Genomic DNA, 109,236 nt, shown 5'->3' on the forward strand with positions numbered 1-109,236 from the left:
GCCGCTGCGCTTGCTGTCGACGGGCAGTTTACTTTTGAAGAGTATTTAAAATACAGCGAAACCATCAAGTTTTCAGATCAGGTAAAAGACATCATCACAAGCGGGACGTACGGCGATTTGAAAGCCGTCATTCAAAAGAGGATCGATGAACTGGATGCCGAAGAAAAAACGCTTGTCCATCTTCCGAAGAAGAAATGGAAGATTCAAAGGTACATAGGATTAGGACTTATTTTATGCTTAATACCGGCTGTTTTATTTTCCTTCTACTCATTATTCTTTGCACAACCGAAACAGCAGGCGTTTATCGAAAGCAACCGCTACTTCTTAAATAAACAGTACAGCAAAGTCATCAGTACGCTTGATAAATATGATGCCGGCGAGATGCCTGATTCTGTTCAATATCAGCTGGCTTATTCGTATATCATCGTTGACAATGTACTGAAGGAAGCGGATTTACAGGAAGATGCCATGAAGAGTCTGACGCTTCAAGTCGATCCGAATAACTTCCTTTACTGGATTCAGATCGGACGCGGCGCCAATAAAGAAGCGCTTGAGACGGCCCGTAAGCTGGAAAACAATGCACAGATTATGTTGGCACTTATGAAATATACAGATGACATTAAAGCCGATGATAAATTGTCCAGTGATGAGAGGCAGAAACAGCTGGAACCGCTCGAAAAAGAACTTGAAGAATTGAAGCGGACAGCAGATGAACAGAAAGCTAAAACTGATGAAAACCAGCAGGCAAACACCGAGCAAAGCCAGGCGGACGTAGAGGCCGCAAAGGCTGAAAAGGAGAAAGCCGAGCAAGAGCAGGCGAAAAAAGAAAATAAAGAAAAGGAAGACAAAAAGAAAAAAGATGATAAATAAAAGCGAAAACACCTGTTGTTGGCAGGAGGCGGAGAAATGAGTCTGTTATGGATTTTTTATCATAAAAACTATCAAAAAATAAAACTGGATGATCAGAACAGCCGCACGCTCACCATCGGGCCGGATTTGAAACATTCTGTCACGATCAAGCATTTTTCGTTTGAAAAAGGCCCGGTGGTACTGGAAAAGCAGAAGGACTCAGACGCTTTCAACGTGCAGCTGGGAGGGGAGACTGTCTCTTCTTTAAAGCTTGGCGGAAAGGCGTCCGTCCAAAGCGGCGCTGAACAGCTGACGCTTTTTTTAGCCGAAGAATCCGACAGCGTTCCCGCCTACTATTTGGGAGAGCGGCAGGAAGTCGTCATTTCTTCGCTCGATCAAGAAGCGGATGTTTATTTCCATGAAACGGATTCATTCTTTGGAGAAAATGGTACGTTCTCCTTCATCCGCCTCGACGGGCGATGGAATGTCCTGCCGAATGGCGCCAAAATTTATTTGAACGGAGAAGAAGTGTCCGCTTCGGTCTCTGTGCAAAATGGAGACGAAATCGCATTTGGACTGAATATTCTTCGCATCGTTGAAGATGACCTCTTGGAAATCGAGGGGTTCGGGCAGTATGATACGTCTTTGGAGAACATTCTCATGCCGAGCTCCGAGACAAAAAATAAATATCCGCACTACCGCAGGCCGCCGAGAATGATTTACGACCTGCCGGATGAAAAGATATCCTTCAGCTTCCCGGCGCAGGAAAGCGACGGAGACAACAGAGGCTTATGGCTGATGATTCTGCCTCCGATCGTCATGCTGCTCGTCATGGGGATCGTGGCGCTCATTCAGCCGCGGGGGATCTTTATCATCGTCTCCCTTGCGATGTTTATGATGACGCTGATTACGTCAACCGTGCAGTACTTCCGCGATAAAAATCAGCGTAAAAAAAGAGAAGAAAAAAGAGAGCGGGTCTACACCCTTTATCTTGAAAACAAAAAGAAAGAACTGCATGAACTTGCAGAAAGGCAAAAGTTTGTGCTCGATTTCCATTTTCCTCCATTTGAGAGAATGAAATATTTAACAAAGGAAATCAGCGGACGAATTTGGGAAAAATCGATTGAAAGCGCCGATTTTCTGCAAATCCGCCTTGGAACGGGAAATGTTGCATCTTCATACCAAATCAATTTGAACGGCGGAGATTTGGCCAATCGCGATACAGACCATCTCCTCGAACAAACGCAAAAAATGGAAGAGGTCTACAGTGAGCTGAAAAATGCGCCGATCACCGTGAATCTCGCCGAAGGTCCGATGGGCGTCGTCGGAAAATTGTCCGTCGTCAAAAATGAAATTCATCAGCTTGTCGGCCAGCTCGCATTTTTCCACAGCTATCATGATTTGCGCTTTGTTTTTATTTTTGACGAAGCCGAGTATCAAGAATGGGAATGGATGAAGTGGCTCCCGCATTTTCAGATGCCTCATATTTATGCGAAAGGGTTTATTTATAACGAACAGACGAGAGATCAGCTCCTTTCAAGCATATATGAGATTTTGAGAGAACGGGATTTAGATGAAAACAAAAAGAAAACATTGTATAAGCCGCACTTTGTGTTTATCATCACAAATCAGCAGCTCATCGCAGAACACGTCATTTTAGAATATTTGGAAGGCAAGCAGAAAAACCTCGGAGTGTCGACAATCGTGGCGGCAGAGACGAAAGAAAGCCTGTCCGAAAACATTCATACCCTTGTTCGTTATATTACTGAACAGGAAGGCGACATTTTGATCAAGCAAAAGAAAGCCGTCCAGATTCCATTTCAGCTGGATCATCACAACAGGGAAGACAATGAACTGTTTTCCCGGACGCTGAGAACGCTTGACCACCAGACGGGCATGACGAATTCGATCCCTGATACCGTATCGTTTCTCGAACTGTTCCAAGTGAAGGAAGTCGATGACATCGGAATCGGCCAAAAATGGCTGACAAGCGAATCGGCCAAATCTTTGGCCGTGCCGATCGGCTATAAAGGAAAAGACGACATTGTTCATTTGAACCTTCATGAAAAAGCACACGGCCCCCACGGGCTGCTTGCCGGAACGACCGGTTCGGGTAAAAGTGAATTTTTGCAGACTTATATTTTGTCTTTGGCGGTTCACTTTCACCCGCATGAAGTCGCATTTTTGCTAATCGACTACAAAGGGGGCGGAATGGCGCAGCCGTTCCGGAACATTCCCCATTTGCTCGGAACGATTACTAACATTGAAGGCAGCAAGAACTTCAGCAACCGGGCGCTGGCGTCCATTAAGAGCGAGCTGAAAAAAAGGCAGCGGCTCTTTGATCAGTATAAAGTCAACCATATCAATGACTATACAAAGCTTTACAAACAGAAAAAAGCGAAAACGGCCATGCCGCACCTTTTCTTAATTTCAGACGAATTTGCCGAGCTGAAAAGCGAAGAACCGGAATTTATCCGCGAGCTTGTCAGCGCGGCAAGGATCGGTCGAAGCCTCGGGGTGCACTTAATCTTGGCGACGCAAAAACCGGGCGGCATCATCGACGATCAGATTTGGAGCAACTCCAGATTCAAGGTCGCCTTGAAGGTGCAGGATGCGAATGACAGTAAAGAAATCCTTAAAAACGGTGATGCGGCTACCATCACGGTAACGGGCCGCGGTTATTTGCAAGTCGGCAACAATGAGGTGTATGAACTGTTCCAGTCTGCATGGAGCGGCGCCCCTTACATGGAGGACGGCTACGGCACAGAGGATGAAGTGGCGATCGTCACAGACACCGGATTAATTCCTTTGTCAGACGTTGACGCCGATCATACGGCGAAAAAAGAGGCCGTGACGGAAATTTCCGCCGTCGTTGAACAAATTGAACGGATTCAAGCGGAAATGGGAATCGAGAAGCTTCCGAGCCCTTGGCTGCCGCCGCTTGAAGAGCGCATACCGAAAACGCGCTACCCGTCTGAGGAAGCGGATGCCTTTAATTTTGCTTATATCGATGAACCTGAAAAGCAAAGCCAGGAGCCGATCAGCTACCGCATGATGGATGACGGCAATATCGGCATCGTCGGCTCGTCAGGCTACGGAAAATCCCTGACCGCCACGACGTTCATGATGAGCTTTGCCGAACAATATACACCGGAAGAATTGCATTACTACATTTTCGATTTTGGCAACGGAACGCTGCTTCCGCTTGCGAGGCTTCCGCATACCGCGGATTATTTCCTGATGGACCAAACGAGAAAAATCGAGAAATTCATGGTCCGGATCAAGGCGGAAATCGAGCACCGGAAAAATCTCTTCCGTGCAAAAGAAATCAGCCATATCAAGATGTACAATGCGCTGAATGAGGAAAAGCTGCCGTTTATTTTCATAACGGTCGACAACTTTGACATCATTAAAGACGAAATGCATGAACTTGAAAGCGAATTTATCCAGTTTTCACGCGACGGCCAGTCGCTTGGAATTTATTTAATCCTGACCGCGACAAGGGTCAATGCGATCAGACAGTCGCTCTTGAACAACCTGAAAACAAGGGTTGTCCACTACCTGATGGATCAGTCTGAAGCATATTCGATCATCGGAAGGCCGGAATTCAGCCTTGAACCGATCCCTGGACGCGTCATTATCAATAAAGAAAACCAATACTTCGCACAAATGTTTATGCCTGTGGAAGCGGACAACGATATCGAGTTGTTTGAAGGGATCAAAGCCGACATACAGGCGATCGCAGAAAGCTCGGAAGGCATGAGAAAGCCGACGCCTGTGCCGATGCTGCCGCTCGAGCTTTCCGTCACGCAGTTTGTGAGAGATTATCCGCTGCAGCCTGAAAGAGGCCTTATTCCAATGGGGCTCGATGAAGAATCTGTCGAACCCGTATACTTTAACCTTGAGAAAAATAAGCACTGCCTCATCATGGGTCAGACGCAGCGCGGAAAAACAAACGTCATCAAGATCATGCTCGAGCACCTGCTTGACCATGACACGAAAAAAATTGCCGTGTTTGATTCGATAGACAGAGGGCTTTCTCAATATGCGACAGAGGATCAAATCAGCTATCTTGAAACGAAAGACGACATTATGCTCTGGCTGGCTGAGACGGAAGAAATTTGCCGGACAAGAGAAGCGATGTATTTGGAAGCCGTTAAACAAGGCGAAATCGACAACCTTGATTTTTCACCGATGGTCTTTATCGTCGACGGACTTTCACGGTTCCAGCAGACGATCGACGCATCGATTCAGGACAAAATGGCGATGTTCATGAAGTCTTACGCCCATTTAGGTTTCCACTTTATACCTGCAGGTAATCACAGCGAGTTCACAAAAGGCTATGATTCGCTGACAAGCGAAGTCAAGCAGGTCAGACACGCCATGCTATTGATGAAAAAATCCGAGCAGAACTTGATTCAGCTCCCATATGAACGCCAGGAGCCGGAAATTCTCCCGGGCTTTGGTTATATCGTTGAAAACGGCAAAGAGAGGAAAATTCAAATTCCTTTATGTGCCGTAGAAAGGAAGAAAACGAAATGACGGAACAACAAAAAAGCACGCTGAAAATTATCAGCGCCATCGTCACGATCATCTTGCTGCCCGTCTTGTTCTTTCATTTCATCGGTGAGAACCCGACGAAAAAGGTATCGAACGCGACAAGGGAAATCGCCGTCGTCAATGAAGATACCGGCATTTTGAAAGATGACGGAACCGTTGATAATGACGCGCTGCTGGGAAACGAAATCTCGGCCTCCCTGGTTGACCGTCCGGACTATAAATGGACGGTCGTCAACCGGAGTGCAGCAGAAAGCGGACTTGCGGAGAAGCAATACGATGCGATTGTCTACATTCCGTCGGACTTTTCGCAAAATATTTTAAGCTACAACCATGAGCGTCCGCAAAAAGCGGAGCTGGAATTCAAAATTCAGGACCAGCTTGACGCCGTCAACAAGGAAAAAGTCCAGCGCGAACTTCAAGACGCGCAAAAAACGGTGAGTAAAAAAATGTCTTCCCTGTACTGGCGCTTTGTCAAACAGGGAGTCAAAAAGGTCAGAAAAGAGTTTGACAGCATCGTAAACAAAGAATCAGAGTTCCAAAACGCGATGTACAATTTCTACAAGCCGAGCTCCAACAATTTAGCGGGCGAAGTAGAAAGACAAAAAGAGATGATCGACAGACTGAAAGAGTCGATCAATGAAACAGAAGGCACATCAAAAGAGCGCAACGCAAGCGTCGAAGACTCCAAAAAACAATTGGACAGCTTCGTCGACAACGTCAATCAGTACAAGCAATATCAAGAAAAGCAATCGGAACTGCTTCAAGCTGCGCAAGCGGATAGTGAAGGCCAGATCCAAGACGGCCTTACGGTCATTAAGGAAAAGCAGTCCAGCGCTACGAGCCGTTTCAATGAACAAATGAGCGGCATGGCCGCTTCGTTCAATGGTTTGCAAAATCAATTCAGCCTGACCGCGAACTCTTTTCAAAACCTGCAAACGACGCGGGAAAATCAGGTGCCTATACAATTTAACGGGATTGACAGGATTCAGAATGAGTTAATCGATGATTATCAGGCGCAAACGAGAAGCTATAATCTGAGCATGCTTCAACCTAAATTGATAGAGAGGCGCTCAGTGTTAACCGTTCCACAGGAAGATCCTGGCACCACAAATCCTGATGATGATCAAGATAACGATGATAAAGATCAAAATGACGACGAAGAACAGCCGAAAGATTTAAAAATCGATCTTCAAGAACAGCAAGATGAATTGAAGAGCATCGCGGCTGATCTTAAAGAATTATCGGACGGGCTAAAAGATTCCACGGGGAATGATGGCGACAATTCAGGAGATAAAGACCCATCTGCCGGAGAGCCGAATCAGGATCAAAATCAAGACCCATCTGCTGAAGAACCGAATCCAGATCAGAGTCAAGACGAAACCGGGGAAAACGGTCAGCAGGACGGTTCAACTTCTGCCGGCGATACAGGCGACCAGGGAACGGGCGAAGACGGCCAAACGGAGAACCCGGGAGACGAGCCTGAAGACGAAATTGCCAAGTTAAAAGCACAGCTCAATCAAGCCGCTGCTAGAATTGAAAAGGTGGAAACAGATCTTCGCGAAAAACAGGAAACGCATAATGAAGAGCTGAAAAAGAAACTTGAAAAATTTAATGATAAAGTCACTGAATTAACGAATACGATTAAAGATTTAAATCAAAATGTCGAGATGCTGAACAAGAGAATTACAAAGCTTGAAGAGAGCCGGAATGAAGACTTCAAGACGATTTACAGTCAAATCGAAACGCTTGAAAACGAGATATTAAGCTACCCGATGGGTGCTGAGAGAAAAGAAGCATTAAAAGAGGCTTTTGCTTCTGAAATCAATACAAGAGATGTCCGCGATCTTCTCAGGTATCATAATACGTTGTCAGTATATAGAACAACGCTATACGGATCAGTAGATTATCCAATTAAGAACAATGTCATCTCCGCGAAAAAAGACAGTGTGAATACCGTCCTTAAAATCGGTGAAACCGAAGCGGAAAAATGGAGCAATTTAAAAAACAACATGCTGTCTACAAACGAAGACATTGAAAATTACACAACAGACATGACCGATTTCGTCAAAAGCTACGGCGATTTCATTAGTGAGAAGCAGACCGACGTGCTGAATGAGCTCAGCACGATTTCAGAACGAGCAAATGCCGTATCTGAACAGCTGCGCAATCCGGAAGGCGCCGGAACGGCGGTCATGCAGGGAGACGCGACAGATGGAACGATGGTCATCAGCATGCAGGATACGCTTGGAAATGACATTTTGCAGCTGTCTAACATGCTCGGTTCCTTGTCGGAAACGCAATCAGGTGTCATCGAGTACACGGGCAATATTCAGGAAAGTGTAAACGATGTTCAGAAAAAAGCGGATACCCTGAATTCAAACTGGGGTCAAAATGTCGCGACGACAAAACTGATCCGCGGAGACGTGTACGGCATTCTCGGCAATGCGTTCGGAGGAAACGACGGATATGTATACGATCATCTGGCAAGTCCGGTGAAAATCAGCGGGGATGTTCCAGAGTCGAAAGCGCAAAACGTACCGCCGGTCGTCATTCTTGTGATTGTGATGCTTTCCAGCTTGCTGATCGGATACTTCAGCCATCATTATCAAAATGCTCCGCTCTTAGTCAGAGGCGCGCTGTTTGGCATTTTGAATATTATTGTCGGACTAATGATCAGCCTGTTCGGTTTGAACATTTACTCACTAGCAGACGATCAGGCCGTCATGTGGTCGGTCTTTACGATCTTGCTGCTGGTCGCAAGTTCAGCCATCATCCGGACGGCGTTTATGCTGGGATCGCTCGCAGGCGGAATCGCAACAGCCGCTATGGTGCTGTTCTATGTAGCACCGCTGCTTGACTTGGCGATGCCGAATTTCAGCTTTAACAATCCGGTATCAGCCGTATATATGTCGATTCAGTACGGAACTGGAAGCCAGTTTGCACTCGGAATCGGAGCATTAATTTTAATCACGATCATCGCGATTGCTGTTCCTTTTATTATCGATTTTGCAAAATCAAGAACAGAAGAAAGCGAGACTGACCATGATGCTTAATGCGAAATGGGGAAAGAAGGGGATCATGGCAGTCATGCTCTCCTTCTTTCTTTTCACTCCGATCGTAAAGGCGGAGGAAACCGATAAAGTCGATGTCAAGCCGAACGAGTATGAAAAGCAGGATATTAAAATCGAGACGGACTATCTTCAGGAAGAAGAGACGGAATACAAAGAAGAAATATCAATTCCAGAAGAACTGAAGGAATTCTCATTTACAGATTCGAAAAAAGAAGATGCCATCGAAAAGCTGAAAAGCCTGTCCGGAAGCTTCACGAATGAAAGCAATTCCGTGGCGTCAAAGCTGAAGCAGCTTGACCTGTCATTCTCGGCAAATCCGTCCTTATCGGGACGGGAAGATGATGCTGCGGAAAGCCGGCAATCCATCTTCCTGCCTATCTTATACGGTCTGCTGATCCTCTTATGCATCGCCGGTCTGTTCTTTTTGATTCCGAAAGTCAGCGGTCAGCAGAAAAAATAGGAGCGCTCAACAATGAAAAGTCCGAGGTTTTATAAGGTGCTGTCTGCATGGCTAGCTTTTGCATTGGCGGCGATTTGGTTATTAATACTTGTGGCAGTACACGGGCTGCTCATATTAGAATCCATTTTCTATTACATTGTAGTCATCTGCACATTAGGCATCATTTTACTGATATACCCATCGATGAGGGAGGGACACGATCAGGCAATGGCGGACTTTGTCCACTACGGTTATGGCTTGCTAGGCTCGAGTGTGGCACTCGCCATCATGATCTTTGCTTTGATTCGCGTTTTAAAAGGGAAATGCGGTTCATGGACGCAAGGTCTGCTTGTTTTGGGGGCCGCTCTTCAGCTGATTGTGTTCGAATGGTTCAGTTTACTGACGGCGGTTTTTTACGTGCTCGCCGCGTTTCTTCCGGAACAGAAAACCGCTGCACTTGAGAAGCAGGCTGATGAATCAGTACAATAATGGATAAGGAGGGACGCCGTATGCATTTATCCATTGTTACCGGAGCGTCAAAAGGGCTTGGCGCCGCGATTGCCGAAGGGCTTTTGCAAAAAGGCCATCTTGTTCACGCTGTCTCAAGGACCAAGTCTGAAATCAGTCATGACAGGCTGATCCAGCATGAGGCCGATCTGACACAGCTCGCCGAAACAGAAAAATGGTTTCGGCAATTGACAGAATCTGTCCAAGCCCGCGATTTTGCTTCGATCACCTTGATTAACAATGCGGGCATGGTGACGCCGATCAAGCGCGCCGGTGAAGCTGAACCGGAAGAGCTGAGGCTGCATTATGACTTGAATTTGTTAGCGCCGGTGATTCTCAGCCAGCTGTTTACCAAATGGCTCAAGCCATACAAAGGCAAAAAATCGATTGTCAATATATCATCAGGCGCGGCCAAAAACCCTTATAAAGGATGGAGCGCCTACTGCAGTTCAAAAGCGGGGCTCGATATGTTCACAAAAACATTCGGCTTTGAACAGGAAGATGAGTCTGATCCGGTGAAGATGATTTCTTTCTCACCGGGGATCATGGATACCGGCATGCAAGAGGTTATCCGTTCATCATCGCAAAAAGACTTTCATGAAATTGAACGATTCAAAACCTATCAAACAGAAGGAAAGCTGAGAAGCACGCCTTATGTCGCCGGCGTTCTGCTCGACCTGCTTGAGACCGATTTTGAAAACGGCAGGGTATATGACATTAAAGAGTTTTTGTGAAAAATAAAAAAACAAGCACATCAAATCGATTGTGCTTGTTTTTATTTTATTATTGCGCCAGTTCATATAGCGGAATTTTGAATATGATGTGTCAGATCAATTGAGATTTGCATGAAAATATGTTAGGATTCTAAAAATATATAAAGGAGGGGTTTACATGAGAAACGTAACATTAGTGGATGTATTCACCCATCCAATCGCACAAAAATATTTAACACGCTCCGGTGTAGCTCATGCCGTAGCCTGCGCTTACCACGCATACCGCCTGGCGGTGCGGGCGGGAGTAGACCCTGATATTGCGACAAAAGCGGCTTTGCTGCACGATATCGGCCATTATGAATGGTATACCGACGGGGAATGGGATTATGAAAAATACAAGCAAAACGACATTCACGCGATAAAGGGAGCCGAGCGCGCCCACAAGCTTCTGATCCGCCTCGGCGAAGATCGGAAAGCGGCAAAAGAGATTGCTTTGGCGATTTTGCTTCATACCGATTCCTATTTGCCGGAAGGGGACCTCGATAAAAACAAGCTGCAGGAAATCGTCAAAAAAGCGGATGAGCTGGACGAAGAGCCTGGCGGAAACCACCATTACCGCAAAATCGATCATAAGCTGGCGCTTGAAAAGATCAGAAAGCTTGACCGCATGGTCGATGAATCTTTATCTCCCATGAAAAGAACGGTTTAATCGGACAAAGGGCTGTTTTCAAACTTCTCCCCTTTGTCATTTACATAAATAGAGCGGATGATCGTCCTGTTAAACGGCGAGTTGTCTGCCGTTTTTCCTGAAAGGTCGATCGTCACCGAATACATGCCCGCTTTTTTGAATGACAGGCTGTTTTGCAGCGCATTGATGGAAGTTGGTTTCAGCGACTTTTTCTCGGCTTGTTTTCCGTTTTCGTAGCGGATGGAACGAACGGACGCCTTAACATTCGCAAGATTTGACGATTCTCTGGTAACCGCGTTTTTAATTTGCTCGTTCAGAGGAGAATCGTACGTCACAATGAACAAAAACGCCTCTTTTTGTTTGACGGATGATGCGATCTTCCATGTACCTGCAGCCGGATTTTTAATGGCAGCGGAATGGACAAATCCCCCTTCAAAAACATCTGCCGTCTTTGCTATTGAAAAGTCTTTGAGCGGCTTGCCGCGCGGATCTGTCAATTTGATATTTCCCGAGGAATGATTGCTCAGCCAGTGAACGGTTATTTCCTTGACGCCTTTTTCAACGGCGAATTCCTCTTCTCTCAATCCGTGATTTTCCCCTCCTCTGATGAAAGGGTATGATAGGTTTTTCTTGATGTTAGCTGTTTCATTTGCATATGCCTGAACCGTCAATAAAGGCATAAATACAGGAAATGTGAGGTTTCCTTTAATAATCGAGAAGTGATCCCACTTCCCTGTATTCAGGTTTGTGGCGTAAGGGAGTCTCGCGTTTTTTTCGGTGACGGCTCCGTCATTTTCGCCAAACATGTTTAAATAGACGCCCCCAAAAAATAAAACGCTGCCGAACCCGCCGATTTTATTGCCTGCCAAGGTGAAATATTTGGTTTTCGATCGATTGGGATGATTGTCGGTCTGATCGCGGAACGATTTCATAAACCCCGTTTGGAGCGAGTAAACGGCATCATTTCTTTGGCCTAAAATAGCGGCGAGCCATCCTGCCCAGCTGCTGTAGGCAAGGTCTGCCAGCTGCGAGCCGTGATGGGGGGTTCCGAGCGTAATCACGCGCTCGACATAATGGTATGCGTTGTGATGAATCAGCGCCGATTGACTGTCAATTCCGCCTTTGCTGTAGGAAACGAGAATGACCTTGCGGCCGAAATGCTGGTAGATTTCGCGCAGTTTGGCGGCCAGCATCGCTCCGTTATCCTGCATGTCTTTATCGGGGTGGAGATCGATAAAAGCCGCATTATATCCGTTTTTCCACGCCTGCTTCGCCATGTCATTTTCGTCAAACCAAGCGCTTGAAGAGCCGTTTAATCCATGGACAAATACAATCGGCGGTTTTGCGGGATCAGGATGTTCCACAGGGTCTCCCGCGAACCAGTGGCCCGGATCGCCGCCTCCTCCTTTAAATCCTCCCGCTTTCGATACATGCGGATACACGAGCAGCAAAACAAGCATGAGCAGCACCAGTTTTTTCATCGTTGTTCACCTCATGGTTTTTGTTGTAAGCGTTTTCATCATATTTTCTTGAGGTAAACTTTATACCAACGGACTGAAAAAATTTAGAAAATCTTCATAAACGGGAGGAATATTTACAGTGAAGACCGAAACCGGTATTCAATATGAGGATATATTCCAACCGTCGACATAACCGCCGCATTTTTTCACCTTTTTTGAAGGAAATGAAACTCTTTTCCCCGCCGTCCGTATTGATGATGTAAAAACAGTTGACAGACGATGGTGTCAATAGTAGTTTTTAGAGTAATGAAAACAACCGGGAGGAAACAAAGCTTGTTAAAATCAAAAACCCATTTTTGGACGCTGCAAATTTTATTGGTTCTTCTTATTATTTATGTATCGACAAAAGTGTCTTTTCTTTTCGAACCGATCATTGTATTTGCATCGACTTTATTTACTCCGATTTTAATTGCGGGAATCTTGTATTTTATATTCAATCCGATCGTGCGGTTTCTTGAGAAAAAGCTGCCGAGAACGCTGTCGATTCTGCTGATCTATTTGGCGTTTGTGGCATTGATCGTGTTTGTATTGTCATCTGTCGGTCCCGTGTTTACAAAGCAGGTGACAGATCTGTTTAACAGCATCCCGTCCTACGTGAAACAGATCCAGATTTTCATTAAGCAAATGTCGAATTCGCAGTGGTTCACTTGGATAATGAATCAGGACTTCGTATCGGTTGCCAAAATCGAAAGCTCAATCGGCGAATACTTGACGAGCCTGCCTGAGAATATTACAGGGAGCCTGTCTTCTGTATTCGGCGTTGTGACCAACATTGCGCTCACGGCTGTTACCGTGCCGTTCATCCTGTTTTATATGCTGAAGGACGGCCACCGTTTCCCGAATTTGGCTGTCAAGATTCTGCCTGACAAGTACAAAAATGAAGGGCTGAAAATTTTTAAGGATTTGTATGAAACGCTGGCGGCTTACATTCAAGGACAGCTTATCGTTTGTATGTTTGTCGGAACGGCGTGCTTCATCGGTTTTTGGATCGCCGGTGTGAAATACGCGCTGATTCTCGGCTTGATCATTGCCGTGACGAATATTATTCCATATGTCGGACCGTTTCTTGGAGCGACACCGGCTGTCATTATCGCTTTTCTCGACTCGCCGACGAAAGCATTCATCGCGCTGATCATCGTCGTTGCCGTTCAGCAGACAGACGGAAATCTGCTGTCGCCGCTGATTATCGGCCGCCGTTTGAATACGCATCCGCTGACGATCATCCTTTTATTAATCGGCGCCGGAAGCTTCGGGGGCATTCTCGGCATGATCCTGGCCGTTCCGGCTTATGCCCTGCTCAAGGCTTTTACATTGAATATCGTCCGCCTTGTCCGTTTAAGGCAGAGGTATAAAAAAGAAACGGCGGAAAATGCTGAAGTCTGAACGTTTTGCCCATTTTCACATATGATGCTAATAAATTGAATAGCGGAGGTGTGAAGATGCCGGCGATCGTTGGACCGATTTTTATCAGGGAAGTTGTTGATGACAGCGCAGCCTTCTTTGGAGATGTGTTTGCCATTTCCCCGAAGTGCACGGATGTTTCCGGAGGAGGAGCGGGTGCATTTTTAACAGGGGACTACGGTTTGATACAAAACAATAGCAATAAAACATCCTTCACAGATGCGGATGTGGTGGACGGTTCCCAGTCATTGAACCTGTAACAGCCTCTTTTAAAGAGGCTGTTTCTTTTTTATAGTATAATGGGAAAAAAGATAGATAAGGCAGGTGACAAAGATGAAAATCAGGAAGGCAAACATCTTGAACAAAGATCAGATGATCACAGACGTTTACCTCCATGAAAATAAAAAGGAATTTCATACGCTTGTGGCTGTGCCGCAACTGGAGTGGAGTAAGCTGATTTCCTATGAGGAAGAAAAGACAGAGCTCGTCGAAAAGCTTGACCGGTCATTGTCGAAAGTGGCTGAAGCGGATGCGGCCGAGGAGCTGTCCAAAAAGATTGTACAATGGGTGACCGAAATGTAGCCCGGACTCATGCCCGCTGTTTTCATGGGCATACTGATAAAAAAATGCAGCTTTAAAAAACGCTGGCAGCAAGATAAACTGGAGGGTCTAAGACGTGAGCGACCAATCAATGGATCAATATTTACAGCAGGGAATGTACGGACCACGCGAAACGAAGCCGGATGAACGCAGACTGTTTTTAGGCTCGCTGAGGGAACGGGTCATCATCGCATTGACTAAAGGACAAGTGCTGCGTCCGCAGGCATACCGTGAAGTCATCGATGCGCTTGGCTCAAAAGCGGATGCGACATTATTGCTGAACGGTGAAATTGCCTACTCTCATTTATCTCCTTACATCAAGGAGTCCAATAAACAAGGCGTTCCTTTTTCCATCGTGTCCGACCAGCAATCGGATACTCCCCTTGGACTTGTCCTCGCGGCCCGCGAGGCCGTAGAGAAAGAATCGATTTATGTTCAGGACGACATCTTTGAACAGTCGGTTTTAAACAAGAGATGAGGCGCGGGTTTTCGCACGCGTCTTCCACAGGGCGTGCGAACCCGCGGTTTTTGTTTTTTTCTGAAAAAGAAAAAGCCGCTGCTGGCGCGGCTTGGCAGCCATATCCGCTGGATTCGCCATTCACTTGTCCGTTTAGATAAGTTATAATGTTACCTATCATACAAAAGGCGGGGAGGGCGGCAATGAAAAAAGCTCTTATATGTATCGATTATACGAATGACTTTGTCGCAGCTGACGGAAAGCTGACGTGCGGAGAACCAGGCCGGAAAATCGAAGACGCCGTGACGCGTCTCGCGGAAACGTTTATTCAAAACGGCGATTACGTCGTATTTGCAGTCGATTCACACGAGGCCGGCGATTCGCATCATCCGGAAACCCGTTTGTTTCCTCCACATAATATAAAAGGTACATCAGGACAGGATTTATACGGAAAGCTTGAAGCGCTTTATCGAAAACACGAACATGATCAGAATGTCTATTACATGGAAAAAACAAGGTACTCTGCTTTTGCCGGGACAAACCTTGAGCTGAAGCTTCGTGAAAGGGATATTAAAGAACTGCACCTCGTTGGCGTATGCACAGATATATGCGTGCTCCATACCGCAGTAGACGCTTATAATAAAGGGTTTAATCTTGTCATTCATCAAAACGCAGTGGCTAGCTTTAACCCGGACGGGCACGACTGGGCTCTTTCTCATTTTGCAAACACCCTGGGAGCCTCAGTGTCAGATTGAGGAAGGAGAAATGAAGGTTGGAACACCGTTTTACAGACGACAGTCTAGCACTACACACAGACCTATATCAAATTAATATGGCGGAAACGTATTGGCGCGACGGCATTGATCAAAAGAAAGCCGTTTTTGAACTGTTTTTCAGAAAGCTCCCTTTTGACAGCGGTTTTGCCGTTTTTGCCGGTCTTGAAAAAGCGATTGAATTTTTGCGGGATTTCAGATTTACTGAAAGCGATTTAGTTTATTTAAAAGAAGAGCTGGGCTTCAAAGATGACTTTCTCAGCTTTTTAAAAGATATGAGATTTACCGGTTCGCTTTATTCCATGCAGGAAGGCGAAATCGTGTTTGGAAACGAACCGATCATGAGGATCGAAGCGCCTTTGGCCGAAGCGCAGCTGATTGAGACGGCTCTGCTCAACATTGTGAATTACCAAACATTGATCGCGACAAAAGCCGCGAGAATCAAAAGTGTGATCGGAGATGAGACGGCGCTCGAATTTGGAACAAGGCGCGCTCATGAAATGGACGCGGCGATGTGGGGAGCAAGGGCCGCGATTATCGGCGGGTTCGATGCGACAAGCAATGTCCGCGCCGGCAAGCGGTTTGACATTCCGGTATCGGGCACGCACGCCCATGCGCTTGTTCAAGCCTACCGCGACGAATACACGGCATTTAAAAAATATGCGGAAACCCATAAAAAATGTGTCTTTTTGGTCGATACATATGATACGGTGCGTTCCGGCATTCCAAATGCAATCAAAGTGGCGAAGGAATTCGGTGATCAAATTGAATTTTCGGGAATCCGCCTGGACAGCGGAGACCTCGCCTATTTGTCGAAGAAAGCGAGAGCCATGCTGGATGAAGCCGGATTTACTGATACAAAAGTCGTCGCCTCAAGCGATCTTGATGAGTATACGATTATGAACCTGAAAGCCCAGGGCGCAAAAATCGACGTCTGGGGCGTCGGCACAAAGCTGATTACCGCTTATGATCAGCCGGCTCTCGGCGCGGTTTACAAACTCGTTTCCATCGAAGAAGACGGAAAGATGGCAGACACGATTAAAATTTCTTCGAATCCGGAAAAAGTGACGACTCCAGGCTTGAAAAAGGTGTACAGAATCATCAATCAGCTGAACCATCATTCAGAAGGCGATTATATCGCTTTGGACTATGAAAAGGTCAATGAACAGGAGCGGCTGAAGATGTTTCACCCCGTTCATACGTTTATCAGCAAGTTTGTGACGAATTTTGATGCGAAAGACCTTCACCAGCCGATCTTTGAAAAAGGCGAGCTTGTTTATGAGAATCCGAGCATTCAGGATATTAAGCGGTATGTTCAAGAAAATCTCAGTTTGCTTTGGGAAGAGTATAAGCGGATCAGCAAGCCCGAAGAATATCCTGTCGATTTAAGCGAAGCTTGCTGGAACAATAAGATGCAGCAAATTCACGAAGCGAAAATCAAGGCGAAAAAAGGTCTGGATCAAGGTTGACTCTGTAAACGATAGTTTTTAATATAACTGGGGATTGAAACAGATAATTTCTTCGGGGATTATCTGTTTTTATTTAAGTTCAATATTTGGGCGGATTTTTTAAGCAGACGGGATTTGCTCATTTATTTGATATACTTAAAAGCGAAGGCACCTCAGTCGCTAGGGGGAAGAAGAATGAGGGTATTCGTTGCCAGACAGCCAATATTCAACAGAAAAGAACAAGTTGTCGCATACGAGCTTTTATACAGAGAAAGCGAGAAAAACTTTTTTTCCGGTATTGACGGTGATCAAGCGACAACAGAATTGATGATTAACAGCTTTTTAAACATTGGAATCGATAAATTGACAGAAGGCAAAAGGTATTACGTGAATTTTACCGAAGGTCTTTTGGCATCAGGGCTGCCGACTTATTTTGATCCGGACCAGCTCGTTGTAGAAATCCTTGAAGATGTGCCGATCACCCCTGAGCTTATCGAAAGGTGCAGACATTTGAAAAGCCTCGGCTACACGATTGCCCTTGATGATTTTTGTTTAAAACATCGCGTGGAGAGGGGCTTGCTCCATCAGCTTTTGGCATCCATTGATATTTTGAAGATCGATTTTTTCAAAACGACGCGGCAGGAAAGACAGAGCATCCTTCGATCATGCCGGAACCACCGTCTGACGTTCCTCGCTGAAAAAGTGGAGACGCGAAAGGATTATGAACAGGCTGCAAAAGACGGATTTCAACTGTTTCAAGGCTATTTCTTCAGCGAGCCCGCTGTGATTGACGGTCAGGACATTACATATCATTTCCATGCTTATTATGAGCTGCTGCATGAATTAAGCGAAGATCAGCCTGATATTGAAAACGTCACAAATATTATAGAACGCGATTTGTCGCTTTCCTACCAGCTGCTGAAGCTGTTGAACTCTCCAGCCAACCGGCCGATTCAAAAGATTAAAAGCATCCGCCAGGCTATCGTGCTTCTCGGATTTAAAGAAATCAAAAGGTGGATCTTCATCCTCTCATTTAAGGATTTAACGAAAAAGCAAAACTCCAGCAAGAACGAAGTCGTCAAGATTTCGCTGATCCGCGCCAAGCTTTGCGAATTGCTGGCGAAAAAAACGAATCGCCCTCAGCCGGCTTCTTATATGCTGACAGGCATGTTTTCATTTATCGATACACTGCTGCACAAAGAACTGGCGGAAGTCATCAGCGAACTGCCGCTGACGGACGAAGTAGGACAAGCACTGCTCGGCAAAGAAAACGATTATCGAAAAATCTTGCGGCTTGCAAAATCGATCGAACGAAACGAATGGGAAGACAACACGCCAGAAACAGAAGGCTTAACAAAAGATGAAGCGTATCAATGCTATCTTGAAGCCGTTGATTGGTGTCAAAAACTTTTATAAAAAATTCCGGCTCTTTTTTAGGGGCCGGAATTTTTTTGCGCTAAGACCAACGCAATAGCAGGAATATTCTGCTGCGAGGGCTGATGAGTATGATGCGGATGCCGTCGGGATCGAAAGAGGCATCAAGCTGGCTGTGGACGCCGGTTTGCCTGAGCAGGGCAAGGACGGTATTTTTTTGGTTGCTTTGGGCAGCCGTCATGATTTGGTGAGCTAAAGCACGCGATGCTGAAAGCCGGCTTAAAATTCTTTGTCCGTCAGCCATCAAGCCCTCCGCTTCTTTTGCCGAACGCGAAAAGGCGCTGGCTTCAACTTCGGGATAGACCTGCCGGCAGTGGACATGTTGGTATGGATACATCCAAAAGCAATGAGAAGGAAGCAATATGAACACCTCTTTTCAATTTTTACGGGTCAAATTGCGGTTTTTGCGGTGTAAGGCGAAGGGATGGTTTTTTTAAAGGGCCGAAATGCGTGTCGGTCTATTGCGTGTTTTTCGGTGGTGCATACCCGATCTGCGTTCCGTGAACAATCAAGTTTTTCTATTCCCGGCTAGTTATTACTTTAGACTCAAGGTCGCAAAACGAACAAAAAACAACTGAACTTGTGATGTTAAAGGGGTTTATAAGTGATCTTTATTTGATTCCTTGAAAAACAAACTAAAATTTTATGTTTCATTAGGAATTGTGAACTAATCACAAATCGTGTAAAATGGGTGTTATGGTCTATTTGAAGTTTGCGGTGTAACGCATGAATTTATATGCAACTTTTCGGTGAAAAATAGACCAATTCCCTTTAAACTTGTATTAACAGATCAAATACCTATGACTCGTTCACTATACACAAATTGATTGATCTTCCAAAAGGAGTGTGGAACCGGTGGAAAAGCAACAAATTGAAGAATTAAAACAACTGCTTTGGCGGCTTGAAAATGAAATCAGAGAAACAAAGGACTCCTTGCGCAAGATTAACAAAAGCATTGATCAATACGATAAGTACACATATCTAAAAACCTCGTAAAAAGACTTGTTTCAGACAAGTCTTTTTTTTGTGTGCAAACGAATCCAAAAAAAGGATAAATTATTATATAATTGTTAAATAAAAAAATTGCTCTGTCAATCGGGAATTTGATTTAGTAAAATATTAAGAAAGGAGGGAGCACCATCTCTAAGCTTTTTTGTCTAGATCACAGTAAAATCAAGCAAAGAATGAATCATTTTATAGACATTGAGATTCCCAACGAGGACTTAAATCGGACGCTGCACGCTTTTCTAGATGCAAAGGACCAGTTGCATTTCAGCGAGCTTGCTTTTTATCATTACCAAAGTTTCGGCGGCACGGACACTGATGCGGCGGAAACGCTTGGAGCAGGCATAGAACTCTTGATTCTTGCGTTTGATATATTCGATGATTTAGAGGATGAAGACAGCCCCGATGAACCATGGATGAAAATCAACCGTTCAGTCGCAATGAATGCGGCGACTGCGCTTTATACAATAAGCATTAAAGTGATCAGTTCGGTGTCGAAAGAACCGGTGTTTTTTGAAAAATTGATGGAATATATACTTCAATCGATGCAGGGACAGCATGACGATCTCAGCAACCGGCCTGCCACTGAAGATGAGTGCCTTGACATGATCAAGCGTAAATCCGGGGCGCTGACGGCTCTTCCATGCGTACTGGGGGCGATGCTTGCCACGGGCAACTTTGACCCGACGGTTGAAAAGTACGCCTACCAGCTGGGCATTGCTTCACAAATTGAAAATGATTATAAAGCACTTTTTTATGATTCAAAAAGCGATATCGCCAAGAAAAAGCGGACGCTTGCGTACTTATATTTGTCAAGAAAATTTAACCAGCCGTCAATTGATTTATTAAAAACATTTGAAACTGAGGATAAAATCGCCGATAAAGAAATAAAATGCTATAAAGAGAAATTGAAAGCAGCAGGCGTCACTCAGTATATGTATGTTATGAATCAGCTCGCTATTCAGAAATTTAAGAAGGGAATCGAGGAGCTGGAGTTGGGGGATATGGAGAAAGAACGTTTGATGTCTACCCTGCTGAATAACAATTAAAGAGGAGACTATGTATGCAAGATATTGTGAACTTTTTGGTCGAAAATCCTGAAGTATTAAAAAAAGTTGTTGATGGGGATGTTTGTTTATTAGGCATTGATCCAGAAAAAACAGGAGTAGTGGTTGACAGTATTAGATTATTAGGTAAGAGTTGGGGTGGAGGAGGATTTTGGATTTAAAATTCTTCCTTAACTATCTATTATAAGGATGTAAAATTAATGCGTGTTAATTATAATAAACTATCTTTAATTATTATTTTGCTAAGCCTCTCCTTGGTTCCTTATATTATCTATGTAAATCTGCATTCTAGTTACCTTGGAATGACAATGCAATTTAATGAAAAAAACGAATATCAAGTATTCGAGATTGAAAAAGGGTCACTGGCTCAATCCCTAGGATTTAAAAAAGGGGATGTTATTCTAGAGATAAATGGTAAAAGTGTAGAAAAATTAAGGGCTGATGATGGGAAATTAGCTGATGAATTAAGTGATGTTAAATCGATGATCGTTGAAAGAGATGGAGAGATAGGGTTTGTAGAGACCGGATATGAATTGGTGAGTTATGAAAGTCTATTTCTATTTATTATTCCAATGATGTTTTATCTCCTTTCTCTTTTTTGTGTTTATTTCATAATAAAATCAAACAAAAGATTAAATTCGGCTTCAGCTTTTATTTTAATTGTTTTTCTGCTTGTTACATCAACAGCTTATTCTTGTTCTGTGGGATCTGCAAAGGGAGATAGTTTAAGTATCTATATAACAATGGTAACTTTTCAATTCGTTCCTGTTTTGTATCTCCACTATATTTATCAATATTTCAAGGAAAAAGGAAAAGAGTTTTTCAATAATAAAATATTTCTTTTCCTATACCCTGTAGGTTTATTGAATTTGCTATTGGAAATTTTCAGTGATAATTTGCAGATTTCTTATAGTTCCATTAAGCTCTTTAACCTGGTATCTTTCTTGGTTGTTACCATTATAGCCTTTGCTCTTATCATTTATGGTGTAATAAAAAATAAAGCTTCAGAGCAAGCCTATTTTTTAAGGATACTCGTTATCACAAATTTTGTTGCGTTTATTCCGTTCTTAATTTTCTATGTCATTCCATATGTATTTATCGGTGATTATATATTCCCGGCAATGTTTGTTGTACCCTTTTTGTTGATTATTCCTTTCTCATTAGTTTATCAATTTATTGCTACCAAAATATATGACATTGAATTCTTATTGGGACGTTTTAAATACTATGGATTGTTAGCCATTTTACCAAGCTTGACAGCTGTAGGTGTATTTACTTTAACACAAGAATTAAGTAATAGTCTAAATACAGTTAAAAACACTATATTTATCTATTTTATTATGCTAGGTGTTTTTTATCTCAAGGAAATTCTTGATTTTCGTTTCCGTTTAAAAAGGTTTTCTGAAAAATTTAATTACCAAGATAGTGTATTTAAGTTTACCCAACTTATACGGAGCTCGACATCGCTAGCGCAAGTGCTAAGGGAATTGTCTCAAACGATTCTTGATGTTTTACCTGTCAGCCAGGCTTATGTACTGGAGTTAAAGAGTGATGGAACCGTAGGGTTACTTGAAAATAATGCAAACGATCAAGTTTGGAAGCCTTATGAAAAAGAAGCTTTTGGGGCTATCACCGACATCGGCAAAATCGTCGAAGTCGACCGCGGATTTTTGATTAAGATCGGTGAACGGGGCGGGACGTCTTATGTCATGCTGTGTTTGTCGGTTTTAAATACGCCTAGGCTGACGCGCGATGAGATTTCGTGGCTTGAGACGCTGGCGTTTTATACGAGTGTTTCCCTGGAAAACGTCTTGAAAATCGGCGAGCTGATGGAGCATCTGGAACATGTGAAAAAAGAAGGGCCGAATCCGGCGTGGCTGAATAAATTGATGTTTGCGATCGAAGAGAAGCAGAGATCCGATTTGGCCCGTGATCTTCATGATTCTGTGCTGCAGGACATGATTTCCTTGAAGCATCAAAGCGAGATGTTTGTGGCTGATTTTGAAAAAGATAAAGTCTGTACGAATCAAATCAGGCAAAGGCTCATCAATATGAATGAGCAAATGTCCACCGTCATCCAGACGACAAGGGAAACGTGTCAGGAGCTGAGGCCGCAGCTGTTGTACGATCTCGGACTGGTCAAGGCCCTTTCGAAACTGGCGGCGCAGCATCAGGAGTCCTCATCGATCGATAAGATCCGCCTCAATACGGAAAGATTCTCAAAGGTGCTCGATCTGGACACGCAGCTGAACTTGTACAGAATTGTGCAGGAGCTTTTAAGCAATGCGGTTAAACACTCGAAAGCTCATGAGGTTTTGATTATGCTTGTCTGCATAAAAGAAAAAGTTGTTCTTCATTATGAAGATGACGGCATCGGTTTTGATCCGGACAAGCTTTATCAAAACAGCGCAAGCATGGGGCTGTCGGGCATTCGCGAGCGCGTCCGCGCGCTGAACGGCAGTTTGGATATACAGACAGCAGAAGGGAAAGGCTTCAGGGTCGCCATTGAAATGGAATTGTAATGTTTAGTTAACATTTTTGCTTGGCATCCGCCAAGTTTTTTCTATAAAATGGTGATAGGGCAAGGTTACGCAAAAGGGAGGAAATTATGAGAAGATTACTTGTGATCGATGATCATCCGGCTGTCATGGAGGGGACGAAGGCAATTCTTGAAACGAACCAGGACTTTGTTGTCGATTGCCTCAGCCCTGAAGCCAGCGAACAATTTCTCAAGAAGCATGATTTTTCTGCGTATGACCTGATCTTAATGGATTTAAATTTGGGTGAAATCAACGGCATGGACCTATCTAAGAAAATCCTTGAGACGTGTTCATCATGCAAAATTATCGTTTACACAGGCTATGAAGTCGAAGATTATTTTGAAGAGGCGATTCGTTCCGGCATGCACGGCGCCATCAGCAAAACGGAATCGAAGGAAAAGATTATAGAGTACATATACCAGGTGCTGGATAATAAAATTGTCGTCGATTATGATTATTTCAAGCAGCTGATTACACAGCAAAAATCGAAGTCAAACAGCCAGCAGACCCAGCACGATCTTTTGACTGAAAGGGAATGCCTGATCTTAAAAGAAGTCGAAAAAGGCTATACAAATCAGGAAATTGCTGATGCGCTTCATTTAAGCAAGCGGTCGATCGAATACAGTCTGACTTCCGTATTCAGCAAACTGAATGTAGGATCACGGACAGAGGCTGTTTTAATCGCGAAATCTGAAGGCGTACTTTGATGAAGGGACGATTGTGATGGAAACGAAACATACACTTCTTGAAGCGTTGGGAATCGAGTTGAAGGAATGCAGCAAAGAGCGCTGTGTTGCCGTCATGCCTGTCGATGAAAGAACGCGTCAGCCTTTCGGCTATCTGCATGGAGGTGCGTCCGTTGCGCTTGCTGAAACGGTGGCGAGCATCGGGGCATATCAGCATATCGATCCAAAAGAGCAGGCATGCTTCGGGCTTGAGATCAACGCCAACCATATTAAATCGGTGAAAGACGGAACGGTTAAAGCAGTCGCAACGCCTCTGCATGTAGGCAAATCAACAATGGTGTTTCAAATTGAAATACGCGATGAGCAAGACAGCCTGATTTGTACGTCCAGGTGTACGATGGCGGTCATCAGCCGTCCTTCATCGTAAAAAAAACTCGCCTTTTAGGGCGAGTTTTCTTTTTATAAATAGGAATCGTCCTTCTTTTTAATCAGAAAATTTCTGTAGCCTTCATAATCGTCCTGTACGCTTTTCTTTTCCATTTTAACGCCGGTATTATAGGCGGCCCTTGCGATCAGGTGGGCGCCTACAGGAGACGTCAGAAATACAAAGACGATACCGAGCAGCACTTTGGCCGTAATGAAGCCGTGCAGAAACCAGAAGTAAAAGAATACGCCGAGCAGTACGCTGATGATCCCCAATGTCGCTCCTTTAGAAGCGGCGTGGATTCTTGAGTATACGTCAGGCAGTCTCAGCGTTCCAAAAGAAGCGGCTAACGATATCAGTGCGCCAAGAAGGATCAAAACGGCGATAAGCAATTTAGCGGCTTCGATCATTTTCGATAATCTCTCCTTTCTCAAGGAATTTAGAAAATGCGACGGTGCCGATAAAGGCGAGAATACCGATCAAGAGGATGACTTCCAAATATGCTGTCGTATTTAACAGGATGGACACGAGAGCCGTAATTCCGATCAGGTTGATGCCGATCGCATCAAGCGCCACCACTCTGTCCGGGATGCTCGGCCCTTTAATGACCCTCAGGACATACAGAAAAGTGGAGACAGCCAAAATGCCGAGTGACAATTGCAAAATAAATTCAAACATCAGCGGCTTACCTCCTTAATCGCCTCTTCAAACGAAATGCGGATATCACTGATGGCTTTCTCGGCATCATCGATATCGACCGCATGAATATAAAGAATCGAACGGTCATCGGAGATATCGACGACCAATGTGCCCGGTGTCAGCGTAATCAGGTTCGCCAATGTCGTGATTTCCCAGTCCGCTTTAAGGTCTGTCTTGAAGGCGAATATGCCGGGCTTATTTTTTAACCTTGGGGATAGGATCGTCTTTAATACGCTGACGTTTGCGAGAACGAGCTCTTTAATAAAAATAAACAGCAGTTTAATGATCGCCCAAATGTTAATCAAGTAAAAGCGGCGGCGGAAAAAACGCCTCATCAGAAAGAGCGAGAATAATCCGATCACATAACCGATGACAAACCCGGCAGCGGTGTAGTCATTGTTCAGAAACATCCAGCACAACGCAAGAATAAAGTTCAACAATATTTGTAATGCCATGCGATCTACTCCTTCAAAACGGCTTCAATATATTTTTCGGGGTTGACGAGCGTATCAGCCGCCTGATGGAAATACGGTGCGATAAGCTCGGTTCCGAGTCCGATGGCAAGCGACAGAAAGAGCAGTACCGCTGCCGGATACATATAGCCTTTTAGCGGTCTTTTGGCCGGTGCATCTTCCTGTTCATCACCCCAGAAGCCGTTGATAAATATTTTCATGACGGAATACAAGACGAGCAGGCTGGATAAAAGCATCAGCAGCGTAATCACGAATTCACCGCTTAGAAAGCCGCCCTCTGCAATTTTCAGCTTGCCGATGAATCCGCTGAAAGGAGGCACCCCTGCCAATGAAACGGCTGAAATCATAAACATCCAGCCGAGCACCGGGTGGTTTTTGATCAGGCCGCTTATTTTTTTCAGGTTGTTTGTCCCTGTCAGGGCAAACAGCGCTCCGCCAAGCATAAACAGCGCTCCTTTAATGATCATGTCATGAATCAGATAGTAGACAGATCCTTCGATCGAAGCCGGCGTATTGGCGGCGATACCGAACAAGATCACACCGACCGCCGTCACAATATTGTAGATAATGATTTTTTGAACATCCCAGTAGGCGATCGAGCCGATGACACCGAAGATGATCGTAAGAGCCGCAAGCCAGACCATTAATTGATGAGTAAAAGCCGCGTCTTGGGTGAAAATTAATGTAAACACCCTTGTGATCGCGTACAGGCCGACTTTGGTCAGAAGTGCGCCAAACAGTGCGGACACAGCGGCAGGCGGCGCATAATAAGAACCAGGCATCCAGAAATACAGCGGGAAAATCCCGCCTTTTAAACCGAAGACGATCAAAAATAAAACAGCGATGACCGTGATCAGTCCGGTTTGGCCCGATTCACTGATCCGAACGCTCAAATCCGCCATGTTTAATGTGCCCGTCACCGCATATAAATAAGCGACTCCGATGACAAAGAGGGCGGAAGAGATAATGTTAAAGACGATGTACTTCAGAGATTCCCGCAGCTGGATCTTCGTGCCGCCAATGACGATCAGGACATACGAAGCCATCAGGAGAACCTCAAAGAATACAAACAGGTTAAACAAGTCCCCGGTCAAGAATGCGCCGCTCACTCCGGCAAGCAGAAACTGGACCGCGGGATAATAAAAGAAACGCTCGCGTTTTTCGCCGATGGAGCGAAACGAATAAAGAACCGTCAGAAATCCGATAATGGCTGTCGTTAACGCCAGAAGGCTGGCGAATTGATCAGCGACAAGACTGATCCCGAACGGCGGCTTCCACCCGCCGAGATACAAGGTCTGGATTCCGTCCGTATAGACGGTCTGCACAAGAACAGCGGCCGCAACGATCGCCGCAATGGAAGATATGGCGCTGAATGCACGCATCAGCACGATCGACTTGTTCATAAAGATGAGCAGAACTGCGGCCATTAAAGGAATCAGTATTGGCAGAATTACAAGATTATTCATGTTGATCATTTCCCCTCATTTGATCCATATCATCCATTTTCAGCTCTTGGTAGGCGCGGAAAGCCATGACCAGGAGAAACGAGGTGACCCCGAAAGCAATGACGATCGCCGTTAAAATCAACGCCTGAGGGAGAGGGTCGACATAGGATGACGACTCTTCATTTAAAATGGGGGGCGCTCCTTTTTTTAACCCTCCCATTGTCAGCAAAAGCAGGTGAACGCCATGGCTGAGAACGGCAGTTCCGATAATCACCCTCAGAAGGCTTTTTGAAAGCAAGAGATATGTCGCCGCCATAAACAAAATTCCTACAATAAAAGACATTAAAATCTCCATTATTCTCTCTCCCCAATCGTCTGAATAATGGTCATGGTCACGCCGACCACTACGAGATAAACCCCGATATCAAACAATACCGCGGTGGCAAGCTCTGTTTTCCCCAAGAGCGGAAGGTTAAAGTAATCAAACGCGTGGGAAAGAAACTGAGCGCCGAATAAAAATGAGCCGATTCCGGTGGAAACTGAAATGAATAAGCCGATGGCCGCCACATAGATAAAGTTGACGGGCAAAATGTTCTGCACCGTTTTTAAATCATAGGCAAGCAGCAGAAGGACGAGCGAAGACGCCGTCATCAATCCGCCGATAAAACCGCCGCCCGGATTATTATGGCCGGCAAAAAACAGATGGAAAGAAAAGAGCAGAATGATAAAGGATGCAATCTTTGTAACGGTTTGCAGGATCACATCATTCGTCTGAACCTTTTTCAATGCTCTTCCCCTCCTTTCCCCAATCTGAGCCTGATCATGCCGTATATTCCTAAAGCGGCAATGACAAGTACGGTAATTTCAAACAATGTATCAAATCCCCTGAAGTCGACCAATATCACGTTGACGATATTGTGGCCGCCTGCAAGTTTATAGCTGTTTTCAATAAAATACGATGCGATGCTTTCAAGCGAGCGCTGGCTGTTTGCAGAAAGTGCGAGCAGCGTCACAACAGTTCCGACTCCGACCGAGACAAGCGCATTTGTGACCCTGAACTTAGCCGACTTCGGCTTGAATCTGAGCTTCGGCAAATGATAGAAGCAAAGCAGGAACAATGCGACTGAAATCGTTTCGATGATCAGCTGCGTCAGCGCGAGATCCGGCGCTCTGAAAATGACGAAGAACAGCGCGAGTGTGTAGCCGATGACGCCGAGCCCGATAATCGCCGTCAGTCTTGATCTTGCGAAAACGGTGGTGAATGTTGCGGCAATCATGACGGCTGACAGCACAAGCTCATAGATGCCGATTGAAGCATTCCCTTTCACATCGTAGGAAAAGCCTCCGGTAACAGCGAGCGATCCGCCGATGATCACGATAAAGAAGACAAAAACATAGATTAGATAATCGCGGAGAAACCCGGTCATATACGTTCTTGTAATCTTGTTGGAGCCTTTTTCAAGCCCTGACAGCGAGCTGTCGTACAGTTTGTTGAGCGTCAGTTTTTCCGGGAAGAGGCCGTAGACCTTCCGCCATTTTGACAAGGTCAAATAGGCGAGAACCCCGAGCGCAACGACGCCGATTGTCATATAGAGCTCAGGTGAAAAGCCGTGCCACATGTAAATATGAACCTTGAATTTTTCGTCCCCGTCCAAAAGGGTCGGCATAATCGCCGATGCAGCCGGTTCAATGATGCTGTATGACAGAATGTTCGGGAAAAAGAAAAAAATCACCACGAGAGAGACAAGGACAATCGGCGAAATCAGCATGCCGATTGGAGCCTCATGCGCTTGTTTTTCAAGCTTTTCGGGCTGATATTTCCCCCCGAACGTTTTAAACAGCAGAACCATGCAGTAAATGAACGTAAACACGCTTCCGATCCAAGCCAGAACAGGAAGCAGAAAACTCCATGTATCGGCGTTATACAAATTAAAATTCGTAATCCTGAGCATGCTGGTGAAAAACATTTCCTTGCTCAAAAAGCCGTTGAACGGCGGCAGACCAGCCATTGAAAACGCGCCGATCAGCGTAATCGTAAACGTAATCGGCATGATCGTCATCAGACCGCCGAGCTTGCGGATATCCCTCGTGCCCGTTTCATGATCGATGATTCCGACCGCCATGAACAGGCTGCCTTTGAATGTCGCATGGTTGATCAGGTGAAAAACGGCTGCGATTACTGCAACCATATAGTATTCAAAATTTTGATAATGCAGAGCTGCGGCTCCGACGCCGAGCATCGACATGATCATTCCGAGCTGGCTGACCGTAGAAAAGGCAAGTATCGATTTCAGATCAGTCTGCTTGACGGCGTTGAACGAACCCCAGAAAAGCGTGACAATCCCCGTGAGGGACACGATCCAAAACCATTCCCCGGAAAAAGCGAACACAGGGGTGAATCTTGCAACGATATAGATCCCCGCTTTTACCATCGTGGCCGAGTGCAGGTAAGCACTTACAGGCGTTGGTGCTTCCATCGCGTCCGGAAGCCAGATGTAAAAAGGGAACTGCGCCGATTTAGTGAATGCTCCGATTAAAATCAGCACGAGAGCCGGAATGAAAAAGCCGTGCCCTGAAATTAAATCAACTTGGTTGATCATTTCTCTGATCGAGAATGAACCCGTAATTGTGTAAAGAAGAATGAAGCCTCCAAGCATGGAAAGACCGCCGAAAATGGTGATAAGCATCGATTTTGTCGCGCCGTATCTTGATTTTTCCCGCTTGTACCAATAGCCGATGAGCAAAAAAGACGATATGCTGGTCAATTCCCAAAATAAATAAAGTACAATGACGTTATCAACGAGAACAACGCCGAGCATTGCCCCCATGAACATGAGCAGATAAACGTAAAACGGTCCGAGCTGCTCTCTTTCTTTAGATAGATAATAGATGCTGTAAAGGACAACCAAAGACCCTATCCCTGTAATCAGAAGGGCGAATAGCAATCCGAGTCCGTCAACGTATGCGGTAAAGTTAATGCCAAAGGACGGAATCCATTCCAGTACAGCCTTTAATGTTCCGCCATCCGCCGTCATGTTGATCATGCGGAAAAAATAAATAAATAATAGAACAGGAAGAATCAGGACAAACCAGCCTGTATGAATCTTTCTGACGTTTTTCGCCAATAGCGGAATCAAAAAGGCGAGTGCAAAAGGCGATAAAATTGCAATATGTAAAGCCGTCATATGAACCTCCCTTAAGGTAGCATGTATAAATACATTCTGTTCCATACTAAAATTTTCAAACGTTATGTACTTTTTTAGAACTGGTGACCTAGACAAATTATAACTCAAATTTTAATCGGCTGCATGATCTCATGTTAACTGCGGTTTATGCGGTCTTATGAACCTGAAAACAATTTTAACAAAAAATGCGCCATTTGTATAATGGAAAGTTTTTTTGAACAAGATGAATTTGAGGTGATGAAAGATGAGAAGGAAAGCTTTTGTCAGCTTAAGTTTATTTTGTTCGCTTTTTGCGGGAGCGTTTATGATCAACAGGGAAATGACGCGTGAACAGACTCCGGGGATAGGAACGGACGAAGGCCCTCAATACCGCGGGGATTACACGCCGCTCCAGACGGGAGCGGAAGATCAGTCCTTAACGGGAAAAGAAAGAGCTCCCTTTAAACCGAGAGAATATATCAGAGTTGAGAAACGCTGAAAACAAAAAAGGAATCCGATCGCATAGATCAGACTCCTTTTTGTTTTTTTATGCGGCCCTTACGAGGTGAAGAACCTTAGTAAAACGGTCGCCATAATGACGGTTGCTGCCCCGCCGAGACGCGTTGAGATTTGCGCAAACGGCATCAGCCCCATCCGGCCTGAAGCCGAAAGAATGGCCACGTCCCCCGTACCGCCGAGACCGCTGTGACAGCCAGTGACAATCGCTGATTCAACAGGGTACATGTTCATTAATTTGCCGACAAAGTAGCCTGATGTCACCATGGCAATGACGACTGAAGCGCAGACGGCGATGAAGCGCAGGGAAATAACGGACGCCACATCATCAAGCGGGATGTAAAGAATCCCGAGCCCGACCATCAGCGGCCAAGTGAAGCTTGATGACATGAATTTGTAAAGCTGGTGTGCGCCTTTTTCCATGCTTGCAGGCAGAAGCTTTGCATATTTTACGGCAGCCGCCGCGATGATCATCAGAATCGCTCCCGGAATCGCGATGAATTTGGAGACCAAACCGCCGAAAATGAAGAAGGAACATGCGATTAAAACGCCGGCACCCATTAATTTTAAATCGATTTTCGGCTCCTCTTCTTTTTGGTTGAAAATTTCATCGTCTTTTTTCGATTTGACGAGCCTGCCGTTACCGTTCAGTTCAGGACGCTTTTCGCCAAGCTTTTTCATCAGTCCGGCTGAGATGATGGCAACGACGTTTCCGATAATAGCGGCCGGAATGAGCTGTGAAACGAATACATCGGTGGATTGTCCCAAAATTTGCGAGTAAGCGAGTGACAGCGGCAGGATTCCTTCGCCGATGCCTCCGGCAATAATCGGTACAATAATAAAGAAGAAAGCTTCATAAGGGCTGTAGCCAAACAACAGACCGACGAGAATACCGGCGGCAACCGCTGCGACCGTCCCGGCCAACAACGGAACGAACATTCTCATAAAACCTTGAATCAGAACCGTGCGATGCATCCCTAAAATACTTCCTGCTACTAAACATGCAATGTAGAAATACAGAAAATTTGACGTTTTCATCAAAGTCGTAACCGCTTCCATAGATGCAGGGTTAAGCACTTTGAAAAAGACTAAAAACGAAGGAACAAACAGTGAAAGAATGGCAGGTCCGCCGATATCTTTTAAAATCGGAATGCGCTGTCCGACATCCCCGAGAAAAATACCGAGAATCATAATGACCGCGAAACCGCCAAGCATGTCATTCGGCAATTCATTAAAGTAAGCTGCCAGAAAAATAATCAGCGCAAGCGCAATGTATAGCGGAAACGGAATCACGCCGATTTTCCAATTGATCAACTTTTGGAAAAAATTTTTATTTTCTTTATGACCGTGATTTGTAATCGGTTTCAAATCTTTTGCTGCTTCCATCAAAAACACCCCCATGTTTGTATGTGTTCAATTGTAGAAGAAAAGTGTCAATTCTGTGCGTTTTTTAAATTAAAATAATCGATAGATAATTAAATTAAAACGAAAGAGAGCGGAAAAAGAGGAGAAATCTGCTTGATTTTGATCAATTTATAGGTCTTTTAGTTTATTAGGAAGCTGTATCCAGGTGAAAAAAGGGAATTCCTTGTCCGGGGAGAAAGCTTTTTTAAAGCAGCAATTAAAAAAACCCCGAAGCTGTTTTCGGGGGTTTCAGCGTGTCGACAAACCCTCGCATTCGTTGTCAGGCCTGCGCGTCGGTGCTCACGAATTCCAACATTCGCTCCGCTCCGATGCTCGGCCTTCCTAGACTGCAAGGGTTTTCAATCACGCTGAAAGGATGACAAAATCCCAAAACTAAGAGCTGTTTTGGGATTTTGTCAACAATCTGAAACCCCCGAAGCTGTTTTCGGGGGTTTGCATTATGATTTTCTTTTGGCGAGAGATCCTAACGCCTCTCCCATTTTCACTTGAAGAGAGGGGTGAAGGCGCTCATCAGGAATAAAGGTATCCTTTTCAAACAGCAGAATAACGGTCGAACCGAAAGAGAAATATGCGATTTCGTCGCCTTGGCGCCATTCTTTTGACTCCTGAAGCATTACGATCGAGTTAATATACATCGCTCCGACCTTCACAAGCAGGGCGGACCCATATTGGTGCTTAAATTCGGAAATCATCCGGTAGTTTTTTGTCAGCGGCGATTTCCCGTAGGTCAAACCGATTTGATTCACGGGGTAAGACGTGCTTCCCAGCGAATATTGCGTTTCAAGTGTACCGTCAGCCGGGCTGTGAATTCTGTGGTAGTCCCTCGGGCTTAAATAGATAATGATATAGGTTCCGCCGATATAGCGGTTCACGATCTCGGATCGTCCAATCATTTCTTCTACGGAATAGAGCTTTTGTTTGACGGTAAATTGCTTGTCACGGGTGATGGCGCCCATTTCTTCGATGACTCCGTCCACAGGGCTGACCAGGCTGTTTGGATCAGCGGGAAGGGGGCGTGCACCGCTCTTTAATTTTCTGATGAACAGCTCGTGCAGGCTGTTAAAAGAGCGGACATCTTCCAGCATCTCTTCTGTATTGATATGAAAGGTTTTGATATAGGAGGGGATGAGAGGTTTGCTGAGCTTTGACTGAGCAAACTTTTTCAGCATCCGGGACACGCCCTTTTTATTCGTCAACTCGATCAAAAACCGGTAAAGCCGCTTTTTCAAGCTGTTCACTCCTTTACTGATCACGCGGGATGCAAGCGGTATTTAAATCACGCCGATTGTGTATCCGATCGTAATAAAAACGAGACACCAAATAAAAGCCCCTGATCCGGCATAAATCAGGAACCTTTTCATGTCCATCTCGTTCATGCCGGACAGATAGCATGTCACATGGCGGATTCCGGGAACAAAGTAGCCGAAAAGAATCGTCCACGGGCCGTATTTTTCAAACCAGCGGTGCACGGTGTCCAGTCTTTTCGGCGTCAGACCGATCCATTTCCCGAACTTATCGAGCAGCGGTTTACCGATTTTCTTCCCTAGAAAGTAACTGATGAGCATCCCTGATACCGCACCTGAAAAACTGATCAAAAGAGACATCTCATAGTTTAATAGATGAATAGAAGACAGATAACCGACAAATGTCATCATGACTTCATCGGGTATCGGCAGGCCTACAATTCCGAGAACAAGCATCCCGAATATCGCAAAATACCCGTATTGGGAAATCAATTCTTTTGCCAACTCCATGAAAAACTAGCTCACTTTCTTCAATAGTTTTTTCCCCTTCAAGCTGATGACTTTGATTTTGCTGACCATGAGAAAGGACAGGAACAGCATAATCAAAATGTACGGCTTTTTGCCAAGGATCTCTGATAAAAGGTTTAAGCAAACCAGAATTGTTCCGGCTGCGGTGATCGGAAGGCCTGTAAAATAATCCTGGTTCTCTGATTGAATATTAAATCGCGCCAGCCGAAGCGCTCCGCAAACAGGGAATAACAATGTCGAAGGAAGGCCTAAGATCGGAGCATCATAAAAAACGATTGAATAGGTGATGATGGCCGGGGCGACTCCGAAAGTGATAATATCAGACAAAGAATCCAATTCTTTTCCAAACGGGCTGACGGCATTTAATTTGCGCGCGGCCATGCCGTCAAGGCTGTCCAAGATAGCGCCGATCAAAACAAATATAATGGCTAAGAATAAATACCCTCTGAATGCAAGCAATATTGAAGAGATGCCCGAAACAAAGTTTCCAATCGTAATTAAACAAGGTATGACTGATTTATTCAATGTTTTCGCATCCTTTAAATAAAAACGTTTTATATAGAAATTAAACAATATTAAATTGTATACGATTTGCTTCCTGTCTGCAATAAAATTCCTGAAATGATTGATAACCAGACTTTTTCATCATACCATAAAAGTGGTAAAGACACTGGCGGCGTCAAAAAAATTTATATTTTGTTAAGGTAACAAAAAAAGAATAAGAGAGCAAACCGCTCTCTTATTCTATCGTTCGGTTGTCGTTTTCCTTTAATATAAGGGATGCCGTTTGCCTCTGCCGATAAATCCGGTCAGCGCGGGAATGATCAAACGCAAGGCGCACGCTTGATATTTCTTTAAAGAAGGGAAGCGTGGACCCGATGCTGTTTATAGCTTTGAGTGAAGCCGAAGAACAGAGCGGATTCGATCGGGTTCCATTTTCCGAACCTAAGCGCAGCGAGCGCGATAAATCCTGGTCCGGTAACGGCGGCATGCGGGAAGTCAAGCGTGACCGTCACAAAAAACCGCCCGCTGTCTTTAGGAAGCAGCGGGCGGGGAGGGGACATGTTATAGATATTGGTTAATCACGTTCAAGTCATTTGTATTTAATTTATATTGGAAAACCGGTCTGCCGATCGTCCCGTAGGCCATTTCTACGTTGAGAACTTCGATTTCCTCCAGAAACTTTAAGTATTTGCGGATTGAAACTTGAGAGATTTCCGTGTGATTGGCCAGATCTTCCGTTGTGAACGTCAAGCTGTCAAACGATCTGATGCTTGTCCAAATGAGATTCAGCGTGCTTTTGGTCAGCCCTTTTGGCAAATGCATCTTTTCGGGCGCGCGTTTTTTTTGAAAAAGTTCGAAATCCAGCTCTTTTTGGCTGATATTCCGGTTGCTTGCATAAAGCTGCTGCTTCCGTTTGTAATCGGTGAGGGCGCTTTGAAACCGCTCAAATTCGAACGGCTTAATTAAGTAATCGACAGCCCCGAACCGCAGCGTTTTTTGAACAACATCCATTTCACTGGCCGCTGAGATGACAATCACGTCGACAGCTTGATTCTGACGTCTGATCTCAGTGAGCAGCTCGACGCCGTTCCTGCCCGGCATATAAATATCGAGCAGGATCAGATCGATGTGCTCTTCCCGGAGGAAGGTGAGAGCCTCTTGAAAAGAAGCGGCAATTCCCTTCAGCTGAAATCCCTCTACCTGGCCGAGGTAACGTTTATTCAGCTCTCTTACCATCGGGTCATCTTCAACAATTAATACATCAATCATGGTCATCCTCCTTTGGTTCATACGGAATGCGGAGACTGAATGTCGTTCCTTCATTCTTTTCGCTTGTCACGATGATATGTCCATTTAAATTTTCAAGACTTTGTTCGACGAAATAAAGCCCGAACCCCCGGTTGGAGCCCTTTGTTGAAAAGCCTTGATCAAACATTTTCTGCTGTTCCTCCTTGGATATGCCGACTCCCGTATCCGTGACTTCAATGTCAAGCTGTCCGTCATGGTGGCGGAATGAAATCGAAATATTTTTCTTCTCAGTTGCGGAAACGGCATCAAGGGCATTGTTGAGAAGGTTCCCGATAACGGTGATTAAATCGTGTATCACCGCTGTGTTGGCTGTATCCGGAATCCTCGTGCTGCAATGAACCTCCAGCGAGGCCCCCTGTTCCCGGATATAACTCTGCTTGCCGAGCAAAAAGCCGGCGAGTACCGAGTTTTTAATATGGTTGATAATTTCGCTCGCTTCAGACTGCTGATAGATCGCAATGTCTTTAATATAGTTTCCAAGCTCGTCGTAGTTCTTTAATTGAACGAGACCGAGAATCACGTGGAGCTTGTTCATAAACTCGTGCGACTGCGCCCTGAGCGCGTTTGCGTACATTTTAACACCGGACAGCTGCTCAGCTAAGTGCTTCACTTCGGTTTTGTCGCGGAATGTGGCAATCGCTCCGACGATGTTTCCCTTTTTTAAGTGGATCGGAACTTCATTAAAGACAAGTTCAAGCCCGTTGATTCTAACGTCGCGGTCCAGAACGGGCTTCTGGGTATCGATCACTTGTTTCAGGCGGTTGTTTGGCAAGATATCTGTGACATCCCGGTTAATCGGATTCTCTTCAATCCCCATTTTATGAAACAGGCGCTTCGCTTCCGCGTTGGCGAGCTTGATTTTTCCTGTTCGGTCAACGGCGAGTATCCCTTCTTTTGTCGACTCAAGCATTGCGCTTCGTTCATTCAAAAGCGTTGCAATTTCATACGGTTCCATACCGAACATAATCGTTTTTACTTTCCTCGCCACGATAACAGCTCCGATGATTCCGGCGAAGATGCTGAGGATGATCACCGTATATAAAGGGCGGAGATTTTGCTGGGTGATCTGCTCAATCTCGTTAAGGGTGATCCCGACCGCTACCGCTCCGATCTGGGTGCCCGTTTTATTATAGATGGGAACAAAAGCCCTCAATGATTCACCGAGCGTGCCTTTTGCCGTACTAATGTGGCGGCGGCCCTTCAGCACTTCTTTTTCGTCCCCGCCGGCAAATTTCTTTCCGATTTTATTCGGATCCGGGTGGGTTTTACGGATGCTGTTCATATCCATAACCACGACGAATTCGGTCTCGGTGATTTTTTGAACGCGGGCGGTGTATTTTCGGAGCTCATCGTATTCGCCGCTTTCCAGCGATTGCGCCGTAATCGGAGCCTCGGAGACCATCTCCGCCGTCTGCAGGGCAATCTGCTGTTCCTGCTCCCGAATGTTCCTTGCGGTCTCGGACCCGACCATAAAAAACGCGATCAATAAAGAAATCAAAACGACGACGCAGACAAATATCGTTAATCGTGTCTGCAGTTTTAATGTTTTTTTCAACGGCGATTCCTCGCGATCTATTGATTAGTCAACACATAATACTTTACAAGTAAATGGCGAATTTGTGAAGAATCCTGCACCTTTCTGCCGCAACAGCAGGAATTAAAAATATGGAAAATATTCTTGTCAACAGGTCATAAGTCGTACATAATGAATGAGGAACATATCAGAAAGGGACTTTTTTTATGAAAAATACGTATGTAACAGGCTTTTTTCCTTTTATCGCAATTCTTCTTTTCAGTTCATCTCTTGCGATTTCTTCCGTTATCTATGCCATGGGGATGCTGTCTTCTCTCGGCATTTACAAAGGAATGCTCGAATTTTTCTCTGAGAGCGGCATCCGGATGGCTTTGTTTGCTGTGTTTACGCTGATTTTTTTCATGGTATTTTCCGCTTTGAAGCTGATTGCCAATACAGTGACAGAGCTCGCCCTCTTATTTTTCGCCAAAGATCCTGAAGGAGCGAACCTGAGGAAAATCAGGATCGGTTCTGCCGTGTATCTGGGAGCAAGCCTTTTATCCTTTATTTTTGTCCAATATGCCGCTGGAATTGCAGCGCTTTTTTTACTCGCAACACTCGTATATTTAATTTTTATCGTTTATGCGATCCACAGCACGCTTTCATTTATGTCATTAATCGGCTTTATTATGTTTGAGCTGCTGTTTTGGTTTACGTTTTTAATCGGCACGGTGTATATCGTCATCAAGCTGTATAACAGCGTCATGGCGAGCCTGCCCGTTTGAGCCATGCAAAAAACCGGAGCGCGGACATTTGTCCGGCGGCTCCGGTTTTTTTATGACAAAAATCGTTTTCTGATCTCAGGACCGGGAAGGGTGCACTCGCTTTTTTGCCCAAACCATTTGTAACGGTTTTTCGCAATCACGCTGTAGACGGCGTCCCGGAGCGGTCTGGGAATGATCAAGAGGGCGGAAGCGGCCCGCCAAAGACCGGGAAGGCTTTTCACCACGTGCAAGGCCGCCGTTGATTTCTGATATACCCGTCCGTTTTCGATCAAAATAAAGCTGTCAAAATGATCGGAGGGGAGCTGATATTGCTTGAGCAGCTTCCCTCCGGCGTCAGATTGCAGGGAAGCGAATGAGAATAAGCCTTCAGGATCATGTTTGATAATGAATTGAACGGCTCCGTCGCAAAAGTTGCACACGCCGTCAAACAGAACGATTCGCTCAGGCATATCCGCCACTTTCATCCACCCCTTTTTATTTAAGATGCGTATGCAAGCGTTCCTCTCCAGATTAAAAGCTGAGGTCCCGCGTGATGCAGGTACTCGACATTGCCTTTTGCCTCTTTTCCGACCCATACACTCATTGTGTACGTATCCGTCAATCCGACAAACCAAAGGTCTCTGTATCCGTTGGATGTTCCGGTTTTGCCTCCTACATATCCGCCGCTGAAATTCGCTTTTTTCCCGGTTCCTTCTTTGACAACCGCTGATAAGAGCTCGCGCATTTGATTGTTTGTCCGCGTGCTGAATACTTGCTGCGGTTTGTCTTTCCATTTGTAAAGCGTTTTGCCTTTTAAGTCCGTCACCTTTGTGATGGCATGGCTGGACGTGTAGCTGCCGTTATTGCCGAAGGTCGTATAGGCATCGGCCATCTCCAGCGGTGAGAAGCCCCATGTGAATCCGCCCAGTGCAGCAGGAAGACGGTAGTCGTTTTGAACGATTTTATCAAATCCGAACGGTTTTAAATAGCTGAATCCTTTTTGCACGCCGACCCGGTTCAGCATTCGTACGGCCGGTGTATTATACGAATTTTTGAAGGCTGTCTTGATCGACACGGTTCCGTATGTTCTTTCGTTGAAATTGTTTGGACAGTATTCCTTGCTGCAAAATTTGCTTGCGTCAATCATGCTGCCTGCCGTTGCCCCCGTTTCTTCAATGTACGGCCCGTAGTCAAGGAGCGGTTTAATCGATGACCCCGGCTGCCTGTAAGCTTGGAATGCCAGGTTATAATCGTATTTCTTATAGTTTTTCCCGCCGGACATGGCGACGATTTGATGGGTTTGGTGGTTGATCACCACCGCTCCGCCTTGCACGCCTTCATAAGGAAGGCGATTCTTTACTTGCTGGACGACCCGGTTTTGCATCCCGGTATCGAGCGCCGTATAAATTTTGATTCCGCTGGTCGTGAGGGAGCTGATGCGGTTAGACAGCTCTTTTTCGATTTTTTTCTTTTCTTCTTTTGTTTTTGCCTTTTTCAGCCGTTCGTCAAACCCTTCCGAAGCAGACACCAATTTGGTGAATTCCTCGTTGACATAAGTCGTATAGTCGGGATAAGCGTCTTTCTTTTCTTTCACATTAAGCGTAATTTTTTGCTTTACGGCTTTGCTGTAGTCTTTTTCCGTGATCACGCCCGCTTTTTTCAGCCCTTCAAGCAGCCGCTTTTGGCGGGTTTTTGTGTAGTCAAAATGTTTCAAAGGATCATATAATGTAGGGTTATTAGGGATCGCGCAAATAAACGCCGTTTCGGCAAGGTTAAGAGATTTCAAAGGCTTGCTGAAATAGAAAGAAGACGCGGATCCAATTCCGTAGACCCCATGATTAAAATAGATCGTGTTTAAATATTTCTCGAAAATTTCTTCTTTTGAAAGCTTTTTTTCCAGCTGATAGGAATACAAGAGCTCTGTGAACTTGCGGTCGAAGGTTCGTTCATGGTTCAAATACAAGTTTCTCGAAAGCTGCTGTGTAATCGTGCTGGCCCCCTGATCAATGCCGCCTTTTTTGACATTGGCTGCGGCGGCCCGGGCCATCCCGATAAAATCAAAGCCTTTATGCTGAAAGAAATGACGATCCTCTGAAGTCAGAAACAGCTGCTTCACATGCTCAGGGATATTTTTATAGGGGACAAATACCCGGTTTTGGTGATCTGAAACGATTTCGGAAATCAGGGCGCCGTCCCTGTCATACATGTAGCTGTTTTGTACAAGGCCGATATCTTTTATATTGATCTTCTCATCGAGCACCTGATCGAGAGGCTTCATAACTTGAGCTTCCCGGCCGGAGGCCATTAAGGTAAAGACAAATATAGGAATTAACATCAACAGAACAATCCATCCAAAAAATGAACGCAACTTTGTCACTCTCTTTTCGCTAAATTCTAGCCATATCGTACCATTCTTTTTCGATATCGAGAAGGATAATTTGATAGATTGGCAGTTTTTTATCCGATTTCAGCTTGCTTTTGCCTCTGATTTTTTTTGCTGGGACCTTTGGAACATCAGAAGGCATGCTCCGCCGAAAAAGAGGACGGCAGTTGCGTAAAAAGCGGAAGAAATACCGAAAAAGCTGGAAAGAACGCCGCCGAGCACCGGACCGATGACATTGCCCAAAAATCTGAAACTAACATTATAGCCAAGCACTTCCCCTTGAATAGGCCCCGGAGATTCAACTCGGATTAATGCGGTGATGCAGGGAATCATCCCGCCAAGCGCGATTCCGAACAGAAAGCGGAAGAACACAAGCATTTCATACTGAGATGTAAGTCCTTGCGGAATAACGCAAACCGCGGCAGCCAGCGCGAGAATCATCAATATTTTTCCGTGGCCGAACCGGTCGCCTAAGGCGCCCCATTTTCTCGCGGCGAGAAGGCTTCCAAGGCCTGTTGCAGAAAAAGCCAGCCCTGAGAAAAATGCGAGATTGTCAGTTCCGTGCAGCTCGCTGACATATAAGGCGAGCAGCGGCTGAACACTGAAGTTTCCCACTTGAATGACAGCGGTGAGGATCATCGCCGTAATCAGCGGGCGCTGGTGCAGAATCGTCTGCAGCACCTGCTTTCTCGTGTACCCGGCGGAGGCATCGCGCTTCGGCTTCAAAGGACGTTCACGCACTCCGGCAAACACGAGGAAAACGGCGCTGTAAATGGCAAATGCCGTAATGAAAAACGTATATGTAAAACCGACGCGATCGGCGAGCAGACCGCCGAGCAAGGGGCCGAATAACCCTCCTGAGACCGTGCCCATCTGCAGCGTGCCGAGCACTTTGCCAGCCGTTTTTTTCGGCGTCTGAGCCGATATCATGGCAAGGGAAGTGGGAATGAACCCGGTGACGAGCCCCATCGCCATTCTTAAAAAAAACAGTTCGTATACGGAAGAAACAAGGGACATGAGAAGAATGCAAGTGCCGATGCCGGTGCCCGTGATCAAGAGGATTTTTTTATAACCGTGTTTATCGCCGAACCTTCCCCAAAAAGGAGAAATCAAAAAGGCCATCAAAAATGTGACGCCGAAAACGTATCCGCTCCATTTTGCCGTAAATCCGTCAGAATAGTTGCCGAGCGTTTCAATATAGAGGGAAAGAAACGGCAGAACCATTGTGGAACTTGCGGCCACGAAAAAATTCGCGAACCACATGATCACAAGGTTTTTCTTATAAACAGAGATGCGAATCACCTTCTTAAAAAATTTGAATTTCCTTCATTATAAATGAAATGTGGAAGCTGCATGGAATCGCTGCTCATTGGAATAACGATAATTGGGTATTTAAATGAATTTTCAACATTTTCAGAAATTAAAACCTTAAATATAGAAATATAATGATATAATAAGAGAAATATGAACGTACTTTGGAAAACATTCAGAAGATCTTAGGCTTGGACGATTTCAATCCGCTGCGCTACATCCATAAGTTTTTTATATTGAGATAGAAAGGCAGGTGTGAAAGTTGGAAGCGAGCACCTTACTGATTATTGATTTTGAATTTACAATGCCTGAGGGAAAGTATCACCCGCAAAATTTTTTCCCGGAAATCATAGAAGCAGGGATTGTAAAGACGGTTCATGATGAGGTGGTTGAGACATTTTCAAGCTATATTAAGCCGAAGAAGTTCCCTAAGTTAACGAGGCGCTGCAAAAAATTTCTCAGCATTACGCAGGAACAGGTTGACCAAGGCATCACGTTTAACGCGCTGATTGAAAAGCTGCGGGAGCTTGATCCTGACCAAAACAGCGCCATCATTACATGGGGAAACATGGATATGAAAGTGCTGAAGCAAAATTGCATGTTCAACCATGTTCCGTTTCCGTTTAAAGGAGAGATGAGGGATCTTTCCATGGAGTACAAGGAATTCTTTGGCGACAAAACATTGACGAATTTGTGGAAAGCAGCGGAAGAGTACGGCGATTCAGGAACGGGAAAACAGCATAAAGCGCTTGACGACGCGATGACAACGTATAAGCTGTTTCGGCTCGTAGAACGGGATAAGAAGTATTTGGAAAATCCCAAACCGACGACGATCGGCGAACGGGTTGACCTTTCAAAAGTCTTTCCGCACGCCACATAAATAACCCAATCTGGCAAACAGATTGGGTTATTTGTGCGGGAAATATTCATTTTCAAGCGCATGTATAAGCTCAAGCGATTTTGCCGCGTATTCGGACGAATCGTTTTGCAGATCCGTTTTTAAGCGGCTCAAAGCTAAGCGGAGCGAATCCGCATAATCCGGTACAGCTTCATCGAACGGCTTCACCATGCGGTGCTGAATATTTGTCTGTTCACCGAAAGCGAGCGCTTTTCGTTCATGAAAAAAAGGGACGTCTGCCTGATTGGGATGATGAAGATCGCCTTGCTTCGGGTGGGTCAGCACGGCGAGGATTTTGACAAGGTAGTGCATCGGTTTAACATCCGTAATTTCGCCGATGTAGACGCCTGTCTTATAAAAGCCCTTTACACGATCTCCGACTTGAAATTGGTTGTTCACTGCATCTGCCTCCTAATGGTATCATAATAAATAAATGGTAAAAAAATCATTTCAGGGAGGAAGAAAAATGGCGCCGTTTCTGATTCAGTTTATGCTCTATTTTCCTGAAGACAAAAGAGAATATATCCCTTCTTTTATTACGCTGGCCGTTTTCTTTATCATCGCGATTGTTGTATTCAGGCTGATCATCAAGCATTCCAAAAAAGAAGCTGAAAAAGCGGAAAAGCTGGAAAGAGAATTGAATGAAACCATCCACAAGCGCTCTTAGAAGCGCCCGGGAACGCTTATGAAAAAGCGGTCTTCAGACGTCTGAGCCCGTCTTTTACAACAGAGAGCGAACATCCGACATTCATTCTGACGAATCCTTCTCCGCCCGGTCCGTACTTCGGTCCCGGCTCTAGAATCAGCTTTCCTTTATGAAGGAGAAGCCGTTTGATGTCCTGATCCGTCAATCCGAGCTTGCGGCAGTCAAGCCATGCCAAGTAAGAGGCGTCTGGCTCCATCATGCGGACCTCGGGCAGCTCCTCTGCCAAAAAGCGGCGGACTTCTTCCATATTTCGTTCGATGTAAGGGATAAGCTGATCGAGCCACGGTTCGCCTTTTGAATAGGCCGCTTCGATTGCTGCAACTGCAAATGTATTTAAAGAATGCAGTCCCTGACGCTGCATAACCTTTGCAAAGGCGGTTCTCTTCGCCTTGTCGGGTATGATGATGGCTGAGGCCTGCAACCCGGCCAAATTAAACGTTTTGCTCGGTGCAATGCATGTGATCGAAATGTCCGCGAATTCCGGAGATAAAGAGGCGAACGGCGTATGGTTCAGTCCGTTCAGCATCAGGTCTGAATGGATTTCGTCGGAAACAACTGTGACACCGTGTTTAAGGCAGAGTTCGCCCAGCGTTGTCAGCTCTTCTTTCGACCATGAACGTCCGGAAGGATTGTGCGGATTGCAAAGAATGAACATCTTCACATCCGGTTCCCCAAGCTTTTTTTCAAGGTCGGAAAAATCCATTTCATAGCGGCCGTCTTTTTCGATTAATGGATTGTGTAACACAACCCGTCCGTTTTTTTCAACTATATCAAAGAACGGCGTATATACAGGCGGCTGTACGACCACCCGCTCGCCGGGCTCTGTGTACGCCTGCACCGCTTGGGCTAGCGCTGTTACAATGCCCGGGCTGAAAGTAATAAACGCCGGTTCAGTATTCCATCCGTGCCGGCGGCTGAGCCAATCGGTGACAGCTTCGTTCGTGCCCGCGCTTGCAGATGTATAGCCGAAAACCCCGTGCTCCAAGCGCTGCTGAAGAGCGTCAATAACGGGCTGGGGGGCGCGGAAATCCATATCAGCCACCCACATTGGAAGCGCGTCATCTACACCGAATAATTCCTTTGTTAAGTCCCACTTCACAGACTGGGTCCCGCGTCTGTTATGCTCTGTATTAAAATCCATGATCTCACCTCATGTCTTTTTCATATGTTATACATTAACTGTGAAAAGGATAGATTGCAATGTTTTAACCATGAAAGCTTTTATAAAATAAAGGGAGTGGCATCCGATGGAATGGAGCAGCATGCTAGAGTGGGCTTTTCAGCGTCATCTCAACCCTATGAGCTGGTATATCCGCCCGGTCTTTCTCGTGGCGCTTGCGTATTTTTGCTATAGGCGGACTTGGAAAGGCGTCATCGTTACTTTTTTGCTGATGACAAGCAGCATGGTTTGGTTTCCCGTCCCAGAGCGGATCAATCCGGAGATGCAGGCTGTTTTGGATTACGAGCTGAAGCTTTTGTCCAACCCGCTTTCTGCCGTGCTCACGCTCGCTTTTATGATGGGGTTTCTCGTGTTGATTGGCGCGGCATTTTGGAAGCGCTCCTTAGGGTGGGGACTTGCGGTATTGAATGTGACGCTGATCGGCAAGGTCGTGCTGTCAGTGATGCTGACGGGGGAAAACGGCTGGGCGCCCCTCGGAAATACCGTCTTCGGATTGATTCTCGTCAACGGCATCGGGCTGCTGCTGACCGCCTGGCGGAGGAAGCGGAGAAAAGCCGGCCGATAGCCTGGTGCTTTCCTTATCGACAAGCCGGCGCGTTATGATACAATAGCTTTTGAAACATTACAATGAAGCGGTGATCATGATGAAAGAAAGTCAGGCAGCAGCACAAATCATCCACATCATAAAGGAATGGGATCCGTTTCAAGCCGGACCCGATTTTTATGAAACGGAAGCGGCCGAGATCGTTCAGGCCGTCTACACGGAAAACGATGCAGAGCGGCTGGGCGAAGCGATCCAGTCCGTTTTTGAAGTATCATTTGATCAGACGCTGCCGCTGGCAAAATGCAAACAGCTGGCTGAACGGCTCCTTGCGATCAAAGACAGCAGTTCGTGCTGATCAGAATTTAAAAACCGCCAATCGGCGGTTTTTTATATTCATGTCAAAATGAAATTGGCAATTTTGTCTGATACATAATCCGGATTTTCTTCGGGGACGAGGTGTCCGGTATCCCGCAGGGAATAGAAAATGGAATTGGGCAGATCCTGATGAAGCCTTTTTCCGATCTGTACCGGGACGACGCGGTCCTCTTCGCCCCAGATTAAGAGGGAGGGCGTCTCGATTTTCTTCAAATCGTCCGGTAATAAATCGCCTTCCCGGTGTCTGATGAGACGCGCGAGCGCTCTGAAAATTTGATCGTCGAGAAACGGTTTCAGGTAACCGTTGATCATTTCCTGATCGATCAGAGAGCTGTCGTAGACAACATTCATGAGATTTTTCAGCACGCCTTGTTTTGACAGCCAGCGCTTGATGTACAAATAAAAATAAGGAATATGGCTCCCGAAAATGAGCGAGCGGGGCGAACGCTTTAAATAGCCTGAGCTGCACAACAGGACGACTTTTTTGAACAGTTCAGGCCTTTCCTTTATCGCATAAAGTGAAATCTGGCCGCCCATCGAATGCCCGACAAGCACGGCGTCATTAATCTTCAGCCTTTCGATCAGTTCGATGACCACCCTGGCCATGTTTTGATAGGTATACACAAAGGTGCTGGATTTTTCTGATTGGCCGAAGGGAGGCAGGTCAACGGCGACTAAATTAAACTCATCCTTCAGAAGAGGAATGATTTTTCTGTAGCAAAACGAGGAAGAAAGAAAGCCGTGTATTAAAACGAGCGATGTCCTGCCCGGATTCTCGTAATGCTCATAATATATTTTGACCCCTTGAATGGTCTCAATAGAAGGTTTTGTTAACAGCATGATCCAAATCACTCCGAATGTTTTTCTTTCATGTTCAAACAATCTGGCTGCATGTTGTCGCCTAAGTTCTGAGTACGTTATTTATCGTACCCGAAAAAAAATTTTTCACGCTTTGATTTCGCTTTTTTTACCGCCTTACATTCGTTCAAAAACGTGCTATAATATTCAGAAGATTTCTTGACATATAAAAGGTGTGATAACGAGATGAAGCTAACAGAAAAAGAAACAGAAATATTGGAAATATTAGAGGAAAACAGCCGCCTCGAACCTGAAACCATTGCTAAAATGGCGAACATTTCACAGGAAGAAACAAAAGCGATTATCGAAAAGCTTGAAAAAGAAAAGGTCATCATCGACTATTCGGCAATGATCGACTGGCGAAAAGTCGACGGCCATGAAGGCGTGACAGCGATGATCGATGTGAAAGTAACGCCGAAGCGCGGCGTCGGATTTGACGAAGTGGCCGAGCGGATTTATCGTTTTCAGGAAGTTGAATCCGTTTACTTGATGTCAGGCGTATATGATCTGTCGGTTGTCATCCGCGGCAGAACGATGTCGGATATTTCGCATTTCGTGTCCGAAAAATTATCGACGCTCGAATCGGTCGTGTCGACAACCACCCACTTTATTTTAAAGAAATACAAGCATGACGGTAAAGTGTTTGACTCCGGTGATGATGACAAAAGAATCGTGGTGTCTCCTTAAATGAGGACAACTTATATTTCTAAAGCAGCCCAGCAAATCAAACCGTCGGGCATCCGCAAATTTTTTGATCTTGCGTCCACAATGGAAGGCGTGATTTCATTGGGCGTCGGAGAGCCCGATTTTGTAACGGCGTGGAATGTCAGGGAAGCGAGCATCCTTTCCCTTGAACAGGGCTACACGTCATATACGGCAAACGCTGGTCTTCTTTCTTTGCGGAAAGAGATCAGCGCTTATCTGAATAAACGCTTTCATCTGGATTATGCTCCTGAGGACGAGCTGATTGTCACAGTCGGAGCAAGCCAGGCGCTTGATATTGCGGTCAGGGCGATCCTTGATCCAGGAGAAGAAGTGCTGATTCCCGAGCCTTGTTTTGTCGCTTATGAAGCGCTTGTTTCTTTGGCGGGGGGAAAAGCGGTTCACATTCACACGAACGCAGCGCGCGGATTTAAAGCGAGCGCAGCCGATTTTGAAGCCGTTCTGACTGAACGTACGAAGGCCATTATTCTTTGCACCCCGTCTAACCCGACAGGCTCTGTTTATTCAAAAAAAGAACTGGAAGAGATCGCGGCTTTTGCTGAAAAGCATGACCTGATTGTAATAGCAGATGAAATATACGCCGAGCTGACATATGATGAAGCGTATACAAGCTTTGCGGAAATCGCCGGAATGAAAAAACGGACGATATTGATATCGGGTTTTTCGAAAGGGTTTGCCATGACAGGCTGGCGCCTTGGATATGTCGCAGCTCCTGCATATTTAAGGGACCCTATGCTGAAAATTCACCAGTACTCGATGATGTGCGCGCCGAGCATGGCTCAATTTGCGGCGGAGGAAGCCCTTAAAAACGGTCTCGAAGACGTCGAAAAGATGAAAAAAAGCTACCGCCGCCGAAGGAATGTGTTTGTGGATTCACTAAACGAAATCGGGCTTGACTGCCATCAGCCGGGGGGCGCTTTTTACGCGTTTCCGTCCGTTAAAAAAACGGGCATGAGCTCAGAGCAGTTTGCTGAGGAGCTTCTCATCACAGAAAAAGTCGCCGTCGTCCCGGGCAATGTTTTCGGGCCGAGCGGCGAAGGCTATATCAGATGTTCCTACGCTTCCTCGCTTGAGCAGCTTCAGGAAGCGCTCGTCAGAATGAAACGCTTTGTCCAGAAGACCGGCGCAGATCAATAAAAAAATGCGCACCTAAAAGGTCCGCATCAACATAAGGGGGGAATACTAGAAAGCCTTAGTTGTTCTTTAGTATTCCCCTTTTATCTCGGTTTTAAACATACAATGATAAAAAAAGTTTTTTTGCTTAATAAAGACTTATATGATATAATTTTTTATTGCGTATAAAAAGAGTTAAATTCATATGATTTAGGAGTTGTTAGTTATGACAGCAAAATTTGAAGTAGGCAGTGTTTACACTGGAAAAGTGACTGGATTACAGGCGTACGGAGCGTTTGTTGCATTAGATGAAGAAACACAGGGACTCGTGCATATTTCTGAAGTAACACACGGTTTCGTTAAAGATATTAATGAGCACTTGGCGATCGGTGATGAGGTGCAAGTGAAGGTTCTTTCTGTAGATGAGGAAAAAGGCAAAATCAGCCTTTCTATCCGCGCTACACAGGCAGCTCCTGAACGAAAAGAAAGCAAGCCTAGAAGACAAAAGGCTGTTCAAGCCGAAGATACAGCTGCTCCACAAGGATTCAACACGTTGAAAGACAAACTTGAAGAGTGGATCGAGCAGTCCAACAGAAAAGATCTTATTAAGAAGTAATTGAAAAACTCCGGCCAAAGCCGGAGTTTTTTTATCGCATTTCCGGCTGCTTGGCGTCTTCGCCAGCAGTCTCTTCAGCCGGTTTAAATAAAAGTCCGAGGTTGATCAGACCTGCGATTCCGACAAGTGCGTAAACGGTCCGGGCTAAAGCGGATCCTTGACCGCCAAAAATGGCTGCAACCAAGTCAAATTGAAAAAATCCTATCAGTCCCCAATTGATTGCTCCAATGATCGTTAATACCAATGCAATACGTTGAAGTGCATTCATTTGTTTTTCCTCCTTTTTGAAGTCCTATATTTCACATTTATAGATTGCGACGGATTTGGAAACATTATACGCCTGAGGAGCAGATCGCTTTACAGAGCGTTCTGCGGTTTTCCATAATAGTAAATAAAGGAGGAGATACAGATGGATAATTTTACATATTGGAATCCCACGAAGCTGATATTCGGCCGGGGAGAAGTTGAAAAGCTGGCAGAAGAGGTGAAACATTACGGCCGCAATGTCCTGCTCGTATACGGCGGAGGCAGCATTAAACGAAACGGTTTATACGATCAAGTCATTTCAATCCTTGAAAAAGCGGGTGCAACCGTCCATGAACTGCCCGGCGTCGAACCGAACCCGCGTGTTGCCACTGTGAATAAGGGAGTCGCGATATGCAAAGAGAACGATATTGACTTTCTATTGGCAGTCGGCGGCGGAAGCGTCATCGATTGTACGAAAGCGATCGCCGCCGGAGCAAAATACGACGGAGATGCGTGGGATATTGTGACAAAAAAACATATTCCGGCTGATGCGCTGCCGTTTGGAACGGTTTTAACGTTGGCAGCGACAGGATCGGAAATGAACTCGGGATCTGTGATCACAAATTGGGAAACCAATGAAAAATACGGCTGGGGAAGCCCGCTCGTCTTCCCTAAATTTTCAATTCTTGATCCTGTCAACACATTTACCGTACCGAAAGACCACACGATTTACGGCATTGTCGACATGATGTCCCACGTGTTTGAGCAATATTTTCACCATACCGAAAATACCCCTTATCAGGACCGGATGTGCGAATCCCTGCTCAAAACGGTGATTGAAACAGCTCCTAAGCTCATTGAAGACCTTGAAAACTATGAGCTGCGCGAAACGATTCTCTATACAGGCACCATTGCGCTGAACGGCATGCTATCAATGGGCGCGCGCGGAGACTGGGCGACGCACAATATCGAGCACGCTGTTTCAGCCGTCTACGATATTCCGCATGCGGGAGGGCTTGCGATCCTGTTCCCGAATTGGATGAAGCACACGCTTTCCGAGAATGTCGGCCGCTTTAAACAGCTTGCCGTCCGCGTTTTTGACATAGATGATACAGGAAAAACCGATCGTGAAGTGGCGCTTATCGGAATCGAGAAGCTGTCTGAATTCTGGACCAGCCTTGGCGCGCCAAATCGTCTAGCCGACTATGACATCACAGATGAGAAGCTGGATCTGATTGCCGACAAAGCGATGGCAAACGGCGAATTCGGCCGCTTTAAAACGTTGAATAAAGACGATGTTCTGTCTATTTTGAAGGCTTCTTTATAAGACTTCTTGACGGCTCAAGGAGGACCGCCATACCTTGAGCCGTTGTTTATTTGTTATCTTTTTGACAAAACTGCGGGTGGCGGCTGAAAAACATGCATTTCTGGCGCACCAGCCCCGATCCTCCTTTTTTTCGTCACTTGATTTAACGAAGGAGTTCATATAAAGTGAAAAGGGAAGAGGCTGTCGCCGAAAATCGACATGTTTTAAAATCCTTTGGCCCGCACTCTCATGAAAATGAAAGCGCTGGCGGATATTTGAAAGAAAACAGCTAGTACTGGAGGTTTAATAATATGACGCATGTCCGTTTTGACTACTCAAGAGCATTGCCATTCTTTAAAGAACATGAACTTACATATTTGCGTGACTTCGTGAAAGTCGCCCACCATACCATTCACGAAAAAACAGGTGCGGGCAGCGACTTTTTAGGATGGGTGGATCTTCCGACTGACTATGACAAAGAAGAATTCGCCCGCATTAAAAAATGCGCTGAAAAAATTCAAAATGATTCCGATGTTTTGCTGGTTGTCGGAATCGGCGGTTCATATCTCGGCGCAAGAGCGGCGATTGAAATGCTGAATCATTCATTTTACAATGTGCTGCCGAAAGAAAAACGGAAAACGCCGCAAGTGATTTTCATCGGCAATAACATCAGCTCTTCTTACATGAGAGACGTGATGGATCTTCTTGAAGATGCTGACTTTTCAATCAATGTGATTTCTAAATCAGGGACAACGACAGAACCGGCGATTGCTTTCCGGATCTTCCGCAAGCTTCTTGAAGAAAAGTATGGAAAAGAAGAAGCGAAACGCCGCATTTATGCAACAACTGATAAAGAGCGGGGCGCATTAAAAACGCTTGCTAATGAGGAAGGCTTTGAATCATTTATCATTCCTGACGATGTCGGGGGCCGCTTTTCTGTGCTCACAGCGGTCGGCTTGCTTCCAATCGCAGTCAGCGGAGCCGATATCGATGAAATGATGAAGGGCGCCCGCGATGCGAGCAAAGACTTCTCCACATCAGAGCTTGAAGACAATCCGGCTTACCAATACGCGGTCGTCAGAAACGTCCTTTATAACAAAGGAAAAACGATTGAAATGCTGATCAACTACGAGCCGGGCCTTCAGTACTTCGCAGAATGGTGGAAGCAGCTCTTTGGTGAAAGTGAAGGAAAAGACGAAAAAGGCATTTATCCTTCTTCAGCCAACTTCTCGACTGATCTTCACTCTCTTGGACAATACGTACAAGAAGGAAGAAGAGATATGTTCGAAACAGTGCTGAACGTTGAAAAGCCAAGACACGAGCTGACAATCGAAGAAGCGGACAATGATCTTGACGGCTTGAACTACCTTGCCGGCAAAACGGTCGACTTCGTCAATAAAAAAGCGTTCCAAGGCACAATGCTCGCGCACACGGACGGTAATGTGCCGAACCTGATCGTGAACGTACCTGAAATGAACGCTTACACGTTCGGCTACCTCGTGTACTTCTTTGAAAAAGCCTGCGCAATGAGCGGATACCTGCTCGGCGTCAACCCGTTTGACCAGCCTGGAGTGGAAGCGTACAAAGTCAATATGTTCGCCCTCCTCGGCAAGCCTGGCTTCGAAGAGAAAAAAGCAGAGCTTGAGAAACGTTTGGATCAATAAACGAAAAAACAGCCTCCGGACTTATTGTCCCGGAGGCTGTTTTAATTCGTATGACGGATGTTGAAGTCCGGTAGACGGATAAAATTCGTCATGTGTGTAGGAGAATCCTAATTTTTCCAATCGTTTTCGTGAAGCTGTATTTTCAGGGTGATGTCCCGCAAACAGCTTTTTTGCCCGGATTTTGTTAAATGCGTATTCAATCATGGCCTCAGCCGCTTCAGATGCATAACCTTTACCCCAAGCCGAACGGACGAGATGAAAACCAAGCTCGTACACCTCATTTTCCGGGTCATAGGGGCGAAGTCCGCAGCATCCGATGAATTCGTTGTTTCCTGTTTTAAATGTCGGGAAGTATTGCACACCGTGTGTTTTGTATTGTTCGATCTCCAGCAGCAAACGGTTTCTTATTTCGCTATCGGTCATGATTCCGTTTGCTGTCAGATATTTGGCCACATCTCGATTTCCCCACAATGTCTTTGCCAAATTCAAATTCTCTTTCGTCCATAAAGAAAAGCCGATGCGTTTTGTTTGAAGAAAGTAGTGTTTCATTCCATTCCGATCCCCCTTCTAAGGCAGCTGTTCACCTTATTTTAACACGGCCATAGCCGGCGGGGCTTTTTAACCTAATGATTCATCCCGTAAATCGTAAACGCGAGATAAGTGGCGAAAAAACTCCACAATACATAAGGGACTAAGAGAAATGCTGCTGTTTTATGAATGCGCCGTGCGATAATGGCGAGCGCAAGGGCGCTCATGGCCACCAAAAAAGAGTCGGCCGCGGCAGCAAGTACGTTTTTTTCCGTGAATTGAAAATAGCTGAATGCCTGGTTAAACATATAGTTAATGATCAGCATGATCCAAAATGGCGCCGCAGCTTTTCTCAGATCATATGCAGCATACACGAGCGCCGCCGCTAATGAAATGAAGGCGAACAGCACGCTCCAGATGGTTCCGATCAAACGGCCTGACGGTGTCCAATCCGGTTTGTTCAATGACTCATACCATTCCCGGTCTACAGGGAATAAAACGCCCGCCAGTGAAAACAGTGCATATGTAGCAATAAATACGATCACAGCCGTTACTAATTTTTTTCTTCTCAATCGAAGTTCCTCCCCGTCATAAGCTCATACCTTTGTCTTTCCCAATTCGATCAAATATACTCATACCGCACAAGCTTCTGATCCATACTAAAAAATAAAACGGTTTGGAGTGACATTATGGCATTTGTATTGGAAACATTGTTTCTCATCTTAACGGCTATTGTTCTGCTGAGAATTTCGGGAAGGAAATCAATTTCGCAGATGACGATAGCCACCACCGTCGTCATGATTTCCATCGGAACGATCATCGTTCAGCCGATCATTGAAGACAGCATTTTTAAAACGGTGGCAGCTGCATCGATCTTTATCATCGTCCTTCTGTTGATCGAGTATTTTAACATGAAGTTTGATTTTTTTGAAAGCCTGATTGTGGGGAAAGCCGTTGTATTGATCGAAAACGGTGAGCTTCAGGAGCAGAACCTAAAAAAGCACCGCATAACCGTCGACCAGCTGGAAATGAGGCTCCGGACACAGGGGATTTCAAAATTATCCGATGTGAAAAATGCAACGCTTGAATCAAACGGCCTGCTCGGCTACGAGTTATCGGATGATGCCAAGCCTTTTACTATGGGAGAGTATAAAAAATTCCTCCGTATGCAAAACAACCTGCAGCAGCCGGAGGACAATCTGTTTAAGGAAATCACTGAAGGCCACCTGCAAGAACCTGATAAACAATTGCGCTAGGGCCCTGAAGTATAAAAAACGAAAAAAAGGAGTTTTGGCCATGATAAGCTTACCTTCTGAACTGGAAAACCGGTCGTTTTCTCTTTATCATCTCGAACAGACGCTCAAGCCTCTCGGCTATGTGATCAGCGGCGGCTGGGAATATGACCGCGGCTTTTTTGACTATAAAATTGATGATGAGGAAGGATACTTGTTTTTGCGGATTCCGTTTGAAGCGGAAGACGGACAGCTTGATTCGCAAAATGCGACGGTCAAGCTCGGCACGCCGTTTTTGCTTCGCCACGTCTATCAGGAAGCGCTGGACGACTACGTCGTTCAGGGGAATTTTCGCGCATCTTTTGACCAGTTTGCCGAACCGAAAGAAAAAGACGCCGATATTCCCGGCGTCTATGAAAAGCTTGGCCAATCGTATGTAAAAGAACTCGAAAAGGCGCTTCTTTCTTAAAGTGACAGCAGCTGGTCTGTCGGCTGAAGCTTGTACGAAAATGAAGGAGACAGTACAGGCCCGTCTTTTTGGTGAATACCGATGATGAAAATGTCTTCCTTCATGAAATGGTGGATCACTTCTTGAAAAGACGCGCCTTCCATCGTCTTCGGAAGCGGAACCTGATGGACTTTGAAATGAATATCAGCTTCCTTAAAAAGCGGATCAGGGAGCTGATTTTTAATGAGAAAATGCTGCAGCATCGCCGTTTTTAAAAGGTCCGCTGTACTGATGATCTGGTTCGCTCCGGCGCGCTCGGCATTTTTTTTCTGCTTTTCCGTCAAGATTTCTACAACGCAATACACCGACGGGTTCAAGCCTTTAACAGCCAGCAATGTTAAGACTGACTGCATGTCTGCAGATATTTCGCTTTTATGCTGATCAGCGGTAATAAAGACGATTTCAGCTTCTTCAATATTCGCTTTTTGCAGTGTGGCATCATCCGCAGCGGGTCCTCTGATAAAATGAATGTTTTCCATCAGGGGGCCTTCCTTTAGTGTTTCATCAATGAGCACGATCGTTTTGTTTGAATCGGCGGCCTGGAGCGTCCTCATCAGCTTGTTGGATTTCTCGTTCCAGCCGATCAGGATCATATGTCCCTTGCCGCTGTAGTTCACCTTGCCTTCGGCGTAACGCTGCTGCTTGCTGAAAGCGGCCGTCGCCATCGTTGCAAAATAGGCCGTGACAAACGCTGCCCCCATTAAAATAAGGAGCATGCCGACGGTTTTGCCGAGCGCGGTTTTAGGGACAAAATCACCGTATCCGACTGTGGAGACGGTGATCAGCGCCCACCATACGCCTTCAAAAACGTTTGAAAACTGCTGCGGCTCGACGAAGGTGATCAGCTGACCGAAAAGGATGATCAATAAAAGGATAATGATTGCGATGCGGACATATATCGGCCACCTCAGCCATGCGATAAATACACGGTTTGATTTCATGCTTCTTCACCGTCTTTCCGCAGGGAAAATGATAAAATCTCTTTGATGATTGCATTTAACTTTTGATTGGTGCTTACTTTCCCGTGCTGTTCAATGGCTTGTCTGATCATTTCTGCCGTTTCTTCTTCAAATTCGATCAGCTGCTCGTCTTTTTCCGATTCGTTATAGAGAAGAATGAACGCATCAAGCCCTTCATTCATTTTATCAATCGCCGTGCTTAACTGTTCTTTTTCCTGATCCGTTACTTTCACCGTGTCACCACCCGAGTTCTCCTTTTTATTCAGTATATCCCTATTTTACAAAAATTTTTCAGGTAAAAATAAACCTTCGTTAACCGACAATAACCGGTAGAGCTGAAGATTTTTACTGCGGCGTCATATCGGTTCCCGTCCTTCCATACACTTTTTATAAACGGATGAGGGATGGGAGCGGAATGTCCTGTTTAATGAGGCTCTTTTTCATACTGGTCGGAGTCCAGCTGATGGCGGCGGCATCCATTCAATTCATTTTTGATTTAAACGCCGTTTATCATTCCTCTGATGAAGTATTCTGGAGGGAGTTTTTCAAGGAGTTGTCCACAAGGCCGCCTTTCTACATCATGATGTCAGGAATGGTACTGATCTTTATCGGGGTTTGTTTACCGCGAAGAAAAAGGTAGTGCACTTTTCTGTACAAAAGGAAATTCCTCGGGATAAAATATATTTACAATTAAAATTTTAAACGACTTATCACAAGAGGGAAGATGATTGCATGAGCATGATTTTTTACTTGTTAACATTTGCTGCATTAGGTTTATCGATTTGGGCACAATTTAAAGTGAAGAGCAACTTTGAAAAATATTCAAAAGTAGAGGCGTCAAGCGGGAGAACTGGAGCCGAAGTGGCCAGACAGATTCTCGACCAAAACGGCCTTTACGATATCCCGGTTGAACCGGTAAGAGGAACCTTGACAGACCATTATGACCCGACAGCACGCGTTGTGCGCCTGTCCGAACCCGTATATTACGGCCGTTCAATTGCAGCGGTTTCCGTTGCTTCCCATGAATGCGGACATGCCCTCCAGCATCAGGAATCATACGGCGCACTTGTTTTGAGGCATAAGATGTTTCCGATTGTGAACTTTTCTTCGGGAGTGGCGCCATTTTTGTTTATCGGCGGAATGCTGCTCGGAAGCCTGAATCTGATCGGGCTCGGCATCATTTTGTTTTCGGCGGCCGTATTCTTCCAGCTTGTGACACTGCCTGTTGAATTTAACGCAAGCTCACGGGCAAAAAGGATCATCGTTTCAGAAGGAATGATCCGCAACACGGAAGAAAGAGGCGTCAGCAAGGTGCTGGATGCCGCTGCTCTGACATATGTTGCAGCAGCGCTTGTTTCGCTGTTTGAGCTGCTGCGCTTCGTCGCAATTTTCCTGTCCGGTCGTAATGACTAACCATTCGTCTTAAGGAGGTGGCCCCTTACCATATTTGGTAAGGGCTTTTTTTGAATATCCTGAATCTCATACTCGTCATACTTTTAATTGCAGCTACGGCTTTTTTCGTTGTCGCCGAATTTGCGATCGTCAAAATCCGCGGCACAAAAATCGATCAGCTTGTTGAAAGCGGGGATAAGCGGGCAATTGCGGCCAAAAGAGTGGTGACAAATCTTGATGAATATTTGTCTGCCTGCCAGCTCGGCATTACCATCACCGCATTAGGGCTCGGCTGGCTCGGAGAATCGACATTCGAACGGATCATCCACCCGCTTTTTGAATTATTTGGCCTGCCTGAATCCGTTTTAAGAGTGGCTTCGATTGTTACTGCATTTATCATCATTACATTTTTGCACGTTGTGGTCGGCGAGCTTGCGCCAAAAACAATTGCGATTCAAAAAGCTGAAGCCGTCAGCTTATGGACGGCAAAGCCGCTCATTTTGTTTTATAAAATCATGTTCCCGTTTATCAAACTGCTGAATGGTTCGGCCCGGCTGTTAACGAAGCTGTTCGGGTTCCATTCGGTTAAAGAGCATGAAGTGGCAATCAGTGAGGAAGAGCTGCGGCTTATGTTGTCTGAAAGCTATAAAAAAGGAGAAATCAATCAGACTGAGTATAAATACGTCAACAAAATTTTTGAATTTGACAACAGGCTGGCCCGGGAAATCATGGTGCCGAGAACGGAAATCGCTACCCTATTGGCTGATCAATCGATAAAAGAAGCGATTGAAACCGTCATTAATGAACGCTATACGAGATATCCGGTCATTAAGGACGATAAAGACCATATTATCGGAATAGTCAACAGCAAGGACTTGTTTAAATCGTATTTTCTCGACCAGACGATTCCTTTAACTGACTTAATGAGACCTGTCATCAGGGTGATTGAGAACATACCGATCCAGGAGCTCTTGATTCGCATGCAGAAGGAACGGATCCATATGGCCATTCTTGTTGATGAGTACGGCGGAACGGCAGGGCTGGTTACAGTTGAAGACATATTGGAGGAAATCGTCGGAGAAATCAGGGATGAGTTTGATCAGGACGAAATGCCGCACATTATAAAAAAAGGCGAACACCATTATATTATGGACGGAAAGGCATTAATCGACGAAGTGAATGACCTCCTTCATATCGCGATTGAAAACGAAGAAGTCGATACGATTGCCGGCTGGCTTTTGACGCAAAAGATGGAGCTGAAAAACGGGGACATCCTCAAAACTGAGGGATGCGAATTTAAAATTCTTGATGCTGAAGATCATCATATCCGTTTCATCGAAGTGAAAAAAACGGATTTTTAAAAAGACAGCTGCGGGCGGACCGCGGCTGTTTTTTAGTTCGATGGCCGTTCTTTATTTCTATAAAATGGATATTTATTCAAAGATAAGAGGATAGATCTATGGAAATTCATGACTTTTTACGAATGTACTCCGTTTCGTTCTTTTTTATAATATGATGTATAAATATGAGGAGGTTTTCAATACGTGAAAAACAACCATTTGCTAAAATCGATCCTGCTATGGGGAGCGGTATGCATCATGCTGCTGGCGGGGCCGCTCTCGGCGCTTGCTGCTTCGTCATCAAACCCGTCGGATAAATTGTATTTTAAAAACAAAAAATACTACATATTCAACAATGTATGGGGAGCCGACCAGGTCAGCGGCTGGTGGCAGACCATTTATCATAACAATGATTCAGATATGGGCTGGGTATGGAATTGGCCGAGCAATACCAGCACGGTCAAAGCTTATCCGTCGATCGTCAGCGGCTGGCATTGGACTGAAGGCTATACTGCGGGCAGCGGATTCCCGACCAGGTTGTCAGATCAAAAAAACATCAACACGAAAGTCAGCTATTCGATCAGCGCGAACGGCACCTACAATGCCGCATATGACATTTGGCTCCACAATACAAACAAGGCGAGCTGGGATTCGGCTCCAACCGATGAGATTATGATCTGGCTCAATAACACAAATGCCGGACCTGCCGGTTCTTATGTCGAAACTGTTTCGATTGGCGGGCACAATTGGAAAGTATATAAAGGCTATATTGATGCTGGAAGCGGCAAAGGGTGGAACGTGTTTTCATTTGTCAGAACGGCAAACACCCAACGTGCGAACCTGAATATTCGGGATTTCACGAATTATCTTGCCGACTCCAAACATTGGCTTTCCAAAACAAAGTATGTCAGCAGTGTGGAATTCGGTACGGAAGTTTTCGGAGGCACAGGACAAATTAATATTTCCAATTGGGACGTAACGGTCCGCTGATGGATTTACACCGCTCTTTTATAAAAAGGGCGGTTTTTTTCTTCGTCTAAAACACCTCATAACTGTCATTAGACATTTATATAATAAATGAAATGAACTCCTAAGGGGTGTTTGAATGACAAGGGCATGGTGGAAAGAGGCTGTCGTCTATCAAGTGTATCCGCGCAGTTTTATGGATTCGAACGGGGATGGCATCGGAGATATCAACGGGATCAGAGAGAAGCTTCCGTATATCAGGGAGCTCGGGGCAGATGCCATATGGATTTGTCCGGTCTTTGATTCTCCCAATGCCGATAACGGTTATGACATCAGGGATTATCAAAGCATCATGCCGGAATTTGGCACGATGGACGACTTTGACGCTCTGCTGACTGAAGCGCATCACCTCGGAATGAAACTGATCATCGATCTCGTCATCAATCATACGAGCGATGAACATCCATGGTTTATCGAATCAAGGGCAGAGCGGAATTCCGGGAAGCGGGAGTGGTATATTTGGCAAGACGGAAAGGACGGGAGCGAACCGAACAACTGGGAAAGCATATTCGGCGGCTCAGCCTGGACTTATGACGAAAAAACAGAGCAGTATTATCTGCACCTGTTTCACGAAAAGCAGCCGGATCTGAATTGGGAAAACAGTGACATGAGAAGCGCTCTTTATGACATGATCAACTGGTGGCTTCAAAAAGGAATCGACGGGTTCAGGGTTGACGCGATTTCACACATTAAGAAAAAAGAAGGACTTCCGGATCTGCCGAATCCGGAAGGGCTCTCTTTTGTGCCTTCATTTGCTTATCATATGAATGTCGACGGGATTATAGCGTTATTGCAGGAACTAAAAGAAAATACGTTCGCCGGGTATCCTCATATCATGACAGTCGGCGAAGCAAACGGTGTCAGCGCTGAAGAAGCGGAGGACTGGGTTGGAGAACCAAACGGGATATTCAGCATGATTTTCCAATTTGAACACCTCGGCCTTTGGGGGATTGAAGGCGGAGAACTCGATATTCCCGAACTCAAGCGGATATTGTCAAACTGGCAATCGGCTCTTGAAGGGAAAGGGTGGAACGCGCTTTTTATCGAAAATCATGATCAGCCCCGGGCCGTTTCAGTCTGGGGAGATGACGGGAAATACAGAATAGACAGCGCAAAGGCCTTAGCTGCAATGTATTTTTTGATGAAAGGCACCCCGTTTATTTATCAAGGGCAGGAAATCGGAATGACAAACGCGATTTTCTTCGATATAGATGATTATGATGACGTTTCAATTAAAAATGATTACCGGATTCAAAAAGAAAAGGGCCGCTCACACGAAGACATCATGAAGGCGGTTTGGAAAAAGAGCAGGGATCACGCGCGCACGCCGATGCAATGGACGGATCAGCCAAATGCCGGCTTTACTAAAGGGGAACCGTGGCTCTGCATGAACGAAAATTACAAGCTGATCAATGTCGTTCATCAGCAGCATGACCCCCGGTCGGTCTATCATTTTTATAAACGGTTGATCGCGATCAGAAAGCGGTATGACGTCTTCATCGACGGATCATATGAACTGCTCTTGCCTGAGGACCGGCAGATTTTTGCATACTTGCGAAAGCTTCGGGAAGAAACGGCCATTGTGATCGTCAACCTTAGCGCGCGCCAGGCGTATTACCATCATCCCGCATACCCTTTATGTACGGACGGACTGCTGCTGTCAAATGCTGATATCAACGCGCACAAGCACCTTACATCTTTTGTGATGAACCCTTATGAGGCGCGCGTTTACATGATCAGACAGGAAATCGGCGATTTGTAACGAATAGAGAAAGGGTGCCAGGAAAGGAGCGGATTCGTATGTTGAAAAAAATACAGATTCAAACAAATCGGCGCGATGAAATGCTTGATATTACAAATGACGTCCAAAGATTCATTTCTGAAAATGACGTTTCCAGCGGCGCTGTTATCGTCTACTGTCCGCATACAACGGCAGGCATTACGATCAATGAAAATGCTGACCCCGATGTCAAACGCGATATGCTGAGACGGTTCGAAGAAGTGTATCCGTGGGAACATGAGCTTGACCGCCATATGGAAGGGAATACCGCGGCGCATTTGAAAGCGAGCACGGTCGGGGCATCGCAGCATATCATTATTGAAGGGGGCAGGCTTGTCCTCGGGACTTGGCAGGGCATATATTTCTGCGAGTTCGACGGCCCGAGGCACCGGACATGCTATTTTAAAATCACAGCCGATTGAAAGGAGAAAATAAAAATGAATCAGTTCATGGAACGTCTCTCTTTATCAAAGCCTGTGATCCAGGCGCCGATGGCGGGCGGACCGACAACACCAAGGCTCGCCGCCGCCGTATCAGACTGCGGCGGCTTAGGCAGCCTTGCATCCGGCTATTTGACGCCGGAAGTTCTTCAACAACAGATTCTGGAAACCAAAAAACTGACATCAGCCGGGTTTCAAGTCAACCTCTTCATTCCGGAAAAACGGGAAAACGTCAGCCGGGAAGAATATGAAGGGTGGCAAGAGAAGATACCTTATGCACGGTCGGCTTCATCCGTGCCAGAAGAGAAACACGATTGGGATGATTTTTACGAGAAAATAGAAATCATACTAAAGGAAGGGATCAGCGCCGTTTCATTTACATTTGGCCCGCCGCCGGCCGATGCCGTCAAAGAACTGAAAGACCGAAACTGCTGTTTAATGGGCACCGCCGTTTCTGTTGAAGAAGCCGTGATGCTTGAAGAATTGGGGATGGATGTCATCGTTGTTCAAGGAAGTGAAGCCGGCGGCCACAGGGGTGCCTTCTTGAAAACGAAGGGAGAGCCCGCTGTCGGCTCGATGGCGTTTATTCCCCAAGCGGCAGATCACGTGTCGGTTCCGGTGGTTGCGGCGGGCGGCATTTTTGACAAAAGAGGTGTTGCGGCAGCTTTTGCCCTCGGCGCACAGGGAGTTCAAATCGGCACCGCTTTTTTGACGTGCGAAGAAAGCGGAACACATCCTGCATACAAACAAAAATTGCTTGAAGCGGTTGAAACAGACACAAGGCTGACCCGTTTGTTCTCAGGGAAGCCGGCAAGAGGCATCGTCAATCAATGGATGGAAGACAGGCGCCCGGACGAAGCTGAAGCGCTGCCTTATCCTCTGCAAAATACGCTGACGCAGCCGATGAGAAAACAGGCGAAGCTTGAAGGGAATCCGGACGGCATGTCATTGTGGTCCGGACAGGGCGTGCGGGCCTCCGTGCGGCTAACGACGGTGAAGGAGCTGATGGATCAGCTTGTGCCTGCCGATGTGCTATCTGATCATTTGTATTAATGCAGGAATATCAACCCGTGTCACTTGAGATAGCAGATAGGCGGACGTCTGTGCATGAGGCTTTCTCAGCCCGTTCAGTTTTTCAATGATCGTTTCGCCGCTTAAGATCCCCAGACCGTGTGCCGCATAGAGATTATTTTCAAGTAAAATAGCGTTTTCTCCGCGCCACTGCGGTCTTTCGGGATCGAATTCAGGGTTCTTGAAATACAGGCAGTCTCCCGGAAGGTAGTCGTTTCCCTTATCCGTATAGATCGGCAGCCGCTCATAATGCCAATCATATAAAATGATTCTTTGATAATTCCGGTCAAATGTCTGATCGTCGATCGTTTTGAGGAGCGCCATATAAAAAATGATGACAATCGCAGTTGCGCATTCAAAAGCATAAAGAGAGCCGCTTTCAAAAATATTTCGAATCGCCTTTGAAGCCGGCGCCCTGTACTTCAACTCCAAAGCCCCCTCAGGCGTCACCCTCCAAAACTCTTCATTCCCGTATGTCTTTGAAAAGGTGGCAAACTTCGCTCCGCTGTTGATCAGCTCTCTGGCCGATTCGACGGTATGCACTCTGAATCTTAGCTCAAATGACAGTTCTGAGATTGAACCGTATCTATATCTGGACGGCATGGCCAGCATCCGGTTGGCAATGTCTCTCTGTGTCTGACTGACATTCAGTTTTTCGATATCCTCTGGACGGAGCCAGTAGCCCGAAACACTTATCATAGGATACACCCTTTTTCCTTTTTTATTAGCGTATGCCTGATGCTTGGGCAGGAAAACGGTCTAATTTTCCGCTTTTTTTACTTAAAAAATAGACCCCGTCTCCGATAAAAGTAGAGAAAGGGGAATCTCACATGAAAAAGCTTTTAAATTGGATGAAACGTCCTTCTATTTCTAAAAAATTAATTTTCTCATTTATATTCATTTTAACAATTCCAATCTTGGTTCTTTCGGCTACTTCATATTTTACGGCCAGCAGCACGCTTGAGGATGAGATTTTGAGAAGTGCGAAAGACAATATCGATGAACTGAACGACATCATTCAGCAAGATATCGGCAGCAAGGAAACTTCTATTGCGTATTTCAGCGAATGGATTGATCGCAAAGCGTACAAAGAGAAAGGGCAGACTGCCATTAAACAGCGGTTTGAGCAGTTTGCAAAACAAAATCCCGACGTCGAACTCGTCTTCACCGGTTCGGAGGATAGCGTTTACTCACAATATCCGAATGCTCCATTGCCTGACGGGTATGACCCGGTAGAACGCGACTGGTATAAACAGGCCGTCCAGGAAAAAGGGAAAACGATTGTAACTGAACCTTATGAGTCTGCATCAACAGGCCATATGGTCGTCACGATCGCCAAGCAGAATAAAGACGGATCAGGCGTAGTCGCCCTTGACTTGAACATTGACAAGCTGATCAAATCGGCAAACAGCATCAGCATCGGAAAAACCGGATATGCATTTATCATCGGCGAAGGGAAAACGTATGTCGCCCATCCGAAAATGAAAGCCGGCACAGAAGCAGAAGCCGATCTGACAGAGCAGATGTTCAGCAAAGAGAGCGGCTTGTTCACATTTAATGAAAAAGGCAAAGAAAAGAAAACGGTCTTTGCGACAAATAAACTAACCGGCTGGAAAATCGGCGGAGAGATGAATACAGCAGAGATTAAAGACGCTGCACAGCCTGTGCTTCACATGGCAGTCATGACATTGGCAGGCGCGATTATTCTGGGCGGCATTCTTGTTTACTTTATCGTCCGCGCGATCAGCAAGCCTTTAAATCAACTCGTCTCTTCTGCAAAAAGCATCAGCGAAGGAGATCTGACACAAAAAATCGATGTCCGCTCCAGGGACGAATTCGGCCAGTTGGGCGCAAGCTTCAACGAAATGGCTGACTCATTGCGTTCGCTGATCAGCACAATTCAGGAATCGGTCGACAATGTGGCATCTTCATCAGAGCAGCTGACGGCAAGTGCGGACCAGACAAGCAAAGCGACGGAGCACATTACATTAGCCATCGAGCGGTTCTCAAGCGGCGCTGAAAGTCAAAGTGAAAAAGTCGAAACAAGCTCACAGCGGCTCAGCCAAATGAATGACAAGCTGAATGAAATCGCAGGCGTATCGGAATCGATTACAGAATCCTCGGGTAAATCGACGGAAATTGCCGAAACAGGCGGAGAGCTTGTCCAACAAACGGTCGGGCAGATGAATTCGATCAACAGGTCCGTCAGACAGGCCGAACAGGTTGTCAAAGGGCTTGAAGCGAAATCGAAAGATATCACCGCGATCCTGCGCGTTATAAACGGAATCGCCGATCAAACGAATTTGCTGGCGCTGAACGCCGCCATCGAGGCAGCGCGGGCCGGCGAATCAGGCAGAGGATTCTCGGTTGTCGCTGAAGAAGTCAGAAAGCTTGCGGCCCAATCAGCAGGATCGGCAAAAGAAATCGAAGCGCTGATTCAGGATATCGTCAAGGAAATCGAACATTCGCTTAACATGTTCAAATCGGTCAACCAAGAAGTACAGTCAGGGCTCGAAATTACGGAAGAAACGGAAACGAGTTTTAAACATATTTACGACATGACAAACGAAATTGCAGGCAAGCTGCAGACGATGAACGCTGCCGTAGAGCATTTATCAACAGGTTCTCACGAAATATCCGACGCGGTCGAAGAGATCGCCGACGTATCGCGTGAAAGCTCTGCCGGCATTCAAGACATCGCTGCTTCAGCGGAAGAACAGCTGGCTTCCATGGAAGAAATCAGCTCATCCGCTGCGACGCTCGAACAAATGGCTGAAGAACTGCGCGACTTAACGAAAAAGTTTACAATTTAATGAAAAGAGGCTGCTGGTCAGCCTCTTTTTTCAGCCTTTTTTTTAGAATCTTCAGAAATGCTTTTTAAAGTTTTTTAATATGCAAAAGTAAATGAAAGCTCCGATATTAGTTTCATAATCTAGAAGCTAAAGGAGTTATATCAAATGAAAAAGGTATTGGACTGGCTTAAACGTCCGTCTATCTCAAAAAGGCTGTTTTTCAGCTTTATATTGGTTTTAACTTTGCCGATTTTGGCCTTATCCTATAGTGCGTACCAAACGGCGGGAAGCTCTCTTGAAACGGAAATCATGAGAAGCGCGCGCGATAATGTCGAACAGCTGAATGAGATCATAGACCAGAATATCGGAAAGAAAGAGCAGGCTGTTTCCTTTTTCAGCGGCTGGGTGAATGAAAAGCTTTATCAAGAAAAAGGGAGCGCATCACTTGTAGAGAGATTCGAGCAGTACGCCAAGCTGAACCAGGATGTGGAAGCGATCTACACAGGTTCAAAAGACGGCAAGTTCATCCGCTATCCCGCGGAAAAAATGGCGAAAGATTATAACCCTGCGGATAGGGACTGGTATAAGCAAGCCGTTGAAAATAAAGGAAAAGCAATTATCACAAACCCTTATAAAACGGCGTCAACCGGAACGATGGTCATCACGATTGCAAAGCAGACGGAGGACGGCTCAGGAGTTGTTGCCGTTAACATGAAAATCGATGAACTTATCAAAGCGACAGAACGCGTTAACATCGGAAAAAGCGGCTTTGCGTTTATCTCAAGCAATGATAAAAAATATGTCGCCCATCCGAAGATCGAAGCCGGAACCGAAGGCAAAGGCGACTGGGTTACACAGATGTACGGCAGTGAAAAAGGTGATTTTCAATATACATTTGAAGGAAAAGAAAAGAGAATGGCCTTCACGACGAACAAGCTGACCGGCTGGAAAATCGGCGGAACGATGTTCACGGATGAGATATCAGAGGCAGCCCAGCCTGTCTTCCACATGGCGATCATCATTTTGGCAGCCGCGATCTTGCTCGGCGGGATTCTCATCTACTTCATTATCCGCGGAATCAGCAAGCCGTTAAGCGAGCTCGTGTCATCCGCAAAGAGCATCAGCGGCGGCGACTTGACACAAAAAATCGCAGTCCGTTCAAAAGACGAATTCGGTCAGCTCGGTACAAGCTTTAATGAAATGGCCGAATCGCTGCGCTCGTTAATCAGCGTCATTCAATCATCAGTTGACAATGTAGCTTCATCATCTGAAGAGCTTCATGCCAGCGCAGAGCAGACAAGCAAAGCGACTGAGCATATTACAATGGCTATTGAACAGTTTTCTGACGGTAATGAAAGCCAGAAAGAAAAAGTCGAAGCAAGCTCGCATCAGCTGAATGAAATGAACGACGGGTTATATGATATGTCGAAAACATCAGCCGCGATTACCGATGCGTCGCTGAAATCGACTGAGATTGCAGGCAAAGGGGAAGAGCTTGTTCAAAAGACGGTCGGTCAAATGAACTCGATCGATCGGTCTGTCAAGCAAGCGGAAGCGGTTGTCAAAGGGCTCGAAGCCAAATCAAAAGACATCACAAGCATTTTGCGCGTGATTAACGGAATCGCCGATCAAACGAATCTGCTCGCGCTCAATGCCGCGATCGAAGCGGCAAGGGCCGGGGAATCGGGCCGCGGCTTCTCGGTAGTGGCTGAAGAAGTCAGGAAGCTCGCCGCACAATCCGCCGGTTCGGCGAAGGAAATTGAACATTTAATTCAGGAAATCGTCAAGGAGATCGACAACTCCCTGAACATGTTCAAATCGGTCAATCATGAAGTACAGTCAGGACTTCGAATCACAGATGAAACAGAGACAAGCTTCAAAACGATTTACGATATGACCAATGATATCGCAGGCAAGCTGCAGACGATGAATGCCGCTGTCGAACAATTGACGCAAGGTTCCCGCCAAGTCGCGGGTGCGGTCGAAGAAATCGCTGATGTATCAAAAGAAAGTTCGGCAAGCATTCAGGACATCGCTGCTTCAGCCGAGGAGCAGCTCGCTTCAATGGAAGAGATCAGCGCTTCCTCCACCACATTGGCGGAGCTGGCTGAAGAACTGCGTGATTTGACACGGAAATTTAAGATTGAATAGCTTTAAAACATCCGGTTTTCCTCCGGATGTTTTTTTAGTTATTTTAGACTATAAAAAGTTATAAAATCCGTATAAAAACTTTTAAAAGAATCCGATATTAGAAATATAACAGAAAAGAGGAGTCAACAAATACATGTCAAATATTGTCAATTGGGTGAAACGTCCCTCCATTGCAAAGAAATTAATTCTTTCATTCTTGCTTATTTTAACCGTTCCAATCATCGTCCTTTCCTATAGCGCGTATCAAACGGCAAGCAGTACGCTTGACGGAGAAATCATGGACAATGCGCGCGAAAACGTTAATCAGCTGAACGAAATCATCAATCAGAATATCAGCCAGAAAACAAACGCCATGTCCTATTTCAGCGGGTTCATTAAAGAAAACTCTTTTAAAGGAAAAGAAAGCGACGCTTTAAAAGTGAAATTCGAACAGTTCGCCAAGCTCCATCCCGATGTTGAAGGGATCTTTACCGGATCAAAGGACGGAAAGTTCATCCGTTACCCGGATCAGGAAATGCCGAGCGGATATAATCCGGTAGAACGGGACTGGTATAAAAAAGCCGCCGAACACAAGGGCGAAGTCATTATTACAGACCCTTACAAAACGGCGTCAACCGGAACGATGGTTATCACCATCGCCAAGATGCATGAAGACGGATCCGGCGTGGTCGCCGTCAATATGAAAATCGAAGAGCTCATTAAAGCGACAGAACGCGTGACCATCGGGAAAAAAGGCTATGCCTTTATCACCAGCGCCGATAAAAAGTTTGTCGCCCACCCGAAACATGATGCGGGCTCAGATATCGAAGGCAGCTGGGTGGAAAAAGTATACGCCAATGACAAAGGAACATTCAAATATACGCTTGACGGCGAAAAGCAGATGGCATTCGCGACCAATAAGCTGACCGGCTGGAAAATCGGCGGAACCATGTATATCACTGAATTAAAAGAAGCGTCACAGCCTGTGTTGAATGCAGCTCTGATTACGTTGGGCGTCAGCATCATCATCGGTGTGCTTCTTATGATTTTCATCATCAGATCGATCACAGGTCCGCTCCGCGAACTCGTTTCCTCTGCGAAAAGCATCAGCGGAGGCGACTTGACGCAAAAAATCACTGTCCGTTCAAAAGATGAAATCGGACAGCTCGGATCAAGCTTCAACGAAATGGCCGAATCGCTGCGCTCTCTAATCAGCGTCATTCAGACATCGGTTGAAAACGTCGCTTCTTCGTCAGAGGAGCTGACTGCGAGCGCGGATCAGACAAGCAAGGCGACAGAACATATTACATCTGCTATCGAACAATTTTCAAACGGAAACGAAAGCCAAAATGAGAAAGTGGAAATCAGCGCGCAGCAGCTGGCAGACATGAACAGCCGATTGCATGAAATGTCCAAAGTCTCAGCATCGATTACAGAATCATCCATTCAATCGACGGACATTGCCGGTACAGGCGGAGAGCTTGTTCAAAAAACGGTCGGACAAATGAATTCCATCGATCATTCCGTTAAACAGGCAGAATCCGTCGTGAAAGGACTTGAAAGCAAATCAAAAGACATTACGGCAATCCTGCGCGTGATCAACGGCATCGCAGACCAGACGAATTTGCTCGCGTTGAACGCTGCAATTGAAGCCGCAAGAGCCGGTGAAGCCGGGAGAGGGTTTTCTGTAGTAGCTGAAGAAGTGCGCAAACTGGCTGAGCAATCCGCCTCATCGGCAAAAGAAATCGAAGCGCTTATTCAGGAAATCGTCAATGAGATCGGAAAGTCGCTGGACATGTTCCAGGACGTCAACCGTGAAGTACAGTCGGGACTTACCATCACAGATGAAACAGATACAAGCTTTAAGCAGATTTATGATATGACAAACGAAATCGCCGGCAAGCTGCAGACGATGAATGCGGCAGTTGAAGAGCTGTCAGGAGGGTCGCAGCAAGTCGCGGGAGCGGTTGAAGAAATTGCAGACGTATCGCGTGAAAGCTCAGGAAGCATTCAAGACATCGCCGCTTCGGCTGAAGAACAGCTCGCTTCAATGGAAGAAATCAGTTCTTCTGCGGCTACGCTTGAACAAATGGCTGAAGAACTGCGCGATTTGACGAAAAAATTTAAGATTGACTAAACATCAGGCTGCCGGCGATCCGGCAGCCTTTTGCGCGGAAAAAGCATTTTTAAAAAGGGACGGGAAAGGGGATAAATAGGTTTAAACAGACTGTCATCTATCGTACACTGGTTGTACAGGAGGGATCAATTATGCGACTGGAAGGCAAGAAAGTGATCGCGCTTGTCAGCGATGACTTCGAAGATTTAGAACTGTGGTATCCAGTTTTAAGGCTGAGGGAAGAAGGAGCGATCGTCCACCTCATTGGTGAAAAAGCGGATCATGAGTATAAGGGAAAATACGGCGTACCGGCTGTCTCTGATTATGAGCTGAAAAGCGTGAACATTGAGGAATACGACGCCGTTCTGGTTCCGGGAGGCTGGGCGCCTGACAAGCTCAGAAGATATCCCGAGGTACTGGAGATGATTCGGTGGTTCAACGAGAGGAAGAAGCCTATCGGGCAAATCTGCCATGCCGGCTGGGTGCTGATTTCCGCAGGAATATTGGAAGGCAGGAAGGTCACAAGCACACCCGGGATCAAAGATGATATGGAAAATGCCGGAGCGGTCTGGGTGAATGAAGCAGCGGTTGTCGACGGCCACATCGTGTCAAGCCGCCGCCCGCCGGACCTGCCGATCTATGTCAAAGCCTTTGCCGATCTTTTGGCGCAATCCTAAAACAGATGAGCCGCCCGTTCATTCGAAACGAGGCGGCTCATTTGTTACTTTTGATCAGCGGGGAAAACGAGACCGATCTGTTTGCGGGCTTCATCCATGACCGCCAAGGTGTCTATAGAGCGTTCAAATGTGTTAAGCGAAGACTCGATCCGCCCTTGTTTAATTAAATGAATGAACTCCTCTGTTTCATAAAACATGGCCGGTTTGTCATCCGGCAGCGTAAGATGTTCAACCCGTCCGTCCCGATAGCGGATGTCGACTTTTTCAGGGCGGTGGATTTTATCGATGACGATAGAGCCTTCCTCCCCTTGTATTTCAGCAGGAGTGAAGGAATTGGAGATTTTCGAGTGCATCAAAACGGCTTCATGCTCCTCGTATTTTAACAGCACCGTTCCTTCACCGTCCGCCCCCGACTCAAGGATCAGCCCGTTCGCTTTGACTTCGAGGGGCTTGCCGAACAGGACGATTGCGGGATGGACGCAATAGACACCGATATCCATCAGGGAACCGTTCGATAAAGCCGGATTAAATGCATTTAAGACGGTTCCGTTTCGATAGGCGTCATAGCGGGAAGAGTATTGACAGTAGCTGGCTGTAAAACGGCGGACTTTGCCGATTTTGTGCAGGTTGCGTCTGATGTTTTTAAAATTCGGAAGAAATGTCGTCTTCATCGCTTCCATAAATGTCACGCGGTGTTCCTGCGCTGTTTTTACCATTTCTTCCGCTTCTTTGGCATGGGACGCAAGCGGTTTTTCGCACAGGACGTGCTTTCCGCTTTTCATGAATGTAACGGCCTGTTCTTTATGTAAAGAGTTGGGACTTGCGATATATACCGCATCAATAACATCGCTCTCAGCCATTTCGCCGATATCGGTAAAAACCGCCTCGGCCCCGTATTTTTGCGCGAATTCACGTCCGCGCTCCCCGCTCCTTGAATATACCGCGGTAAATTGAAAATCGCCGATCAAACGGGCCGCTTCAAGAAACCGGTCGGTGATCCAATTTGTTCCGACTACCCCGAACCGTATCATGCTATTTTCTCCTTTCGCTGTAGGATATGTTTATTATACAGTGTTTTCTTTTGCCGCCGAAAGACAAAAAGCCGGAAACACCGGCGTATATGTATATCATCAATAAACGTTTGCAAGCGGAAAAAAAGACCAATAGCAATGGTTTTATTTTTAGTATGAGGAGTAATAGTGTACAATTTAATGTATAAAACCAACGTTAATGGAGGATCGCCATGGACTCTTTGAATATGTGGGGCGGCAGATTTAAGAAGTTTTTTTTAGACAATAAATTCGTCCTGTTTCTGCTCGTTCTGCTCTTGATCGGATTGAACATCCTTGTATTTACAAAAGCATCGTTTATTTTCACGCCTTTCATCGTTCTTGTGGAAACCATCGCCCTGCCTGTCGTGCTGACAGGTGTCGTATATTATTTGTTAAATCCGATCGTTGATTTTCTAGAGCGGAAAAATGTGAAAAGGATTTATTCGATTCTTCTTCTCTATATTGTGATCATCGGTCTGATCACGATTTCGATCGTCTCCGTTATCCCGCTGTTAAGGGAACAGATCACAAGCCTTGTCGATAACTTCCCAAGGTATGTCCACACTGTGGAAGACCAAATTAAACAGCTGATCGGAAGCCAGTTTTTTAATCAGGTCCAGCAGACGCTGAACATCAATCTGACCGATTTGGCAAGCAAATTATCCGATCAAGCCACCACTATTTTAAACAGCACATTTACCGGAGTGGGAACGTTCATAGGCGCCGTGACAGAAGTTGTGATTTCGATTGTGACCGTGCCGTTTATCCTGTTTTACTTATTGAAAGATGGTAAAAAACTGCCGCTCTTTATTTTAAAGCTCGTACCGGTCCGCTTGCGGGAACAGACGTATGTGATGATGTCTGAGATGAATCACCGTCTTAGTTCGTATATCAGGGGGCAGATCATCGTCAGCTTCTGTATCGGCTGCCTATTGTTTATCGGATATATGATCATCGGTCTTGATTACGCTTCTCTTTTGGCCCTTGTGGCGGCGTGTACGAGCATCGTTCCGTATCTCGGACCGACGATTGCGATCACGCCGGCAATCATTATTGCCCTGGTTACTTCCCCGTTTATGCTTGTGAAGCTGATCATCGTTTGGACTGTGGTGCAGCTGTTTGAAGGAAAATTTATTTCGCCGCAGATTATGGGAAAAAACCTGCACATCCATCCGGTCACGATCATCTTTGTGCTGTTGACGGCAGCCAAGCTGTTCGGCGTGATCGGCGTCATTCTCGCCATCCCCGGATACGCGGTCATCAAAGTGGTTGTCACGCATTTGTTTGAATGGTTTAAACAGCGTTCACACCTTTATGAAAAAAACGAAGAAGTCTGAATCCCGCTTGCATAATCGGCTTTTAAAGGCGATATAAATAGTTTATTAGAGGACAAGTTTTAAAAGGAAGCGAAAGGAATGACATATGAATATTTGGGATATGTTTGTCGCCGTCATACTCGGAATTGTTGAAGGATTAACAGAATATGCCCCTGTTTCGTCAACAGGGCATATGATCATTGTTGACGACGTCTGGCTGAAATCGAAAGAACTGCTTACGCCGGAGGCGGCGAATACCTTTAAAGTCGTGATTCAGCTCGGCTCCATCCTCGCTGTCGCCATCGTATTTAAAGACCGGATTCTCAACCTCTTAGGCGTGAAGAAAAACATGACGGAAGAGCAGAAATCGGGAAACCGCCTTTCCATCGCCCAAATCGCTGTAGGACTTGTTCCCGCCGCTGTGCTCGGCTTTTTATTCGAAGATTATATTGATCAGTACCTGTTTTCCGTACGCACCGTTGCGGTCGGTCTCATCGCCGGCGCGGTGCTGATGCTCGCGGCTGACTGGATCAACCGGCGCACGGAGACGACAGATTCGGTTGACCGGATGACGTATAAGCAGGCGCTCGGGATGGGGCTGTTTCAATGTCTGGCGCTCTGGCCGGGCTTCTCTCGCTCGGGTTCGACGATTTCGGGCGGTGTTATTCTCGGCTTGAACCACAGAGCGGCCGCCGATTTCACCTTCATCATGGCGATTCCGATCATGATGGGAGCCAGCCTTCTCTCTTTAATCAAAAACTGGGCATATTTAAGTGCAGACCTGTTTCCTTTCTTTATTGCAGGGTTTATCAGCGCTTTTATTGTCGCTCTTTTTGTCGTCCGCTTTTTCCTCCGGCTGATCAATAAGATCAAGCTTGTCCCGTTTGCCATCTATCGAATCGTTTTAGGGCTTCTTCTGTTCATTTTGTTTCTGTAAGAGTAAAAATACGAACCGATTTCCAGCTGGAAATCGGTTTTTATTATAGGTAAAAAGAATGGTATTCTATTATTTCCCACTATAAAACTGCCTGCCAACTTACTATACTAGTAAGAGGGAGGAGATATTGAAATGTTTATTATCGCATGTCTATTGATTATCTTAGGCTTCATGCCTTTTATTTATAAAGCGAACCACAATACAAAAGATGTGAAAGTCAACACGATTTCGGTCGAGCGCGTCCAGGCTCCCGCTTTAAAGAAAAAGCTGAACATTCTTCATCTGTCTGATCTTCATTTAGAAAACATTTCGATTTCACCTGAACAGATTCTTGAACTTGCCAATAAAAAACGAGTGGATCTCATTGCTTTAACAGGAGATTTTCTTGATAGGAAAGGAAATATACCAAAGCTTGCAAACTACTTAAAAGCTTTGCAAAAACTAAAGCCGGCTTACGGGATGTACGCTGTATTCGGCAACCATGACTACGTATTGAAAGGCGAACACTTTCGGAAGCTGAAACGTGTGCTGGAAGATAACGGATGTATCACCCTTCGAAATCAGCATGTCTCGATTGAAGTGGAAGGTGAGGCACTCAACATTATCGGGATTGATGATTACAGCACGAAGCGAAGCGATATTGCCGCTTCATATAAAGAGCTGAAGGAAGGGTACAACCTTGTATTGACGCATGATCCGAACGTTGTGCTTGATATGCAGGAATTTCACTTTGACTATCTTCTGTCAGGGCACTTTCACGGCGGTCAGATTCATTGGCCGAAGCCTTATCATCTTCTGAAGATGGGAAAGCTTGTGCGAATGAATATGATTAAAGGTCTTCACTATCATCATGACAAACCGTTTTATATCAGCGAGGGATTGGGCCAGACGGGAGCGAACATCCGCATTGGAAGCCGTCCGGAAATGACATTCCATCACATTTCATAAAAAGAAGAGGCTGTTCCTGTTTTGAGGGATCAGTCTCTTTTTTTGTTATTTCTGCAGATAGGACTTGAACAATTTTTCCTTTGAAATAAACAAGTATTGGGAAGGAGGAATTTTACGAAGAGAAAATTGCTTTGTTGTTAAATATAAAATCGGAATCTGCGTCAGTTTTTTAAAGACTCTGTAAAACTGGTTTGCGGGCTCAACCGCTTCAAAACCGAGCCTTTCAACGCCTTTATGCAGTGTCGTAATACCGATGATGCCTTTGATTTGGTCTGTCCGGTGATGGTTTTTAACATATTCGGCCAGGATCGGCATTGAAAAGTACGCCTTTTGATAAATGAGGATGCCTCTTCTGACAGCGCTCTCAATATTTTGAAGCTCTTTGATCAGCTTAATATTATGCAGATGAATTTTGATCAGAACATCGTTCTTTTTAATAACCGTCCCGTCGTTTAACACCACATCGATCCCTTTGTATCTTGTGAGACGGACGCGAAAAATGCTCGATTTCGTTTGGTCAATGAGTGTCAGTCTTGAAAAAAAATAATAAAACGGGTCAATTACACTCCAAATCGACAAAAAACAGTTTCTCAAGTCGCCACTTTCCTTTCCTGAAAAAATACACTTATATTTTGGCTGGATATTTGAAAAATATAAATGGAAAACATTTTTCTTCTGAAATGGAGGATGGAGATGACAAAGATTCTGATTTTCCCTTTTTTAAGCATTTCCACCGGTCATCATCACGTTGCCGATTCGCTGCAGGCAGAACTGCTTCTCAAATCCCATCAATGCGAAAAAATCGACATTTTTTCACATGCTTATCGGCGGCTTGAAAAAGCCTCCTCTGCTGCGTATTTGTCATGGATTCAGTATTTCCCGAAAGTCTACAGCTCGGTCTATCATCTCCTGGCGTGCGGGCGCCATCAAACGGCGAAGCGCCACCTCTTGTATGAGCTAATCTTTTTGAAAGACATGCAGCAGATCATTGCAGAAAAAAAGCCTGACATCGTGTTCTGTACACATGCATTGCCCTCCTATTTGCTGAACCGCTTAAAAGGCCAATTTCCCGACATGAAAGTGGTCAATGTCTATACCGATTTTTTCGTCAACCGAATTTGGGGAAGAGAAAAGATTGATTATCATTTTGCACCGATCAAAGACATCAAAGAACAGCTGATCGCAGAAGGCGTTGATGAAGCGAAGATTTTTCTGACCGGAATACCTGTGCACCGTTCCTATAAAACGGAGAGAAAGCCTGGGCAGAACGGGGACAAAAAAGCGGTGTGCAACATTCTCATAACCGGCGGAAGCATGGGGGTGGGCGGCATTTTTAAGCTCGTGCAGGAGCTGTCGCCGAATGGGGATGTCACATACCAAATACTATGCGGAAAAAACCGAAAGCTCTACCGGTATGTTCATGATTTAAACAATCCATATATTAAAGCGCTGCCTTATATCGAAAGCAAAGCTGAAATGAACCGCTTATACGGGGAGGCGTCGGGCATCATTACGAAGCCCGGCGGCGTCACGATCAGCGAGTGCATTGAAAAACAGCTCCCTGTTTTCATCTATCACGCGCTGCCCGGACAGGAAGAGATGAATCTCGATATTCTGAAAAAGAAACATCTTGTCATCGAACTGAATCAGCAAAAACAGAAGCCGATTGAACAGCAGCTGCTGTCCTTTTTCCGTTCGGAAGAAGACATCAGACGCTATCAAATGAGCGTTGGTCAATATTTGCGCGAAAAATCGGACCGGGATATCAGCGACATTTTAGAAGGGATCATTCATAACCGGAGCGGTTTAGGGAATGCTCACGTATAAGGAAGGAGGAAGAACGATGTCTGAGAGCCGCAAGAAATCAGTCGTCATGTTGCTGATCGATTCATTAATGGATGAACCGCTTCAAGAAGCCATGAAAACCGGACAGGCTCCTGGTCTGCGATATTTGCTGGAAAACGGGCGCTATGTTCCTGATATGATCAGCCCTTTTCCGACGATGTCCGTCAATGTTGACAGCACACTGCTTACAGGGGCGAGCAGCGACCGCCATAAAGTTCCGGGCCTTGTGTGGTACAACGCGAAGGAAAAACGGATCATCAATTATGGCAGCCATATTCGAGAGCTTCTGAAATTAGGCATCAAACAATCCTCCAGAGACGTCTTTTACAATTTGAATCAGGTTCATTTAAGCCAACAGGTGAAGACGCTTCACGAAGAGCTTGATGAAAAAGGAATTGAAACGTGCTCGATCAATGCGCTTTTGCACAGGGGGAGCCGGGACAACTATTTACAGGTTCCCTTTCTTTTTTCAATGATTTCCGGATTAAACCAATCAGTCAAAATCAACGCACCCCAGCTGTTCTCGTACGGGGGTTTTTCAAAAGTGAATCCGGCAAATCGCTCGCTCTTCAAAAAATTCGGCTTTAATGACCGGTTTTCAGCGAATGAATTGGTTCATCTGATCAAAACAAACAAAGTGCCGCCTCTTGCACTCGTCTATTTTCCCGATCTCGACCAGCACGTACATAAACACGGGAGAAACGACGCAGCGGGGGTGGCGAAAGCAGACCGGCATGTTCGAAAGATTTTAGACAGCTTTCCGTTATGGGAAGCCGCTTTAAAGGATCACATTTGGATCGTGATGGGGGATAACGGACAGGCCTGGATCAGCGGCAATAAAAAAGAAGCATTGATTGATTTGAGAAGCCTTCTGGACGCCTTTCGCATTGTGAAATTAAAGAAAGGCGTGACGGACGATGACGACATCGTTCTTGCCGTTAACGAAAGAATGGCGTTTATCTATTCGCTCGATAAAGCGAAGCTTCCGCTCAGGAGGATCGCGGATATTCTGCAACAGGACGAGAGGATCGACATCATCGGCTGGAAAAATGAAACGGATTCAATTGAGGTCGTTTCAGGGGAGCAGCACGGGAAGCTCACATTTCGGCCGGGAGGCAAATACAAAGATGAATTTGGACAAACGTGGAAGCTGCAAGGGGATGTAAACATTCTCGATTTGACAGTCGAACGGAACAGCATTTCATACGGAAAATTTCCTGATGTGCTGGCGAGACTGTACACTTCGTTTTTTTCACATGAAGGCGATTATTTGATCGCCAATGCAAAGCCTGGATACGAATTTATCGGCGAAGGGTCGCCGACGCACGTCGGAGGAGCCAGCCACGGTGCATTGCACAAGCAGGACTCCCTCGTATCCATGATCATCACCGGAACCGATACAAAGCCGGCATACAATCGTCTTGTCGACGTGAAAGAATGGATTCTCGATTTAGTCAAATCACTGGGAACGGGGCAATAACTAACCCAGCTCCCAGTGATTATGACGGATGTCTGATGCCTTTGACAAATGCTGCAAGGGCCGAAGCGATCATCACGAATAGTGAGACTGTTTTTATGATCGCCTGTAAGAGTGCATGTTCTACGACGATATTGGAGTGCACACATAAAGCCAAAATAAATATGGCAATCAATAATCCGTATTTTTCTATCATAACCGTTTCTCCTTTCGGGCCGTCATCCTCCAAAGAACAGGTCGAGAATGTTTCCGGCGGTTGAAGATTGTTTGTTGTACAGCTCCGAATACCCGCAGTTTTTGCAATAAACGACGAGAAAACGGTTATGCTGCACATCGAACAATTTTGACAGGCCGGTGCCGGTCGTCGCGATTTCTTTTTGCCCCGCATCTGTGCTTCCGCACTTGATACATCCTTTATGTTCACGCATAGCGCTTCTCCTTTCACGATGTAAAAACCAACCAACTTCATTATAATGGAATGTTCTTCAAAAGAAAATATTTCTCAGGAAATGACCGGCCGGAAAAGAGGGGAAAACAGACTGATTCTTTTTGCTTATAAAAATCCTCGAAGACCGGTAATTTTATGTTTCTGTCGAAAAAAACAATCCTTTTAACCTATTCAATCGTCTAGGACCATCCTGTAAGATAAACCTATTACAATATCATCCACTACAGGAAAATAGTTTTTATTGACTAGGATAAATGAAAGGGGAAGCTGCTTTGAGCGAAGGTTTTTGGGATTCAGTAGGCAACTTTTTGCACATATCCTACACGGAAAATGAACGAAAACGCGACGAGTATAAAAATTTATACGACTTTTTATCTGATAAAGAAAGCGATGTCAAGACGAAATTAGCAGAAATTGATGCAAGTTTGAAGGCATACCACAGCAATCTCCCGGACTTGAAAATCCCTTCCCACGAATTTGAGGATACACGCCATGAAAAAGATGCCAAGCTGAAGGAATTGGTCAAGCATTTTAAAGATATGGTCGATGACATTCAAAGCGCCAAGACGAAGGCGAAAAGCAAGTGGGAGTATTATAAAGCAAAAGCTGAAGCTGAAGAGAAAAAGGCGTAGAGGAGGAACAGCCGAGTCATGGACGGATATGGATACTACAACTATCAAGCGGCGAATCCGAAAGTAAGCGGAGAGACTGTGAAAATTTCACACAATGGCACAATAAAAGCGCATTCCCATGCGAAAGCGATCGAAAAACATGTCGGCGACTCGCTGAAAAAAGCAAAGGAATTGAAAGCGTATGTCGAAAGCGGAAAATGGAGCGGAAAAACCCGCGACGCATTTTTAAGCTACCTTGAGCTGATTATCGAATTGAATGCCGATATGAAAGACGCCTTGAAAGATCATACGGCTGCATTAGATGCGCTGCAAATGCACATCGACGATTTTTCAAAACTCAGTGAAGTGCAGGAAATCAAAAACTTATAACAGGGAAGGAGAATGACATGCAGGTGAAAGCAGATACGCTGTCTGCGGCAGAACTTTATGTTTTAGCAGGAGCAGCCGGAGTGTCCTACATATTCGGTCTTCCGGAACGCGAACAGCTGGCCTTGGCCGAGCCGGATTGTGCAGTAAAAGCAAAGGAGAGCCTGATTGAAAAAGGCATTCTTTTAAAGGAAGGCAAGCTGACAAAGACCGCTTTTTTTCTGATTAAGCTGTTGAAGCATTATCAAGAAAGCGAAGAATTCGTGCGCTTCAACAATGTCATGTGCGCCTTTCTGCCGGACGATGAGGAGCGCGTTGTCGCTCTGACTGAAAGAAGCCATGGCAAAGGCTACACATTAGATTATTTGGAAAAGCGCGAAGTTTATTTATCGCTTATTTCCAACGTGTCATTTTTAGTAAGAGAGCCGCGCGATCAAGACCGCGCTTTTTTGACAAAACCGATGAGCGCCGCTGAAAAAGCCGAAGTCAGGGCAATGGATCTTGATGAAAAAGAAGTTCTTGCTGTGGAAACGTTCAAGCTTGCCTCGCAGCAAAAACCGACAGATCCCGGGTTCCAGACGACTACACTTTACTTTACAAAAGGCGAAGATTTCATCTCGGTTGATCCTTTAAATGATCGATATGAATGGATCAGCCTTTATATCATGAACAACCGGATCTATGATGCGCTGCACATTAATTTCAGAGCAGGGAGGGCGATGCTATGAATGCAGAAGGCGGAGCAGGAGGCGGCGGTACAAACATCCATCTCGAGTTTGAAGAAATGATCACCATTTCCAATAAGCTGAAAAGCATCTGCGATATTTATACAGAAGGGGTTCAGAAAGAAATCAAAAACCTTTCAGAATCCGATTTTTATAAAGCCGGACAGGCATCAAAAGCGATTGAAAGCTACGCGGATATTCTCGGGAAGACGATGGAGCTGTTTGATAATTACTGTATAGCTTCACACATTGTCAGTTATGCGATGGAGAAAATGTATGAAACAGATAAAGAGCTTCAAAAACTCTACAAGATTCAGAAATAGAAATGAGGCGATCAACTAAATGGATGTGAAATACGTACCGGAAGAATGGCAGGGCATGAAAGACGGGCTCGATGCGCTGACGGGCGGCCAGTACGGCGGCGGTATGAAAGCCGGCCTTATCAAACTCAATGATCTCTTGGAAGATATCGAATCCAAAATCAAAGACAAGGACAGCGACAGGTCGATCAGCTTTACCCACACCAGTAAAAAAAGCAAGATCGAGGAACTGTTTAAGGATTATCAAAAGCTGGCTGACTTTTGCCTGAAAGCCGGCAGTTTGGTGGAAGATCACATTGACAGCCCTTTTTATAAAAAAATAGACGCGTTCGCCGAAAAAATGCGCGGACTGACCATACATAACTACACCACCGCGAACCGGATCGGCTCCAAGGAAACCACGTATGTCGGATACGGCATGTCCAAACAAGCGGTCGAAACCGACAAAGCGAAAGTGAGCGTAAATGATATATTCAAAGACTCGGAATCGTTTGATCACGTACTGAGCAAAGAATTTGAAGAATTCCAGATCAACCACCCCGACATCGAATTATCGTATGAAGAATACACAAAAGCGATTGCCTCTTCCCGCGGATTTGAATACGAATCCATCGGCGATGTCCAAAAGAATCAGGAATTGTGGCGGGATCTTCTGGCCGGTGCAGGCATTATCGTGCTCACCATCTTTTGCGCACCGGCAGGTCTCACGGTGGCCGTCGCCTACGGAGGAGCCAATATTTCGAGCGCCGCAACCGGAAAAGACTGGATGACACAACGGGAATTAAACACAGGCGAAAGGTTTGAAAGAGGCGTGTTCGGCGCCCTTGACATCATCCCGGGGGCAGCCGCGGCAAAAGGTACATTTAAAAGCGCAGCCACAATCGGCCAAATTTCAAGCAAAACAGAACATGTGGTACAATCTCTTAAAGACAGCAAAAACCTCTGGGCGAACCGCATGAAGGTGAATGGGCTGAAAGCTCAAGACCGGCTCAACGACGCAGGCTTCGCCATTAAAAAACAATTCGCCAAAAGCGCCGACGCTTTGAGCGACATCGCCCGCGGTGCGGAAGCAGGAGCCGGCGGCACCCTCGTCCGAAAAGGATCCAATTACTCCGCCCATGTCAACGACGCCCATAAGGCATCGAAAGCGAAGATGCAGAATTCGATTCAGCGGGTTGAGAAGGAGATTGAGGCTGGGAAGAGTGTTTCTAAGGGTACGGGTAAAGTATATCCAACGAGACAAATAGATTCAGTTGCAGAAGCACATATAATTGATAGAGTGAAAGAGTTGAGAGGCAATTTAACGAGTAGGTATAAAAAGTCAGGTAATTTTGCTATTGCTGAAGTTAATGTGAGTGGGATAAATAAGTCTGAATTTTATGCTCAAAGTAGCATAAATAAGCTTAAAGGAAATCTGGAGGATAAAGTCCCTGATATTTCTTTACAACCTGAAAATCCAATGTTTAAAGCTACCAAAGCTGTCGGTAAAGATGGAGAAAGTTATTTAAGGGATACAGATACAGAATATAAAATATTAAATGATATAGCTTCTAGACTTGGCGATAATACACAAGCTACAGGGAAAATTAAGCTGTTTACAGAATTGGACACTTGCGACAGTTGCAGTAAAGTCATAGCAGAGTTTGCTGCTAAATATAGAAATATTGAATTAGAAGTTATACATAACAATGGTAATAGAATTATTCCTTAAACTTATTTTTAAAGTTTTATTGGAGGAGAGAACCAATGAAAGATTGGGATTATAATGAATTATTTGATGCAATTCAAGAGACATATGAAGAGTTGTTAGACGAAGATAGGGGACATAGGTATGCAATAGCAAAATTAGCAGATGAATTTGACAACTTAGGCAAGATAGAAGATGTTATTGTTGATACTGCTATTGGAGAGATTTTAATAGGTCAGGATAAAGTTTTCGTTGGGCGTATTAATGGTATCACAAATAGGCTAAGCAGGTTTAACCCACAAGAAGCAGAAGGTGAATTAGCATTAGAAGAAATAAAAGATTTATCAAGACGAATAAATAAAGTAATAGAAGGACTAAAAAATGTTGAGGTTGATTATAACCCTTCAGCAGAATAGTTAAAAATAAATGAAGCAGTACGTTAAACAAACTTTTGTCTCGCTTGCCCAAGAGACGGCCGGTGATAACGATGGGGTTGATTCAGACGAATATCCAACACACTTTATTTTTTGTGAAGCAGAAAATGCTAAGAGTGCTGAATGACTCAAATGAGATATAATCAAAAACGCATGGGCTGAAAGCAAAAGGCAAGCTAACGACGTAGGCATCGCCAAAATTTATTAAAATAAGTTAAATGAACATGGTGGACTTTTAGTGAATATTAATCAAGCTCATAAAATTTTGAATAAGCTGGGGAAATCAACTACTCTTGAAGATAGTTGCATTAAAGAGAATGTTGCTCCGTATGAAAATTTTCATAAATTAGAGAAAGACAAGAATAAGTGGGTTTATGGTTTGTTTATGGTTGAAAGACAAAACAACCCTTATTTGGAAGTAACAAAAGAATTTGATACTGAAGTTGAAGGGGCAAAACACTTTTTTTTGGATAGTTTATCTTCTTTTTACTTTTTAGAAAAGTTTCAGCGTTTTGTGATGGAACATGAAGAGTTGGATATAGGTGGCCCTACATTTGATCAAAGTAAACTTTTAAAAGCCATGTCTATTTTAGGGGTCCCTGCTTCTTTATTTGCTTTGGGACAATCACAAGTAAGAAATAGAGCGATTATGCTAGAGAAGGAAGACGAAACAAGTTCGATTGTCTCTTTTGTCAACGATAAAGGTAATGTGATTCAATCTACAGTAGCCATCCGAAATCAAAGAGCATTGTTTATTGCGCTCAAAAAAGTTTATTTGCTTTATAAATTTGAAAATGAAGTGAAAAACTTGTTGGAAACTGAAGGAATAGCAAATAATTTCTCTGAAGGAGACATAAAAACTTTTCTTTCATAGTGAATTTTTAATCGACCATCTATCTATTATAGATGGTCGATTTTAATTGAAACTACATAAGGTTGAGATTTTATGAGAAATGGTGTTTGGGCGTTATACAATGGCAAAGAGTACGAAATTATTCAGCATGATCAAGAAAACTATGAGTTGTTTACCAAAGATTCCGTATCAATGCAATTTGGTTTTGTTTTAGGTGGAGGTGGACAATATTGTAAAAAAGTTCGAAGAGCACATATTTCTTCAGTTTATGATGTAAGATACCAAGCAATTATTAATGGTCTTGAGTTTCCTGTTTTTCGTGAGGAAGACAATAGGCTCTTAATGGAAGTGGTTTACATGGCCCTGACATTATCGAAAAATATGGATTTGTTCAAGTTAATCGATTTGAGTATGAAAAATGGGTAGGAAAAGGTGAAGTTGAAAAAATTGAAGAAGTTAAAGTACCTATTTGGAGATTTCCTGCCCCTTGAGAGTCCTTTAATCGGGTACTGAAAAAAGGTGCATGGAATGCTTCTGTTGAAAGTGTTTAATTGCTGACTCAGGATATCTCAATGACACTCTCCATGTTTTGAAAGTTTTGATGGGTGAGCTCAATATATTAAATCAATAAATAGATAAAGATTATACAAAAGAAGTTTCCATTACAAAAGGTGGTTTTATAGAAATGCATAATTTGTTGAAGGAAAACCTTGGTGAGGATTATGCAGTTATAAGTCAAACTGAAGAAAATAAAATAAGGGTTTATCAAAAGTTTAATAACTGTATTTATCAAGAAACATTTGTTGAACTTCAAGAGAACACGGAAAAAAATATGTATTATTTAATATTAAATAAAAGAGGGAATGAGTTTATTAAAGAGCAATTTAATCAAAAAGAACAGGGAGTTTGTGCGCTTGGAATTTATGCAGCTTCAATTTTAAGTGATCGTATTCAAGATATTGAAACAGTGGATAGCATATTAGAGTTAGAAGATAATGATATAAAATCTTTAAATAATTTAATGAATTTGAAAATTGGTGAGAAATATTTTTCAATTTTTAAGGAAAAAAAAGCTGCTATTAACTTAGAAAAAACAAAAAATGGATTATTTAATATTTTTTATATGACGCCTGACTTCAAAAAAGTTTATTTAATTAAAGATAGAGAAGCTCCAAATGCGTTTCTTGTATTGTATAATTTTTCTGAAAGATTAAAAGAAGTTAGCTCTCTTTTGAATCTATGGAAAAACAAAATAACTATAGGTATGCAATTTGAGGAGAAGATAAAAAGATTGACTTTATAGAAATAAAATTTTATATTTTCGTATTGAAACAAAAAAATCGCTCTCCATGCGTTTTAAAGATGAACTAACAAAGCAGGTGTGCCAGATGAAAAGAAGAACAATATCGTTCCAGTGGAACGATGATAACCATATCTCACAATTTAAAAAAAGGTTGTACTCCGCTATCCTTGGCGGGATTATCGGTGATGCGCTTGGGGTCCCTGTGGAATTTAAAGCTAGAAACTTAAATATTACTGGAATGACAGGGTACGGGACTTATAATCAGCCGCCTGGGACATGGTCAGATGATACATCACTCACTTTGTGTTTAATGGAGAATCTGATCGAAGAAAAAGATGAGACCGAATTGATGAAAAAGTTTGCTGCGTATCGGGAAGGGTACTGGACGCCATACGGCAGCATGTTTGATATTGGCAGGGCCACTGATGATGCAATCGAGCGTTTCAAAAGGGGCATTCCGATTGAAGGATGCGGCGGAGCGTCTGAGTTTGATAATGGAAACGGGGCATTAATGAGAATATCTCCGTTGGCTTTTACACTATGGAACGAATCCGATTTTTCAAAAAGGCAAGCTGAGATCGAAAGGTGGGCCTTTATTACACATCGTCATCCCCGATCTACGCTGGGATGCATCATTTATATAGAATTCTTAATAAACTTATTTGATCATTCTCCTAAAGAGGCATATAAACAAGCTGTCCATTCTTGTGTGGAGAATTTGAGAGGAACCGAGTATGAAAATGAGTTTTCTGCCTATAAGAGGGTACTCAATGATGACATTGCTGGTGTTAAAAGAGAAGATATCATGTCAGACGGCTATGTCGTGCATTCTTTAGAAGCGGCATTGTGGTGTTTCCTCAATTCAGAGCGCTATTCTGATGCAGTATTGAAAGCAGTGAACCTGGGGGAAGACACAGATACAATTGCGTTTATTACAGGTACGATGGCTGGAATGTATGATCAAATGAAAAGCATCCCGGAAGAATGGATCACTGTCTTGGCAAGGAAAGAAGACATTCTGGATTTGTCTGAAAGGTTCACTCAGTTCTGCTTTGAAAAATCAAAGCAATAGCTTGTCTATATGAAAAAGAAAATGCCGGCTGACAGGACATTTTCTTTTTCACATCAAAAACCACTTGCTTTTCTCCAAAAATCCATCTATAATAAATCATGTCTTAAATATACGGGGCATTAGCTCAGCTGGGAGAGCGCTACACTGGCAGTGTAGAGGTCAGCGGTTCGAGCCCGCTATGCTCCATCTCGGAAACCCTTGATATACAAGGGTTTCTTTTTTTATTGTTGTTTATAAAAATCGACTCGAATAATGAGTTGTTGGCAAATTGTTGGTTAACCTTTTTTCAGTGATCGATACCGATGTTTTTAGAAACTGTTGGGTAATCAATTTACTTCTATATATGATAATTCATTAAAAAGGGGTCATTTCTTTATCGTTTCTTTCTGAATTACCCCAAATAATTTTTTAATCTTTCTAAACCTGTCCTGAGCTCATCCAGTGATTTTGTAGAAGAAAGAGCAATACGCAGGTACTTATGAGGTGGTGTCGAACCACTGAGAAAGCGGTCAGAATGAAATACTCGAATTCCGTGTTTCTTCAGGTCTGTTTCCATCTGCAACCCATCATTAAGATTTTTGATGGAAAGCCAACGATAAAAGCTTAAAGGATGTCCATTCAACTCTTTTTCAGGAAAATACTCCGAATAAATATCATTTGCCGACTGGGCAAGCTGTTTTTTTCGAGAAACAATGTCATGCGCCTCTCCTGATAAGATCAGTTCTGTTACTACCTCTGCATCAAAGGAAGATGTTTTCACATTAATGTTAAAAATAGCTTGGAGGATTTTCTCGCGTAATGCATCCCCATAGGCGATATAGGCTACTCTTAATCCTGAACAGATGGACTTTGAAGTGCTGCAAATATAAACGCTTTGCTCTGGAAGCAGGTTGAACATGGGCTCCTGGTAATCAGAGATTATGCCTGCAGTCATAAATGCATGAATATCATCCTCAATCAATAGTAAACGATGCTTGCGGATGACTTCCGCGATTTCTTTCTTTCTAACATCTGACATCATAACAGTAGTCGGGTTACAGCAGGAGGGCATCAGAAAAATGCCATGAATGTTGAGTTGCGTACACTGCTTATCAAGCTCGTTTGGCAGCATTCCATATTCATCTCCAACAATCGGCACTAGTTGGATCTGGTGCATTTTTGCCAGATCAATAAAGTTTGCATACGTATATAAGTCTGTTGCAATTCGATTTCCTGGCTCAAACAATGCGGTCAATGAAACGGCCAGCGCATTTTGGGCACCGGAAACAATTGAGATATGCTCTTGGTCAGTTTGAATGCCGAGCGATTTCATCCAGTTGAGTCCTGCCGTTTTTTGATGCGGAATGCCGGTTGGATCGTTGTAATTGAGTAACTGCTCTAAATAATGTTTATTCGTAACCTGTTGAATCGCCTCAGCTACAATTTCATTGGTTTCTTCAAAAGAGGCAACCAAACCAAGATCGATACAGTTGGTAATTTTATTTCTAGAAATGGTAATAGAACGAGCGGCGCTAGGAGAAACGAAAGTTCCTTTTCCAGTGACCGCATAAATCAGCCCCTTAATCTTACACACTTTATAAGCACGGGTAATTGTAGTGAAGTTTAAGTCAAGAAAGTCAGCCAATTCCCGTTGCGGCTGCAGTTTTGTACCAGGCGCTAAATAGCCGTTTTTTATATCCTCTTCAAGCAAAGTTGCGATTGATTCATAAAACGGGCGCTTCAATGCCTTCCTTTCAGGTTTCCAAGACATTGGGTAATTGTCGAATGAGTTTACTGGCATAATTCACCTCTATTATCTAATTTCTAAACAACATATCTATCATGTGAAGCATCTAGTAAATGTACTTATTTATTATACAAAAGATAATTGTAATCCATACAATTATCCAATTTATTGTTTGGATTTCGTGTGATAAATTATAATAAAATTTTTCATTCGAGGTGTGAATTCTATGACAGAAAGAAATCAAATATGGGCTGCATTTCGTTGGGCCTTCCCATATACGATGCCGATTTTAGCCGGATTTTTATTTTTGGGAATTGCTTATGGAATCTTTATGCATTCTTTAGGGTTTAGCGCAATTTATCCGATCATTATGAGTTTTACGATATTTGCAGGGTCTATGGAGTTTGTTGCTGCAAATTTTTTGCTGAGCGGGTTCCATCCGTTTAATGCTCTTTTATTAACGTTAATGGTGAATGCCCGGCATTTATTTTATGGAATTTCCATGTTGGATAAGTACAGGGGAACTGGAAAGAAAAAGTTTTATCTGATTTATGGAATGTGTGATGAATCTTTTTCTATCAATTATACGGCTGATGTTCCAGCGAATATTGACAAGGGATGGTTTATGTTTTTTGTGACGCTGCTTAATCATCTATATTGGGTCGCAGGAGCAGCAATCGGAGGAATGTTTGGATCTTTTGTAAAGTTTAATACTGAAGGGCTTGATTTTGTAATGACAGCACTCTTTATTGTGATTTTCATAGAACAGTGGATGAAAGAGAAAAAGCACCACAGTGCTCTCACAGGACTTGGGCTTTCAGCAGCCAGTCTGATCATTTTTGGCGGGAACCAATTTATTATTCCTGCTATGCTTGCCATTTTAGGCGTGCTCACTGTTCTGAGAAAACCATTGGAGAAAGCTGAGGTTTCCGTATGACGATGAGCATAACGCAGCAAATAATCACCATTGCTATGGTAGTGCTTGGAACAATGCTGACAAGGTTCCTACCATTTATCATTTTCCCGTCGGGCAAACCGACACCGAAATATGTACAGTATCTTGGCAAAGTGTTGCCACCAGCGGTCATTGGGCTTCTGGTTATTTATTGTTTTAAAGATGTGAGTTTACTTTCTGGAAGTCACGGTATCCCTGAATTGATTGGGGCAGCTGCAGTTGTACTACTTCACTTTTGGAAGAAAAATATGCTCCTCTCTATAGCAGGGGGAACCATTGTCTATATGATGTTTGTGCAAGTCATTTTTTGATCACACCGATTCTGATTTGTGAAAATCAAGGAGGCTGCGAATCGTGCAAAAAAACAGACGAGCATCAACTCTATGAACTAAGCAAGTAGAGAATCATCTGTACGCACAGTCGTTAAGATTTTGAATCCACGCAACGGAATCTGATTTTTATGAAATGAATTTAAAAAGGGAAGCGGCTGAAATAACTGAACTGGATTATTAAAGTTCATTCTTTACTTATGACCATTTCCATATCTTCAATTTGGGACATTTCGGGCACCGGCCTTTTCACTTTGTTCTGGCTGCTTTCTAATTCACGGAGCAGTTCAACATGCTCTGTCAGCATCATAGCAGACCATTTCTGTCATCTATCATATTGTGAATCTCCCTGAGATGATGACGTGTTCTTTTTCCAGCGAGAAAAGGAACCCAACAGTCGAAGTTAGGTTCTTTTTCATTCAAGGATATTGGCGAAAATAATTGACCGTGAAGTGTGTGAATCCACCCTAAGTTCGGGCTTAAACACTTTAATAGAAATGAATCCAACTGAAATCAGCCTTAACATCCTTATCGATAGGACTTCCATGGTAAGGAAGAGGTCAGCGGCTCGAGCCCGCTATGCTCCATCTTTAAAACCCTTGATCATTCAAGGGTTTTTTTGTTGCCTTTTTTACGCGATCCATTTTTGCGGGTGGATAGCCTATCTGTCCGTACGGTATTTGACGACTGGCCATTTTTCTTTTCGCAGAGCGTTCATCAGCTCCGGTCCTACATGCAAATGCTCTTCAATCAGCTCTCTTGGAGTCAGCGCCATCCACTGATTTAATGAAATGTCTGCAAAGCGGCTGCTTTTGAATATTTCTAAAAACCACAGGCTTTCGCTGCCTGTATTTTGAATGTAATGCCCCATGGCAAACGGGACATATCCGACATCCCCCGCCCGGTAATTAAAGGTGCGGGCAGTCCCGTTCGCCGCGAATACTGTCATTCGCCCGGTTCCTGAGATATAGTACTGCCATTCATCGTTGTTCGGGTGCCAGTGCATTTCCCTCATTCCGCCGGGCTTGACTTCGACGAGCGCGGCGGCGATCGTTGTTGAAATTGGAAAGTTTGAAGAATCAACAATTCGTACCGTTCCGCCCGGCGTTACGATAGGCTTTTGTGTAAACAGCCTGTAAGCGAAGCTTTTTGGTACGGTTCCATACGGGTCTGGCACATTTTGCTTTTCAAGCGGTCCCGGCGCTTTTGCTTGGAAGATGTATCGCTGTTTGTCGGGGATGCGGGCGAAGGCGCTTTCGTGTACACCGAAATTCGCGGCCAGAACATCTTTCGGTGTATGTGCGAACCAATCTGTAATCGTGAAGGTATCAAACTCGGAGAAATTTCCGTCATCAAAAACGAGGAGAAATTCGCAGCCATCCTCAAGCCCTTGAATCGAGTGCGGTATTCCGGCGGGAAAGAACCACAAATCCCCGGGGCCGACATCGGCGATAAAGTTTCTGCCGTCCTGATCGACGGCGGTAATGCGCGCATGGCCCAAAATCATGTAAGCCCATTCCGATTGTTTATGCCAATGCAGCTCGCGCACCCCGCCTGGCGTCAGCCGCATATTGACGCCGGCAATCGTTGTTGATACCGGCAGCTCCCGGGCAGTTATTTCACGCGACCAGCCGCCATGATTTAACTGCATATGTGTGTCTGAAAAAGAAAACTTTAAATTTGGGATGGCTCCGGCATCTGTTTTTGGAGGAACGAACATGTCGGGATTCTCTACATCCCGCATCACGTCGCGGGGACCAAAATCTGTCGCGCCCGCACCATCGTGTCTTATTGGATGAGGCACGCGATTGTACCAAGCTGGAGTCCCGGCTGTTCTTTTCATGTGAAAAGCTCCCTTCACAGGTCGTGTATACCGAAATTTATGACACGGACGCTGAAAATATATCGACTCGATAAAAAAACCGGACAGATTTTCGCTTCCTTTAAAATAACGCTGCGCCGTTTTTTCGTAGGGCGGCAGTATAGTCTGCACGGCGCAGCATCCAGTTTATTTCTTTTCTGACGGTCTTCGACCGATCATCCAATGACTACTGACTGAATGATTTCGCCCGAAGTTGAATAAGATAGAAAGCATCCGGGCCATTTTCGAACGGCTACATGAAATGAATACTATGTGACAAGAAAGAAGGGAGCGTTGATGAAAAAGCTTTGCCGGGAAGTTTGGGTAGAGGTAAACCTTGATGCGATTAAAAAAAATTTGCGCGCATTTCGGCGGCATATTCCGAAGAGGAGCAAGATTATGGCTGTCGTAAAAGCGAACGCTTATGGGCACGGCTCGGTGGAAGTGGCACGCCATGCACTTGAACATGGCGCGAGTGAGCTCGCCGTTGCCTCGGTGGAGGAAGCGGTCGTTTTACGAAAAGCGGGGATTGAAGCGCCGACCCTTGTGCTTGGTTTCACCCCGCTTAGCTGTGTGAAAGAAGCGGCAGCTTGGAATATATCGTTATCAGCATTTCAAGTTGACTGGATTAAAGAAGCGAACGAGATATTGGAAACAGAAGCAACCCCTGACCGGCTGTCTGTTCATATCAATGTGGATACCGGCATGGGGCGTTTAGGTGTACGCACAAAAGGAAGGCTTTTAGCCATCGTGGAAGCGCTGACGGCAAGTGAAAACCTCAGATGGGAAGGGATTTTTACGCATTTTTCCACAGCTGACGAACCGGATACTGAGCTAACCATGATTCAACACGAAAAGTTTATCAGCTTTCTCCGCTTTCTGAAAGAACAAGGCTTTAAGCTGCCTGCGGTGCATATGAACAACACGGCCGCGGCGATCGCTTTTCCGGAATTCAGCGCTGATATGATTCGCTTAGGTATCGGAATGTATGGATTATATCCTTCCGATTATATCAGGCAGCTCAATCTCGTTAAGCTTGTGCCTGCACTAAGCTTGAAGGCGCGCATCGCTTATGTGAAAACCATGTTGACAGAACCGCGGACCGTTAGTTATGGCGCTACATATGTTGCAGAGCGCGGGGAAGTGATTGCCACGATTCCGGTCGGCTATGCTGACGGTTATTCCCGTGAACTTTCCAATCGCGGATTTATTCTTCACCGCGGAAGACGGGTGCCGGTGGCGGGAAGAGTAACAATGGACATGATCATGGTCAGTCTGGGAGAGAGCGAAGGTAAACAAGGAGAGGAAGTCGTGATTTACGGCAGGCAAAAGGGAGCTGAAATTTCCGTTGATGAAGTTGCGAAAATGCTTGATACGATCAACTATGAAGTGGTATCTACAATAAGCTGGCGCGTCCCTCGTTTTTATATTAGAGACGGCGAGATTTTTAAAAAGTCGACTCCGCTGTTATACGTGTAGTTTTCCCATACTCACAGGCCGTTTTTTCGATCATTGAACAAAATAGGAAAAGTGAAAATTCTTGACAAAAAAATTTATTTATGCTATAATTTACTAATTGGATATTGGTGTGTATAATAGGATTCTCCTGGCCGGGAGAATCCTATTTTTTTGCGTTTGATGAAGGAGTGTACGACATGAAAAAAGATGAATCGAGTGTAACGTCTCTTATTTCGGCTTTTGGCAGAGCTTATCACAGCCAATATGATGAACCAAAAATTTTTGATGATAATCTAGCCAAAACGCTCATTTCCCAACAAGAATTTGCTGATATCAAAAACAGCTTCATTCAAGGTATACAGTTCTTCAACAAAGATATAGCGGAAAAATACGAGGGAGACGATGAAGAAATATTAAAATGGATCACACAAATTCAGCTTTCTCCGACGCCGCTCGCGCGTGCCGCATATTGCGAAAGCGTGCTGCACCATGAGATTCGGCTTGGAGCAGAACAATACGTGATTCTTGGGGCAGGGCTCGATACTTTTTGTTTTCGGAATCTGGAGTTAAAAGACAAAATTGATATCTTTGAAATTGACCATCCGGCAACACAAAAATGGAAAAAGGAAAGACTCGACAAAGCCGGTTTTCACATCCCGGCCCACCTTCATTTTATTCCTTTGGACTTTGCCAAGGCGTTTTCTTATCAAGAATTGGCTGATAAGGGTTTTCATTTTAACAAAAAAACGTTCTTTAGCTTTTTGGGCGTTTCCTACTACTTAACAAAGGAAGAAACCGAAAAATTGCTGAGACAATTAATGGCTGATCTTCCTTCAGGGAGTTCGATCGTTTTTGATTATGCGGATGAAAACCTGTTCAAAGAGAAAGGTTTCTCCAACAGGGTGGAAAATATGGTGAAAATGGCAGCGGCAGGCGGAGAACCGATGAAATCATGCTATTCGTATCAGGAAATCCAGCATATGCTGGAGCAATCCGGGCTGCTCATTTATGAGCATTTGTCACCGTCAAATATTCAAGAGCGTTATTTTAACAATCGAAAAGATGATCTGTCAGCCTTTGAAACGATTCACTACATTCATGCCGTGAAAAAATAAACACGAATCAAGAAAAACGCCCGGGAGCCGGGCGTTTTTCCTATTTTAAGCCGCGCGATCGTCTTTCTGTTTTTCTTGAGGGAGTACAAGCTGTTTAGGAGGGCATTTGCGCTGCGTCAATTCGGACACAGCGAAGATCGTCATAAATGCTGTAACCGCAGCCAGCGTCCGGAAAGGAAAGAGGACTGTGCCGTCTTCAATCATCGGATACGGCAGAAGCGGCGGGATGCCGAATGCGGGTTCACCGCCGCCCAGCCTCAGAATGACCGCAACTGCAAATCCGGCAATTGACCCGTACAGGTTTGCTCTTTTATAAAAGAGGGCCATTGTTAACTGGGGAAAAAGAATGCAATAAACTAAATCTGAAGCCAAATACCATAAAGTATAAACGCTTTTGACATTCAGCGCGATGATCGCTGCTCCCGCGCCGAATAAAACGATTGAGCGTTTGACGACTTTTTGCAGCTGTTTTTGGGTGGCCTTCGGCTTGATCAGCGGACGGTAAATATTCCATGCGGCCATTGATGATGCCGATAGAATCGATGAGTCCATGCTTGACATGACGGCAGCTGCGATTGCACCCAAGCCGAGTCCTGCTACGATTCCCGGCGTTAAATACGCAAGCGTTTGCGGCAAAATCATCGCCGGGTTATCAGGAGCGCTCGCTCCGAACAGGCTCCAATCGGCACTGTTTCCGGCAGCTCCGATGATCACGCACGGAATAGCGGCAATGATGCAGATCACTCCGGCAATAATCGACTGCCACATGGCGGCGTTTTCCGATTTTGCCGAAAGAACGCGCTGAAAGTACACCTGCCATGCGATACCCCCGAAAATTAAGAGGAGCGCATTATCCCACCAGTTCCAAAACAGGTTTCCCCATTCAGGATTTTTCCAGCCGTCCAACGGCGGAAACAGATTGGCGCTGCTGCCGAAATCGTGCCTGTAATTTGTCCAAACGCTATCGAGTGAACCGACATTTGACAATACAAATGGGACGACTAAAAACAGCCCGAGCAAAATGATGATCATTTGGAAGACATCTGTGAAAGCGACTGCCCACATGCCTCCGGCCACCGTATAAGCGATGGCGATCATCGCCGAAAGAATAATCGACGTTTGGAAATCGATATTCAGAATCATTCCGAAAGTCGTGCCCAATGCCGTTAAGATCGCGGCGCTCCAAAACAATTCTCCTAACAGCGCCGGTATATATAAAACGCCGGCCATCCGCTTACCGAAGCGCTGTTCGAGAGGATCGATAATGGTCATAAATCGATGACGGCGCATTTTTCTGGCGAAGAAAATACCGCCGATAATCAGGCTTAATGCGTAGCCCCAAGGTGCCTGGGCCCAGATGAGGCCGTCGCTGTAAGCCGATTCAGCCGTTCCGTTAATATATCCGCCGCCGACCCATGTTGCGGCCATCGTCACCATTCCGACGAAAAACGGCATGCTCCTTTTTGCCACGATCATATCAGAAAAAGAATTTGATTTCTTTGCTGCGTAAAAAGCGCCTAAATAATAGGTGAAAGCAAAGAATATCATCATGGAGATAAAGCCGCCCCAATGAATGTCTGCATTCGATATGCCGATATACGCGAGTATGCCTCCCGCAAACAGCGCAAAAATACCTAATTTGATCCAGTTTTTTTTCTTCTCAGCATAATTCATGTATGCACATCGCCTCCGATAATAATTTTTCGAATTTTCTTGAAATTAAAATGTGAAAAAAGGTTTTGCGCCACTCTGGGAAGTATGCAAATTGCTGACTTCAGAGCGGATAAAACCTTTTTATTTCTTGTTATCAATCGGTATAAACTCAAAGATCTCTCCGGATTGGACAGATTTCGCGAGTCTCAGCAGCCAGTCATAATACGGTTTTGACTGTTCCAGCTGGTCATAAAGAGCTCTCGCTTCTTCTTTTATACTTTCGTCAAGCCCATCGCTTTCGACGATGTCCTCCAATGCTTTTTGAGCGTCTTGAATAGCCATGAGATTCACTTTGACTTCCCTTTCCCATTTTTGCGGGAAAAAGCTTGTGAAAAATTTGAAGAAATCCTTTTCAGCAACAAAGCTGTGTTTTCTTCTTCCTCTATGGAATGTCTTTTTGACGACGTTTAAGTCTTGGAGCTTTTTTACGCCTGTGCTCATGCTGGGCTTGCTCATTTGCAGTTCTTCCCGCATTTCGTCCAGTGTCATTTCATCCGAAAGGTACATCGTTCCGTACAAAATACCCGCACTCCGGGTAATGCCGTACAGATCCATCGTTTCTGCGATTGAATCAATGACAAGATCTTTTGCCTGTGCGATCGCTTCTTTTGCTGAAAGATCACGGGGATTGTCCATTACTTTCCTCCTTTCACAGGAGCGGAACATCAGCATTGCAGATTCAATGCTCCCCCGAAAAATCGGGGATTAATCTGAAATCCGCGTTAAGTTTGTTAAGTTATTTCTGTATGTTCTTTATCTTAACGAAAGAAATTCAAATGTCAAAATCAAAATTTTTTTTCAAATGGCCTCAGCCCGTATGAGTGCTGCGTTCACATAAAATTCAAAAAAAATAATCAGCCTGATTTCCTTTGACACAAAAAATGGCGCATGATAAATTCAAAGTGTTCAAAACGTTAAATTTTTATTTAACAAACTTTGCGTAATGAGGAGGCTGCTTTTATGAGTCAAACACTTTTCATTGACGGAAAGTGGGTGGGCGCCAAAAAAGGCGAGACCCGCCACATTATCAATCCTTACAATCAAGAGCATATTGAAACCGTCAGTGAAGGAGACAGAGAAGATGCTGTTCGGGCGATTGCCGCAGCGCGCCGCGCCTTTGACGACGGCGAGTGGGCGAATACGCCGGGTCTTGAACGAGGCAACATCGTATTAAAAATCGCCGAACTGATCAGACGCGACCACGAAGAGCTGGCAGAGCTTGAATCGCTTGACACCGGCAAGACGCTTGAAGAAAGCAGAGCCGATATGGATGATATTGCAAACGTATTTCAATATTATGCAGGGCTTGCGGATAAAGATGGAGGAGAAGTCATTTCTTCACCGATTCCCGATTCTAAAAGCGAAATTGTCAGGGAGCCGGTCGGTGTCTGCGGGCAGATCACCCCATGGAACTATCCGCTCCTGCAGGCCAGCTGGAAAATCGCTCCGGCTTTGGCGGCGGGCAACACAATCGTTGTCAAACCAAGTGAAATCACACCGCTGACAACCATTAAGATCTTCAAGCTGATGGAAGAAGCCGGTGTGCCTAAAGGGGTTGCCAACCTTGTTCTCGGCCCCGGGGCCACTGTCGGCGATGAACTAGCCAGAAATACAGACGTCGACTTAATTTCTTTCACCGGCGGAATTGAAACCGGAAAGAAAATCATGCAGGCTGCAAGTACGAATGTGAAAAAAATTGCGCTTGAGCTTGGCGGGAAAAATCCGAATATTGTGTTTAAAGACGCAGATTTTGACGTAGCGGTTGACCAGGCGCTGAATGCGGTATTCTTCCACGCAGGACAGGTTTGCTCCGCGGGCGCTCGTCTTCTCGTTGAAGAATCCATTCATGACGAGTTTGTCGCAGAGCTTGTCAAACGTGCGAAAAAAATCAAGCTCGGCAACGGATTCCACGAGGAGACGCAGAGCGGTCCGCTCATTTCAGCTGAACACCGCAGCAAAGTAGAAAAATATGTGGAAATCGGCCTGCAAGAAGGCGCCAAGCTGGAAACAGGCGGAAAGCGTCCGGAGGACCCTGAACTTGCAAATGGATTTTTCTATCTGCCGACGATTTTCTCGGGCTGTACATCAGATATGAGAATCGTTCAGGAAGAAGTATTCGGTCCTGTATTAACAGTTGAATCATTCAAAACAGAAGAAGAAGTTGTCTCACTTGCAAACGATACGATTTACGGCTTAGCCGGCGCCGTTTGGTCAAAAGACATCGAAAAAGCGGAACGCGTCGCTTCCAAACTGCGCATGGGAACCGTCTGGATTAATGATTTCCACCCGTATTTCGCACAAGCGCCTTGGGGAGGTTACAAGCAGTCAGGCATCGGCCGCGAGCTTGGCCGCATGGGCCTTGAAGAATACACAGAAGTGAAGCACGTCTACCGCAATACGAAACCGGCGGCTGTCAATTGGTTTAAAGCATAAGAAGGAGGAAATGATTCATGACTTTAAATATGAAAGTAGAAGCGATGAACAAATTCCATACGTTTGAAATCCCGACCGTTATTAAGCATGGAATCGGAGCCGTTAAACATGTGGGTGAAGAAGTGAAAAAGCTTGGCGTTTCAAAAGCGCTGCTTGTCACAGACCCCGGCATCTACAAGGCAGGTGTCACAAACCCGGTCGTTGAATCCCTTCAGGAAGCAGGCGTTGAAGTTGTCGTCTTTAATAAAGTCGAGCCGAATCCGCCTGTCCGTCTTGTCGCTGAAGGTTCCAAGCTGTATGCTGAAGAAAACTGCGACGGCCTTGTAGCAGTCGGCGGCGGAAGCTCAATGGATACGGCGAAAGCGATCGGAGTCGAAGCCACTCATGAAGGCTCGGTCCTTGACTATGAAGCGGCAGAAGGAAAGAAGCCGCTTGAAAACCGGATTCCTCCGCTCACAACGATCCCGACGACTGCCGGAACAGGCTCAGAAGTTACACAATGGGCGGTTATCACAGATGAAGAGCGCGAATTTAAATTCAATACGGGCGGTCCGCTGATTGCTGCTCACTTGACCGTTATCGATCCTGAATTGCATGTATCAATGCCTCCGCATGTCACAGCGATGACAGGCGTTGACGCTTTAGCTCACGCCATCGAGTGCTATACGATGAAATTTGCCCAGCCGATAACTGACGCGGTGGCCCTTCTTGCGATCGAATACGGCGCACATTACATCCGCAGAGCGTTTGCCGATGGCGAAGATCTTGAAGCGAGATACGGCATGGCGCAGGCGGCTATGCTTGCAGGTCTTTCTTACGGAAGCGAATCTGCAGGCGCTGCTCATGCGATGAGCCAGACGCTAGGAGGAATCATTCCTGTCGCGCACGGCCAATGTGTGGCGGCGATGATGGGGCCTGTAATGGAATACAACTGGAAAGGCTACCCTGAAAAATTCGCCCGCATTGCAAAAGCATTCGGAATTGACACAAGCGGCATGTCTACAGTGGAAGCGGCTAAAGCTGCAGTGAACTGGATGTATCAGCTTGTGGAAGACTTGGAGATTCCTAGTCTTGAAGAGCAAGGTGTATCACCTGACATGATCGACCGCCTTTCAAAAGAAGCGATGAAAGACCCGCAAACGGTGGGAAACCCGAGAGACCTGAACGAAAAAGCGTACAATTGGATTTATAAACGCTGCTTTAATCTAACCCCGAAAACTGTATAAAGAAATGCATGAAGCCCGCTGTGTGAGCGCACAGCGGGCTTTCTTAATTTGAGAAAAAAAGGGAAGCGTTGTAAAATAAATCACATCTTGATAAAAGGGGATGGGTTGCATGTGGAAAAAGCACACGGCTGTCGCAGAGAACGTATACATAGCGGACACACCGTCATTTGTGACAGAGAAACAGGCAAAGATTGTGATCGATTACGGGGGAATACCGGGTGATCTGCATTTTGGACTGACGAAAAAAGCGGGAGCAAGGGAGCCGATGTATAAAAGAGGAACAGAGATTTTCAACAGGAGGCAGATTTCAATTGTCTCGGTCGAAGAATGTCTTGAGATTGCCGGACGGCTGAACATTCCTGCGGTCCTTCCGGAATGGCTCGGGGCCAATATCGCATTAAGCGGACTGCCTGATTTAACCTCATTAAGAGAAGGAAGCAGAATCGTTTTTCCAAGCGGCGCCTCTCTGTTGAGCGAGGGTGAGAATGAGCCGTGCATTCAGCCCGGAGAAGTCATTCAGGAGCAGTTTCCCGACAAACCGAAGCTTGCTTCGCGCTTTGTGCGCCATGCGATGGGAAGAAGGGGAATCGTCTGCGTTGTCGAACGCCCCGGCTTGATCCATCAAGGCGACCAGGCAGAAGTGTGGGCGTATTCGCCTGCTGCCATGAACGACGCCAGGTCGTTTGCCTGAGCGGATGAAAAGCCCCGGTCTCTAAAACCGGGGCTTTCCGCTTATTGCAATAGTTTTTGTTTGATTTCGTTGATCTGTTTAATATGCCTTCTTTCATGGTGGCCGATGAAGTCGAGCCACTGCCTGACCGTAAGCTCTTCGAAAACCGGATGCGGCAGCACCCTTTGAAAATCTTCATCGTGAAAGGCGGCGATGACTGAAGTTAATTGTGTTCTGACATTGTCGAGCTCAGCTTTGAGGGTTAAAGCATCTGCCGTTTTTCTTTCAGGCTCTGCATATGGAGGCGCCTTTCGTTTGGAGCTTCTGTCTTCCGACTGATGCACCGGTTTATCTTCGATTGTTTTGACCGGTGCATGCTTGATTTGTTCCTTCAGGATTTGAAGTGCCATCAGGTCGATTCTTTTCAGGTGGTCGATCACTTCTTGAATGCTCCATTCGTCCTCTGCCGGCCTTTTATTCAGCGTTTCGTCTGACAGGCCTTGGATCTCGCTCCAAAGTTCTTTTCTCGCTTCATTAAAAATGCTCATCATATCCCCTCCTGTTTTTACTGTACCATATCGCAGGCTGGTAAAATAACCAAAAAACACTCGATTTTCGCATCGCCATCGGATATGCTTAAGAAAAATAAATAGAAGGAAGGATTTATTTGAGAACAACATTGTACCCGTATATCGCATTAGTGATCGGGGTGCTGGCTGTGTCTTCCTCCGCCATCTTTGTCAGACTGTCAACGGCTGACGCTGGAATCATCGCTTTTTATCGTCTCTTTTTTTCCGCTTTGCTGATCTTTCCTTTTTTCTGGGGAAAAAGAAAAGAAGTCTTGAGTTTTTCGAAAAAAGACTGGCTGTTTTCAGCGGCAGCGGGGTTCTTTTTGGCATTTCATTTTATTTTATGGTTTCGTTCGCTTGAATACACCTCAGTGGCGAGCTCGGTTGTTCTTGTTACGCTGCAGCCGATTTTTTCTTTTATCGGTACATACTTTTTATTTAAAGAAAGAGTCTCGTTCGCCGGGATCATCAGTGCGCTGCTCGCGATCGGCGGAAGCGCGTACATCAGCTGGGGGGATTTCAAAGTAAGCGGACAGGCCCTCTACGGCGACATTCTTGCGCTGTTGGCATGTGCGCTTGTAACCGCATATCTGCTGTTTGGCCAGCATGTCAGAAAACACCACAGTTTGACCGTTTACACTTTTATTGTGTATGGAATCAGCGCCATCACTTTATGTCTGTACTGTCTGTTTTCGGGCGCCGCCTTTTTTTCTTATCCTTCGTCAGATTGGGGGTACTTCTTCCTGCTTGCCGTCATTCCGACTTTGCTCGGCCACTCGCTGTTTAACTGGGTGCTGAAATGGCTGAGCACAAATATGATTTCTGTGGCGATTTTATTTGAACCTGTCGGAGCGGTTGCGCTGGCGTATTGGATTTTAGACGAATCCGTCATGATGACGCAGGTGATCGGCGGAGCGGTCATTTTTTTAGGTATCATTCTGTTCATGGCCTCGCAAAGCATGAGGAAAAACACCGTCACGGCCGTGAAAGGGAAAACGCATAAGGCGCTTTAAAGTTTGCACCTTATCCGGTCAAAATATCTTCGCTTGAATAGCGGATGTTTTCCTGTTCAGGTCTGGCCAGGGAAAACGCCAATGTGAGCGGTCCGAGTTTTCCGAGAAACATAATGAAAATAATTAGTATCTTTCCAACAGGGGTCAGGTCAGCCGTAATCCCCATTGACAGGCCGACCGTGCCGAAGGCTGATACGACTTCAAACAAAATCGCCAAAAACGGCTTAGGCTCTGTCATATTTAAAATAAAGACAGCCGCTAAAATCAACAGCACACTGATAGTCGAAATAGCGAGCGAACGAATGATCAATTGGTCTTTCAGCGTTTTTTTTGCTATCGAAATATGTTTTTTGCCTTTTAAAAAAGTGATAACCGACAGGAGAATGACAAGAAACGTCGTCAGCTTGATTCCTCCGCCGGTCGATGCGCTCCCCGCTCCGACAAACATAAGAAGAAGCAAAAGTGTGATCGTGCTTTCGTTCAGGCTCCCGATGTCTGTCGTGTTAAACCCGGCTGTTCGCGGGGTCACGGCCTGAAAATAGGCGCCCCAAAGTTTTTCAGCTGGCGGAAGCATGCCGAGCGTTTTTTGATTTTGATACTCAAGCAGAAAAATGAAGATCATGGCTGACAAATTGATGATAAACGTACCGTATATCATCAATTTCGAATGAAGGCTTAACTTTTTAAAGTTCCGCTTATGCCATAGATCAGACAATACGGTAAATCCTATCCCGCCGATGATAAACAAAAAACTGATCACCAGGTTGACGAGCGGATCGCCTTCATACCGCATTAAACTGTCCGGCCAAATGGAAAATCCGGCATTGTTAAAGGCGGAAACCGCGTGGAACAGGCTGTAGTAGACGCCGCGTGCGAAACCGTATTCAGGAACCCATTTGACAGCCAGTATCAGCATGGCCAGCATTTCGATCGCGAAGGAGTAAATAAACAAACTTTTGATGAGCTTAATGATCCCGCCTAAAGAAGTTTGATTGAGCGATTGTTGAATCAACAGCCGTTCTTTCAGGCCGATTTTTTTTCCGAGCATGATAAAAATAAGGACCGCAAATGACATGATGCCGAGCCCCCCGACCTGGATGAGAACGAGGATCATGAGCTGACCGAACATCGTATAATCCGTGCCTGTATCAACGACGGCCAAACCGGTAACAGTCATCGCCGAGGTCGATGTAAAAAGCGTATCAATCCAGCCTATGGGTTTGGACGTCGCTGCCGGCGTCTTCAATAAAAGGGTTCCTAATATGATGAAAAATAAAAACACCAGCACGAGCAGTTGGGACGGGCTTAATTGAATCTGTTTAAACTTCACGGTTAATCGCCCTTTTTTTCAAAGGTCTCAATATCTTTGTTTTGCCCGATCACAATCAAAATATCGTTTTCATATATCATGTCATCAGCGCTCGGTGCGATGATGAAATGCCCGTCTCTTTTTATGCCGACGATGTTGCAGCCGAAGTTGGCGCGTACATCGATATCCCCCAGGCTTCTTTTGTCCAGCTTTTTTGTTGCCACAATTTCGACGATGCTGTAGTTTGGCGACAGCTCAACAAAATCGATCATCTTTTCCGAGGTGATATGGCTGGCTATCCGCTTGGCCATATCTTTTTCGGGATGAATGATACGATGGACGCCGATTTTATGCAGGACCTTTTGGTGATAGTCATTTTGCGCTTTCGTCCATACTTTGGGAACGCCCATTTCAATCAGCAAAAGAGAGGTCAGAATGCTTGCTTCAATGTCATCGCCGAATGATACAAATGCGTGATCGATGTTGCGTATCCCGATTTGTTTCAATGTATTTTCATCAACGGCATTGGCGCAAATGGTGTAGGTTGCATAAGCAGAATATTCGTTTACTTTTTCTTCGGATTTGTCGATGCCGAGGACTTCCGCCCCTTTTGCGTGGAAGGCTTTCACAAGGCTGCCGCCGAACTGGCCGAGCCCGAAAACGGCATAAGATTTCTGCATCCGTGTTCACCCTTTTACCTGTTTTTCTTATAGTGTTTACTTTTTTAAAAGAAAAACACACAGGGATATACAGAATCCGGAAGAGTGCAAAGCCGGAGAGCCGCCTTGAGGCGGCTTCGATGTCAGCTGAGTGAGCCTCCGGTTTCGCGAATGTCTTGTTCGTGAAGGGCGGAGACGACGGCGGCTATCCTCAGTCCTTCGACGATCGTTTCAAGGCTGAGGCTCGGCTCATGCTTATCGACTGTTTGTTCGGGGAGATACGGAATGTGGATGAACCCGCCGCGGATGTTTGCCGAGGTGCGGTCTATACGGTGCATTAACTGGTAAAATAGATGGTTGCATACGAATGTTCCAGCTGAATTAGAGACGGAGGCCGGGATTCCGTTTTTTCTCAACTCTTTCACAATGAGTTTGATCGGAAGCGCGGACCAGTAAGCTGCAGGCCCCTCTGCAGCGATAGGTTCATCGATCGGTTCCCGTTCTTCATTATCCGGAATGCGGGCGTCATCAATGTTGATTGCGATGCGTTCCGGAGTCATGTGAGCCCGGCCGCCTGCTTGTCCTACACAAATGACGATATCGGGCTGGTGCTTTTCGATCGCTTTTTCCAAAACGGCCGCTGAATGATGAAAAACGGTCGGAATCTGCTCCGCTGCGATAGAGACGCCTTCGACTTTTTCTCCGTTCAGCTGTTTTACAGCTTCCCAAGACGGATTGACCGTTTCTCCCCCGAAGGGGTCAAAGCCTGTCAGCAGGACTTTCTTTCCCATATCGATCCCTCCTGAAAATGAATATAAAGTGCAAAATACCCATTCAGAAGATGTCTGAATGGGTATTTTTTAAATATTTTATGCTCCTGATCCCCGGGATGCGAGAAGTACCTGATCTCCTTGAGAAGCCGCTTCCGGTGCATGGTTTACGAATGAAAAGCTGAAAACTGCGCCTAATACAACTGCTGTTAATAATACTTTTTTCATTTTATTCTCCTCCTCTTCCGGCGAGCTTGCTCGCCTTGTCTGTTTTAATGTAAAAGTATATGGCTTCTTCATATAACTTTTCTCGCCTGTAGTAATTCGCTACATCCATCAATAATTCCTCCAAATCTACCCAGGCTTTTTCATTTTCTAACTGGTGAACATAGTCCTTGATTATTTCCAGTTTATTCTGTGTATCAGAATATAATGTATATAAAATTTTGAATTTCAATTCGAAAATTTCGCTGTTCATTTCCCGGGATTTGTTAAAGCCCACTTCGATCCATTTAAATGCTTGTTTGTGTGCGTTGGTTTTGAAAAGAGACCTTGTGTTTTCATAAACGCAAAGAAGGTAAGCATACTTGGCTTTCGTTTCAAAATCTTTGATTGCAAAAGCTTTATTGTAATACTTTAGCGCTTCCTCCTGCTTGTCTTCCTTACTCTTCAAAAAGCCCATATTATAGTAGGTACACGGTAAAAGGTATTGGTCGCCGATTTTTTCGGTTTTTTCAATTGCTTCCTTTAACAATACTTCACTTTCGGAAAACTTAAATTGGTCAATATAATTGAGTCCGATCAGCATTTTGCAGTTGATGACCCGCTTGGCATACCCGTCATACCCTTGGAAGATGCCGGAGGCGATGTTGATGTGATGAATCGACAGCCACGTCGCTTTTAAGTTGTAATACAAAACACCGATTTTATAATGAAATTCGGCTTTTTCAATTTCATTTTGAATGACGCTCAGCCTTTTTTCCGCTATTCTGAAAAAATTGAGCGCTTCTGTATGGTTTTGCTTGTAGTCCTCATAAATCCCTTTGAACAGGTAAAAATAATAATTCAGCTTGTCGTCCGTACTTTTTGGATCTTTGTCCTGAAAACTGATGGCTTCCAATTTTTCGGTGGAAGATTGGGAGATATCTTCAAGAAGGAGCCTTAAGCGAAAATCGAGCATTTGATAATAGAGAAGAACGTCATGATCTTCTTCCATTTTTTCAATTGCTTTATCTATGTCATCTTTCATTTCGATTGAGCCTGAAATGTCTCGTTTTTTCATCAGTATGTACCAGTCGTTGAGCATATTGGCGACTTCTTGTGAAGCCACGGCTTTGGCCATTCTCTTCCCTCCAATCTTTGTGAATTTTTTGTAAATTGAAGTTCTATTAATCATAGCATAAACTGCTGCCGTCTGTGAATAACGCTGAAATGCAAGTTCGCCGGTGAAAAGTTCATTTCTGAAATTAAATCGTCATTTTCCAAAAAAAGTGCGCGAAAAAAGCGAAAACCGCGCCAAGCGGAATACAGGAGATCATTGCGGTTCCGTTGACCAGCCCGTCAGCTCCGCTTATTTTCAGGGCTTCCCGGTAGCCTATTAAAAAGTGGATGATCGATAGGACGTAACATAGGAGCATCATATAGTAAGGATTCATTTGCATACCTCCTCTATTCGCTTTACTATATTACATTCAATAGAGGGGAAGATTATGCCTGTTTAAACAGGAAAAAGAACAAAATATTATAGACGAAAAGAATTTCAATTACAATACATGTTTTTTAAAATATTTCCACTATAATCAAGATGATAGATAAATTTAGGGGGTCATACGAAATGAAAAAAAGGCTGATGTCACTATTGGTCTGCATCCTGGTTTTAGTGCCGGCAGCAGGGGCTTTTGCCGCTCCGAAACAGGCCGAGCTTCAAGAGTATCTTGGAGAAATAGGAATGACAGAAAAAGAATTGGAAGCTTATTTACAGGATACATATGATGAAAGTTTAAAAGATTTTGAGTCGGTGGAAGAGTTGAAAGATTTTTTAGGGCAAAGACTGACTAAACAACTTTTGGCATCCTATTTAAAAGAATACGGATTGAGCGAAAAAGAAGCGGCTGACCTTTTTGTTGAAAATGGGTATATGGAAAGCGGCCAAAACATTCTCGACGTGTTTATGTTTGAATACGAATTGGACGATGCGCTTTTCACTGTGACATATGAAGGAGAAGACGATTTTCAGATCGGGAACATGTTTCAAGAATTAGGTGTGGATGATCAGGAGTGGGAAAGACTCGTGAATCATCTCCGAAAAGTGCGCGATAACAATCCGAACCTTGAAAATGATTTGATGGCTCTTGGAGAACGTCTTGAAGCGGTAGCCGATTTCGAGTCTGTATCAGAGCTGTCAGCTCAAGATATCGCTGAAATGCTGTCCATTTTAAACGATCTTCAGAAGACGCTTGAAGTTAAAACGAAATACTATCTTGTTAAAGACGGAAAGAAAAAAGAAGTGTCTTTGACAACGCTTGTCAGCGCGGAAGATGTGAAGGGAGCAAGCCTTCTGGTGGAAGTATACGATCTGCAAGGCAATTTCATTTTGGATGTATTGCTGACGCCTGACATGATCGGATCTGATTTAATTCATGACACAGGGTCAAAAGTGAAGCAAACCCAAACGGCTGTCAAACATGATGCAAAGCCATCTCATGTGAAAAAGACGGTTAAAGGTGCAAAGCTTCCAAAGACGGCCGGGCATTACGCGGAATGGTCTATCTTAGGCGCCGTTCTGATGTTTGGCGGCTTCTTCATGATCAGAAGGCTTCGCAAAGCGGCTTAACATGTCACTTCCCATTCTAATTATGTAGAGAATGGGAAGTTTTTATAAGGAGTGAAAGGAAATTAAGGCACATCGAAAAAAGATCATCTGGCTCGCAGCTATTGCGATGGTTGTGTGCGGCGGTTATTTTACAACAACGAATGTGTTCAAGTTAATGCACGGCTACGCTCTTTTTTCATTTCAGCAGATGAAAGAAGAAGAAAAGCCTGAAAAACCTCCGATGCAGACGGCGAAAAAAGAAAAAACGGTGATTGATCAAACATTTAAAACCGGGGAGAAAATCGGTGATCTTGTCATTCCGAAAATCAATGCAAGGATTCCTATATATCACGGGACAGATGAAGACGAGCTGCAAAAAGGCGTGGGCCATTTCGCAGGTTCCGTTCTGCCTGGAGAAGATGACAACTCGGTTTTATCTGGGCACCGGGATACGGTTTTCCGAAAACTCGGCCGAGTGGGGAAAGGCGATCAGTTAATTGTTGAAGCTTCCTACGGAACTTTTACATACAAAGTGAAAAAGGTACGGATCGTGGATGCGGATGACCGGACGGTGATTGTACCAAAGCCGAGAGCGACATTGACGGTTTCCACCTGCTATCCTTTTAACTTTATCGGTTCAGCACCGGAGCGGTATATATTGGTCGCAGATTTGATTAAATCATAAAAAACAGCGGAATCAGGTGAGTCCGCTGTTTTTTGTATTACCTCCTGTTTGATCTGTTTTCCAGGAGTTTTGGCGCGGTTAGCAGCAGTAAACAAAGGACGATTGTGCAGACAACGAAAGACGGTAGCATATATGTTCCGTTATATACTAATGAATAAATCCATACCGGAGTGCCTTCAGGCGCATAGTTTCCAAAAAAGACAGCGCCGCTGATGACATGCGCGAGAAATTTCAGTCCGCTTCCGAGAAAGACGGCCAGCGTAACATAGAAAATGATCTTTCCTTTTTGTTTCTCGATTGAAGCATTTCTGATCGATCCGGCAAAAAAACCGCCGATTCCCGCGGCTGTCGGCGCGATAAAGTAATCAAGAAAAAGCTGCAGAGGATGAACTACGTAATATCCTCCAGTGACAAACTGAAGCAATCCGGCTAAAAACCCGGTTGCCAGCCCTGCCTTCAGCCCCCATCTAAAGGAGATCAGGAAGATCGGAATCATCATGACGGCGATTGAACCGCCTTGAGGCATTTTTAAAAACATTCCGGACACCATATCAAGTATAAGTGCTATTGCTGTCATAATCGCAATTTCAATCAGCTGTACAAGTTGTTTAGATTGATTCATCTTAACCCTCACTTTTGATGAACAAAGGGATACTGGACTTCTTTCCCAATAAAAAAAGCAATGCGGGGAAGGAGTAGGAAAGTTTTCCACGCACTGCTTTGGATGCAATTAGAAATGACTTTGCCACATCCCTACGCCAGCGTTAACTAACAGGTTCAAAGGGTCAGAACGGTCGTTCACTCTCAGCCTCGAGGCTCCCCTTGTGGTCATCAAGTTATTTAGTTATATTCTACTATACTAAAAAAAGAAACGGACGACAAGCTGATTTTTCGAAAAATTTTGCTTAATTTCTCCAATATGTAGCAAGTCAAACATCTTTTCCTTTATAATAGAACTTATTCGTACGTACAAGATCAGTAAAGGGTTGATCTGATGGGTGAACTTACAAAATACAGCATGGTGAAAAATAAAATTAAATCGTGGATATATGAAGGCAAAGTGAAGCCGGGCGAAAAAATTCATTCGGAAAACGAATTGATGAAAATATTTGATGTGAGCAGGCATACGATCCGGCAAGCGATTGGCGACCTTGTTCATGAAGGGCTTTTATACAGAGAGCAGGGCTCAGGGACGTATTGCTCTCACCGTCTTCAGCTTTCTGAAAAAGGAAGGGAAAGAAATAAGATGATCGGGGTCATGACGACTTACCTTTCGGATTACATTTTTCCTTCTATTATAAGAGGAATCGAATCGTCACTGTCCAGTGAAGGATATACCCTTGTCGTCGCGAGCACCAATAATGACAATGAAAAAGAAAAACAATGCCTTGTGAATATGCTTGACAAAAAAATTGCTGGGTTGATCGTGGAGCCGACGAAAACAGGAAGCTTTAACCCGAATTTAAGTTACTATTTGACGCTTGAACAACATCATATTCCGTATTTGATGATCAACCAATTTTATCAGGAGCTAAATCCGCCCCATTTCATTTTGGATGATGAACACGGCGGTTTTATCGCCACGGAGCATTTGATTAAGCTCGGCCATGAAAAAGTGTTCGGTTTCTTTAAACAGGACGATATGCAGGGCGCCAACCGGATGAAAGGATTTATCCGTGCTTTCAGAGAAAACGGCTTGTCGTTTTACCCTGAAATGGTCGTGACGTACACAACAGAGAACAAAAAACAAAAAACGATAGCTGAAGCCAGGAAGCGGCTTTCTTCATCAGACCGTCCGACTGCTATATTCTGCTATAACGACGAGATCGCGCTTATGGTGTTGGATGTCGTGAGGGAATTCGGTTTGAAAGTGCCGGAAGACATATCGATTGTGGGATATGACGACTCACACTTGAGCGAGGCATCTGAAGTGAAGCTGACGTCAGTCACTCATCCGAAAATGCAGATGGGGATTGAGGCGGCAAAATGGATGATTGCCAAAGTTGAGGGACGCAACACGGATCAGCTTGAGCATTCCACCGTCTACAAACCTGAACTGGTTGTCAGACATTCGACCGCCAAGCTGAAAAGGTAGGCTGTATAAGCTTTATCCGCCAACCAGCGTGAATGAAAATATATCCTGTTAAAAAGCTCCGGAATGAGAAGCTTTTTATTCAAGTGAAAGCTGATAGCGGAGAGTTTAATGTCATCCTCGAAGCTTCGGACCATGTGCAGCTTTAGCAAATTGATTTTAAAGACCGCTGTATACTTTTATATAGAAGAAAGCGGTAAGGAGAAATAAATGGCGTCAATTGCCGGCTGGTCGAGATAATCAGGATTCATCTGAGCCAAAATCATTTGATTATTATTTTTTTAAAAAAGCTATTGTGCAAAACGTAAATAGATGTTATATTAGTATCCGCCCCTAAAAAGGAGGCTTTATAAAAACAACTTCGAAAATCTTTTAAAAAAAGTTGTTGACATTCACAATGATAGAATGTTATATTAGTAAAGTCGCTTCTTCGAGAGGCGGAAATGATCTTTGAAAACTAAACAAGACAAAACGTACCTGTTAATTCATTAAATAAATCGCACATTTGTTGTGCGTAGTCATTATCAAACTTCATGGAGAGTTTGATCCTGGCTCAGGACGAACGCTGGCGGCGTGCCTAATACATGCAAGTCGAGCGGACAGATGGGAGCTTGCTCCCTGATGTTAGCGGCGGACGGGTGAGTAACACGTGGGTAACCTGCCTGTAAGACTGGGATAACTCCGGGAAACCGGGGCTAATACCGGATGCTTGATTGAACCGCATGGTTCAATTATAAAAGGTGGCTT

Annotated in this window: 113 protein-coding genes, 1 tRNA gene, 1 rRNA gene, 4 pseudogenes and 1 riboswitch (1 of these 120 running past the window's edge); of the genes and pseudogenes, 74 read left to right on the top strand and 45 right to left on the bottom strand. The window is 45.0% G+C overall.

Going from position 1 to position 109,236, the window contains the following annotated elements:
- The 7 genes from essB to MST20_RS11850 all read left to right on the top strand — a co-directional run.
- On the top strand, positions 1-870 hold the 3' portion of the coding sequence (gene essB / locus MST20_RS11820; RefSeq protein WP_075751295.1) for a type VII secretion protein EssB. 447 nt of this gene lie to the left of the window's left edge; 870 of the gene's 1,317 nt are visible here — the last part of the coding sequence; the start codon falls outside the window, past its left edge; it ends in the stop codon at positions 868-870.
- Between the two features lie 36 nt (positions 871-906).
- A complete protein-coding gene (gene essC / locus MST20_RS11825) occupies positions 907-5,391 on the top strand; it encodes a type VII secretion protein EssC (RefSeq protein WP_243942337.1) in 4,485 nt (1,494 codons plus the stop codon).
- Entirely contained in the window at positions 5,388-8,462 is a 3,075-nt protein-coding gene (gene esaA / locus MST20_RS11830; protein WP_243942339.1) for a type VII secretion protein EsaA, read from the top strand. The genes essC and esaA overlap by 4 nt, the downstream gene beginning before the upstream one ends.
- Positions 8,452-8,940 carry a type VII secretion protein EssA gene (essA, locus tag MST20_RS11835; RefSeq protein WP_043927996.1) on the top strand — a complete coding sequence of 163 codons (489 nt, stop codon included), beginning with the start codon at positions 8,452-8,454 and terminating at the stop codon, positions 8,938-8,940. Before esaA ends, essA begins: the two co-directional genes overlap by 11 nt.
- 12 nt (positions 8,941-8,952) lie before the next feature.
- A complete protein-coding gene (locus tag MST20_RS11840; protein WP_243942341.1) occupies positions 8,953-9,408 on the top strand; it encodes a hypothetical protein in 456 nt (151 codons plus the stop codon).
- A gap of 20 nt (positions 9,409-9,428) precedes the next feature.
- Positions 9,429-10,160, top strand: coding sequence for a (S)-benzoin forming benzil reductase (locus MST20_RS11845; protein WP_243942343.1), 732 nt, complete (start codon positions 9,429-9,431; stop codon positions 10,158-10,160).
- A gap of 157 nt (positions 10,161-10,317) precedes the next feature.
- Positions 10,318-10,848, top strand: a complete 531-nt coding sequence (locus MST20_RS11850; protein ID WP_020452803.1) for an HD domain-containing protein — start codon at positions 10,318-10,320, stop codon at positions 10,846-10,848.
- On the opposite strand, the gene MST20_RS11855 is transcribed toward MST20_RS11850, so the two are convergent.
- Positions 10,845-12,308: an esterase/lipase family protein gene (locus MST20_RS11855; RefSeq protein WP_243942345.1), complete on the bottom strand. Its 1,464-nt coding sequence runs from the start codon at positions 12,306-12,308 to the stop codon at positions 10,845-10,847. The genes MST20_RS11850 and MST20_RS11855 overlap by 4 nt on opposite strands.
- Before the next feature lie 312 nt (positions 12,309-12,620).
- On the opposite strand from MST20_RS11855, the gene MST20_RS11860 reads away from it, so the two are divergent.
- The 7 genes from MST20_RS11860 (at position 12,621) to MST20_RS11890 (ending at position 18,442) form a co-directional block, all read left to right on the top strand.
- A complete protein-coding gene (locus MST20_RS11860) occupies positions 12,621-13,730 on the top strand; it encodes an AI-2E family transporter (RefSeq protein ID WP_165427956.1) in 1,110 nt (369 codons plus the stop codon).
- Between the two features lie 56 nt (positions 13,731-13,786).
- Positions 13,787-14,008 carry a spore germination protein gene (locus MST20_RS11865; RefSeq protein WP_243942347.1) on the top strand — a complete coding sequence of 74 codons (222 nt, stop codon included), beginning with the start codon at positions 13,787-13,789 and terminating at the stop codon, positions 14,006-14,008.
- A 73-nt stretch (positions 14,009-14,081) separates the two neighbouring features.
- Positions 14,082-14,330 carry a YueH family protein gene (locus MST20_RS11870; RefSeq protein WP_243942349.1) on the top strand — a complete coding sequence of 83 codons (249 nt, stop codon included), beginning with the start codon at positions 14,082-14,084 and terminating at the stop codon, positions 14,328-14,330.
- Positions 14,331-14,424: 94 nt separating this feature from the next.
- Positions 14,425-14,826: a YueI family protein gene (locus MST20_RS11875; protein ID WP_165427953.1), complete on the top strand. Its 402-nt coding sequence runs from the start codon at positions 14,425-14,427 to the stop codon at positions 14,824-14,826.
- A gap of 182 nt (positions 14,827-15,008) precedes the next feature.
- Complete coding sequence (locus tag MST20_RS11880) at positions 15,009-15,560, top strand: cysteine hydrolase family protein (RefSeq protein ID WP_026580053.1); 552 nt, start codon at positions 15,009-15,011, stop codon at positions 15,558-15,560.
- A 17-nt stretch (positions 15,561-15,577) separates the two neighbouring features.
- Complete coding sequence (locus tag MST20_RS11885) at positions 15,578-17,047, top strand: nicotinate phosphoribosyltransferase (protein WP_023856157.1); 1,470 nt, start codon at positions 15,578-15,580, stop codon at positions 17,045-17,047.
- Between the two features lie 174 nt (positions 17,048-17,221).
- Complete coding sequence (locus tag MST20_RS11890) at positions 17,222-18,442, top strand: EAL and HDOD domain-containing protein (protein WP_243942351.1); 1,221 nt, start codon at positions 17,222-17,224, stop codon at positions 18,440-18,442.
- Positions 18,443-18,482: 40 nt separating this feature from the next.
- Here the strand turns inward: MST20_RS11890 and MST20_RS11895 are convergent, their stop codons facing one another.
- Complete coding sequence (locus MST20_RS11895) at positions 18,483-18,830, bottom strand: YuzC family spore coat inner layer protein (protein ID WP_243942353.1); 348 nt, start codon at positions 18,828-18,830, stop codon at positions 18,483-18,485.
- A gap of 485 nt (positions 18,831-19,315) precedes the next feature.
- Between MST20_RS11895 and degQ the strand changes: the two genes are divergently transcribed.
- From degQ to MST20_RS11925, 6 genes are all read left to right on the top strand, one after another.
- Complete coding sequence (degQ, locus tag MST20_RS11900) at positions 19,316-19,456, top strand: degradation enzyme regulation protein DegQ (protein ID WP_003184860.1); 141 nt, start codon at positions 19,316-19,318, stop codon at positions 19,454-19,456.
- Positions 19,457-19,644: 188 nt separating this feature from the next.
- On the top strand, positions 19,645-20,514 hold the full coding sequence (locus MST20_RS11905) for a polyprenyl synthetase family protein (protein WP_243942355.1): 870 nt from the start codon (positions 19,645-19,647) through the stop codon (positions 20,512-20,514).
- A gap of 14 nt (positions 20,515-20,528) precedes the next feature.
- Positions 20,529-20,693, top strand: a complete 165-nt coding sequence (gene comX / locus MST20_RS11910; protein ID WP_243942357.1) for a competence pheromone ComX — start codon at positions 20,529-20,531, stop codon at positions 20,691-20,693.
- A 39-nt stretch (positions 20,694-20,732) separates the two neighbouring features.
- On the top strand, positions 20,733-23,054 hold the full coding sequence (locus MST20_RS11915; RefSeq protein WP_243942359.1) for an ATP-binding protein: 2,322 nt from the start codon (positions 20,733-20,735) through the stop codon (positions 23,052-23,054).
- 86 nt (positions 23,055-23,140) lie between these two features.
- Complete coding sequence (gene comA / locus MST20_RS11920) at positions 23,141-23,779, top strand: two-component system response regulator ComA (RefSeq protein WP_003184849.1); 639 nt, start codon at positions 23,141-23,143, stop codon at positions 23,777-23,779.
- Positions 23,780-23,795: 16 nt separating this feature from the next.
- A complete protein-coding gene (locus tag MST20_RS11925; protein ID WP_009329508.1) occupies positions 23,796-24,185 on the top strand; it encodes a hotdog fold thioesterase in 390 nt (129 codons plus the stop codon).
- A gap of 32 nt (positions 24,186-24,217) precedes the next feature.
- Here the strand turns inward: MST20_RS11925 and mnhG are convergent, their stop codons facing one another.
- From mnhG to MST20_RS11960, 7 genes are read right to left on the bottom strand one after another with little or no spacing between them, the layout of a single operon-like run.
- Positions 24,218-24,592, bottom strand: a complete 375-nt coding sequence (gene mnhG, locus MST20_RS11930; protein ID WP_165427945.1) for a monovalent cation/H(+) antiporter subunit G — start codon at positions 24,590-24,592, stop codon at positions 24,218-24,220.
- Entirely contained in the window at positions 24,576-24,860 is a 285-nt protein-coding gene (locus MST20_RS11935; RefSeq protein ID WP_003184842.1) for a Na(+)/H(+) antiporter subunit F1, read from the bottom strand. The genes mnhG and MST20_RS11935 overlap by 17 nt, the downstream gene beginning before the upstream one ends.
- Positions 24,860-25,336 carry a Na+/H+ antiporter subunit E gene (locus tag MST20_RS11940; RefSeq protein WP_243942361.1) on the bottom strand — a complete coding sequence of 159 codons (477 nt, stop codon included), beginning with the start codon at positions 25,334-25,336 and terminating at the stop codon, positions 24,860-24,862. Before MST20_RS11940 ends, MST20_RS11935 begins: the two co-directional genes overlap by 1 nt.
- Positions 25,337-25,341: 5 nt before the next feature.
- Positions 25,342-26,820 carry a Na+/H+ antiporter subunit D gene (locus tag MST20_RS11945; RefSeq protein ID WP_243942363.1) on the bottom strand — a complete coding sequence of 493 codons (1,479 nt, stop codon included), beginning with the start codon at positions 26,818-26,820 and terminating at the stop codon, positions 25,342-25,344.
- Entirely contained in the window at positions 26,813-27,154 is a 342-nt protein-coding gene (locus tag MST20_RS11950) for a Na(+)/H(+) antiporter subunit C (RefSeq protein ID WP_043929148.1), read from the bottom strand. Before MST20_RS11950 ends, MST20_RS11945 begins: the two co-directional genes overlap by 8 nt.
- Entirely contained in the window at positions 27,154-27,585 is a 432-nt protein-coding gene (locus MST20_RS11955; protein ID WP_043929147.1) for a Na(+)/H(+) antiporter subunit B, read from the bottom strand. Before MST20_RS11955 ends, MST20_RS11950 begins: the two co-directional genes overlap by 1 nt.
- Positions 27,582-29,984: a Na+/H+ antiporter subunit A gene (locus MST20_RS11960; protein ID WP_243942365.1), complete on the bottom strand. Its 2,403-nt coding sequence runs from the start codon at positions 29,982-29,984 to the stop codon at positions 27,582-27,584. The genes MST20_RS11955 and MST20_RS11960 overlap by 4 nt, the downstream gene beginning before the upstream one ends.
- A 244-nt stretch (positions 29,985-30,228) precedes the next feature.
- On the opposite strand from MST20_RS11960, the gene MST20_RS11965 reads away from it, so the two are divergent.
- On the top strand, positions 30,229-30,462 hold the full coding sequence (locus tag MST20_RS11965; protein ID WP_043929145.1) for a hypothetical protein: 234 nt from the start codon (positions 30,229-30,231) through the stop codon (positions 30,460-30,462).
- Between the two features lie 59 nt (positions 30,463-30,521).
- On the opposite strand, the gene MST20_RS11970 is transcribed toward MST20_RS11965, so the two are convergent.
- The 7 genes and pseudogenes from MST20_RS11970 to malK all read right to left on the bottom strand — a co-directional run bounded on the left by MST20_RS11970 (position 30,522) and on the right by malK (position 37,043).
- Positions 30,522-31,865, bottom strand: a complete 1,344-nt coding sequence (locus tag MST20_RS11970; RefSeq protein WP_243942367.1) for a 2-hydroxycarboxylate transporter family protein — start codon at positions 31,863-31,865, stop codon at positions 30,522-30,524.
- A gap of 476 nt (positions 31,866-32,341) precedes the next feature.
- Positions 32,342-33,133: a phosphatidylserine decarboxylase gene (locus MST20_RS11975; protein WP_243942369.1), complete on the bottom strand. Its 792-nt coding sequence runs from the start codon at positions 33,131-33,133 to the stop codon at positions 32,342-32,344.
- A 42-nt stretch (positions 33,134-33,175) separates the two neighbouring features.
- Positions 33,176-33,658, bottom strand: coding sequence for a DedA family protein (locus tag MST20_RS11980; RefSeq protein WP_075751269.1), 483 nt, complete (start codon positions 33,656-33,658; stop codon positions 33,176-33,178).
- 6 nt (positions 33,659-33,664) lie between these two features.
- On the bottom strand, positions 33,665-34,201 hold the full coding sequence (gene pssA, locus MST20_RS11985; protein ID WP_243942371.1) for a CDP-diacylglycerol--serine O-phosphatidyltransferase: 537 nt from the start codon (positions 34,199-34,201) through the stop codon (positions 33,665-33,667).
- 233 nt (positions 34,202-34,434) lie between these two features.
- Positions 34,435-34,704: pseudogene (locus tag MST20_RS11990) on the bottom strand (ABC transporter permease); the annotation flags it as partial.
- Positions 34,705-34,741: 37 nt separating this feature from the next.
- Entirely contained in the window at positions 34,742-35,449 is a 708-nt protein-coding gene (locus MST20_RS11995) for a response regulator (RefSeq protein ID WP_243942373.1), read from the bottom strand.
- Positions 35,442-37,043 carry a malate sensor histidine kinase MalK gene (gene malK, locus MST20_RS12000; RefSeq protein ID WP_243942375.1) on the bottom strand — a complete coding sequence of 534 codons (1,602 nt, stop codon included), beginning with the start codon at positions 37,041-37,043 and terminating at the stop codon, positions 35,442-35,444. The genes MST20_RS11995 and malK overlap by 8 nt, the downstream gene beginning before the upstream one ends.
- Before the next feature lie 185 nt (positions 37,044-37,228).
- On the opposite strand from malK, the gene MST20_RS12005 reads away from it, so the two are divergent.
- Complete coding sequence (locus MST20_RS12005; protein ID WP_243942377.1) at positions 37,229-37,786, top strand: YufK family protein; 558 nt, start codon at positions 37,229-37,231, stop codon at positions 37,784-37,786.
- A gap of 50 nt (positions 37,787-37,836) precedes the next feature.
- Here MST20_RS12005 and MST20_RS12010 read toward each other — a convergent pair whose 3' ends face one another.
- The 3 genes from MST20_RS12010 to MST20_RS12020 all read right to left on the bottom strand — a co-directional run bounded on the left by MST20_RS12010 (position 37,837) and on the right by MST20_RS12020 (position 41,411).
- Positions 37,837-38,250: a thiol-disulfide oxidoreductase DCC family protein gene (locus tag MST20_RS12010; RefSeq protein WP_243942380.1), complete on the bottom strand. Its 414-nt coding sequence runs from the start codon at positions 38,248-38,250 to the stop codon at positions 37,837-37,839.
- A 14-nt stretch (positions 38,251-38,264) separates the two neighbouring features.
- Positions 38,265-40,100, bottom strand: coding sequence for a transglycosylase domain-containing protein (locus MST20_RS12015; protein WP_279600024.1), 1,836 nt, complete (start codon positions 40,098-40,100; stop codon positions 38,265-38,267).
- Between the two features lie 132 nt (positions 40,101-40,232).
- Entirely contained in the window at positions 40,233-41,411 is a 1,179-nt protein-coding gene (locus MST20_RS12020) for an MFS transporter (RefSeq protein ID WP_243942580.1), read from the bottom strand.
- Positions 41,412-41,721: 310 nt separating this feature from the next.
- Between MST20_RS12020 and kapD the strand changes: the two genes are divergently transcribed.
- A complete protein-coding gene (kapD, locus tag MST20_RS12025; protein WP_243942384.1) occupies positions 41,722-42,339 on the top strand; it encodes a 3'-5' exonuclease KapD in 618 nt (205 codons plus the stop codon).
- A 27-nt stretch (positions 42,340-42,366) separates the two neighbouring features.
- Here the strand turns inward: kapD and kapB are convergent, their stop codons facing one another.
- Positions 42,367-42,756 carry a kinase-associated lipoprotein KapB gene (kapB, locus tag MST20_RS12030; protein ID WP_243942386.1) on the bottom strand — a complete coding sequence of 130 codons (390 nt, stop codon included), beginning with the start codon at positions 42,754-42,756 and terminating at the stop codon, positions 42,367-42,369.
- 67 nt (positions 42,757-42,823) lie between these two features.
- Here kapB and MST20_RS12035 point away from each other — a divergent pair, with 67 nt between their 5' ends.
- Positions 42,824-43,024 carry a hypothetical protein gene (locus MST20_RS12035; RefSeq protein ID WP_020452772.1) on the top strand — a complete coding sequence of 67 codons (201 nt, stop codon included), beginning with the start codon at positions 42,824-42,826 and terminating at the stop codon, positions 43,022-43,024.
- 16 nt (positions 43,025-43,040) lie between these two features.
- On the opposite strand, the gene MST20_RS12040 is transcribed toward MST20_RS12035, so the two are convergent.
- On the bottom strand, positions 43,041-44,204 hold the full coding sequence (locus MST20_RS12040) for a MalY/PatB family protein (protein ID WP_243942388.1): 1,164 nt from the start codon (positions 44,202-44,204) through the stop codon (positions 43,041-43,043).
- A gap of 106 nt (positions 44,205-44,310) precedes the next feature.
- On the opposite strand from MST20_RS12040, the gene MST20_RS12045 reads away from it, so the two are divergent.
- Positions 44,311-44,808: a hypothetical protein gene (locus MST20_RS12045; RefSeq protein ID WP_243942390.1), complete on the top strand. Its 498-nt coding sequence runs from the start codon at positions 44,311-44,313 to the stop codon at positions 44,806-44,808.
- A 79-nt stretch (positions 44,809-44,887) separates the two neighbouring features.
- Positions 44,888-45,142, top strand: a complete 255-nt coding sequence (locus MST20_RS12050) for a DUF1871 family protein (protein WP_023856137.1) — start codon at positions 44,888-44,890, stop codon at positions 45,140-45,142.
- 38 nt (positions 45,143-45,180) lie between these two features.
- Here MST20_RS12050 and MST20_RS12055 read toward each other — a convergent pair whose 3' ends face one another.
- Entirely contained in the window at positions 45,181-46,002 is an 822-nt protein-coding gene (locus tag MST20_RS12055) for an alpha/beta hydrolase (RefSeq protein WP_243942392.1), read from the bottom strand.
- A gap of 204 nt (positions 46,003-46,206) precedes the next feature.
- On the opposite strand from MST20_RS12055, the gene MST20_RS12060 reads away from it, so the two are divergent.
- From MST20_RS12060 to yugI, 3 genes are all read left to right on the top strand, one after another.
- Positions 46,207-46,707 (top strand): Lrp/AsnC family transcriptional regulator, encoded by a 501-nt coding sequence (locus tag MST20_RS12060; RefSeq protein WP_003184796.1) that lies wholly within the window; start codon positions 46,207-46,209, stop codon positions 46,705-46,707.
- A complete protein-coding gene (locus tag MST20_RS12065) occupies positions 46,708-47,880 on the top strand; it encodes an aminotransferase (RefSeq protein ID WP_243942394.1) in 1,173 nt (390 codons plus the stop codon). It abuts the gene before it with no gap.
- A 202-nt stretch (positions 47,881-48,082) separates the two neighbouring features.
- A complete protein-coding gene (gene yugI, locus MST20_RS12070) occupies positions 48,083-48,472 on the top strand; it encodes a S1 domain-containing post-transcriptional regulator GSP13 (protein WP_020452765.1) in 390 nt (129 codons plus the stop codon).
- Between the two features lie 31 nt (positions 48,473-48,503).
- On the opposite strand, the gene MST20_RS12075 is transcribed toward yugI, so the two are convergent.
- A complete protein-coding gene (locus tag MST20_RS12075; protein ID WP_003184789.1) occupies positions 48,504-48,740 on the bottom strand; it encodes a DUF378 domain-containing protein in 237 nt (78 codons plus the stop codon).
- Positions 48,741-48,881: 141 nt separating this feature from the next.
- Here MST20_RS12075 and MST20_RS12080 point away from each other — a divergent pair, with 141 nt between their 5' ends.
- Both MST20_RS12080 and MST20_RS12085 read left to right on the top strand, forming a co-directional pair.
- Positions 48,882-50,045 carry an iron-containing alcohol dehydrogenase gene (locus MST20_RS12080; RefSeq protein WP_243942396.1) on the top strand — a complete coding sequence of 388 codons (1,164 nt, stop codon included), beginning with the start codon at positions 48,882-48,884 and terminating at the stop codon, positions 50,043-50,045.
- A gap of 290 nt (positions 50,046-50,335) precedes the next feature.
- Positions 50,336-51,688, top strand: coding sequence for a glucose-6-phosphate isomerase (locus tag MST20_RS12085; RefSeq protein ID WP_020452762.1), 1,353 nt, complete (start codon positions 50,336-50,338; stop codon positions 51,686-51,688).
- A 21-nt stretch (positions 51,689-51,709) separates the two neighbouring features.
- On the opposite strand, the gene MST20_RS12090 is transcribed toward MST20_RS12085, so the two are convergent.
- Positions 51,710-52,237 (bottom strand): GNAT family N-acetyltransferase, encoded by a 528-nt coding sequence (locus MST20_RS12090; protein WP_243942398.1) that lies wholly within the window; start codon positions 52,235-52,237, stop codon positions 51,710-51,712.
- Positions 52,238-52,311: 74 nt separating this feature from the next.
- Positions 52,312-52,788 (bottom strand): TspO/MBR family protein, encoded by a 477-nt coding sequence (locus tag MST20_RS12095; RefSeq protein ID WP_243942401.1) that lies wholly within the window; start codon positions 52,786-52,788, stop codon positions 52,312-52,314.
- 117 nt (positions 52,789-52,905) lie between these two features.
- Here MST20_RS12095 and MST20_RS12100 point away from each other — a divergent pair, with 117 nt between their 5' ends.
- A complete protein-coding gene (locus tag MST20_RS12100) occupies positions 52,906-53,472 on the top strand; it encodes a DUF421 domain-containing protein (protein ID WP_243942403.1) in 567 nt (188 codons plus the stop codon).
- Between the two features lie 40 nt (positions 53,473-53,512).
- Entirely contained in the window at positions 53,513-53,917 is a 405-nt protein-coding gene (locus MST20_RS12105) for a YugN-like family protein (RefSeq protein ID WP_020452758.1), read from the top strand.
- On the opposite strand, the gene MST20_RS12110 is transcribed toward MST20_RS12105, so the two are convergent.
- Together MST20_RS12110 and MST20_RS12115 are read right to left on the bottom strand one after the other, a co-directional pair.
- Positions 53,914-54,897 carry a potassium channel family protein gene (locus MST20_RS12110; protein WP_243942405.1) on the bottom strand — a complete coding sequence of 328 codons (984 nt, stop codon included), beginning with the start codon at positions 54,895-54,897 and terminating at the stop codon, positions 53,914-53,916. The genes MST20_RS12105 and MST20_RS12110 overlap by 4 nt on opposite strands.
- Positions 54,894-55,148, bottom strand: coding sequence for a protein mistic (locus MST20_RS12115; RefSeq protein ID WP_003184771.1), 255 nt, complete (start codon positions 55,146-55,148; stop codon positions 54,894-54,896). The genes MST20_RS12110 and MST20_RS12115 overlap by 4 nt, the downstream gene beginning before the upstream one ends.
- 182 nt (positions 55,149-55,330) lie before the next feature.
- On the opposite strand from MST20_RS12115, the gene MST20_RS12120 reads away from it, so the two are divergent.
- The 7 genes from MST20_RS12120 to MST20_RS12150 all read left to right on the top strand — a co-directional run bounded on the left by MST20_RS12120 (position 55,331) and on the right by MST20_RS12150 (position 61,946).
- Positions 55,331-55,555: a YuzI family membrane protein gene (locus tag MST20_RS12120; protein WP_165425793.1), complete on the top strand. Its 225-nt coding sequence runs from the start codon at positions 55,331-55,333 to the stop codon at positions 55,553-55,555.
- A 98-nt stretch (positions 55,556-55,653) separates the two neighbouring features.
- Entirely contained in the window at positions 55,654-56,328 is a 675-nt protein-coding gene (locus tag MST20_RS12125) for a zinc metallopeptidase (protein ID WP_023856125.1), read from the top strand.
- A 50-nt stretch (positions 56,329-56,378) separates the two neighbouring features.
- Positions 56,379-57,668: a hemolysin family protein gene (locus MST20_RS12130; RefSeq protein ID WP_243942407.1), complete on the top strand. Its 1,290-nt coding sequence runs from the start codon at positions 56,379-56,381 to the stop codon at positions 57,666-57,668.
- A gap of 183 nt (positions 57,669-57,851) precedes the next feature.
- Positions 57,852-58,637, top strand: coding sequence for a GH12 family glycosyl hydrolase domain-containing protein (locus MST20_RS12135; protein ID WP_165427919.1), 786 nt, complete (start codon positions 57,852-57,854; stop codon positions 58,635-58,637).
- 115 nt (positions 58,638-58,752) lie between these two features.
- The gene (locus tag MST20_RS12140; RefSeq protein WP_243942409.1) at positions 58,753-60,435 is read left to right on the top strand and encodes a glycoside hydrolase family 13 protein; all 1,683 of its coding nucleotides are present in this window, start codon (positions 58,753-58,755) and stop codon (positions 60,433-60,435) included.
- Positions 60,436-60,473: 38 nt separating this feature from the next.
- Positions 60,474-60,875 carry a secondary thiamine-phosphate synthase enzyme YjbQ gene (locus MST20_RS12145; RefSeq protein WP_243942411.1) on the top strand — a complete coding sequence of 134 codons (402 nt, stop codon included), beginning with the start codon at positions 60,474-60,476 and terminating at the stop codon, positions 60,873-60,875.
- 15 nt (positions 60,876-60,890) lie between these two features.
- A complete protein-coding gene (locus tag MST20_RS12150) occupies positions 60,891-61,946 on the top strand; it encodes a nitronate monooxygenase (RefSeq protein ID WP_243942413.1) in 1,056 nt (351 codons plus the stop codon).
- On the opposite strand, the gene MST20_RS12155 is transcribed toward MST20_RS12150, so the two are convergent.
- Positions 61,926-62,663, bottom strand: a complete 738-nt coding sequence (locus MST20_RS12155; RefSeq protein ID WP_243942415.1) for a protein-glutamine gamma-glutamyltransferase — start codon at positions 62,661-62,663, stop codon at positions 61,926-61,928. The two genes, MST20_RS12150 and MST20_RS12155, sit on opposite strands and share 21 nt — an antisense overlap.
- Before the next feature lie 152 nt (positions 62,664-62,815).
- Here MST20_RS12155 and MST20_RS21375 point away from each other — a divergent pair.
- The 6 genes and pseudogenes from MST20_RS21375 to MST20_RS12175 form a co-directional block, all read left to right on the top strand.
- Positions 62,816-63,835, top strand: a pseudogene (locus MST20_RS21375) (HAMP domain-containing protein); the annotation flags it as partial.
- Positions 63,830-64,777, top strand: coding sequence for a methyl-accepting chemotaxis protein (locus tag MST20_RS21380; protein WP_373368589.1), 948 nt, complete (start codon positions 63,830-63,832; stop codon positions 64,775-64,777). The pseudogene MST20_RS21375 and the gene MST20_RS21380, both read left to right, overlap by 6 nt.
- A 144-nt stretch (positions 64,778-64,921) precedes the next feature.
- Positions 64,922-66,907, top strand: a complete 1,986-nt coding sequence (locus tag MST20_RS12165; RefSeq protein ID WP_243942419.1) for a methyl-accepting chemotaxis protein — start codon at positions 64,922-64,924, stop codon at positions 66,905-66,907.
- Between the two features lie 277 nt (positions 66,908-67,184).
- A pseudogene (locus tag MST20_RS21385) lies at positions 67,185-68,078 on the top strand (HAMP domain-containing protein); the annotation flags it as partial.
- Positions 68,073-69,023 (top strand): methyl-accepting chemotaxis protein, encoded by a 951-nt coding sequence (locus tag MST20_RS21390; RefSeq protein WP_429702749.1) that lies wholly within the window; start codon positions 68,073-68,075, stop codon positions 69,021-69,023. The pseudogene MST20_RS21385 and the gene MST20_RS21390, both read left to right, overlap by 6 nt.
- A gap of 131 nt (positions 69,024-69,154) precedes the next feature.
- On the top strand, positions 69,155-69,679 hold the full coding sequence (locus tag MST20_RS12175) for a type 1 glutamine amidotransferase domain-containing protein (protein ID WP_025809689.1): 525 nt from the start codon (positions 69,155-69,157) through the stop codon (positions 69,677-69,679).
- A 44-nt stretch (positions 69,680-69,723) separates the two neighbouring features.
- Here MST20_RS12175 and MST20_RS12180 read toward each other — a convergent pair whose 3' ends face one another.
- Complete coding sequence (locus MST20_RS12180) at positions 69,724-70,710, bottom strand: Gfo/Idh/MocA family protein (protein ID WP_243942423.1); 987 nt, start codon at positions 70,708-70,710, stop codon at positions 69,724-69,726.
- 212 nt (positions 70,711-70,922) lie between these two features.
- On the opposite strand from MST20_RS12180, the gene MST20_RS12185 reads away from it, so the two are divergent.
- From MST20_RS12185 to MST20_RS12195, 3 genes are all read left to right on the top strand, one after another.
- The gene (locus MST20_RS12185; RefSeq protein WP_243942425.1) at positions 70,923-72,068 is read left to right on the top strand and encodes an AI-2E family transporter; all 1,146 of its coding nucleotides are present in this window, start codon (positions 70,923-70,925) and stop codon (positions 72,066-72,068) included.
- An 85-nt stretch (positions 72,069-72,153) separates the two neighbouring features.
- The gene (locus MST20_RS12190) at positions 72,154-72,984 is read left to right on the top strand and encodes an undecaprenyl-diphosphate phosphatase (RefSeq protein ID WP_243942427.1); all 831 of its coding nucleotides are present in this window, start codon (positions 72,154-72,156) and stop codon (positions 72,982-72,984) included.
- A gap of 132 nt (positions 72,985-73,116) precedes the next feature.
- A complete protein-coding gene (locus MST20_RS12195; protein ID WP_243942429.1) occupies positions 73,117-73,932 on the top strand; it encodes a metallophosphoesterase in 816 nt (271 codons plus the stop codon).
- A 45-nt stretch (positions 73,933-73,977) separates the two neighbouring features.
- Here the strand turns inward: MST20_RS12195 and MST20_RS12200 are convergent, their stop codons facing one another.
- Complete coding sequence (locus tag MST20_RS12200; protein WP_023856115.1) at positions 73,978-74,526, bottom strand: YkoP family protein; 549 nt, start codon at positions 74,524-74,526, stop codon at positions 73,978-73,980.
- A 99-nt stretch (positions 74,527-74,625) separates the two neighbouring features.
- Here MST20_RS12200 and MST20_RS12205 point away from each other — a divergent pair, with 99 nt between their 5' ends.
- The gene (locus tag MST20_RS12205) at positions 74,626-75,759 is read left to right on the top strand and encodes an MGDG synthase family glycosyltransferase (protein WP_243942431.1); all 1,134 of its coding nucleotides are present in this window, start codon (positions 74,626-74,628) and stop codon (positions 75,757-75,759) included.
- A gap of 16 nt (positions 75,760-75,775) precedes the next feature.
- Positions 75,776-77,257 carry an alkaline phosphatase family protein gene (locus MST20_RS12210; RefSeq protein WP_243942433.1) on the top strand — a complete coding sequence of 494 codons (1,482 nt, stop codon included), beginning with the start codon at positions 75,776-75,778 and terminating at the stop codon, positions 77,255-77,257.
- Positions 77,258-77,276: 19 nt separating this feature from the next.
- On the opposite strand, the gene MST20_RS12215 is transcribed toward MST20_RS12210, so the two are convergent.
- Both MST20_RS12215 and MST20_RS12220 read right to left on the bottom strand, forming a co-directional pair.
- Entirely contained in the window at positions 77,277-77,450 is a 174-nt protein-coding gene (locus MST20_RS12215; RefSeq protein ID WP_243942435.1) for a hypothetical protein, read from the bottom strand.
- Positions 77,451-77,472: 22 nt separating this feature from the next.
- Positions 77,473-77,682 carry a zinc ribbon domain-containing protein gene (locus MST20_RS12220; RefSeq protein ID WP_003184724.1) on the bottom strand — a complete coding sequence of 70 codons (210 nt, stop codon included), beginning with the start codon at positions 77,680-77,682 and terminating at the stop codon, positions 77,473-77,475.
- 292 nt (positions 77,683-77,974) lie between these two features.
- Here MST20_RS12220 and MST20_RS12225 point away from each other — a divergent pair, with 292 nt between their 5' ends.
- The 11 genes from MST20_RS12225 to MST20_RS12275 all read left to right on the top strand — a co-directional run bounded on the left by MST20_RS12225 (position 77,975) and on the right by MST20_RS12275 (position 85,280).
- Complete coding sequence (locus MST20_RS12225) at positions 77,975-78,334, top strand: hypothetical protein (RefSeq protein WP_243942437.1); 360 nt, start codon at positions 77,975-77,977, stop codon at positions 78,332-78,334.
- Between the two features lie 18 nt (positions 78,335-78,352).
- On the top strand, positions 78,353-78,703 hold the full coding sequence (locus MST20_RS12230; RefSeq protein WP_020452734.1) for a WXG100 family type VII secretion target: 351 nt from the start codon (positions 78,353-78,355) through the stop codon (positions 78,701-78,703).
- 17 nt (positions 78,704-78,720) lie between these two features.
- A complete protein-coding gene (locus MST20_RS12235) occupies positions 78,721-79,428 on the top strand; it encodes a DUF5081 family protein (protein WP_243942440.1) in 708 nt (235 codons plus the stop codon).
- Entirely contained in the window at positions 79,425-79,748 is a 324-nt protein-coding gene (locus MST20_RS12240) for a hypothetical protein (protein WP_003184717.1), read from the top strand. The genes MST20_RS12235 and MST20_RS12240 overlap by 4 nt, the downstream gene beginning before the upstream one ends.
- Positions 79,749-79,767: 19 nt before the next feature.
- Complete coding sequence (locus MST20_RS12245; RefSeq protein WP_243942442.1) at positions 79,768-81,456, top strand: deaminase domain-containing protein; 1,689 nt, start codon at positions 79,768-79,770, stop codon at positions 81,454-81,456.
- A 35-nt stretch (positions 81,457-81,491) separates the two neighbouring features.
- Positions 81,492-81,848, top strand: a complete 357-nt coding sequence (locus tag MST20_RS12250; protein ID WP_243942444.1) for an Imm3 family immunity protein — start codon at positions 81,492-81,494, stop codon at positions 81,846-81,848.
- 256 nt (positions 81,849-82,104) lie between these two features.
- Positions 82,105-82,740 (top strand): hypothetical protein, encoded by a 636-nt coding sequence (locus MST20_RS12255; protein WP_243942446.1) that lies wholly within the window; start codon positions 82,105-82,107, stop codon positions 82,738-82,740.
- A gap of 72 nt (positions 82,741-82,812) precedes the next feature.
- Positions 82,813-83,145: a hypothetical protein gene (locus MST20_RS12260; protein WP_243942447.1), complete on the top strand. Its 333-nt coding sequence runs from the start codon at positions 82,813-82,815 to the stop codon at positions 83,143-83,145.
- A gap of 259 nt (positions 83,146-83,404) precedes the next feature.
- Entirely contained in the window at positions 83,405-84,022 is a 618-nt protein-coding gene (locus tag MST20_RS12265) for a hypothetical protein (protein ID WP_243942474.1), read from the top strand.
- 85 nt (positions 84,023-84,107) lie between these two features.
- Positions 84,108-85,094 (top strand): ADP-ribosylglycohydrolase family protein, encoded by a 987-nt coding sequence (locus tag MST20_RS12270; RefSeq protein ID WP_243942476.1) that lies wholly within the window; start codon positions 84,108-84,110, stop codon positions 85,092-85,094.
- Between the two features lie 113 nt (positions 85,095-85,207).
- A tRNA-Ala gene (locus tag MST20_RS12275) sits at positions 85,208-85,280 on the top strand.
- 205 nt (positions 85,281-85,485) lie between these two features.
- On the opposite strand, the gene MST20_RS12280 is transcribed toward MST20_RS12275, so the two are convergent.
- Entirely contained in the window at positions 85,486-86,874 is a 1,389-nt protein-coding gene (locus tag MST20_RS12280; RefSeq protein ID WP_243942478.1) for an aminotransferase-like domain-containing protein, read from the bottom strand.
- A 172-nt stretch (positions 86,875-87,046) separates the two neighbouring features.
- On the opposite strand from MST20_RS12280, the gene azlC reads away from it, so the two are divergent.
- On the top strand, positions 87,047-87,757 hold the full coding sequence (gene azlC / locus MST20_RS12285; protein WP_243942479.1) for an azaleucine resistance protein AzlC: 711 nt from the start codon (positions 87,047-87,049) through the stop codon (positions 87,755-87,757).
- Entirely contained in the window at positions 87,754-88,086 is a 333-nt protein-coding gene (locus tag MST20_RS12290; RefSeq protein WP_243942481.1) for a branched-chain amino acid transporter permease, read from the top strand. The genes azlC and MST20_RS12290 overlap by 4 nt, the downstream gene beginning before the upstream one ends.
- Positions 88,087-88,244: 158 nt before the next feature.
- Here the strand turns inward: MST20_RS12290 and MST20_RS21395 are convergent.
- Both MST20_RS21395 and MST20_RS12295 read right to left on the bottom strand, forming a co-directional pair.
- Positions 88,245-88,414, bottom strand: a pseudogene (locus MST20_RS21395) (YolD-like family protein); the annotation flags it as partial.
- Positions 88,415-88,765: 351 nt separating this feature from the next.
- The gene (locus MST20_RS12295; protein ID WP_243942484.1) at positions 88,766-89,947 is read right to left on the bottom strand and encodes an oxalate decarboxylase family bicupin; all 1,182 of its coding nucleotides are present in this window, start codon (positions 89,945-89,947) and stop codon (positions 88,766-88,768) included.
- 315 nt (positions 89,948-90,262) lie between these two features.
- On the opposite strand from MST20_RS12295, the gene alr reads away from it, so the two are divergent.
- The gene (gene alr, locus MST20_RS12300) at positions 90,263-91,444 is read left to right on the top strand and encodes an alanine racemase (RefSeq protein ID WP_243942486.1); all 1,182 of its coding nucleotides are present in this window, start codon (positions 90,263-90,265) and stop codon (positions 91,442-91,444) included.
- Between the two features lie 176 nt (positions 91,445-91,620).
- Entirely contained in the window at positions 91,621-92,538 is a 918-nt protein-coding gene (locus MST20_RS12305) for a class I SAM-dependent methyltransferase (RefSeq protein WP_075751236.1), read from the top strand.
- A 45-nt stretch (positions 92,539-92,583) separates the two neighbouring features.
- Here MST20_RS12305 and MST20_RS12310 read toward each other — a convergent pair whose 3' ends face one another.
- Together MST20_RS12310 and cudC are read right to left on the bottom strand one after the other, a co-directional pair.
- Positions 92,584-94,212 carry a high affinity choline transporter 1 gene (locus tag MST20_RS12310; RefSeq protein ID WP_243942488.1) on the bottom strand — a complete coding sequence of 543 codons (1,629 nt, stop codon included), beginning with the start codon at positions 94,210-94,212 and terminating at the stop codon, positions 92,584-92,586.
- Between the two features lie 120 nt (positions 94,213-94,332).
- Positions 94,333-94,887, bottom strand: a complete 555-nt coding sequence (gene cudC / locus MST20_RS12315) for a choline uptake/conversion transcriptional regulator CudC (protein WP_243942489.1) — start codon at positions 94,885-94,887, stop codon at positions 94,333-94,335.
- A 324-nt stretch (positions 94,888-95,211) separates the two neighbouring features.
- Between cudC and betB the strand changes: the two genes are divergently transcribed.
- From betB to MST20_RS12330, 3 genes are all read left to right on the top strand, one after another.
- On the top strand, positions 95,212-96,684 hold the full coding sequence (gene betB / locus MST20_RS12320) for a betaine-aldehyde dehydrogenase (RefSeq protein WP_243942491.1): 1,473 nt from the start codon (positions 95,212-95,214) through the stop codon (positions 96,682-96,684).
- A gap of 17 nt (positions 96,685-96,701) precedes the next feature.
- Positions 96,702-97,910: an iron-containing alcohol dehydrogenase gene (locus MST20_RS12325; RefSeq protein ID WP_020452714.1), complete on the top strand. Its 1,209-nt coding sequence runs from the start codon at positions 96,702-96,704 to the stop codon at positions 97,908-97,910.
- A gap of 109 nt (positions 97,911-98,019) precedes the next feature.
- Positions 98,020-98,601, top strand: coding sequence for an MOSC domain-containing protein (locus tag MST20_RS12330; protein WP_243942493.1), 582 nt, complete (start codon positions 98,020-98,022; stop codon positions 98,599-98,601).
- A 41-nt stretch (positions 98,602-98,642) separates the two neighbouring features.
- Here the strand turns inward: MST20_RS12330 and MST20_RS12335 are convergent, their stop codons facing one another.
- Complete coding sequence (locus MST20_RS12335; RefSeq protein WP_075751231.1) at positions 98,643-99,131, bottom strand: DinB family protein; 489 nt, start codon at positions 99,129-99,131, stop codon at positions 98,643-98,645.
- 116 nt (positions 99,132-99,247) lie between these two features.
- Here MST20_RS12335 and MST20_RS12340 point away from each other — a divergent pair, with 116 nt between their 5' ends.
- Positions 99,248-100,162 (top strand): DMT family transporter, encoded by a 915-nt coding sequence (locus MST20_RS12340; protein ID WP_243942495.1) that lies wholly within the window; start codon positions 99,248-99,250, stop codon positions 100,160-100,162.
- Between the two features lie 10 nt (positions 100,163-100,172).
- On the opposite strand, the gene MST20_RS12345 is transcribed toward MST20_RS12340, so the two are convergent.
- The 6 genes from MST20_RS12345 to MST20_RS12365 all read right to left on the bottom strand — a co-directional run bounded on the left by MST20_RS12345 (position 100,173) and on the right by MST20_RS12365 (position 104,555).
- On the bottom strand, positions 100,173-101,492 hold the full coding sequence (locus MST20_RS12345; protein WP_243942497.1) for a TrkH family potassium uptake protein: 1,320 nt from the start codon (positions 101,490-101,492) through the stop codon (positions 100,173-100,175).
- 2 nt (positions 101,493-101,494) lie between these two features.
- On the bottom strand, positions 101,495-102,151 hold the full coding sequence (locus MST20_RS12350) for a potassium channel family protein (protein WP_152846720.1): 657 nt from the start codon (positions 102,149-102,151) through the stop codon (positions 101,495-101,497).
- A gap of 122 nt (positions 102,152-102,273) precedes the next feature.
- On the bottom strand, positions 102,274-102,921 hold the full coding sequence (pcp, locus tag MST20_RS12355; protein ID WP_243942498.1) for a pyroglutamyl-peptidase I: 648 nt from the start codon (positions 102,919-102,921) through the stop codon (positions 102,274-102,276).
- Between the two features lie 78 nt (positions 102,922-102,999).
- Positions 103,000-103,128 (bottom strand): hypothetical protein, encoded by a 129-nt coding sequence (locus tag MST20_RS21185; protein ID WP_255204467.1) that lies wholly within the window; start codon positions 103,126-103,128, stop codon positions 103,000-103,002.
- Position 103,129: 1 nt separating this feature from the next.
- Positions 103,130-104,242 (bottom strand): response regulator aspartate phosphatase, encoded by a 1,113-nt coding sequence (locus MST20_RS12360; RefSeq protein WP_165427881.1) that lies wholly within the window; start codon positions 104,240-104,242, stop codon positions 103,130-103,132.
- 124 nt (positions 104,243-104,366) lie between these two features.
- Positions 104,367-104,555: a hypothetical protein gene (locus MST20_RS12365; protein ID WP_003184678.1), complete on the bottom strand. Its 189-nt coding sequence runs from the start codon at positions 104,553-104,555 to the stop codon at positions 104,367-104,369.
- A gap of 179 nt (positions 104,556-104,734) precedes the next feature.
- Here MST20_RS12365 and MST20_RS12370 point away from each other — a divergent pair, with 179 nt between their 5' ends.
- Positions 104,735-105,733 carry a processed acidic surface protein gene (locus MST20_RS12370; protein WP_243942500.1) on the top strand — a complete coding sequence of 333 codons (999 nt, stop codon included), beginning with the start codon at positions 104,735-104,737 and terminating at the stop codon, positions 105,731-105,733.
- Positions 105,734-105,839: 106 nt separating this feature from the next.
- Positions 105,840-106,397 carry a class D sortase gene (locus MST20_RS12375; protein ID WP_243942502.1) on the top strand — a complete coding sequence of 186 codons (558 nt, stop codon included), beginning with the start codon at positions 105,840-105,842 and terminating at the stop codon, positions 106,395-106,397.
- A gap of 37 nt (positions 106,398-106,434) precedes the next feature.
- On the opposite strand, the gene thiT is transcribed toward MST20_RS12375, so the two are convergent.
- Positions 106,435-107,019: an energy-coupled thiamine transporter ThiT gene (thiT, locus tag MST20_RS12380; protein WP_243942504.1), complete on the bottom strand. Its 585-nt coding sequence runs from the start codon at positions 107,017-107,019 to the stop codon at positions 106,435-106,437.
- 111 nt (positions 107,020-107,130) lie between these two features.
- Positions 107,131-107,230, bottom strand: a riboswitch (TPP riboswitch).
- A 161-nt stretch (positions 107,231-107,391) separates the two neighbouring features.
- Between thiT and MST20_RS12385 the strand changes: the two genes are divergently transcribed.
- Together MST20_RS12385 and MST20_RS12390 are read left to right on the top strand one after the other, a co-directional pair.
- A complete protein-coding gene (locus MST20_RS12385; protein WP_165427877.1) occupies positions 107,392-108,492 on the top strand; it encodes a GntR family transcriptional regulator in 1,101 nt (366 codons plus the stop codon).
- Between the two features lie 527 nt (positions 108,493-109,019).
- Positions 109,020-109,236 (top strand): 16S ribosomal RNA (locus tag MST20_RS12390); the annotation flags it as partial.

The sequence above is a fragment of the Bacillus sp. B19-2 genome (assembly GCF_022832475.1).
Classification (GTDB): Bacteria; Bacillota; Bacilli; order Bacillales; family Bacillaceae; genus Bacillus; species Bacillus paralicheniformis.

What these genes read in the sequence shown, in the direction of transcription:
- essC (WP_243942337.1), top strand. Translation starts at nt 907, where the DNA reads ATGAGTCTGTTATGGATTTTTTATCATAAAAACTATCAAAAAATAAAA.
- esaA (WP_243942339.1), top strand. Translation starts at nt 5,388, where the DNA reads ATGACGGAACAACAAAAAAGCACGCTGAAAATTATCAGCGCCATCGTC.
- essA (WP_043927996.1), top strand. Translation starts at nt 8,452, where the DNA reads ATGATGCTTAATGCGAAATGGGGAAAGAAGGGGATCATGGCAGTCATG.
- MST20_RS11840 (WP_243942341.1), top strand. Translation starts at nt 8,953, where the DNA reads ATGAAAAGTCCGAGGTTTTATAAGGTGCTGTCTGCATGGCTAGCTTTT.
- MST20_RS11845 (WP_243942343.1), top strand. Translation starts at nt 9,429, where the DNA reads ATGCATTTATCCATTGTTACCGGAGCGTCAAAAGGGCTTGGCGCCGCG.
- MST20_RS11850 (WP_020452803.1), top strand. Translation starts at nt 10,318, where the DNA reads ATGAGAAACGTAACATTAGTGGATGTATTCACCCATCCAATCGCACAA.
- MST20_RS11855 (WP_243942345.1), bottom strand. Translation starts at nt 12,308, where the DNA reads ATGAAAAAACTGGTGCTGCTCATGCTTGTTTTGCTGCTCGTGTATCCG.
- MST20_RS11865 (WP_243942347.1), top strand. Translation starts at nt 13,787, where the DNA reads ATGCCGGCGATCGTTGGACCGATTTTTATCAGGGAAGTTGTTGATGAC.
- MST20_RS11870 (WP_243942349.1), top strand. Translation starts at nt 14,082, where the DNA reads ATGAAAATCAGGAAGGCAAACATCTTGAACAAAGATCAGATGATCACA.
- MST20_RS11880 (WP_026580053.1), top strand. Translation starts at nt 15,009, where the DNA reads ATGAAAAAAGCTCTTATATGTATCGATTATACGAATGACTTTGTCGCA.
- MST20_RS11890 (WP_243942351.1), top strand. Translation starts at nt 17,222, where the DNA reads ATGAGGGTATTCGTTGCCAGACAGCCAATATTCAACAGAAAAGAACAA.
- MST20_RS11905 (WP_243942355.1), top strand. Translation starts at nt 19,645, where the DNA reads ATGAATCATTTTATAGACATTGAGATTCCCAACGAGGACTTAAATCGG.
- comX (WP_243942357.1), top strand. Translation starts at nt 20,529, where the DNA reads ATGCAAGATATTGTGAACTTTTTGGTCGAAAATCCTGAAGTATTAAAA.
- MST20_RS11915 (WP_243942359.1), top strand. Translation starts at nt 20,733, where the DNA reads ATGCGTGTTAATTATAATAAACTATCTTTAATTATTATTTTGCTAAGC.
- comA (WP_003184849.1), top strand. Translation starts at nt 23,141, where the DNA reads ATGAGAAGATTACTTGTGATCGATGATCATCCGGCTGTCATGGAGGGG.
- MST20_RS11925 (WP_009329508.1), top strand. Translation starts at nt 23,796, where the DNA reads ATGGAAACGAAACATACACTTCTTGAAGCGTTGGGAATCGAGTTGAAG.
- mnhG (WP_165427945.1), bottom strand. Translation starts at nt 24,592, where the DNA reads ATGATCGAAGCCGCTAAATTGCTTATCGCCGTTTTGATCCTTCTTGGC.
- MST20_RS11935 (WP_003184842.1), bottom strand. Translation starts at nt 24,860, where the DNA reads ATGTTTGAATTTATTTTGCAATTGTCACTCGGCATTTTGGCTGTCTCC.
- MST20_RS11940 (WP_243942361.1), bottom strand. Translation starts at nt 25,336, where the DNA reads ATGGCATTACAAATATTGTTGAACTTTATTCTTGCGTTGTGCTGGATG.
- MST20_RS11945 (WP_243942363.1), bottom strand. Translation starts at nt 26,820, where the DNA reads ATGAATAATCTTGTAATTCTGCCAATACTGATTCCTTTAATGGCCGCA.
- MST20_RS11950 (WP_043929148.1), bottom strand. Translation starts at nt 27,154, where the DNA reads ATGGAGATTTTAATGTCTTTTATTGTAGGAATTTTGTTTATGGCGGCG.
- MST20_RS11960 (WP_243942365.1), bottom strand. Translation starts at nt 29,984, where the DNA reads ATGACGGCTTTACATATTGCAATTTTATCGCCTTTTGCACTCGCCTTT.
- MST20_RS11965 (WP_043929145.1), top strand. Translation starts at nt 30,229, where the DNA reads ATGAGAAGGAAAGCTTTTGTCAGCTTAAGTTTATTTTGTTCGCTTTTT.
- MST20_RS11970 (WP_243942367.1), bottom strand. Translation starts at nt 31,865, where the DNA reads ATGGAAGCAGCAAAAGATTTGAAACCGATTACAAATCACGGTCATAAA.
- MST20_RS11980 (WP_075751269.1), bottom strand. Translation starts at nt 33,658, where the DNA reads ATGGAGTTGGCAAAAGAATTGATTTCCCAATACGGGTATTTTGCGATA.
- MST20_RS11995 (WP_243942373.1), bottom strand. Translation starts at nt 35,449, where the DNA reads ATGATTGATGTATTAATTGTTGAAGATGACCCGATGGTAAGAGAGCTG.
- MST20_RS12005 (WP_243942377.1), top strand. Translation starts at nt 37,229, where the DNA reads ATGAAAAATACGTATGTAACAGGCTTTTTTCCTTTTATCGCAATTCTT.
- MST20_RS12010 (WP_243942380.1), bottom strand. Translation starts at nt 38,250, where the DNA reads ATGAAAGTGGCGGATATGCCTGAGCGAATCGTTCTGTTTGACGGCGTG.
- MST20_RS12015 (WP_279600024.1), bottom strand. Translation starts at nt 40,100, where the DNA reads ATGTTAATTCCTATATTTGTCTTTACCTTAATGGCCTCCGGCCGGGAA.
- MST20_RS12020 (WP_243942580.1), bottom strand. Translation starts at nt 41,411, where the DNA reads ATGTGGTTCGCGAATTTTTTCGTGGCCGCAAGTTCCACAATGGTTCTG.
- MST20_RS12035 (WP_020452772.1), top strand. Translation starts at nt 42,824, where the DNA reads ATGGCGCCGTTTCTGATTCAGTTTATGCTCTATTTTCCTGAAGACAAA.
- MST20_RS12040 (WP_243942388.1), bottom strand. Translation starts at nt 44,204, where the DNA reads ATGGATTTTAATACAGAGCATAACAGACGCGGGACCCAGTCTGTGAAG.
- MST20_RS12045 (WP_243942390.1), top strand. Translation starts at nt 44,311, where the DNA reads ATGGAATGGAGCAGCATGCTAGAGTGGGCTTTTCAGCGTCATCTCAAC.
- MST20_RS12050 (WP_023856137.1), top strand. Translation starts at nt 44,888, where the DNA reads ATGAAAGAAAGTCAGGCAGCAGCACAAATCATCCACATCATAAAGGAA.
- MST20_RS12055 (WP_243942392.1), bottom strand. Translation starts at nt 46,002, where the DNA reads ATGCTGTTAACAAAACCTTCTATTGAGACCATTCAAGGGGTCAAAATA.
- MST20_RS12060 (WP_003184796.1), top strand. Translation starts at nt 46,207, where the DNA reads ATGAAGCTAACAGAAAAAGAAACAGAAATATTGGAAATATTAGAGGAA.
- MST20_RS12065 (WP_243942394.1), top strand. Translation starts at nt 46,708, where the DNA reads ATGAGGACAACTTATATTTCTAAAGCAGCCCAGCAAATCAAACCGTCG.
- yugI (WP_020452765.1), top strand. Translation starts at nt 48,083, where the DNA reads ATGACAGCAAAATTTGAAGTAGGCAGTGTTTACACTGGAAAAGTGACT.
- MST20_RS12075 (WP_003184789.1), bottom strand. Translation starts at nt 48,740, where the DNA reads ATGAATGCACTTCAACGTATTGCATTGGTATTAACGATCATTGGAGCA.
- MST20_RS12080 (WP_243942396.1), top strand. Translation starts at nt 48,882, where the DNA reads ATGGATAATTTTACATATTGGAATCCCACGAAGCTGATATTCGGCCGG.
- MST20_RS12085 (WP_020452762.1), top strand. Translation starts at nt 50,336, where the DNA reads ATGACGCATGTCCGTTTTGACTACTCAAGAGCATTGCCATTCTTTAAA.
- MST20_RS12090 (WP_243942398.1), bottom strand. Translation starts at nt 52,237, where the DNA reads ATGAAACACTACTTTCTTCAAACAAAACGCATCGGCTTTTCTTTATGG.
- MST20_RS12100 (WP_243942403.1), top strand. Translation starts at nt 52,906, where the DNA reads ATGGCATTTGTATTGGAAACATTGTTTCTCATCTTAACGGCTATTGTT.
- MST20_RS12105 (WP_020452758.1), top strand. Translation starts at nt 53,513, where the DNA reads ATGATAAGCTTACCTTCTGAACTGGAAAACCGGTCGTTTTCTCTTTAT.
- MST20_RS12110 (WP_243942405.1), bottom strand. Translation starts at nt 54,897, where the DNA reads ATGAAATCAAACCGTGTATTTATCGCATGGCTGAGGTGGCCGATATAT.
- MST20_RS12120 (WP_165425793.1), top strand. Translation starts at nt 55,331, where the DNA reads ATGTCCTGTTTAATGAGGCTCTTTTTCATACTGGTCGGAGTCCAGCTG.
- MST20_RS12125 (WP_023856125.1), top strand. Translation starts at nt 55,654, where the DNA reads ATGATTTTTTACTTGTTAACATTTGCTGCATTAGGTTTATCGATTTGG.
- MST20_RS12140 (WP_243942409.1), top strand. Translation starts at nt 58,753, where the DNA reads ATGACAAGGGCATGGTGGAAAGAGGCTGTCGTCTATCAAGTGTATCCG.
- MST20_RS12145 (WP_243942411.1), top strand. Translation starts at nt 60,474, where the DNA reads ATGTTGAAAAAAATACAGATTCAAACAAATCGGCGCGATGAAATGCTT.
- MST20_RS12150 (WP_243942413.1), top strand. Translation starts at nt 60,891, where the DNA reads ATGAATCAGTTCATGGAACGTCTCTCTTTATCAAAGCCTGTGATCCAG.
- MST20_RS12155 (WP_243942415.1), bottom strand. Translation starts at nt 62,663, where the DNA reads ATGATAAGTGTTTCGGGCTACTGGCTCCGTCCAGAGGATATCGAAAAA.
- MST20_RS21380 (WP_373368589.1), top strand. Translation starts at nt 63,830, where the DNA reads ATGGCTGACTCATTGCGTTCGCTGATCAGCACAATTCAGGAATCGGTC.
- MST20_RS12165 (WP_243942419.1), top strand. Translation starts at nt 64,922, where the DNA reads ATGAAAAAGGTATTGGACTGGCTTAAACGTCCGTCTATCTCAAAAAGG.
- MST20_RS21390 (WP_429702749.1), top strand. Translation starts at nt 68,073, where the DNA reads ATGGCCGAATCGCTGCGCTCTCTAATCAGCGTCATTCAGACATCGGTT.
- MST20_RS12175 (WP_025809689.1), top strand. Translation starts at nt 69,155, where the DNA reads ATGCGACTGGAAGGCAAGAAAGTGATCGCGCTTGTCAGCGATGACTTC.
- MST20_RS12180 (WP_243942423.1), bottom strand. Translation starts at nt 70,710, where the DNA reads ATGATACGGTTCGGGGTAGTCGGAACAAATTGGATCACCGACCGGTTT.
- MST20_RS12185 (WP_243942425.1), top strand. Translation starts at nt 70,923, where the DNA reads ATGGACTCTTTGAATATGTGGGGCGGCAGATTTAAGAAGTTTTTTTTA.
- MST20_RS12190 (WP_243942427.1), top strand. Translation starts at nt 72,154, where the DNA reads ATGAATATTTGGGATATGTTTGTCGCCGTCATACTCGGAATTGTTGAA.
- MST20_RS12195 (WP_243942429.1), top strand. Translation starts at nt 73,117, where the DNA reads ATGTTTATTATCGCATGTCTATTGATTATCTTAGGCTTCATGCCTTTT.
- MST20_RS12205 (WP_243942431.1), top strand. Translation starts at nt 74,626, where the DNA reads ATGACAAAGATTCTGATTTTCCCTTTTTTAAGCATTTCCACCGGTCAT.
- MST20_RS12210 (WP_243942433.1), top strand. Translation starts at nt 75,776, where the DNA reads ATGTCTGAGAGCCGCAAGAAATCAGTCGTCATGTTGCTGATCGATTCA.
- MST20_RS12215 (WP_243942435.1), bottom strand. Translation starts at nt 77,450, where the DNA reads ATGATAGAAAAATACGGATTATTGATTGCCATATTTATTTTGGCTTTA.
- MST20_RS12220 (WP_003184724.1), bottom strand. Translation starts at nt 77,682, where the DNA reads ATGCGTGAACATAAAGGATGTATCAAGTGCGGAAGCACAGATGCGGGG.
- MST20_RS12230 (WP_020452734.1), top strand. Translation starts at nt 78,353, where the DNA reads ATGGACGGATATGGATACTACAACTATCAAGCGGCGAATCCGAAAGTA.
- MST20_RS12235 (WP_243942440.1), top strand. Translation starts at nt 78,721, where the DNA reads ATGCAGGTGAAAGCAGATACGCTGTCTGCGGCAGAACTTTATGTTTTA.
- MST20_RS12240 (WP_003184717.1), top strand. Translation starts at nt 79,425, where the DNA reads ATGAATGCAGAAGGCGGAGCAGGAGGCGGCGGTACAAACATCCATCTC.
- MST20_RS12245 (WP_243942442.1), top strand. Translation starts at nt 79,768, where the DNA reads ATGGATGTGAAATACGTACCGGAAGAATGGCAGGGCATGAAAGACGGG.
- MST20_RS12250 (WP_243942444.1), top strand. Translation starts at nt 81,492, where the DNA reads ATGAAAGATTGGGATTATAATGAATTATTTGATGCAATTCAAGAGACA.
- MST20_RS12260 (WP_243942447.1), top strand. Translation starts at nt 82,813, where the DNA reads ATGAGAAATGGTGTTTGGGCGTTATACAATGGCAAAGAGTACGAAATT.
- MST20_RS12265 (WP_243942474.1), top strand. Translation starts at nt 83,405, where the DNA reads ATGCATAATTTGTTGAAGGAAAACCTTGGTGAGGATTATGCAGTTATA.
- MST20_RS12270 (WP_243942476.1), top strand. Translation starts at nt 84,108, where the DNA reads ATGAAAAGAAGAACAATATCGTTCCAGTGGAACGATGATAACCATATC.
- MST20_RS12280 (WP_243942478.1), bottom strand. Translation starts at nt 86,874, where the DNA reads ATGCCAGTAAACTCATTCGACAATTACCCAATGTCTTGGAAACCTGAA.
- azlC (WP_243942479.1), top strand. Translation starts at nt 87,047, where the DNA reads ATGACAGAAAGAAATCAAATATGGGCTGCATTTCGTTGGGCCTTCCCA.
- MST20_RS12290 (WP_243942481.1), top strand. Translation starts at nt 87,754, where the DNA reads ATGACGATGAGCATAACGCAGCAAATAATCACCATTGCTATGGTAGTG.
- MST20_RS12295 (WP_243942484.1), bottom strand. Translation starts at nt 89,947, where the DNA reads ATGAAAAGAACAGCCGGGACTCCAGCTTGGTACAATCGCGTGCCTCAT.
- alr (WP_243942486.1), top strand. Translation starts at nt 90,263, where the DNA reads ATGAAAAAGCTTTGCCGGGAAGTTTGGGTAGAGGTAAACCTTGATGCG.
- MST20_RS12305 (WP_075751236.1), top strand. Translation starts at nt 91,621, where the DNA reads ATGAAAAAAGATGAATCGAGTGTAACGTCTCTTATTTCGGCTTTTGGC.
- MST20_RS12310 (WP_243942488.1), bottom strand. Translation starts at nt 94,212, where the DNA reads ATGAATTATGCTGAGAAGAAAAAAAACTGGATCAAATTAGGTATTTTT.
- cudC (WP_243942489.1), bottom strand. Translation starts at nt 94,887, where the DNA reads ATGGACAATCCCCGTGATCTTTCAGCAAAAGAAGCGATCGCACAGGCA.
- betB (WP_243942491.1), top strand. Translation starts at nt 95,212, where the DNA reads ATGAGTCAAACACTTTTCATTGACGGAAAGTGGGTGGGCGCCAAAAAA.
- MST20_RS12325 (WP_020452714.1), top strand. Translation starts at nt 96,702, where the DNA reads ATGACTTTAAATATGAAAGTAGAAGCGATGAACAAATTCCATACGTTT.
- MST20_RS12330 (WP_243942493.1), top strand. Translation starts at nt 98,020, where the DNA reads ATGTGGAAAAAGCACACGGCTGTCGCAGAGAACGTATACATAGCGGAC.
- MST20_RS12335 (WP_075751231.1), bottom strand. Translation starts at nt 99,131, where the DNA reads ATGATGAGCATTTTTAATGAAGCGAGAAAAGAACTTTGGAGCGAGATC.
- MST20_RS12350 (WP_152846720.1), bottom strand. Translation starts at nt 102,151, where the DNA reads ATGCAGAAATCTTATGCCGTTTTCGGGCTCGGCCAGTTCGGCGGCAGC.
- pcp (WP_243942498.1), bottom strand. Translation starts at nt 102,921, where the DNA reads ATGGGAAAGAAAGTCCTGCTGACAGGCTTTGACCCCTTCGGGGGAGAA.
- MST20_RS21185 (WP_255204467.1), bottom strand. Translation starts at nt 103,128, where the DNA reads ATGAAAAAAGTATTATTAACAGCAGTTGTATTAGGCGCAGTTTTCAGC.
- MST20_RS12360 (WP_165427881.1), bottom strand. Translation starts at nt 104,242, where the DNA reads ATGGCCAAAGCCGTGGCTTCACAAGAAGTCGCCAATATGCTCAACGAC.
- MST20_RS12365 (WP_003184678.1), bottom strand. Translation starts at nt 104,555, where the DNA reads ATGAATCCTTACTATATGATGCTCCTATGTTACGTCCTATCGATCATC.
- MST20_RS12370 (WP_243942500.1), top strand. Translation starts at nt 104,735, where the DNA reads ATGAAAAAAAGGCTGATGTCACTATTGGTCTGCATCCTGGTTTTAGTG.
- MST20_RS12375 (WP_243942502.1), top strand. Translation starts at nt 105,840, where the DNA reads ATGGTTGTGTGCGGCGGTTATTTTACAACAACGAATGTGTTCAAGTTA.
- thiT (WP_243942504.1), bottom strand. Translation starts at nt 107,019, where the DNA reads ATGAATCAATCTAAACAACTTGTACAGCTGATTGAAATTGCGATTATG.
- MST20_RS12385 (WP_165427877.1), top strand. Translation starts at nt 107,392, where the DNA reads ATGGGTGAACTTACAAAATACAGCATGGTGAAAAATAAAATTAAATCG.